This window comes from Sphingobium sp. B1D7B (assembly GCF_025961965.1).
Taxonomy (GTDB): Bacteria; Pseudomonadota; Alphaproteobacteria; order Sphingomonadales; family Sphingomonadaceae; genus Sphingobium.
Genome location: NZ_JAOQOR010000001.1, coordinates 1,096,822 through 1,212,164, shown reverse-complemented (window position 1 = coordinate 1,212,164; position 115,343 = coordinate 1,096,822). Strand labels below are relative to the sequence as shown.

At 62.2% G+C, this 115,343-nt stretch carries 88 protein-coding genes, 1 tRNA gene and 2 pseudogenes (2 of these 91 only partly in view); 45 read left to right on the top strand and 46 right to left on the bottom strand.

Annotation, left to right across the window (positions count from 1 at the left end; all coding sequences use genetic code 11):
• Nucleotides 1-1,059 carry the 5' portion of a right-handed parallel beta-helix repeat-containing protein gene (locus M2336_RS05600; protein ID WP_264574272.1) on the bottom strand. Its footprint begins 477 nt before the window's first position, so only the first 1,059 of its 1,536 coding nucleotides appear in the window; its start codon is at nt 1,057-1,059; the stop codon falls past the left edge of the window.
• Between the two features lie 288 nt (nt 1,060-1,347).
• On the opposite strand from M2336_RS05600, the gene M2336_RS05595 reads away from it, so the two are divergent.
• The 10 genes from M2336_RS05595 to M2336_RS05550 all read left to right on the top strand — a co-directional run bounded on the left by M2336_RS05595 (nt 1,348) and on the right by M2336_RS05550 (nt 14,269).
• On the top strand, nt 1,348-2,454 hold the full coding sequence (locus tag M2336_RS05595; RefSeq protein ID WP_264574964.1) for a DUF47 family protein: 1,107 nt from the start codon (nt 1,348-1,350) through the stop codon (nt 2,452-2,454).
• Nucleotides 2,455-2,466: 12 nt separating this feature from the next.
• Complete coding sequence (locus M2336_RS05590) at nt 2,467-3,480, top strand: inorganic phosphate transporter (RefSeq protein ID WP_181560695.1); 1,014 nt, start codon at nt 2,467-2,469, stop codon at nt 3,478-3,480.
• A 232-nt stretch (nt 3,481-3,712) separates the two neighbouring features.
• Entirely contained in the window at nt 3,713-4,945 is a 1,233-nt protein-coding gene (locus M2336_RS05585) for a glucose-1-phosphate adenylyltransferase family protein (protein WP_264574271.1), read from the top strand.
• Nucleotides 4,942-7,092: a glycogen debranching protein GlgX gene (gene glgX / locus M2336_RS05580; RefSeq protein WP_264574270.1), complete on the top strand. Its 2,151-nt coding sequence runs from the start codon at nt 4,942-4,944 to the stop codon at nt 7,090-7,092. Before M2336_RS05585 ends, glgX begins: the two co-directional genes overlap by 4 nt.
• Nucleotides 7,065-8,819, top strand: a complete 1,755-nt coding sequence (gene treZ / locus M2336_RS05575; protein WP_264574269.1) for a malto-oligosyltrehalose trehalohydrolase — start codon at nt 7,065-7,067, stop codon at nt 8,817-8,819. The genes glgX and treZ overlap by 28 nt, the downstream gene beginning before the upstream one ends.
• Before the next feature lie 2 nt (nt 8,820-8,821).
• On the top strand, nt 8,822-11,101 hold the full coding sequence (treY, locus tag M2336_RS05570; RefSeq protein ID WP_264574268.1) for a malto-oligosyltrehalose synthase: 2,280 nt from the start codon (nt 8,822-8,824) through the stop codon (nt 11,099-11,101).
• Nucleotides 11,058-11,372, top strand: a complete 315-nt coding sequence (locus M2336_RS05565) for a DUF2934 domain-containing protein (RefSeq protein WP_264574267.1) — start codon at nt 11,058-11,060, stop codon at nt 11,370-11,372. Before treY ends, M2336_RS05565 begins: the two co-directional genes overlap by 44 nt.
• Before the next feature lie 11 nt (nt 11,373-11,383).
• Nucleotides 11,384-13,354, top strand: coding sequence for a 4-alpha-glucanotransferase (gene malQ, locus M2336_RS05560; protein ID WP_264574266.1), 1,971 nt, complete (start codon nt 11,384-11,386; stop codon nt 13,352-13,354).
• A 65-nt stretch (nt 13,355-13,419) separates the two neighbouring features.
• The gene (locus M2336_RS05555; RefSeq protein WP_264592640.1) at nt 13,420-13,683 is read left to right on the top strand and encodes a DksA/TraR family C4-type zinc finger protein; all 264 of its coding nucleotides are present in this window, start codon (nt 13,420-13,422) and stop codon (nt 13,681-13,683) included.
• 16 nt (nt 13,684-13,699) lie between these two features.
• Nucleotides 13,700-14,269, top strand: coding sequence for an alpha-ketoglutarate-dependent dioxygenase AlkB (locus tag M2336_RS05550; RefSeq protein WP_181561528.1), 570 nt, complete (start codon nt 13,700-13,702; stop codon nt 14,267-14,269).
• Between the two features lie 25 nt (nt 14,270-14,294).
• On the opposite strand, the gene M2336_RS05545 is transcribed toward M2336_RS05550, so the two are convergent.
• From M2336_RS05545 to M2336_RS05535, 3 genes are read right to left on the bottom strand one after another with little or no spacing between them, the layout of a single operon-like run.
• Nucleotides 14,295-15,668 carry an efflux transporter outer membrane subunit gene (locus tag M2336_RS05545; RefSeq protein ID WP_264574265.1) on the bottom strand — a complete coding sequence of 458 codons (1,374 nt, stop codon included), beginning with the start codon at nt 15,666-15,668 and terminating at the stop codon, nt 14,295-14,297.
• Entirely contained in the window at nt 15,668-16,828 is a 1,161-nt protein-coding gene (locus tag M2336_RS05540; protein ID WP_264592639.1) for an HlyD family secretion protein, read from the bottom strand. Before M2336_RS05540 ends, M2336_RS05545 begins: the two co-directional genes overlap by 1 nt.
• Nucleotides 16,825-18,498 carry an MFS transporter gene (locus tag M2336_RS05535; RefSeq protein ID WP_264592638.1) on the bottom strand — a complete coding sequence of 558 codons (1,674 nt, stop codon included), beginning with the start codon at nt 18,496-18,498 and terminating at the stop codon, nt 16,825-16,827. The genes M2336_RS05540 and M2336_RS05535 overlap by 4 nt, the downstream gene beginning before the upstream one ends.
• Before the next feature lie 368 nt (nt 18,499-18,866).
• Here M2336_RS05535 and M2336_RS05530 point away from each other — a divergent pair, with 368 nt between their 5' ends.
• Genes M2336_RS05530 through M2336_RS05505 form a run of 6 tightly spaced genes read left to right on the top strand, consistent with a single transcriptional unit; the run spans nt 18,867 to nt 26,733 of the window.
• A complete protein-coding gene (locus M2336_RS05530) occupies nt 18,867-18,956 on the top strand; it encodes a potassium-transporting ATPase subunit F (RefSeq protein ID WP_181560703.1) in 90 nt (29 codons plus the stop codon).
• 15 nt (nt 18,957-18,971) lie between these two features.
• Entirely contained in the window at nt 18,972-20,675 is a 1,704-nt protein-coding gene (gene kdpA / locus M2336_RS05525; RefSeq protein WP_264574262.1) for a potassium-transporting ATPase subunit KdpA, read from the top strand.
• 13 nt (nt 20,676-20,688) lie between these two features.
• A complete protein-coding gene (gene kdpB / locus M2336_RS05520; RefSeq protein ID WP_264574261.1) occupies nt 20,689-22,722 on the top strand; it encodes a potassium-transporting ATPase subunit KdpB in 2,034 nt (677 codons plus the stop codon).
• Between the two features lie 11 nt (nt 22,723-22,733).
• Nucleotides 22,734-23,324 (top strand): potassium-transporting ATPase subunit KdpC, encoded by a 591-nt coding sequence (gene kdpC, locus M2336_RS05515; protein WP_264574260.1) that lies wholly within the window; start codon nt 22,734-22,736, stop codon nt 23,322-23,324.
• Nucleotides 23,321-25,990: a sensor histidine kinase gene (locus M2336_RS05510; RefSeq protein ID WP_264574259.1), complete on the top strand. Its 2,670-nt coding sequence runs from the start codon at nt 23,321-23,323 to the stop codon at nt 25,988-25,990. The genes kdpC and M2336_RS05510 overlap by 4 nt, the downstream gene beginning before the upstream one ends.
• On the top strand, nt 25,987-26,733 hold the full coding sequence (locus M2336_RS05505; protein ID WP_264574258.1) for a response regulator: 747 nt from the start codon (nt 25,987-25,989) through the stop codon (nt 26,731-26,733). Before M2336_RS05510 ends, M2336_RS05505 begins: the two co-directional genes overlap by 4 nt.
• Before the next feature lie 250 nt (nt 26,734-26,983).
• Here M2336_RS05505 and M2336_RS05500 read toward each other — a convergent pair whose 3' ends face one another.
• The 4 genes from M2336_RS05500 to guaA form a co-directional block, all read right to left on the bottom strand.
• Complete coding sequence (locus tag M2336_RS05500) at nt 26,984-28,678, bottom strand: tannase/feruloyl esterase family alpha/beta hydrolase (RefSeq protein WP_264574257.1); 1,695 nt, start codon at nt 28,676-28,678, stop codon at nt 26,984-26,986.
• Entirely contained in the window at nt 28,671-30,272 is a 1,602-nt protein-coding gene (locus M2336_RS05495; protein ID WP_264574256.1) for a carboxylesterase/lipase family protein, read from the bottom strand. Before M2336_RS05495 ends, M2336_RS05500 begins: the two co-directional genes overlap by 8 nt.
• 58 nt (nt 30,273-30,330) lie before the next feature.
• The gene (locus M2336_RS05490) at nt 30,331-33,180 is read right to left on the bottom strand and encodes a TonB-dependent receptor domain-containing protein (RefSeq protein WP_264574255.1); all 2,850 of its coding nucleotides are present in this window, start codon (nt 33,178-33,180) and stop codon (nt 30,331-30,333) included.
• 365 nt (nt 33,181-33,545) lie between these two features.
• On the bottom strand, nt 33,546-35,126 hold the full coding sequence (gene guaA / locus M2336_RS05485) for a glutamine-hydrolyzing GMP synthase (protein ID WP_181560712.1): 1,581 nt from the start codon (nt 35,124-35,126) through the stop codon (nt 33,546-33,548).
• 85 nt (nt 35,127-35,211) lie between these two features.
• On the opposite strand from guaA, the gene M2336_RS05480 reads away from it, so the two are divergent.
• Nucleotides 35,212-35,742 (top strand): DUF421 domain-containing protein, encoded by a 531-nt coding sequence (locus M2336_RS05480; protein WP_264574254.1) that lies wholly within the window; start codon nt 35,212-35,214, stop codon nt 35,740-35,742.
• A gap of 11 nt (nt 35,743-35,753) precedes the next feature.
• A complete protein-coding gene (locus M2336_RS05475; RefSeq protein ID WP_264574253.1) occupies nt 35,754-36,155 on the top strand; it encodes a YidH family protein in 402 nt (133 codons plus the stop codon).
• Nucleotides 36,156-36,172: 17 nt separating this feature from the next.
• On the opposite strand, the gene M2336_RS05470 is transcribed toward M2336_RS05475, so the two are convergent.
• Entirely contained in the window at nt 36,173-36,748 is a 576-nt protein-coding gene (locus tag M2336_RS05470) for a hypothetical protein (RefSeq protein ID WP_264592637.1), read from the bottom strand.
• A 50-nt stretch (nt 36,749-36,798) separates the two neighbouring features.
• Nucleotides 36,799-39,138, bottom strand: a complete 2,340-nt coding sequence (locus M2336_RS05465; protein ID WP_264592636.1) for a prolyl oligopeptidase family serine peptidase — start codon at nt 39,136-39,138, stop codon at nt 36,799-36,801.
• A 140-nt stretch (nt 39,139-39,278) separates the two neighbouring features.
• Between M2336_RS05465 and M2336_RS05460 the strand changes: the two genes are divergently transcribed.
• Together M2336_RS05460 and M2336_RS05455 are read left to right on the top strand one after the other, a co-directional pair.
• Complete coding sequence (locus M2336_RS05460; protein ID WP_264592635.1) at nt 39,279-39,887, top strand: flavodoxin family protein; 609 nt, start codon at nt 39,279-39,281, stop codon at nt 39,885-39,887.
• Between the two features lie 105 nt (nt 39,888-39,992).
• Complete coding sequence (locus M2336_RS05455) at nt 39,993-41,573, top strand: SLC13 family permease (RefSeq protein ID WP_264592634.1); 1,581 nt, start codon at nt 39,993-39,995, stop codon at nt 41,571-41,573.
• On the opposite strand, the gene dinB is transcribed toward M2336_RS05455, so the two are convergent.
• Nucleotides 41,570-42,667, bottom strand: coding sequence for a DNA polymerase IV (gene dinB / locus M2336_RS05450; RefSeq protein WP_264592633.1), 1,098 nt, complete (start codon nt 42,665-42,667; stop codon nt 41,570-41,572). The genes M2336_RS05455 and dinB overlap by 4 nt on opposite strands.
• 48 nt (nt 42,668-42,715) lie before the next feature.
• Here dinB and M2336_RS05445 point away from each other — a divergent pair, with 48 nt between their 5' ends.
• Nucleotides 42,716-43,144 carry a GFA family protein gene (locus M2336_RS05445; RefSeq protein WP_264574247.1) on the top strand — a complete coding sequence of 143 codons (429 nt, stop codon included), beginning with the start codon at nt 42,716-42,718 and terminating at the stop codon, nt 43,142-43,144.
• Nucleotides 43,145-43,246: 102 nt separating this feature from the next.
• Here M2336_RS05445 and M2336_RS05440 read toward each other — a convergent pair whose 3' ends face one another.
• From M2336_RS05440 to M2336_RS05430, 3 genes are all read right to left on the bottom strand, one after another.
• The gene (locus tag M2336_RS05440) at nt 43,247-43,534 is read right to left on the bottom strand and encodes a hypothetical protein (protein WP_264574246.1); all 288 of its coding nucleotides are present in this window, start codon (nt 43,532-43,534) and stop codon (nt 43,247-43,249) included.
• A 379-nt stretch (nt 43,535-43,913) separates the two neighbouring features.
• A complete protein-coding gene (locus M2336_RS05435) occupies nt 43,914-44,462 on the bottom strand; it encodes a YceD family protein (protein WP_264574245.1) in 549 nt (182 codons plus the stop codon).
• Nucleotides 44,463-44,466: 4 nt separating this feature from the next.
• A complete protein-coding gene (locus M2336_RS05430) occupies nt 44,467-44,982 on the bottom strand; it encodes a ubiquinol-cytochrome C chaperone family protein (RefSeq protein WP_181560721.1) in 516 nt (171 codons plus the stop codon).
• A 177-nt stretch (nt 44,983-45,159) separates the two neighbouring features.
• Here M2336_RS05430 and M2336_RS05425 point away from each other — a divergent pair, with 177 nt between their 5' ends.
• Nucleotides 45,160-45,636: an outer membrane protein assembly factor BamE gene (locus tag M2336_RS05425; RefSeq protein WP_264571380.1), complete on the top strand. Its 477-nt coding sequence runs from the start codon at nt 45,160-45,162 to the stop codon at nt 45,634-45,636.
• A gap of 113 nt (nt 45,637-45,749) precedes the next feature.
• Nucleotides 45,750-46,517 (top strand): hypothetical protein, encoded by a 768-nt coding sequence (locus tag M2336_RS05420; protein ID WP_264592632.1) that lies wholly within the window; start codon nt 45,750-45,752, stop codon nt 46,515-46,517.
• Nucleotides 46,518-46,574: 57 nt separating this feature from the next.
• Here M2336_RS05420 and M2336_RS05415 read toward each other — a convergent pair whose 3' ends face one another.
• Nucleotides 46,575-48,836 carry an NADP-dependent malic enzyme gene (locus M2336_RS05415; protein WP_264592631.1) on the bottom strand — a complete coding sequence of 754 codons (2,262 nt, stop codon included), beginning with the start codon at nt 48,834-48,836 and terminating at the stop codon, nt 46,575-46,577.
• 197 nt (nt 48,837-49,033) lie between these two features.
• Here M2336_RS05415 and mutS point away from each other — a divergent pair, with 197 nt between their 5' ends.
• Nucleotides 49,034-51,619 (top strand): DNA mismatch repair protein MutS, encoded by a 2,586-nt coding sequence (mutS, locus tag M2336_RS05410; protein ID WP_264574963.1) that lies wholly within the window; start codon nt 49,034-49,036, stop codon nt 51,617-51,619.
• A gap of 60 nt (nt 51,620-51,679) precedes the next feature.
• Nucleotides 51,680-54,466, top strand: a complete 2,787-nt coding sequence (locus tag M2336_RS05405; RefSeq protein WP_264574241.1) for a [protein-PII] uridylyltransferase — start codon at nt 51,680-51,682, stop codon at nt 54,464-54,466.
• Nucleotides 54,467-54,507: 41 nt separating this feature from the next.
• On the opposite strand, the gene M2336_RS05400 is transcribed toward M2336_RS05405, so the two are convergent.
• Entirely contained in the window at nt 54,508-55,347 is an 840-nt protein-coding gene (locus tag M2336_RS05400; RefSeq protein WP_264574240.1) for a universal stress protein, read from the bottom strand.
• A 214-nt stretch (nt 55,348-55,561) separates the two neighbouring features.
• On the opposite strand from M2336_RS05400, the gene rpmI reads away from it, so the two are divergent.
• The 5 genes from rpmI to pheT all read left to right on the top strand — a co-directional run bounded on the left by rpmI (nt 55,562) and on the right by pheT (nt 60,674).
• Entirely contained in the window at nt 55,562-55,765 is a 204-nt protein-coding gene (gene rpmI, locus M2336_RS05395) for a 50S ribosomal protein L35 (RefSeq protein ID WP_014078133.1), read from the top strand.
• Nucleotides 55,766-55,777: 12 nt separating this feature from the next.
• Nucleotides 55,778-56,140: a 50S ribosomal protein L20 gene (gene rplT, locus M2336_RS05390; RefSeq protein WP_181560727.1), complete on the top strand. Its 363-nt coding sequence runs from the start codon at nt 55,778-55,780 to the stop codon at nt 56,138-56,140.
• Nucleotides 56,141-56,291: 151 nt separating this feature from the next.
• The gene (locus tag M2336_RS05385) at nt 56,292-56,939 is read left to right on the top strand and encodes a choice-of-anchor C family PEP-CTERM protein (RefSeq protein WP_181561531.1); all 648 of its coding nucleotides are present in this window, start codon (nt 56,292-56,294) and stop codon (nt 56,937-56,939) included.
• 89 nt (nt 56,940-57,028) lie between these two features.
• Nucleotides 57,029-58,141, top strand: a complete 1,113-nt coding sequence (gene pheS, locus M2336_RS05380; protein WP_264571385.1) for a phenylalanine--tRNA ligase subunit alpha — start codon at nt 57,029-57,031, stop codon at nt 58,139-58,141.
• A gap of 130 nt (nt 58,142-58,271) precedes the next feature.
• On the top strand, nt 58,272-60,674 hold the full coding sequence (gene pheT, locus M2336_RS05375; protein WP_264574238.1) for a phenylalanine--tRNA ligase subunit beta: 2,403 nt from the start codon (nt 58,272-58,274) through the stop codon (nt 60,672-60,674).
• Nucleotides 60,675-60,703: 29 nt separating this feature from the next.
• Here the strand turns inward: pheT and M2336_RS05370 are convergent, their stop codons facing one another.
• The 3 genes and pseudogenes from M2336_RS05370 to M2336_RS18045 form a co-directional block, all read right to left on the bottom strand.
• Entirely contained in the window at nt 60,704-61,240 is a 537-nt protein-coding gene (locus M2336_RS05370; RefSeq protein ID WP_264574237.1) for a hypothetical protein, read from the bottom strand.
• Nucleotides 61,241-61,423: 183 nt separating this feature from the next.
• Nucleotides 61,424-62,734 carry a TonB-dependent receptor domain-containing protein gene (locus tag M2336_RS05365; protein WP_264593248.1) on the bottom strand — a complete coding sequence of 437 codons (1,311 nt, stop codon included), beginning with the start codon at nt 62,732-62,734 and terminating at the stop codon, nt 61,424-61,426.
• A 371-nt stretch (nt 62,735-63,105) separates the two neighbouring features.
• Nucleotides 63,106-63,477: pseudogene (locus tag M2336_RS18045) on the bottom strand (TonB-dependent receptor plug domain-containing protein); the annotation flags it as partial.
• A gap of 453 nt (nt 63,478-63,930) precedes the next feature.
• Between M2336_RS18045 and M2336_RS05355 the strand changes: the two are divergent.
• Nucleotides 63,931-65,511 (top strand): peptide chain release factor 3, encoded by a 1,581-nt coding sequence (locus tag M2336_RS05355; RefSeq protein WP_264574236.1) that lies wholly within the window; start codon nt 63,931-63,933, stop codon nt 65,509-65,511.
• A 31-nt stretch (nt 65,512-65,542) separates the two neighbouring features.
• Here the strand turns inward: M2336_RS05355 and M2336_RS05350 are convergent, their stop codons facing one another.
• Nucleotides 65,543-65,956, bottom strand: a complete 414-nt coding sequence (locus M2336_RS05350; protein ID WP_264571390.1) for a bactofilin family protein — start codon at nt 65,954-65,956, stop codon at nt 65,543-65,545.
• Nucleotides 65,895-67,052 carry a M23 family metallopeptidase gene (locus tag M2336_RS05345; RefSeq protein ID WP_264574235.1) on the bottom strand — a complete coding sequence of 386 codons (1,158 nt, stop codon included), beginning with the start codon at nt 67,050-67,052 and terminating at the stop codon, nt 65,895-65,897. Before M2336_RS05345 ends, M2336_RS05350 begins: the two co-directional genes overlap by 62 nt.
• A gap of 363 nt (nt 67,053-67,415) precedes the next feature.
• On the opposite strand from M2336_RS05345, the gene M2336_RS05340 reads away from it, so the two are divergent.
• Nucleotides 67,416-67,507, top strand: a tRNA-Ser gene (locus tag M2336_RS05340).
• Between the two features lie 173 nt (nt 67,508-67,680).
• A complete protein-coding gene (locus M2336_RS05335; protein ID WP_264592629.1) occupies nt 67,681-68,868 on the top strand; it encodes a tyrosine-type recombinase/integrase in 1,188 nt (395 codons plus the stop codon).
• Here M2336_RS05335 and M2336_RS05330 read toward each other — a convergent pair.
• Nucleotides 68,865-69,065 carry a helix-turn-helix domain-containing protein gene (locus M2336_RS05330; protein ID WP_264592628.1) on the bottom strand — a complete coding sequence of 67 codons (201 nt, stop codon included), beginning with the start codon at nt 69,063-69,065 and terminating at the stop codon, nt 68,865-68,867. The two genes, M2336_RS05335 and M2336_RS05330, sit on opposite strands and share 4 nt — an antisense overlap.
• A 1,090-nt stretch (nt 69,066-70,155) precedes the next feature.
• Between M2336_RS05330 and M2336_RS05325 the strand changes: the two genes are divergently transcribed.
• Both M2336_RS05325 and M2336_RS05320 read left to right on the top strand, forming a co-directional pair.
• On the top strand, nt 70,156-70,896 hold the full coding sequence (locus M2336_RS05325) for a helix-turn-helix domain-containing protein (RefSeq protein ID WP_264592627.1): 741 nt from the start codon (nt 70,156-70,158) through the stop codon (nt 70,894-70,896).
• Nucleotides 70,897-70,902: 6 nt separating this feature from the next.
• Nucleotides 70,903-73,149, top strand: coding sequence for an AAA family ATPase (locus tag M2336_RS05320; RefSeq protein WP_264592626.1), 2,247 nt, complete (start codon nt 70,903-70,905; stop codon nt 73,147-73,149).
• Nucleotides 73,150-73,307: 158 nt separating this feature from the next.
• On the opposite strand, the gene M2336_RS05315 is transcribed toward M2336_RS05320, so the two are convergent.
• The 4 genes from M2336_RS05315 to M2336_RS05300 all read right to left on the bottom strand — a co-directional run bounded on the left by M2336_RS05315 (nt 73,308) and on the right by M2336_RS05300 (nt 78,265).
• Nucleotides 73,308-74,297: a DUF2971 domain-containing protein gene (locus M2336_RS05315; RefSeq protein WP_264592625.1), complete on the bottom strand. Its 990-nt coding sequence runs from the start codon at nt 74,295-74,297 to the stop codon at nt 73,308-73,310.
• Between the two features lie 251 nt (nt 74,298-74,548).
• The gene (locus M2336_RS05310) at nt 74,549-75,991 is read right to left on the bottom strand and encodes a HEPN domain-containing protein (RefSeq protein ID WP_264592624.1); all 1,443 of its coding nucleotides are present in this window, start codon (nt 75,989-75,991) and stop codon (nt 74,549-74,551) included.
• A gap of 325 nt (nt 75,992-76,316) precedes the next feature.
• Complete coding sequence (locus M2336_RS05305; protein WP_264592623.1) at nt 76,317-76,901, bottom strand: SLATT domain-containing protein; 585 nt, start codon at nt 76,899-76,901, stop codon at nt 76,317-76,319.
• A complete protein-coding gene (locus tag M2336_RS05300; protein WP_264592622.1) occupies nt 76,901-78,265 on the bottom strand; it encodes a nucleotide-binding domain-containing protein in 1,365 nt (454 codons plus the stop codon). Before M2336_RS05300 ends, M2336_RS05305 begins: the two co-directional genes overlap by 1 nt.
• A gap of 1,461 nt (nt 78,266-79,726) precedes the next feature.
• Between M2336_RS05300 and M2336_RS05295 the strand changes: the two genes are divergently transcribed.
• The 8 genes and pseudogenes from M2336_RS05295 to M2336_RS05260 all read left to right on the top strand — a co-directional run bounded on the left by M2336_RS05295 (nt 79,727) and on the right by M2336_RS05260 (nt 89,903).
• On the top strand, nt 79,727-83,923 hold the full coding sequence (locus tag M2336_RS05295) for an RHS repeat-associated core domain-containing protein (protein ID WP_264592621.1): 4,197 nt from the start codon (nt 79,727-79,729) through the stop codon (nt 83,921-83,923).
• A 1,500-nt stretch (nt 83,924-85,423) separates the two neighbouring features.
• Nucleotides 85,424-85,960 carry a hypothetical protein gene (locus tag M2336_RS05290; RefSeq protein ID WP_264592620.1) on the top strand — a complete coding sequence of 179 codons (537 nt, stop codon included), beginning with the start codon at nt 85,424-85,426 and terminating at the stop codon, nt 85,958-85,960.
• Between the two features lie 912 nt (nt 85,961-86,872).
• Nucleotides 86,873-87,253, top strand: a complete 381-nt coding sequence (locus M2336_RS05285; protein WP_264592619.1) for a hypothetical protein — start codon at nt 86,873-86,875, stop codon at nt 87,251-87,253.
• 624 nt (nt 87,254-87,877) lie between these two features.
• A complete protein-coding gene (locus M2336_RS05280; protein ID WP_264592618.1) occupies nt 87,878-88,231 on the top strand; it encodes a hypothetical protein in 354 nt (117 codons plus the stop codon).
• Nucleotides 88,232-88,337: 106 nt separating this feature from the next.
• Nucleotides 88,338-88,655: a hypothetical protein gene (locus M2336_RS05275; protein ID WP_264592617.1), complete on the top strand. Its 318-nt coding sequence runs from the start codon at nt 88,338-88,340 to the stop codon at nt 88,653-88,655.
• A gap of 72 nt (nt 88,656-88,727) precedes the next feature.
• Nucleotides 88,728-89,057 (top strand): hypothetical protein, encoded by a 330-nt coding sequence (locus M2336_RS05270; protein ID WP_264592616.1) that lies wholly within the window; start codon nt 88,728-88,730, stop codon nt 89,055-89,057.
• A gap of 89 nt (nt 89,058-89,146) precedes the next feature.
• A pseudogene (locus M2336_RS05265) lies at nt 89,147-89,338 on the top strand (transposase); the annotation flags it as partial.
• A 37-nt stretch (nt 89,339-89,375) separates the two neighbouring features.
• Nucleotides 89,376-89,903 carry a hypothetical protein gene (locus tag M2336_RS05260; RefSeq protein WP_264592615.1) on the top strand — a complete coding sequence of 176 codons (528 nt, stop codon included), beginning with the start codon at nt 89,376-89,378 and terminating at the stop codon, nt 89,901-89,903.
• Nucleotides 89,904-90,389: 486 nt separating this feature from the next.
• Here the strand turns inward: M2336_RS05260 and M2336_RS05255 are convergent, their stop codons facing one another.
• From M2336_RS05255 to M2336_RS05170, 18 genes are all read right to left on the bottom strand, one after another.
• Complete coding sequence (locus M2336_RS05255; RefSeq protein WP_264592614.1) at nt 90,390-90,767, bottom strand: hypothetical protein; 378 nt, start codon at nt 90,765-90,767, stop codon at nt 90,390-90,392.
• Nucleotides 90,768-91,913: 1,146 nt separating this feature from the next.
• Nucleotides 91,914-92,258 carry a hypothetical protein gene (locus M2336_RS05250; protein ID WP_264592613.1) on the bottom strand — a complete coding sequence of 115 codons (345 nt, stop codon included), beginning with the start codon at nt 92,256-92,258 and terminating at the stop codon, nt 91,914-91,916.
• 243 nt (nt 92,259-92,501) lie between these two features.
• Nucleotides 92,502-92,834 carry a hypothetical protein gene (locus tag M2336_RS05245; RefSeq protein WP_264592612.1) on the bottom strand — a complete coding sequence of 111 codons (333 nt, stop codon included), beginning with the start codon at nt 92,832-92,834 and terminating at the stop codon, nt 92,502-92,504.
• A 114-nt stretch (nt 92,835-92,948) separates the two neighbouring features.
• Entirely contained in the window at nt 92,949-93,308 is a 360-nt protein-coding gene (locus M2336_RS05240; protein WP_264592611.1) for a hypothetical protein, read from the bottom strand.
• Nucleotides 93,309-93,833: 525 nt separating this feature from the next.
• Nucleotides 93,834-94,163, bottom strand: coding sequence for a hypothetical protein (locus tag M2336_RS05235; RefSeq protein ID WP_264592610.1), 330 nt, complete (start codon nt 94,161-94,163; stop codon nt 93,834-93,836).
• A gap of 51 nt (nt 94,164-94,214) precedes the next feature.
• A complete protein-coding gene (locus M2336_RS18000; protein WP_319801639.1) occupies nt 94,215-94,598 on the bottom strand; it encodes a TrbC/VirB2 family protein in 384 nt (127 codons plus the stop codon).
• Nucleotides 94,595-95,608 carry a P-type DNA transfer ATPase VirB11 gene (gene virB11 / locus M2336_RS05225; RefSeq protein ID WP_264592609.1) on the bottom strand — a complete coding sequence of 338 codons (1,014 nt, stop codon included), beginning with the start codon at nt 95,606-95,608 and terminating at the stop codon, nt 94,595-94,597. The genes M2336_RS18000 and virB11 overlap by 4 nt, the downstream gene beginning before the upstream one ends.
• Nucleotides 95,605-96,672, bottom strand: a complete 1,068-nt coding sequence (locus M2336_RS05220) for a TrbI/VirB10 family protein (protein ID WP_264592608.1) — start codon at nt 96,670-96,672, stop codon at nt 95,605-95,607. Before M2336_RS05220 ends, virB11 begins: the two co-directional genes overlap by 4 nt.
• Before the next feature lie 110 nt (nt 96,673-96,782).
• Nucleotides 96,783-97,487 (bottom strand): TrbG/VirB9 family P-type conjugative transfer protein, encoded by a 705-nt coding sequence (locus tag M2336_RS05215; RefSeq protein ID WP_264592607.1) that lies wholly within the window; start codon nt 97,485-97,487, stop codon nt 96,783-96,785.
• A complete protein-coding gene (locus M2336_RS05210) occupies nt 97,484-98,263 on the bottom strand; it encodes a virB8 family protein (protein ID WP_264592606.1) in 780 nt (259 codons plus the stop codon). Before M2336_RS05210 ends, M2336_RS05215 begins: the two co-directional genes overlap by 4 nt.
• Nucleotides 98,260-99,447, bottom strand: a complete 1,188-nt coding sequence (locus tag M2336_RS05205) for a type IV secretion system protein (RefSeq protein WP_264592605.1) — start codon at nt 99,445-99,447, stop codon at nt 98,260-98,262. The genes M2336_RS05210 and M2336_RS05205 overlap by 4 nt, the downstream gene beginning before the upstream one ends.
• The gene (locus M2336_RS05200) at nt 99,447-101,819 is read right to left on the bottom strand and encodes a VirB4 family type IV secretion/conjugal transfer ATPase (protein ID WP_264592604.1); all 2,373 of its coding nucleotides are present in this window, start codon (nt 101,817-101,819) and stop codon (nt 99,447-99,449) included. The genes M2336_RS05205 and M2336_RS05200 overlap by 1 nt, the downstream gene beginning before the upstream one ends.
• Nucleotides 101,798-102,082 carry a type IV secretion system protein VirB3 gene (locus M2336_RS05195; protein WP_264592603.1) on the bottom strand — a complete coding sequence of 95 codons (285 nt, stop codon included), beginning with the start codon at nt 102,080-102,082 and terminating at the stop codon, nt 101,798-101,800. Before M2336_RS05195 ends, M2336_RS05200 begins: the two co-directional genes overlap by 22 nt.
• Before the next feature lie 3 nt (nt 102,083-102,085).
• Nucleotides 102,086-102,400, bottom strand: coding sequence for a TrbC/VirB2 family protein (locus M2336_RS05190; protein WP_264592602.1), 315 nt, complete (start codon nt 102,398-102,400; stop codon nt 102,086-102,088).
• Nucleotides 102,401-103,045: 645 nt separating this feature from the next.
• Nucleotides 103,046-107,374: an RHS repeat domain-containing protein gene (locus M2336_RS05185; RefSeq protein ID WP_264592601.1), complete on the bottom strand. Its 4,329-nt coding sequence runs from the start codon at nt 107,372-107,374 to the stop codon at nt 103,046-103,048.
• 513 nt (nt 107,375-107,887) lie between these two features.
• Nucleotides 107,888-108,226 carry a hypothetical protein gene (locus tag M2336_RS05180; RefSeq protein ID WP_264592600.1) on the bottom strand — a complete coding sequence of 113 codons (339 nt, stop codon included), beginning with the start codon at nt 108,224-108,226 and terminating at the stop codon, nt 107,888-107,890.
• A gap of 98 nt (nt 108,227-108,324) precedes the next feature.
• Complete coding sequence (locus M2336_RS05175) at nt 108,325-108,579, bottom strand: RHS repeat domain-containing protein (protein WP_264592599.1); 255 nt, start codon at nt 108,577-108,579, stop codon at nt 108,325-108,327.
• 56 nt (nt 108,580-108,635) lie between these two features.
• Complete coding sequence (locus M2336_RS05170; RefSeq protein ID WP_264592598.1) at nt 108,636-108,995, bottom strand: hypothetical protein; 360 nt, start codon at nt 108,993-108,995, stop codon at nt 108,636-108,638.
• A 1,117-nt stretch (nt 108,996-110,112) separates the two neighbouring features.
• On the opposite strand from M2336_RS05170, the gene M2336_RS18040 reads away from it, so the two are divergent.
• Together M2336_RS18040 and M2336_RS05165 are read left to right on the top strand one after the other, a co-directional pair.
• The gene (locus M2336_RS18040; protein ID WP_413715959.1) at nt 110,113-110,265 is read left to right on the top strand and encodes an Arm DNA-binding domain-containing protein; all 153 of its coding nucleotides are present in this window, start codon (nt 110,113-110,115) and stop codon (nt 110,263-110,265) included.
• A 96-nt stretch (nt 110,266-110,361) separates the two neighbouring features.
• The gene (locus M2336_RS05165; protein WP_264574234.1) at nt 110,362-110,892 is read left to right on the top strand and encodes a GNAT family N-acetyltransferase; all 531 of its coding nucleotides are present in this window, start codon (nt 110,362-110,364) and stop codon (nt 110,890-110,892) included.
• Between the two features lie 355 nt (nt 110,893-111,247).
• On the opposite strand, the gene M2336_RS05160 is transcribed toward M2336_RS05165, so the two are convergent.
• Both M2336_RS05160 and M2336_RS05155 read right to left on the bottom strand, forming a co-directional pair.
• Nucleotides 111,248-114,145: a TonB-dependent receptor plug domain-containing protein gene (locus M2336_RS05160; protein ID WP_264574233.1), complete on the bottom strand. Its 2,898-nt coding sequence runs from the start codon at nt 114,143-114,145 to the stop codon at nt 111,248-111,250.
• Nucleotides 114,138-115,343, bottom strand: partial view of a sulfatase-like hydrolase/transferase gene (locus M2336_RS05155; RefSeq protein ID WP_264574232.1) — the 3' portion only. It continues 177 nt past the right edge of the window; only the last 1,206 of its 1,383 coding nucleotides appear in the window; its start codon lies off the right edge, out of view; its stop codon occupies nt 114,138-114,140. The genes M2336_RS05160 and M2336_RS05155 overlap by 8 nt, the downstream gene beginning before the upstream one ends.

Genomic DNA, 115,343 nt, shown 5'->3' with positions numbered 1-115,343 from the left:
TGACAGCTGAAAGATGCGCGTCCCGTCATTCTGGCTGACATTGTGACGCACCACGGTGCCGCGATTGCCGATATTGTCCTTGTCATTGGCCTTGGGCGAACAGATCAGCAGGAAGCCCCCGGCATTATCGTGGCTGTAATTGTACGCGATGGTCGTCCGGCGCGAGTTGAAGTCGGAATCGAAGCCCTGACCGTCGTAGCGCGTGCGGGTGTAGGCAGCTTCATTGAGCTGGATGAGGCTGTGATCCGTGCTCCACTGCCAGATCCCGGCGCTGTATCCGGGCGCCCGGCCGGCGGCATAGCGAACGATATTGTGCTCGATCAGCGCGCCATCGGTGCCACGCGGCACGATGCCATCCCCGCCAATGTCCTCCAGATAATTGTCCCGGATCACGATGTCATAGCTTGGATACCAGCGCGCGGCGGTGACCTGATCGCTGATCCCGGCAATGCCGGAGCGGTCCACCCGCCAGATGATGTTGCGCTCGATCGCAAGGTCATCGAAACGGGTCGGAAAGCGCGGGCCGAGCGCCTGAAAGACGATGCCGCCATTGTCCTTGCGGTCATTCGTGCCGCGCACATCATGGATGTACATGTCGCTGATGCGGATGCCGCGGACGACGCCGACATTTTCGGCCGACACGAGCACGCCATAGCGCGAGCCGGCAGGCGGGCCGTCATTGGTCAGTTCAAGGCCGCTCACCGTCACATAGCTTGCGTTGAGGATCGCCACCGCATGGGGCGATACGCCGCCCGCATCGATGCGGGGGCGCGCGCCCGAGCCGGTTGCGCCGACGACAATGGGTGCCCCTCTGCTGCCCGATTGGGTGATGGTGAGCGGTTCTTTCCACACCGACCCCGCCGCCAGCAGGATCCTGTCACCCGGCTTAAGCTTCACGCTGCCCAACCGGGCGAGCGACCGAAATGGCTGCGTTGCAACCCGACCGTCGAAACGATCGTCCCCCGTGATCGCGTTCACATGATAGGTCTCTGCTCTGGCATGGGCAGCGGTGAGGCTGAGCGCCACTGCGATGAGCTTGAGGCCTCTGCCCGGGCGCATGAAACGCAGGGCCCGGCCTTGCAGGCCAGCGCCGGGATTGCTGAGGTCTGGCGAAGGCCGGGGAACGTGGGCGGAGTAGAGGGTCGGAAGCAGCGTGCTGAACATAGTGCGGCAGAGGGCCTTGAAGATCGAACAGTCCTCGCTCTAGCGGCAAGGGCATGAATGTCGAATGACCCGCTGCTCTTCAGGGGACATCGCGCGCGGTTGACTGTTGCAACTGACATAAAACTGTCACAATGGGCGCCAGGCGCTCTGCTGAGGGGACAAACAATCAAACAGATTGCGGCACTGCCCTATCGGGCTGAAGGCGATGCGCTGGATGCACCGATCCGGATTCTGCTCATCACCTCGCGCGAGACGAAGCGCTGGGTGATTCCCAAGGGCAATGGATCGGCGGGCAAGCTCCCGCATCAGGCGGCCGCGGCCGAGGCCGAGGAAGAAGCCGGCATCGTCGGGGCCGTTTGCCCGACGCCATTGGGAACCTATCGCTACCGCAAACGGCGGCGTAACGGCGCCAACTTGATGGTGGACGTCGAGGTGTTCCCGCTGGCCGTCAATCGGGAACTGACCGACTGGAAAGAGCAGCACGAACGCGAGCGGCGGTGGTTCAGCCTCAGCGAGGCAGCCGATGCCGTCGACGAGCCGGATCTAAGCGATCTGATCCGATCTTTCGCAGCATCCGAGTTCAAGGCGGCGACACGGCGCCAATCGGTGATGGACACCGTTGCACATACTTCAGGGATAAGCAGGATGTTTGGTTGGTTTCAGCGCCTTTTGCCCAAGCAGGGCAATTTCTTCGATCTGTTCGAAGCGCATGTCCAGACCGTGGTCGCCGGCGCCGACGCGCTGACCCGGCTGCTGCATGACGGGGACAGCCGCGATGACCATATTCGCGAGGTGATCGAGCGGGAAACCGATGCCGACGAGATCATCCGTGAGGTGCTTCACCTTGTCCGCAAGACGTTCCTCACGCCATTCGACCGCAGCGCGATCATCAGCCTTGTGAGTTCGACCGACGATGCGATCGATGAGATGCAGTCGGCAGTGGCGGCCATCGACATCTATGACGTGCACGACTTCGATCAGGAAATGAAGGATATGGCGGCGATTATCGTCGACAGCACGCGCGTGCTGGCGGAAGCCATGCCGCTGCTGCGCAATGTCGCACAAAACGGCAAGCGCCTGCATGAACTGACCGAGCGGCTGGTGCGGATGGAAGGCCATGCCGACGCCATCCACAGCGAGGGGCTGAAGCAGGCCTATCGCAAGTTCCGGACGGCCGATCCCATGGCGTTCATCGTCCGGCGCGAGATCTACAAGCATCTGGAGCGGATTGTCGACGCGCTCGAGGATGTCGCGAATGCGATTGACGGCATCGTGATCGACCATAGCTGAGCGCACAGGGTCATGCACAACCTCGCTTTTCCGCTGCTGGTCGGCCTGATCGTCATCGCGCTCGCATTCGATTATCTCAACGGCTTGCATGATGCCGCCAACTCGATTGCAACCGTGGTGGCGACCCGCCTGCTCGGCCCGGTCGCGGCGGTGGTTTTCGCGGCCTTCTTCAATTTCGCGGCCTATTTTCTCATGCTGGCCTTCCCCAGCCTGCACAAGGTCGCCGAGACGATCGGCGCGGGCCTCGTCAGCCAGGATCTGATCACGCCGGCCGTCATCTTCGGCGCGCTGATCGGCGCCATGTTCTGGAATGTGGTGACGTGGCTCAAGGGCATTCCCTCCTCCAGCAGCCATGCCCTGATCGGCGGCCTCATCGGCGCGGGGATGGCCCATGCCGGCATCTCCGGCATCCAGTGGAGCGGCCTCAACAAGACGCTGATCGCCATCGTGCTCTCGCCCACGCTGGGCATGCTGCTCTCCATGCTGATCATGCTGGCGACGAGCTGGGTGTTCCGCCGGGCCACCGCTCGTGGCGCCGAGCATGCGTTTCGCTATCTGCACCTGTTGTCCTCGGCCGCCTATTCCGTCAGCCACGGCCTCAATGACGCGCAGAAGACCATGGGCATCATCACGGTGCTGCTCTATTCGACTGGCTATCTCACCGGCGAATTCGCGGTGCCGCACTGGGTGGCGATTGCCTGCTATATCGCGATCGCGCTGGGCACGCTGACGGGCGGCTGGAAGATCATCGAAACGATGGGCTCGCGGATCACCAAGCTCTCGCAGCACCAGGGATTCAGCGCCTCCCTTGGCGGCTCGATCATGGTGTTCACGGCCTCGCTGATGGGCATTCCCGTTTCGACCACCCACACGATCACCGGATGCGTGATCGGTGCAGGCACCGCGCGACGGGCCTCTGCCGTGCGCTGGGGCGTGGCGCAGAGCGTCATGATCGCCTGGATCATCACCATCCCGGCCTCAGCTGTCGTGGGCGCAGCCTTCTATTTTCTGGCCCGGCTGTTCTGATCTTGCGCCCATCGTGAGGGGCTAGCCAAACACCGACGTTGCGGCCGGCTTGGCGGCTGGCACAGTGGCGCCTCTATTGCCGGTATCGGCGCGGCTTCGTCCGCCGCACGCTCCGGGCCATGTCACTCCCCAAGGGGCGGCAACAAAAATCGCTTAACATATGTAAAGACAGGGAACAGTGCGCGTTGCCGTTGGTTAATCAGGCGAAGATTTCCTTTGACCTGAGGTAGATATGAGCCAATCGAATGCCCGGCATGCGACTTCTGAGGCGCTGGCTCTTGTCCTGGCAGGCGGTCGGGGCAGTCGCCTTCATGATCTGACCAGCGCGCTCGCCAAACCTGCTCTTCCGGTTGGCGATGTGGGCAGGCTCATCGATTTCACGCTGGCGAACGTCGCCAATTCCGGCATCCCCCGCGCACTGGTGCTCACCCAATATGAGCCCGACGCGCTGCATCGCCATTTGAACCAGACGTGGCAGCGCTTTGGCGGCATCGAGCTAGACGTGCTCGACGGCAATGAATGCGGCCCCTTCAACGGAACCGCGGACGCAGTCTTCAAGATCAGCGACCAGATCGACCAGGAAGCGCCGGACCATGTCGTGGTTCTCGCGGGCGATCACCTTTACCAGATGGACTACCGGCCGTTCATCGAACGCCACATGCTGAGCAATGCGAAAGTGACGGTCGGCGCGGTGCACGTCCCGCTAGCCGACGCCGACCAATTCGGTGTCATGACGGCTGGCGCGGATGGCCTGATCACCGATTTCGCGGAGAAGCCGGCCTCGCCTGCGGAAGCGCCCGACCGTCCCGGTCATGCCTTTGCATCGATGGGCATTTATGTCTTCACCTGGCAGCTGCTGCGGCAGGTGCTGGCCGAACTGGCTCCGCTCCATGAGGATCTGGATTTCGGCAAGCATGTCCTGCCCCGGCTGGTGGCCGAGCGAGGCGCCTATGTCTACGCGCTGCCCGGGCGTGGGCAGGCCGCGCCGCTGTGGCGCGATCTCGGCACGGTGGATGCCTATCATGGCATTCATGCCGATATCGCCAGCGGCCGGGTCGCGCTCGATCCCTCATGGCCGGTCGCCGGGCGGCGCGCCATTGGCCTGCCGGTGCGGTCTGCGCCGGTTTCCGACCGTCCGGCCTGGCCGGGCCATATGATCGGCCAAGATGCCAGCGTCGGCGAGCGAGCCCAGCTTCGCAACGTCGTGGTGATGCCCGGCGCGCGCGTCGGCTCGGATGTGCGCATCGACAATGCGATCGTGACCGGCGATGCCGTCATTCCCGATGGATTCCACCTTTCCGAAGCGCTCAGGCAATGCGGCGAGGACTGCCTTGTCTCGGAAGGCGGCATTCGCCTCCTGTCCGCGCAGGCGATGAGCCGGCTCGCCGGCGCGAAACGATCCGCCAAGCCCCATTATGCCTCGGCAGATGAGAGCCCCCGGAGAATGCTGGCGCCCGGACTTTGACCCAGGTAGACGATATCGGCCTGGAGCCAGACGCGACGCCTCTGGCCTTCGCAAAGCCGGACAGGCTGCACCATGAGCTCGGCGCCGAATATACCGGCGAGGGCGTTCATTTTGCGGTCTTTTCCGAGAATGCCGAGGCCATCGAACTCTCGCTCTTCTCGGACGATGGGGAAGAAGAGGTTCAGCGGCTCGAATTGCCCCGACGCGAAGGCTCGATCCACTCGGGCTTTCTCCCCGGCCTCAAGCCCGGTCAACTCTATGGCTATCGCGCGCACGGCGCCTATGAGCCCGAGCAGGGCCATCGTTTCAACCCCAACAAGCTGCTGCTCGACCCCTATGCGCGGGAAGTATCCGGCACGCTCAAATGGGACGATGCGCTGTGGGGCTATGATCTCCTGAGTGGCGACGATCTGACGTTCGACACGCGGGATTCGGCCCCGTTCATGGTCAAGAGCGTGGTGCAGAACCCCGATTTCGATTGGGAGGGAGACGCGGCGCTGCGTCTCCCATGGACCGAGACGATCATCTACGAAGCCCATGTGCGTGGCCTCACCATGACGCACCCCGACGTGCCGGAGGAACTACGCGGCACCTATGCCGGCATGGTGTGCGAGCCGATCCTCGACCATCTTCGCAAGCTTGGCGTCTCCGCCATCGAGCTGCTGCCCTGCCAGTTCTTCCTCGATGATCGAAGCCTGCTGGAACGCGGCCTTTCCAATTATTGGGGCTATCAGACGCTCGGCTATTTCGCCCCGGAAACCCGCTTCCTCCAGCAGGGCGAGGGCGTCCCCGGTGCCATTCGCCAGTTCAAGGAGATGGTGAAGCGCTTCCACCGGGTCGGCATCGAAGTGATCATGGATGTGGTCTACAACCACACCGCCGAAGGATCGGAACGCGGCCCGACGCTCTGCTTCCGCGGCCTCGACAATGCGGCTTATTATGTCCTGTCGCCGGACCATCCGCGATACTCGTTCGACCAGACCGGTACGGGGAACACGCTCTCTGTGGCGCACCCCATGGTGCTGCGGATGGTGCTCGATTCACTGCGCTACTGGGTGCAGGTCATGCATGTCGACGGGTTCCGCTTCGATCTCGCCTCGACATTGGGACGGCAGGCGGCCGGGTTCGATCGCGAGGGGACATTCTTCGGCGCGATCCGGCAGGACCCCATCCTCGCCGGTGTAAAGTTGATCGCCGAGCCCTGGGATGTCGGCGAGGGCGGCTATCAGGTTGGCGGCTTTCCCGCGCCGTTCCGCGAATGGAACGACAAGTTCCGCGATACCGTGCGCGGGTTCTGGCGGGGGGATGGCGGGCTGGTCGGCGATCTGGCCGGGAGCCTGCTGGGCTCCCCCGAGCAGTTCAACCATTCGGACCGGAGCCCCACCTCCTCGGTGAATTTCCTCGCCGCTCATGATGGCTTCACGCTGATGGACTGCGTGTCCTTCAACGACAAGCATAACGAGGCCAATGGCGAGAATGGCGCGGACGGCCATGATCATAATCTTTCCGCCAATATGGGTGCCGAAGGCGCGACGGACGACGCCGATATCTGCGCGGCACGCAGCCAGCGCCGCCGGAATATGATCGCGACGATGCTGCTGAGCCAGGGCGTGCCGATGGTCCTGAGCGGGGACGAAATCGGCAACAGCCAGCAGGGCAATAACAATGTCTATTGTCAGGACAATGAGACGGCCTGGATCGCCTGGCCCGAGCGCGACGATGCGTTTCTCGATTTCGTGCAGCGGATGGTCCGCTTCCGCCTCGATCATCCGGTCCTTGCACAGGAGACATTCCTGCTCGGCGATGCGGGGGACGATGGGCGGACGGAAGTGGCCTGGTATCAGCCGGACGGGCGCGAGATGGATGAGGCGGTGTGGGCAGAAACGGAGTTACGCGTCCTTGGTCTGTTCATCGACCACTCCGCGCGAGCGGCCTTCCTTGACGATGAGAATATCGGTGCGCTCTTCATCATCGTGAACGCAGGCGACGCGCTCGACTTCACCCTGCCCCACCCCAATGGCATCGCGCACTGGACGCGCATCCTGGATACCGCCAGCGCCGATCCCTTCAGGGAAGACCCGTGCGAGGGCGATGTCCTCGCCATCCCGGCCAACAGCGTATGCGTCTACGCGCCGACCGCACGATGACCGGCCACCATTTCCGCAAAGGCTGGGGCGCAGAGCCCGAGGAAGACGGGCAATGGCGCTTCTCGCTCTGGTCGCCGGATCGCGAAGCAGTGGCAGTCGAGATCGACGGCGGATCGACGGCCTTGGCGCCGGGTGACGACGGCTGGTTCTCCGGCACCGCTGCGGCTCAACCGGGGGCCTCCTACGGCTTTCGCATCGGGGACAGGCTCTATCCCGACCCGGCAGCGCGGGCACAGATGGGCGATGTTCACGGCCCCTCGCGCCTGGTCGACCCTCGCGCCTTCCAATGGTCCGCCGACTGGGCGGGTCTCCCCTGGCATCAGGCGGTCATCTATGAGCTTCATGTCGGGACCTTCACGCCCGAGGGCACATTTGCCGCCGCGCAACGGGCATTGCCACGCCTGAAAAGCCTCGGCGTGACGGTCGTCGAGCTGATGCCGGTCGCCCAGTTCGAGGGCGCGCGCGGCTGGGGATATGATGGCGTGCTGCTCTATGCGCCCCATCCTTGCTATGGCGGTGCGGACGGCCTCAAGCAGTTCGTGGATGCGGCGCACAAGCTCGGCATCGCGGTGATGCTCGACGTGGTCTACAACCATTTCGGCCCCTCCGGGAATTATCTGCCCGCCTGGTGCCCGTCCTTCTTCCACGCCTCGGCCCGCACGCCCTGGGGGGATGGCATCGCCTTCGATGTGCCCGCCGTTCGCGCTTTCTTCCTGGACAACGCAGTTTTCTGGCTGGAGGAATATCAGCTGGACGGACTGCGCCTGGACGCCGTTCACGCCATTGCCGACCAGACGACCGAAGACTTCCTGAAAGATTTGGGCAAGGCGGTTCGCGCGCGCGACTGGGGACGCCCGGTCCACCTGGTGACCGAGGATGAGCGCAACCTCGTCGACTATCTCGAGCCAGATGCGCCCTTCAATGCCAGTTGGAACGATGACTGGCACCACGCGGTCCACTGCCTGCTGACCGGGGAAGACGAGAGCTATTACGCGCCCTTTGCCGTCGATCCGCTGGCGGACATCGAGATGGCGCTGCGCGATGGATATGTGGAGCAGGGGCAGAAACGGCCCCCGCATGAGCATTTGCGCGGCGAGCCATCCGCCCTGCTGCCCCGGACGGCCTTCGTCAATTTCTTGGGCAATCACGATCAGGTCGGTAATCGTGCGCAGGGCGAGCGGTTGCACCATCTGGTGGCGGACCGCGCCGCGCTGCGGGTGGTGACGGCACTGACCCTGCTGACGCCCTTTACGCCGATGCTGTTCATGGGCGATGAGTTTCTTACCGAAGCGCCATTCCTGTTCTTCACGGATTTCACGGGCGATCTGGCTGAAGCGGTGCGCACCGGCCGGGCACGCGAGTTCGAGAAGTTCACATCCTTCGCCGGCACCGTGCCGGACCCCAATGACCCGCAAACGGCCGCCCGCTCGATGATCGGCCACGCGGCCAACGATGCGCAGCGCGAGCATGAAGCCTTTGTGCGCGATCTTCTCGCGCTGCGGGCGTTCCATATCACGCCGCTCCTTGCACAGACGGAACGGCCCAAGGCAGTCGTCCTGCGCGAAGGCGCGGCGTTCGATGCGCGGTGGGAATTTACCACTGCGACCCTGCACGTCCGCTTGCTGCTTGGCGGCGAGGATGTTTCCACACCCACCGACCCCTTCTTCGTGGAGGCTGCGCAAGGAAGCGGCTTCGCTTTCGCCGCCGCCGTTCGAAAGGACCAATGACCATGCGCCATCCCAGCGCCCCCGGCCTCGTCGCGACGTACAGGATCCAGCTGCGGAACGGCGTCGATCTGGAGGCGGTGCGCGCGCGCATTCCCTGGCTGCAGGCGCTGGGCATCAGCCATATCTACCTCTCGCCGCTGTTCAGCGCCGCGACGGGCTCAACCCATGGCTATGACGTGACCGATCCCAATCGGGTCGATCCGGTGCTCGGCGGTGACGAGGCCTTTCGCGAGCTGAGCGACGCGGCGCGCGCCGCCGGGCTCGGCATCATATTGGACATCGTGCCCAATCATATGGCGTTCACGCCGGAAAATCCCTTCATCGCCGACATCATGCGGCATGGGCAGGAGAGCCGCTTTGCGCCCCTGTTCGATATCGACTGGGACCGTGGCCCGCTGCAGTTCCCGGTTCTGGACGGGACGCCGGCCGATCTTCTGGACGCGGAACAACTGGCCTTCTCGCTCATCGGCAATGATCCGACCCTGCGCGTCTACGACAAGCATTACCCCCTGCGCGCAACACCGCTGACCGAGCGGCTGGCGGGCGGGGAGACGTTGGACGAAGGCCTGCTGGCGCAGCTGCTCGATGAACAGCATTGGCAGATCGGCCATTGGCAGGAGGATGGCGGCGACATCGTCCACCGGCGCTTCTTCAACGTCACCGATCTGATCGGGGTGCGACAGGAAGACCCCGAGGTCTTCGAGTTCACCCATCGCTGGATTGTGGAGCAGGTTCGGGCCGGGCGCGTCCAGGGCGTCCGCGTCGACCATATCGATGGGCTGGCCCGCCCGCTCAGCTACCTCCGCCGGCTGCGCGAGGCGCTGGGCTTCATCCCCATCTGGGTGGAGAAGATCGTCAAGGAAGGCGAGCCGCTGGCGCCGGGCTGGCCGGTCGAGGGCATGAGCGGTTATGAGTTCATGGCGCCCGTGACCCAATTGCTGACCCCGTCGGAAGGTCTGGATGCCTTGGCGGCCGCAGCGCGCGCGCATGTGCCGACGGACTATGCCCTTGAGGTGCGCGGCGTCCGCCGGACGATGCTGTACACCGTCTTTACGCCCGAGTTGGATCGGGTGACCGATGCGGCCATCATGGCGCTGGCCGGATCGCCCGTCGCAGCGCCGGAGGTGCGCGCGGCCATCGTGCAGCTTGCGATGCACTGGCCGGTCTATCGCTCCTACGCCGGCGACGTGATGCCGCCGGGCGACCTTTGCGCGCAGGCTCTGGCCGGCGCGCGTGGCGATCCGCACCCAAGCGGGATGCTGGGGCCGGTGTTCAGCCTGCTATCCGCCCCCGACGATCCGCTGGCGCGCGCCTTTGCAGCCCGATTCGAGCAGCTGACCGGTGCGCTCACCGCCAAGTCCGAGGAGGATACCGTCTTCTATCGGTCCATCGCCTATCTGCCGTTTTGCGAGGTGGGCGCCGCCCCGGACCTCCAGCCGATGAACCTTGAGCGCTTTGCGGCGCGCATGAACGAGCGTGCGTCCGAGACCCCCTGCGCGCTCAATGCCCTGTCCACCCATGACACCAAGCGCTCGGCCGATGCCAGGGCCGCGATCATCGCCTTGGCCGCCTTTCCGGAGCTGGGCGCGCGCCTCTACGGGGAGGCACTCGCACGGGCACAGGATCGGGCATTACCGCCGCGCTGGGGCATCTATGCCATTCAATGCGCGCTGATGATGCTCGATCAGCCGGATGCCGCGCAACGCATTGGGGACCACATGGCCAAGGCCATGCGTGAGGCAAAGCTCGAATCCAGCTATGAGGCGCCGGCGCTTGAGATGGAAAACGGCGTGACCGAGCTTGCGCTGTCCCTGATGGCCTCGCTTGAAGACGGCGCGCTGTGGTCGGCCGACGAGCGACAGGCGTTCCTGCAGACATGGGAAGCGCTCATAATGGCGCAGACCGCCCTCCAGATCACCGCGCCCGGGGTGCCGGACATCTATCAGGGCACGGAAATCGTCGCGATCGCCCTGACCGACCCGGACAATCGCCGAGCCGTGGACTGGGACACGATCGCCTCCGGCCCAGCCGGGCGCGATGCCCGCAAGCTAAAGCTGACACAGGACCTGCTCGCGCGCCGCCGGGAGGATGCGGAACTGTTCGCCATGGGCAGCTATCGGCTGGAGCGAACGCCGGAAGGGCTGCGCGTCACCCGGACATGGCAAAACCGCGCGGTCACCATCGACATTCCCCTGCCAGACCTGATCGCCGGCCCCGATGCGGCGGCGCGAGGCCAGCATGATCGACCCCAAGAAACGCAAGGAACCCAGTATGGACGATGACCAGTATCAGACGATCAGCAAGCGGGCCTATGAGCTGTGGGAAGCCGAAGGCCGCCCCCATGGGCGTGACCGCGAGCATTGGGAGCAGGTAGAACAGGAAGTCCTGAGCCAGCAGCAACAGCAGGCTGCCTCCCCTGCCGATGATGCTGACCTATCCCTGCCGCAGGAGCAGAGCGAAACGATGGCTGCCGCCAGTTCCCCGGCTTCGACGGCGCTGCCGGCCAAAAAGGCATCGGCAGCTGGCCGCGCGAAGAAAGCCAAAACGCCCTGAGGCCGGGCGCTGTGCCTGACGATGACATTCTAGCCCTGGCGCACGCGGCAGGGCTCGCGATCCATTGGAAGGATGCCGACGGCCTCGCGCATAGCGTGTCGCAGGACACGCTTCGAGCGGTCCTGCAGGCACTGGGCTATGCCGCCGAGACGGATGCGCAGCGGGCGCAGGCTTGGGCCAAGCTGACTGAAGAGGCGGCGCGACCTCCGGACTTTCTGAGTGCGGATGCCGGCCAGCCCGTCCCTCTGCCGGATCGTCTGGCGGCTGAAGCCTTTGCAGAGGTCACCTCTGAGGATGGCAGCGCAGGGCGTGTCGCCATCCACGCCGGGCAACTGCCGGCCTTCACCGCAATCGGCTATCATCGGGTCGACATCGCAGGCCATGTCTTTACCTTGGCGGTGGCGCCGCCCCGGTGCTGCGAGCTGGCAGATCCCGCCATTTGGGGGCCAGCGATCCAGATCCCCTCGCTGCGCAGCGAGAGGATGTATGGCACCTTCGACGACCTGCGCGTGGCGGGCTTCGGCTTTGCAGAGGAAGGCGCCGATCTGCTGGCGATCAGCCCAGTCCATGCGCTGGTGCCGGGTTCCGCCCGCCATTTCAGCCCCTACGCGCCGTCCAGCCGCACCTATCTCAACACCCTGCTGGCCGATGCGCCTGTTTCGCCGCCCGATCATGCCAATGATGAACTGATCGACTGGACCGCAGCCAGGGATGCGGCGCTTCTCAAGCAGCGCGCCACCTTCGCGGCGCTCGACGAGGAGGCCCAGCGTGCAATCTGGAACGACGCGCAATCCGACCTCGCCCTGATCCGCCACGCGCTATTCGACGCGCTCACCATCGAGTTTCGCGGCCGCCCCTGGCAGCGCTGGCCGGCCGCGTTTCAAAGCCCGCAAAGCCCGGCCGTCGACCATTTCGCCCGGAGCCACTGGCAGGAGGTTGCGGTTCACATTCTGGCGCAGACCCGGACCGACCGGATGCTGGGCAAAGTGCAGGCCTCGGCGCGTGCCGCACGGATGCGCATTGGCCTGATCGCCGACCTCGCCGTCGGGGTCGATCCCGGCGGGAGCGACGTCTGGAGCGATCCGGATGGCTTTCTGCGCGGCCTGACCATCGGCGCCCCGCCCGATCCGCTCGGTCCCAACGGGCAGAATTGGGGCCTTACCACCTATTCGCCGCACGCCCTGCGCGCGCAGGGGTTCCGCCCGTGGATTCGAATGATCCGGACGGCGCTGCGCCATGCCGGCGGCCTCCGCATCGATCATGCGTTCGGACTGCGCCGCTTGTGGGTCATCCCCGAGGGCGCGCCCAGCACGGAGGGCGTCTATCTCGACTATCCGTTCGAGGATTTGCTGCGGATCCTGGCCATCGAAAGTCATCGCAGTCGGGCGCTCATCATTGCCGAAGATCTTGGGACGGCGCCCGAGAGCTTTATGGATGTCATGGCCGCGCGGGGCATATTGGGCATGAGCGTGCTGTGGTTCGAGCGGGACGCCCACGGCAAATTCGCCGCCGCCTCGGCCTATCGCCCGCACAGCGTCGCGATGACCGGCACCCACGACACGCCCACCGTCGCCGGCTGGTGGCGCGCGCGCGATCTGGAATGGCGGCAGAGCCTGCAGCCCGAGACGCCCGCAGACCATGACCGGCGCGCGGAGGAGCGTGAGCATCTGTGGAACCTGCTGGCCGGCGCACCCGAGGCGCTTGCCAGCGTCTCGACCGACAGCGTGGTCGACGCAGCCCTCGCCCACATCGCCCAGGCGCCGACTCCGGTGAAGATCATCTCGATCGAGGATCTGCTGGGCCTTGAGGAGCAGCCCAACCTCCCCGGCACGCTCGACGAGCACCCCAATTGGCGCCGCCGCCTGCCCGCCCCGGTCGACGCCCTGCTCCGACGACCGGAGGTCGCGCGCCGCACGAAGATGCTGCGCGATCTTTGCGGGCGCAAGGCGGACACGTCCGTCGATGCCCCCATGTCGACCTGATGAAATTCGGGGATAGCGACCCCATATAGGACTTATCGCAGACACAGATGCGGGAGCAGGCGAGCATGGCCAATGGCTGGGCGCCCGACGGCGCCGTTCAGGATCAAATCGACGACAGCGTGAAAGACGCTCTGGCAACCGCCGGGGCCCGGATGCCATCGGGCCCCGGCACCCTGGCGTGCGAGGAATGCGGCGAGGAAATCCCCGAGGCGCGCAGAAAGGCGCTGCCTGGCGCGCGGACCTGCGTCGCCTGCCAGTCGGCACGCGACAGGCGCCCGTCGTTTTCCGCCATCAACCGACGCGGCAGCAAGGACAGCCAGTTGCGGTGAGGCCGCCTGCATGACGATGCTCGACCTGTTCGATACGCCCCTTGTGCCCGGCCTGAACGCACGCGCCGACATCATCGATGGCCGGGAGGAAGCCGCGCTGATCGAGCGGATCGACGCACTGGGCCTGGCGCCTTTCCGGTTCCAGCAGTGGACCGGCAAGCGCCTCACCCACTCCTTTGGATGGCGCTACGATTTCGAGACCGGCAGCTTCGGGACGACCGACCCCATACCCGACTGGCTGCTCCCGCTCAGAGCCCGCGCCGCCCGCTTCGCGGGGCTCGCTGCTGACGATCTCGTCCAGTCGCTGCTGACCCGCTATGACGCGGGGGCCGGCATCGGCTGGCACAGGGATCGGCCGGTGTTCGAGCATGTCGTGGGCATCTCGCTCGGCAGCGATGCGGTGCTGCGGCTGCGCCGGCGCCATTCGGGCGGCTTCGAACGCGCGAAGCTCGAACTGGCCCCGCGGTCGGTCTACCATCTGTCCGGCGAGGTCCGCCACGACTGGGAACACAGCATCGCGCCGATGACCCAGCCGCGCTGGTCGATCACCTTCCGCAGCCTATCCGACAAAGGGCGTAGGGGCTGAGCCAGCCTCCCAAAGCTAATGCAGGTCAACGCGCGTCGCTCTCCCAGCCGCCGCCCAGCACCTGATACAGAGTGACCAGGGCGTTGAGCTGATCGGAGCGCAGTTGCACCAGCGCGAGGTCGGCGGAGAGCAGGGCGCGCTGTGCATCGAGTTCTTCAAGATAGCTGCTGTAGCCCGCACGATAGCGATTGGTCGCATGACGCAATGCGTCGGCAATGGCTGCCCTCTGCGCCTCGGCGCTCGCGCGCTGCTGGCGGAGGCTGGCGACATTGCCCAGCGCATTCTCCACCTCACCGAACGCGGTCAGGGCCGTCTTGCGATAGGTAAAGGCGGCCTGATCGCGGCGGGCGGCGGCCGTTTCCACGCCGGCGCGCAAGCGCCCGCCCTCGAACAAGGGCGCCAGCACACTGCCGCCGACGGACCAGATCGTTACCGGGTTCGCCAACGCGCTGCTGAAAATCGCGCCCGCCGCAGCAGACAGGCGAAGGCTCGGCAGGAACTGCTTGCGCGCGGCTGACAGGGTGGAATCCGATGCGGCCAGAGCGAACTCGGCCTGCGCGATGTCGGGACGGCGGCGCAACAGTTCGGACGGCAGCCCCTGATCGGGCACGGGCGGCGCGACGAGGGCGTCGAGCGATCCGCCGCGCTGGATCACGCCCGGCCCATCCCCGGTCAACAGGCGCAGGGCATTCTCCTGCCGCAGGATCGCCAGATCGACCTGCGGGAGGATGATGGCTGCGGCCTGATATTCCGCCTCGGCCTGGCGCAGCTCCAGCTGGGAGGTGTAGCCGGCCTCGGCGCGGGAGCGGGCAATACGGAGGCTTTCGGCCCGCGCCGTGATCGTCCGGCGGACCACGTCGCGACGCGCATCGAGGGCCAGCAGCGTGATGTAGCCCGATGCCGTGGCCGCACTGACCGAAAGCGCCGTCGCGTCGCGCGCGGCCTGACTGGCCAGCCAGGCCGATCTCGCTGCCGACGTCTGATCGTCGATCCTGCCGAACAGATCGAGTTCATAAGCCACCTGCAGCGCAGGCTGGGCGCTGGTGCCCTCGGTCGCCTGGCCAAACGGGTTGAGCGATCGGCCGTGGGAGCCGGCGGCGGTCGCATCCAGCGTGGGGAAAAGCTGGGCGCGCGCCAGCCGCTCCTGCGCCCGCGCTTCGCGGACCCGCGCGGCAGCGATAGCAATGTCGACATTGTTGGCGATCGCGGTCTCAACCAGCTGCGTCAGCGCGGGATCATTGAATGCCCGCCACCAGCCGGCATCGACCTCTCCGTCCCCCACCACGGCGTTTTGCCAGCCGGCAGGCGGCGTCACGGTGGCCGAGGAGGGCAGCGGCGTCGGTGGCGCCATGCAGCCGGACAGGCAGGCGACGCCCAGCAAGGCGATGGCCGGCCGCATCACCTGTGCCCTGCCGTATCGACCCTGGCCTGGACGGACATGCCCGGCCTCAGCCGCGCATAGAGGGGGTCTTTGGCATCCGGGGCAATCCGCACCGTGATGCGCTGCGGCACCTTCACGAAATTGCCGGTGGCATTGTCGGATCGGATCACCTGAAACTCGTTGCCGGCGGCGGGCGCCAGCCGCTCGACTCTGCCGTGGATCACGGCGCCATCGAGCGCATCGACCCGCAGCCGCACGCTCTGGCCCGGCGCCATATGGGCCGTCTGCGCTTCCTTGAAGTTCGCAGCCACCCAGACGAAGGGCGGCACGAGGAAGGTCAGCTGCGAGCCGGCCGTGACATATTGCCCCAGCCGCACGCCCACCTCGCCCAGCCGCCCATCCTGCGGGGCGCGAATGATCGTGTTGGCGAGATCGATCTGCGCGAGGCGCAGGGCCGCCTGCGCCGCATCGACATTGGCGCGCAGGCCACCGCGCCCCACCGTCACCGTGCGGACCTGCTCGCTCGCCACCTGCTGCTGCGCCTGCGCCTGCAGCACGGCCGCTTCCGCCTGACGCAGCGCCGCCAGAGTCTGGTCCCGCTCGCGCAGGGAGACCGACCCCTGGCTGACGAGATCGTTCACCCGGCGCATATCGGCCTGCGCGCGGGCCAGTTGCGCCCTGGCGTTGGCCACGCTGGCCGCTTGCCCAGCAAGCTGGGCCTGGCTGGACGCCTCGCTCTGGCTGCTATTGGCGAGATTGGCGCGCTGCGTGGCGAGTTGGGCCTGCGCCTGCGCCACTCTCTGGCGATAGATCCGGTCGTCGATCCGCGCGAGGACCTGCCCCTTGCGGACCTGCTCATAATCCTGAACCTGCACCTCCACCACATAGCCGTTCACCTGCGGCGCGATGACTGTCGTCTGGCCGCGCACATAGGCATTGTCCGTCGTCTGAACATCCGAGGAGAAAGGCGGCAGGCCCCAGGCGTAAAGTACGATGAGAATGCCGACGACGATGAACAGCACGGCCAGCAGCGTGACCCTGCGGCCGGCTTGCGGGGGCGCCCAGCCGCGCTTCGGCGCGCTGGCCACGGGGGTGGTGTCATTGGGCACTTCCACCGGATCTTCCAGACGGTCGGTCCGGTTGGATGGGCGCGGATGTTCGGCGGATGTGTCACTCATGATTGGGCCCTGGTCCTCATTGCCGCCAAGGCCGCAAGCTCTTCGGCCAGGGGGGTAATGCCTTTGCGACGATAATAAATCCACCGCGCGCCGAGATACACAAAGGCGAGCGTGGCCAGCGCACCGACCAGCATGAACACATCGTTGAACGCCAGAATATTGGCTTCCCGCGCGACCTGCTGGGAGAGGAGGATGCTGCCCTCCGCCTGACGCAAGGCCGGATCGCCCAGCGTCCGCGCATAGGCGCCGCCGAGCTGCTGGATGCGCTGCGCCACCTGCGGATCGGTGGCGACGAGCGACTGGACCAGCATCTCGGAATGGAAGCGCTCGCGAATGATCTGGAAGCTGCCCAGCAGGGCCGCCCCGCCGATGCCGCCCAATTGCTGCGAAATGCCGAACACGGCCGAAAAGCTGACGATATGGCTCGGCCCCTTGGCCAGTGCCTGCAGGATGCCGGCCATGAGCGTCGGCCCCATGAAGTAGATCGCAGCGAAGGAAATCATCGCCTGGGTCACATAAAGCTGCGCCGGGCGCGTGAGATTGCTGGACTGGGTGTCGAAGAACGCGGCGATGGCGATGAGCGCGCAGGAGATGATCACGGGTTTGAGCAGGTCGGTCGGCTTGAGCGTTTTGAGGCTCACCGCCAGCCCGAATATGGTCGCCAGCGTGACCACCGTGTAGAAACCGATCAGCTGGTCCTGCCCCATGCCGAGCACGGTCAGCAGACCGCTGGCGCCGACATTCTGCTCGCCGAGCAGCACGCGCATGCTGGCGGCGATGACGGCGAACCGGATGATCGCCGCGCTGCCCATCCAGCGCGTGTTGAGCAGTGGATTGGCGCGGTTGTGCTCGACGATCACCGCCGCGCCGATCAGCAGGATCGCGCCCGCCAGCGCATAGCCCAGCCACTGCGTCGACCACCAGACGATGCGGCCCTGCACAAGCACGGCGGAGAGCAGGGCTATGCCGGGGGCGAACAAAGCGAAGGTCAGGAAATCCAGCGGCTCGAAGGCGTCGATGCGCTCGCTTGGCGGCAGGCGCAGCAGCCATACCCCGGCGAGGCAGAGCAATGTGAGGCCGAACTCGAACAGGTACAGGTTCTGCACATCGCCATGGATGAGCAATGCCGGAGAGATCACCCGGGCGAGCGGGGTTGCGATCTGCGAGACGCCGACGCCCAGTACCAGCCCGCCCAGCCGCGCCTCTGCCTTCATCGATTGCATGATGTAGAACAGCGCCATCGTGGACAGGCCGCTGGCAACGATGCCGCTGCCCGCGCGCACGAAGAGTTCCAGACCATAGCTGTGCACGAACAGTTGCAGCGTGTTGAGCACGAGAAAGCCGATCAGCACGATCCGCACAAAGCGCTGGATGCCGAATTGCTGGCGGAACTTGATGAGCAGCAGGCTCATGCAGACATTGGTCATCGTATAGGCAGCAGTCAGCCAGCCGGCCTCCACGCTGGTCAGCCCGAGCGCACCCTGGATCTGGGGCAGGTTCGCCATCAGCAGGCCGTTGATGAAGCCACCCGTGAGGCCGAGCAGCACGCCGATCAGCAAATATCCCAAGCGGCGCCGGCCTGGATGGTAGGGCGTCGCCGGAGACCCCGGCATCATCGGCCGCTCGTGCGGCTCGAACTGATATTCCGACTCTTCAGACCGTCTGCTCAACCACGGGCCTTTCCATGCCAGCCTCTATCCTCGGACGGATATCTGAAGACTGCAATGCAAAGTGTTCAGCGCGCGGATCGTTCCAGGGATGGGCGGTCTGTCGGCCCGTCCAGCGCGCTGCGGGCCCCAGACCTGCGCGATTCATATGCAAATACTATGCGGATCGCCTTTCCTGTCTCTCGAATTCAAATGCGGCTCTGCCTTATTTGACCTGCGGCACATGATTCGGCGCCGCATCTCCTGCGGTCTCGGACGTCGTGCAGGAGAATGATCATGCAGGACATGCTCTGGTTGGGGCTCACCCTCGGCTTGCTGGCCACAACGCTCGGTTACGCGGCGCTGTGCGACAAGGCGTGAGGGAGGCGACCATGACTATCGACCATTGGCTGGCCGCTGCGACCGCGGTCGGCCTGCTCTTCTATCTGGTGGCCGTGCTCGCACGCCCCGAACGCTTCTGATCCGGGAGCGACATCATGACAGTTCAGGGATGGATCATGATCCTCGTCTTTGTCGGCATCTTGCTGGCACTGGCCAAACCCGTCGGCCTGTGGCTCTTCGCGCTGTATGAAGGGCGGCAGACGCCGCTCCATGGCCTGCTCGGGCCACTGGAGCGCGGCTTCTACCGGCTGGCGGGCATCGACCCGCAGGAAGAGCAGGGCTGGCGCCGCTATGCCGTCCACATGCTCCTGTTCAACACGGCGCTGCTGGTCTTCACTTATGCGATCCTGCGCTTGCAGGGCGTGCTGCCCCTCAACCCGCTGGGCCATCCGGGGGTGAGCCAGCCGCTCGCCTTCAACACGGCAATCAGCTTTGCGACCAACACCAACTGGCAAAATTACGGCGGTGAGTCGACGATGTCGCCCCTTAGCCAGATGCTCGGCCTGACGATCCACAACTTCCTGTCGGCAGCGACCGGGATCGCGCTGGCCTTTGCGCTGTTCCGCGGGTTCGCGCGGCGGGAAGCCAAGGGCATCGGCAATTTCTGGGCCGATGTGACGCGGGTGACGCTCTATCTGCTGCTGCCGCTCTGCTGCGTCATCGCGCTCTTCTATATCGCGAGCGGCGTGCCGCAGACGCTGGCGGGGTCAGTCGATGTAACGACGCTGGAAGGTGCGAGGCAGACACTCGCGCTGGGGCCGGTCGCCTCGCAGGAAGCGATCAAGATGCTCGGCACCAATGGCGGCGGCTTTTTCAACGCCAACTCCGCGCATCCGTTCGAGAACCCGACGGCGCTCGTCAACTTCGTCCAGATGCTCTCGATCTTCGTGATCGGGGTGGGCCTCACCTACACCTTCGGCAAGGCTGTCGGGAACAGTCGCCAGGGCTGGGCGATCCTTGCCGCCATGATGCTGCTCTTCCTGGCCGGAACGACCATCACCTACTGGCAGGAGGCAACGGGCAACCCCATCCTGCACAGCCTCGGCATCGCCGGCGGCAATATGGAGGGCAAGGAAGTCCGCTTCGGCATCGCCGCCTCCGCGCTCTTTTCCGTCGTCACCACGGCGGCCTCCTGCGGCGCGGTCAATGCGATGCATGACAGCTTCACCGCACTTGGCGGCCTGATCCCGCTCTTCAACATGCAATTGGGTGAGGTTGTCGTCGGCGGCGTGGGCGCCGGCATCTATGGCTTCCTGCTGTTCGCCATCCTCGCAGTGTTCGTCGCAGGCCTGATGGTCGGGCGAACCCCGGAATATGTCGGCAAGAAGATCGAGGCCCGCGAGGTCAAGCTCGCCGTTCTCGCCATCGCGGTGCTGCCGCTCATGATCCTGGGCTTCACCGCCATCGCCTCGGTCACCGCGGCCGGGCTGGCCGGCCCGCTCAACAAGGGACCCCACGGCTTTTCCGAGATTCTCTACGCCTTCACCAGCGCGGTTGCGAACAATGGATCGGCCTTTGCCGGGCTCTCGGCCAACACGCCTTTCTACAACGGCATGCTGGGCGTCGCCATCTGGGTCGGCCGCTTTTTCGTCATCGTGCCCATGCTGGCGATTGCCGGCGGGCTGGCGGCGAAGACCTACACGCCGGAGACGGCAGGCAGTTTTCCGACCACCGGGCCGCTTTGGACCGGCCTGCTGGTGGGAATCGTGCTGATCGTCGGCGGCCTCACCTTCCTGCCCAGCCTCGCCCTTGGCCCCATCGCCGATCATCTCGCGATGATCCGTGGCCAGCTTTTCTGATTGGAGCCCCTCCATGGCACGCCAAGCGTCCCCATCGCTCTTCAAGACCGATCTGATCGTCCCGGCGATCATGGACTCGGTCCGCAAACTGAACCCGCGCCAGCTCATCCGTAATCCGGTGATGTTCACGACCGCCATAGTGGCGGTGCTCCTGACGGTGCTGCTCATCGTCGGTCAGGATGGCCTTGCCGCCAGCTTCAAGCTCCAGCTCGTCATCTGGCTGTGGCTGACCGTCCTGTTCGGCACCTTTGCCGAAGCGCTGGCCGAAGGTCGCGGCAAGGCGCAGGCGGCGTCCCTGCGGGCGACCAAGGCGGACCTCACCGCCAAACGCCTGAAGAACGGTCATGAGGTCGAGACCGTGCCGGCCAGCGCATTGCGGGTCGGCGACACCGTGCTGGTCGGGACCGGCGGTCTCATCCCATCGGATGGCGAGGTCGTCGCGGGCGTCGCCTCGGTCAACGAGGCCGCGATCACCGGCGAGTCCGCCCCGGTCATCCGGGAGGCGGGCGGCGACCGGTCGGCGGTGACGGCGGGCACCCGCGTCATCTCGGACGAGATCCAAGTGCGCGTCACCGTCAATCCCGGCCAGGGATTTCTCGATCGCATGATCGCGCTGGTGGAAGGCGCCGAACGGCAGAAGACGCCGAACGAAATCGCGCTGACGCTGCTGCTGGTCGGCCTCACCATCATCTTCCTGATCGCGGTCGGCACCATTCCCGGTTTCGCCAGCTATGCCGGCGGCGCCATTCCGGTGTCGATCCTTGCGGCCCTTCTCATCACGCTCATTCCGACGACCATCGCCGCTTTGCTCTCGGCGATCGGCATCGCCGGCATGGACCGCCTTGTGCGCTTCAATGTGCTGGCCAAGTCCGGCCGTGCGGTGGAGGCTGCGGGCGACATCGATGTGTTGCTGCTCGACAAGACCGGCACGATCACGGTCGGTGACAGGCAGGCGACGGCATTCCGGCCAGTCGGCGGGGCGACGCCGGCCCAGTTGGCCGAAGCCGCCCTGCTGGCCAGTCTGGCCGATGAGACGCCGGAAGGCCGCTCGATCGTGGCGCTCGCGCGCGAGAAATTCGGTGAGGCAGCCCGAGCCCTGCCGGCCGATGCGCAGGTGATCCCCTTCACCGCGCAAACCCGGATTTCCGGCGTGGTCACGGGCGACACCACGGTCATCAAGGGCGCTGTCGATGCGGTCCTGAATGCCATGGCAGGCCCGGACAAAAGCCCCGCGGCGGCGGAACTGCGGCGCATCACCGACGAGATTGCCCGGGCCGGCGGCACGCCGCTGGCGGTCGCCAAGGATGGCCAGCTTCTGGGGGCGATCTTCCTCAAGGATGTCGTGAAGGCGGGCATCCGCGAGCGTTTCGGCGAACTGCGCAATATGGGCATCCGCACGGTGATGATCACCGGCGACAATCCGCTGACCGCCGCATCGATCGCCGCCGAGGCCGGGGTCGACGATTTCCTGGCTCAGGCGACACCGGAGGACAAGCTGGCGCTGATCCGCAAGGAGCAGCAAGGCGGCCGGCTCGTCGCCATGTGCGGTGACGGCACCAACGACGCGCCCGCGCTGGCGCAGGCCGATGTCGGCGTCGCCATGAACACCGGCACGCAGGCGGCGCGCGAGGCAGGCAACATGGTCGATCTCGACAGCGATCCCACCAAGCTGATCGAGATCGTCGGCCTCGGCAAGCAGCTGCTGATGACCCGGGGTGCGCTCACCACTTTCTCCGTCGCCAATGATGTCGCCAAATATTTCGCGATCATCCCGGCCATGTTCGTCGTGCTTTATCCGGGGCTGGGCGTGCTCAACGTCATGGGCCTCGCGACGCCGCAGAGCGCCATCCTGTCAGCGATCATCTTCAACGCCCTCATCATCCCGTTTCTGGTGCCCCTCGCGCTCAAGGGCGTGACCTACAAGCCGATCGGCGCGGGGCCGCTGCTGGCGCGCAATCTCGCTATCTACGGCCTGGGCGGCCTGATCGCGCCCTTCGCCGGCATCAAGCTCATCGACCTGGCCGTCAACGGCCTTGGCCTGGCCTGAGGAACAGACGCATGAACAAGGACATTCTCACCGCGCTCAGACCGGCTTTGGTCATGACAGCGCTCTTCGCCCTCCTGCTGGGGCTCGCCTATCCACTCGCGCTCACCGGCATCGGCCAGCTAATCTTTCCGTCACAGGCCAATGGCAGCCTGGTAGAACAGAAGGGCAAGCCGGTCGGCTCGCGCCTGATCGGGCAGGCGTTCACGGCGGATCGCTATTTCCACCCCCGCCCCTCGGCGGCGGGCAACGGCTATGATGGCATGGCATCCTCCGGCTCGAACCTCGGCCCGACCAGCCGCGCGCTCATCGACCGTGTGCAGGCGGACATAGCCACGCTGGAACGGACCAATGCCGGCAAGGCGGTGCCGGCCGATCTGGTCACGGCATCCGGCTCAGGCCTCGATCCGCACATCACCCCGCAGGCGGCCTACTATCAGGTGGACCGGATTGCCCGTGCGCGCGGCTGGGACGCAGCCAGGGTCCGGTCCCTCGTTGACCAGAGCATCGAACAACCGCTGCTCGGTGTTCTGGGTGAGCCGCGCGTCAATGTGCTGGAAATCAATCGACGTCTGGACGGAAACGGCGCTACCACGCCGTCATGAGCGATCCAGACCGCCGCGATCCGGAAGCATTTCTGCGTCAGGCGACGCAGGAGGGTCGCGGCCGTCTCAAGATCTTCCTCGGGGCTGCTCCGGGCGTGGGCAAAACCTACGAGATGCTGACCGACGGTATGCAGCGGCTCACGGCCGGCATCGACGTCGTGGTCGGCGTCGTCGAGACCCATGGCCGCAAGGAGACCGAGGCGCTGCTGATCGGGCATGAGGTAATCCCCCGCCGCGCCGTCGAGCATAAGGGGCACCGGCTCGGCGAGATGGACATCGACGCCATCCTCGCGCGCCGCCCCCAGCTCGTGCTGGTGGATGAGCTGGCGCACAGCAATGCGCCGGGCAGTAGGCATCCCAAACGCTATCAGGATGTCGAGGAGCTGCTGGATGCGGGCATCGACGTCTATTCCACCGTCAATATCCAGCATGTCGAGAGCCTCAACGACGTCGTCGCCTCCTTCACCCGCGTCCATGTGCGCGAGACCGTGCCCGATTCCATCCTCGAAATGGCCGAGATCGAGGTGGTCGATATTCCGCCGGACGAGCTGATCGAGCGCCTGAAAGAGGGCAAGGTCTATATTCCGCAGGAAGCGAGCCGCGCGCTCAACCATTTCTTCTCGAAGTCCAACCTCGCAGCCCTGCGCGAGATGGCACTGCGCCGCGCCGCACAGGCCGTCGATGCCCAGATGCTCGATTATGTGCGCGCCCATGCCCTGGCCGGCAGCTTCGCGGCGGGCGAACGCGTTCTGGTCGCGATCAGTGAAGTCACCAGCGCGCAGGGCCTCGTCCGCGCGGCCAAGCGGCTCGCCGATGCGCTCAAGGCGCCCTGGTCCGCCGTCCATATCGAGACGCAGCGCAGCCTCTCCTTTACCCCCAAAGAGCGGGAGCAACTGGCCGACACCATGGCGCTCGCATCCCGCCTCGGCGCCACGACTGCGACGATCCCTGCGACGTCCGTCGTCGAGGGGCTGAAAGATTATGTGGCCGACGCCCGCGCGACCCAGATCGTGATCGGCAAATCGGCGCGCCCCTGGTGGTTCGAGCTGCGCCATGGCTCCGTTGTCGACAAGCTGGTGCGCGAGATCGGGGATGTCGCGGTGCATGTCCTGCCCGGCGATGCCGTCACGCCCGGCCCGCAGGCGGTGCGCCAGCGTTTTCGTCAGGGATGGGGTAAACCGTCCCACTATCTCTGGTCGGCGGTGATGATCGCCGCGATGACGGCGCTCGGCAGGCTGCTCATCGAGGCGATCGACCTCAGCAATATCGCGCTCATGTACCTCGTGCCCGTCATGTTCGCCGCCGCCAGCTATGGCCTGCGGGCGGGGCTGGTCTCCGGCCTGCTTTCGAGCCTCGCCTATAATTTCTTCTTCCTGCCGCCGACCGGCACGCTGACGGTCAATAATCCTGAGAATGTCGTCAGCATCCTTGTTCTGCTGGGTGTGGCGATCGTGACCAGCCAGTTCGCCGCGCGCGTCCGCGCCCAGGCCGATCTTGCCCAGTCCAGCGCGCGCCAGAACGCGGCGCTCGCAGGGTTCTCGCGCCAGCTCACCGCCTCGGCGAGCCAGGAGGAGCTGATGCACGCCATCTGCGCGGAAGTCGGCCGCCTGCTCCAGCTGCGCACCGTCCTGCTGCTCCCGTCACGCGATGGGCCGCAACTGCGCGCAGCGGTGCCACCGGAGGATCGGCTCGAACAGATCGAGAAGGCCGCCGCGCAATGGGCGATGGACAATGAGCAGCCGGCCGGGCGCGGATCCTCCACGCTCACCGCGTCGGACTGGCTGTTCCATCCGCTGCGGACCAAGCGCGGCGTGCTCGGCGTGCTAGGTCTGGCCCGCGAAGACGCCGGGCCGCCGCTGCGGTCCGATCAGGTTCCGCTGCTGATGAGCCTGCTCGATCAGGCCTCCATCGCCTTCGATCGCATGGCGCTGGAGCAGGAAATGCTCGATGCGCACCAGATCAGGGAACGCGACCGGCTGCGCTCGGCGCTGCTCTCCTCGGTCAGCCACGATTTGCGGACGCCGCTGACGACCATCCTCTCCGCCGTCCACGAGTTGAAACGCCAGCATCCCTCCGATCTGCTCGATACCGTCGATGCCGAAGCGCAACGGCTGAACCGCTTCGTCGCCAACCTGCTGGACATGGCGCGGGTGGAAGCGGGCGCCCTGCCGCTCAAGGTCGAGCCGACCGACCTCTTTGATGCTGTCGCCGGCGCCGTGCATGATACGCGCCAGTCCCTGCAGGGCCATGCGGTCGAGGTGGAGATCGCGCCCGACATTCCGCTGGTTCGTGTCGACCCGACGCTGCTTCACCACTGCCTCATCAACCTGCTGGATAATGCCGGCCGCTATGCTCATCCCAGAACGCCCGTGATCGTGCGCGGCCAGCGCCTGCCCGATGCGATCGCCCTGTCGGTGGTCGATGAAGGGCCGGGCATTCCGGCGGGTGCAGAAGCGCGGGTGTTCGATACCTTTACGCGGCTGGAAGGCTCCGACCGGGCCAAGCATGGCACCGGCCTTGGCCTTGCCATCGTGAAAGGCTTTGCCGAGGCCATGGGCCTGACGGTGTCCGCCGCCAACAATGCCGAGCCGCGCGGCGCCGCCTTCACGATCATGATCCCGCAGGCGCTGATCATCTCCGACGTCCCCCACGAGGATCTGCTATGAACGTCCGTCACAAGGTGCTGATCGTCGATGACGAGCCGCATATCCGCAAGCTGATCCACACCGCGCTGGCCCGCGCCGATTACGCCATCGTCGAAGCGGAGAATGCGCGTGAAGCGATGGAGAAGCTGAAAGAGGAGCGGCCGGACATCAGCCTCCTCGATCTGGGACTGCCCGACCGCGACGGCCTCGAACTGGTGCCGCTGTTCAAACAGCAGTCGGACACGACGCTGATTATCGTGTCAGCCCGCGACGCGACGGACCAGAAGGTCGCCGCGCTCGATCTGGGTGCCGACGATTATCTGACCAAGCCGTTCGATACCGACGAGCTGCTGGCGCGCGTGCGCGTGGCGCTGCGCAATCGCATGGCCAAGGAGGGCGGCGTGTCCATGGTGCGGGCGGGCGACGTGGAAATCGACCTTCTCAACAGGATCGTGCTGAAGGCGGGGAAAGAAGTGCACCTGACGCCCAAGGAATATACCGTGCTCGCCCAGCTCGCCAAATTCCCCGGCCGCGTGATCACGCATCAGCAGATCATGGCCCATGCCTGGCCGCACGAAAAGGCGCATCATGTGGAGTATCTGCGCGTGCTCGTCCGCACGCTGCGCCAGAAGCTGGAAGCCGATCCCCAGCGTCCCCGGATCATCGGCAACGAGCTTGGCATCGGCTATCGTCTGCGCTTCAATGTGGAAGGCGAGACAGAGGAGTTCGCCGCAGGAGACACAGCGGCGAGGCTCGGCGGATAAGGAACGGGCAAACCGCTGCCGGATCAATCCAGCGCGGCTGCCTCCCCGATCTGCGCCAGAGCTGCGGCTCGTTTGCGCTCACTGCATGGGCACAGCAGTGCATCGCCAATCAGCAGCAGACGTTCGTCGGGGCGGGAGACGCTCATGACAACCGTGACCAGCGTCTCCTCGCGCAGGCCGGCAGCTTATCAGATCGCGGCGGTATCACGCGTTGTGATTCCATCCACCCTCCTGGCCCGCCGCGCGCGGATCAACGCCCGGTCAACGGGCGCGTCTTGGCGTGGGAGCCGGGCCAGTCGAAGCCGTCTTGCGGCTCCGTCTTCGGCGCGACCGGCTCGAAAGACGTCGCGGCATTCACATCGCCGCCCCGGTAACGGGTGAGCATGGGATAGGCATAAAGCGGCCGATGGCGTACCACCCCATCGTCAAGGCGCGCGCTGGCCACCACGGTGTCCGGCGCCTTGCCTTCTTCCACCCACAGCACCACCGCGCCCAGGAAATCCTGATCATAGGGGATATAGCCGCCCGCGCAGTGATAACCGCCGGGCACGAGGAACATGCGGGCGAAGGCGCGGGCCGCGTCCAGGCCACCGGCATGGTCGCGCACGGCCTGATAATAGTCGAGCATACCATAAGCGCCGGCGGCATTGTCCGCAACGCCCTGCCACATCAGCAGCTTGCCGCCCGCGTCGCGGAAGGCCGAGAGGTCCGGGTTGCCGGCATCGTAGAGTTCGCCCCCCTTGAGCAGCCGCTGCAGGCTTTCGCGGGAGAAGGTCCAGTCGCGCCAGGTGAAGTCGGCCGGGAGTTCGCCTTGCAGCAGCAGATATTGCAGGAAGGATTGTGCCGCGAACTTGCCCGTCTGCGTCGGCGCGCCGCGGCCAACCCAGCCCAGTTCGGCGCCATAAGGCGCGCCGCCGGGGAAGAGCGCCTGACCGCCGACATCGGTCGGGCCGCGATAATAAGCGCGGGCAGCGGCAACCTGACCGGCATTGAGGCAATTGGCCTGCCCCGACGCGCCCGGACGGCAGGCGAGCTTTGCCGGGTCGTATCGGCAGCGGCGCGGATCGTCGATCTGGCCATCGGTGATGCCATCCAGCCCGTCGCAGGCCTTGATGACGGCGGCGTGCAGCAGGTCGACAGCCTGCGGCGTGAAAATCTCGCGCCCATCGGGATAAAGCCCCTGCTGCGCTTCCCACAGGAAGAGCTGCATCGCCGCCGGCATGGCGACCGACGAGCCGGCCACGACGCCATCGAAGTCATCCGGATAGCGCTGGACCTCCATCAAGGCTTCCCGCCCGCCGCCCGAGCAGCCGACGAAATAGCTGTAAGCCGGCGGCGCGCCGTAAAATTGCGCAACGATCGCCTTGGAGGCAACGGCAACGGCATGGGCCGCCTTGTGCGCGAACTGCTCCCGCAATTCCGGCGCGCCGACCGCCCATGTGCCATCGCCGATGCCGGCACTGTGATGGCCGCCATTGTTGAAGGCGACGGCAAAGCTGCCATCGGCGATATGGGCGTTGCTGCAGAGCGGCGTCACCTCGCGGCCGATGACTCCGCACATGCCCCCGCAGCCCCCTTGCAGGAACCGCCCGGCATAGCCGGCCATCGGCAGTCGGAGCTCAAACTCGGTCTGCGGCGCCGTATAAGCCTTGACGAGGCAGACGCCCGGTGTCGCCGCGCTGGCGCCTTCCACCGTCGCCGAACGCACGCGATAGACGATGTCCTCCGCTTGCTGGGAGACCGGCTTGACGAGGTCACCGCAGGGCATTTGCGGCGCACTGGCCGGGCGAGCCGGGAGCGTGAACGGCGTGGCCTCGCTCTTCGGCGCGGCCATAGCGTGCGGCGCGGCGACAAGGGCTGACAGCACAAGCAGCAGGATAGCCAGCACGGCCTGCGTGGCAGGGCGAGCGGACGTCACAGCCCGGACCGGGAAGGCCTCAGGCATAGCGGGCAATCAGCGTCTGCTCGGCACCGAGCGGATCGGCGCTGGCGGCATACTCAGTGTCGAAAATCATCGTCATCCGCTGGTCCTGTCCATAAGCCGGCCAGAGCGGCAGGCAATCGCCATTCGGATCGCCGGTTCGCGCGAAATTGGCCCAATAGCGGCTCATGCCGTCGGCCAGATGCTTGGCATTGGCCATGCGCTCGCCGACGCTGCCATAGCTTTCCGTTACCATATCGAACACCATCGGCACCTCGATGCCGTGGGGGCTGCGCATCCGCCCGCCCTGCGCCGGGGACTGCCAGTTGACGAGATAGGCATAGGCCGGCTTCGTCGCGCCCGCCGCGCGGGTTTCCGCGACGATGCGGGCATTGCGGCCCATGCCGGCCTCGGTCGTGATGGCGAAGAAGATGTCGCTCGCCGTGGCCTTGGGGTGCAGCTTGCGGAACCCTTCGATCAGCGGCGCAGGCGATGCCACGCGGCCTTCCAGCGCCGCCGGCAGATTTGTCCAGTCGAGATCGAAGGCGCCGGGCGGCGGGAACAGCACGGTCGTCTCCGCACTGGTATGGCCGACCATCACCGGAATGTCGGGCGAGACCGCCGGAAGATCGGGCGCAAACGGTGTCCGCGCCACGACGGTGCCATCGGCGACCAGCCCCGGCCCGCGCACCGGATTGCCGCCGGTGATCTCCTGCAGGCCGGCCAGCAGGCGCTCGATGGGGATGGCGCGTAATGCCTCCACGTCCCCGGCCCGCACGCCCACGGCCTTGCACAGGGAGGCAGTGATGCGCTCCGCCTCGTCGCGCGCGACAGTGGTAGTGCCAAAGCCGCTCTGCAGGATCGCGCGATGGAACAGCCCCTTGGCCGCCGGCATCGCCATCAGCCCCGCGACCTTGAGGCCGCCGCCGGAGTGGCCGAAGATCGTCACATTCTGCGGATCGCCACCGAACGCGGCGATATTGTCGCGCACCCACTGCAGGGCGGCGACCATATCGAGCTGCCCCGGATTGGCGGCGACGCTGCGATCGCGGGTGAGATCGCCGAAATAGAGATAGCCGAACAGGTTGAGCCGGTGATTGACGGCGACGACGACGACATCCTGCCGCGCCGCCAGATTGCGCCCGTCGGTGACCGGCGTCGCGCCCGAGCCCACCGCCAGGCCGCCGCCGTGCAGCCACACCATCACCGGGCGCTTCTTCCCGTCGGCAAGGCCCGGGGTCCAGACATTGAGCGCGAGGCAATCCTCGCCCGAGGCCTTCGGCTCGCGCCATGAGGAGAAGCCCGGCCCGTCCGGCCCATCGGGCAGTTGCGGGCTGCGCAGGCCATAGTCGAGCGCATCGCGCACGCCGCTCCACGCCGCAGGCGGCTGCGGGGCGGCAAATCGGTTCCGGCCCGCCGTCGAGGCGCCATAGGGAATGCCGCGGAATACATTGACGCCATATTCGCACCGCCCGCGGACCTGCCCGTGCGTGGTCGTTGCGATCGGTGCCGCTGCGGCCAGCGCGGGACGGGCAAGCAGTCCGCCCAGCCCCGCCGCACAGCTTATCGAAAAAGCCCGGCGGCTGATGCCTTTGGCCGGAAAAGCATCCTCGCGCATTGCGCCCTCTCCTTAAAAAGCGAAAGCCCCGGCCGAGGTCGGGGCTTTCAGGATTTGATCAGAAGACGACCCGTGCGCCCATGCGGTAACGGCGCCCGACATTGTCGTAGTAGACGGCGTTGTTGTTGCCGTTCCAGTAGGGCGGCGGCATCACGTCGAACAGGTTGTAGACGTTGGCGAACAGCTCAACCTTCTTGCTGCCTTCGCTCATCAGGTCGAACGTCACGCCGACGTTCGTGTAGAAGCGCGACGGCACGCGGTTGGTGTTGATGCTGTTGGGCAGGGTGATGCTGTAACCGGCATCTTCCGGGCCGATCAGCGTCGCATCATATTTACCGCTCGAGAGATAGCGGCCCTGCAGGTTCACACCCAGGCGACCCATATCGAGGCTCACCATGCCATCAAGGATCCAGGACGGGATACCGGACGCGCTGTTGTCCCCGGCGCGATCGATGCCCGGCAGGGCGCTGTTGGTGAAGTCGATCGTGTGGGTGGCGAGCAGCCGGAAATCGACCGAACGCTCACCGCCGAACGGCAGGTTGTAGCCTGCCTCGAAGTCGACGCCGCGCAGCTGCTGACGATTGAGGTTCAGGAAGAGAACCGAAATCGTGTCCACGAAGTTGTTGGCGTCGCGCTGGACCAGCGAGCAGACATCGGCAGCACCCGTCGTGTTGCAGGTGTTGAGGATGACCTGCGCCGACAGCGTGGCAATCGCATCGTTGATGCGGATGTTATAGTAGTCGGCAGAGAAGCGCAGGCCCTGCAATGCGCCCTGCGGCTGCAGGGTAAAGCCAGCGGTGAACGTGTTGGCCGTTTCCGGACGCAGCCGGACATTGCCGCCGGTGAGCACGTTCATGAACTTCTCGGCGCCCTTGACCGTATCATAGAACACGCCGACCCCGCTGACGGGCGTCGTGAACAGCTCGGACGTGTTGGGCGCACGGAAGTCGCGCGAGTAGGTCGTCCGCAGCATCGCCCAGTTGACCGGCTTGTAGGTCGCGCCGACCTTCCACGTGGTGGCGTTGAACGTGTTGCTGCCTGCGGCGCCTTCGTTCTTGTAATGGGCCTGGCGGATCGCGCCGTTCAGGTCCAGCGACCCGACAGCGCTCTCGCGCAGCAGGGGCACGCCCAGCTCGACATAGCCTTCGACAACGCTGGTGTTACCGGCCGACGGCGTCTGGTTGAACACGTAGAAGCCGTTGGCGGCCGAAATCGGATCGACCCTGATGTCGAGCGTGTTGCGACGCCCTTCCACACCGACCGCGAAGGCGACCGGGCCGGCCCAGGTCTCAAACGGCGTGCCGTTGATGTTCACAGCGCCAGCAAGCTGGGTGTACTTGTTGTCCTGCCAGGTGGTGCCGAAGGCGTAGTTCTTCGCGGCCTGCGAATATTGGCCCTGACCCAGGATGTTGAGCGCGACGCACGACGGATCGTTATTGTTGGGATTGCTGTCCGCATTGATCCGGCAGATCGGGCCATTGGGGCCGGCCACCGCGTCGACGGCATTGGCGTAGCGCGCATTGATGCGATTGTTGATGGTGTTCTGCTTGTAAGCCGTCTCACCATATTGCGCATGGGCATCCCATGACCAGCCGCCGCCCAGATCGCCCTGTGCGCCGCCGACGATGCGATAGGTGTCGCGGATCGACGTGCTGTCCATGCGGCCGAAGTCGACGCCGAGCTTACCAACGCTGATCGCGGCGATGCCGTTGTTCTGCATCGTGGTACGGATGGAGGCGGGCAGGAAGGGATTGTCGACGGCAATGTTGGAAGCCGCACGAATTTCCGGGCCCCGCGTGAAGCCATCGACATGGCCGTAGCTGCCTTCGAGGAACGCGGTGAAGGCTGGCGAGAACTCATATTCCAGATGCGCGAAGGTGTTGTAGCGCGTCACCGGGATGGAGAGGAGCGGATCGTCGAAGAAGGCGTTGAGGCCTTCGCCCGAGCCGCCCTGCTGGAAGAGACCGCTGGCGTTCTGGCCGTAGACGAACTGCGTGGGCGAGCCATTGGGGCCGAACTGAATGCCGTCCAGCACGCCGCCGCGCGCCGGCGTGGACGTGCCTGCGCCGTTGATGGTCGCGGTGATAAGGCCGCCCGGGGTCAGTGTCGCGGTGCGCATGCCGGTGATGATGTTGTGAGCGGGACGACCGCCGAGGCCCGGCACGTTGGTCAGGTCGCCCACTTCATTGCCGCAGAAATCGCGGGTGTAGCAGCCACCGGTGCCTTCGTCCTTGTTATACTCGGCGCCGAAGATGAAGCGACCGCGATCATCGGCGAAGCGCTTGCCCGCGCCGATCTGCCAGAAATACTGGTCGCCATCGCCGCGATCGGTCACGCCGTAGCCGGCCGTCGCCTTGAGCCCATCGAGACGCGTGTCGAGACGCAGGTTGATCACGCCCGAGACAGCGTCCGAACCATAAGCAGCCGACGCGCCGCCGGTGACGATTTCCGTGCTGCGGATCAGCAGGGTCGGCATCATGTTGAGGTCGATGCTGCCGGTCGAGGTGCTGGGCGTGAAGCGCCGGCCATCGAGCAGCACCAGCGTGCGCGAGGCACCGAGACCGCGCAGATCCGAGATGCGGGCGCCGGCATTGGCCGGGAAGATGTTCTGCGTGTTCGGCGTGCTGGACGGCCGGAAGGACGGCAGCTGGGCCAGCGCCTCACCGACGGTGGGCGACGCGATCTTTGCGATCCGGTCCGCATCCATCACCGTGACCGGCGTCGGCGCGGTAAAGCCGGTGGCGCTTAGGCGCGTGCCGGTAACCACGATGCTTTCGGCGTCGGCCTCATCGGCCTGGGGCGCGTCCTGCGCCATCGCCGGCACGCTTGCCGCCACCGCACAGATTGCTGCCGTGATCAGCAGAGAATCGCGCAATCCGCGCGTTTTGGCTGAGACTCGCTCGTTCATAACATCCCCTCTTTCGGACAATTGCGCCCGCCTCCCTGGCGAGCATGCTCGATTCAATCGATTGCAGACCATTATCTGTCAAATGTTGTTGAGATGTCAATATATGATGTAGAAACTTCAACAAATAGCGTGGGCGCTGGCGGCAGATTTTGGTGCTTTCCGTTGAAATCACGCCAATTTTCTGAGCCGGAATTTTCGGTCAACGGCCATTATTTGTCGGCGTAATTGGAGGCGGGACGGCATCAAGCTGTCACGATCACCGCCGAGCCGCCGGGATCGTTAATTCGCGCGTAGATAAAAGCCAACCCGGAGGCTCGCGGCCTCTGGGAATTTAGCAAGATACCCGTGCGTAGCTTATGCCGATCTCATTCCCACTCGATCGTGCCCGGCGGCTTGCTGGTATAGTCGTACACCACCCGGTTGATACCCTGCACCTCGTTGATGATCCGCGTCGCCACGCGGCTGAGGAAGGCGGCGTCGAAGGGGTAGATGTCGGCCGTCATGCCGTCGGTGGAGGTTACCGCCCGCAGGGCGAGGACATTGTCGTAGGTCCGCCCGTCGCCCATCACGCCGACGCTGCGCACTGGCAGCAGCACCGCGAAGGCCTGCCAGATCGCGTCATAGAGCCCGGCGTTACGGATTTCCTCGAGGTAGATGGCGTCCGCCTTGCGCAGCACGTCGCAGCGCTCTTGGGTCACCTCACCGGGGATGCGGATCGCGAGGCCGGGCCCAGGGAAGGGATGGCGGCCGACGAAGATGTCCGGCAGACCAAGCTCGCGGCCCAGATCGCGCACCTCATCCTTGAAGAGTTCGCGCAGCGGCTCGACCAGCTTCATGTTCATGCGCTCAGGCAGGCCGCCGACATTGTGATGGCTCTTGATCGTCACACTCGGCCCGCCGGTGAACGAGACGCTCTCGATCACGTCCGGGTAGAGCGTGCCCTGCGCGAGGAAATCCGCGCCGCCGATCTTGCGGGCTTCCTCCTCGAACAGGTCGATGAACGCCTTGCCGATGAACTTGCGCTTGGCTTCCGGATCGGTGACGCCGGCGAGGCCGCCGAGGAAGGTCTCGCTCGCATCCACATGCACCAGCGGGATGTTGTAATGCCCCCGGAATAGGCTGACGACCTGCTCGGCCTCGGCGTGGCGCATCAGGCCGTGATCGACGAATACGCAGGTCAGCTGCTCGCCGATCGCCTCATGGATCAGCACCGCGGCAACCGCTGAATCCACGCCGCCGGACAGGCCGCAGATCACCCGGCCCGAGCCGACCTGCTCGCGGATTTCCTTGATCTTTGTCGCGCGGAATTCCGCCATCGTCCAGTCGCCGGCACAGCCGCAGACATGGCGCACGAAATTGGCGATCAGCTTGCCGCCGTCGGGCGTATGCACCACCTCGGGGTGGAACTGGGTGCCATAATAGCGCTTCTCGTCATTGGCGATGAGCGCGAAGGGGGCGCCGTCCGAGGTCGCGACGATGCGGAAACCGGGCGCGAACTTCGTCACCTTGTCGCCATGGCTCATCCACACCTGATGGCGCTCGCCCGTCTCCCACAGCCCGTCGAACAGCACACAGGGCTCGGTGACGGTAAGGAAGGCGCGGCCGAACTCGCCGCCCTCGCCCGTCTCATGGCCGGGCCGCACTTCACCACCGAGCTGGTGGCTCATCACCTGCTGGCCGTAGCAGATGCCGAGGATCGGCAGGCCGCTCTCGAACAGCTCCTGCGGCGCGCGCGGGCTGCCCTCGTCGCACACGCTGGCGGGCGAGCCGGAGAGAATGATGCCGCGCGGCTTCATCCGCTGGAAGGCGGCCAGCGCCTGCGTGAACGGGGCGATCTCGGAATAGACCCCGGCTTCGCGCACGCGACGCGCAATGAGCTGCGTCACCTGGCTGCCGAAGTCGACGATGAGGATGGAATCGGGGTGAGCTGAGGAATGTGCTGACATGGGCAGCGGATAATCCGCGCCATGGAACCTGTCCAGCCTTGGCGGGCAACATAGATGGGCAAGAGAGATCAGGCGCGCGGGAGACTTGTGGCCTCGGGCTCGTTACCTCTTCATGCTGTTCGACGATCTCTTCGGCCTCGTGCGCGTGGCGGTCATCTCCGTGCTCGCTTATGCGCTGCTCGTCTTCGTGTTGCGAATGGCGGGGAAACGCGCCCTTTCCAAGCTTAACGCGTTCGATCTGGTGGTGACGGTCGCACTGGGTTCCACGCTCGCAACCGTGTTGCTCACGCAGGATGTCGCCCTGGCGGAAGGGGTGCTGGCCTTTGCGATGCTGGCCGGTCTGCAATGGCTGGTGTCGCGCCTGTCTGTCGCCTCATCCACCTTCAGCGGGCTGGTGCGCAGCCAGCCGCGCCTGCTGCTGCGCGATGGTGCATATCTTGAGCGCGCCATGGCAGCCGAGCGCGTCACTCGGGCGGAGATCGACGCGGCCATCCGCAGCGCCGGCTTCGGACGGCGGGCGCAGGTCGCCGGGGTCGTGCTGGAGACCGACGGGAGCATGAGTGTCATCGGCCGTTCGGACGGGCCGGATGATCTGCTTGTCGGGCTCTCCGAATAGCAGGCTTGGACATGGATGAAGACCCTCGCGAACGCTCCCAAGACACGCTGTCGGACGATAATGCCCGGACGGAAGATCGACTGGACTTCGCCGAAGATCGCACCGTCCTTGCCCATGAGCGCAGCTTCGCCAGCTGGGTGCGAACAGGGCTCGCCGCCATCGGCATCGGCCTTGGCTTCCGCGCGCTCTTTCACACGCTTGAACCGGCCTGGGTCCCCAAGACGATCGCCAGCAGCTTCATGCTGGTCGCCATCGTCATCTTCATTCTGGCGACCCGGCGGGCCATGGCGATCCGCGAGCGGCTGGAGCCGGATCGCGCGGCAGCGCTCCAACCGGCCCGCCTGCGTCTGCTCGCCGGCGCGCTGGTGATCACGACCGGCGGCTTGATGCTGGCCATCTGGCTGCTGATCTGAGACCGGTCCGGTCAGGGTCAGCCGAAGGTGACGCCGTCCACCCGGCCATCGTCCCAGATGCAGCGGAAACTGCGCAGGCGGCCTTCGCCGGCCCTGAAGTTCGACCGCATGCTCAGCGTGCCGGTCACATCCCAGCCGGAACCGAATGGCCGCGCGCCGGTGATGTCCCGCACCTCGGCATAATTGCCGTCGCGCGAGGCCTGATCGCGCGCCGCGATGGCGCAGGCGTCGACCGCCGCGTCTTCATCGTCCAGCGCCTGACCCGCGGGGCGCCCATCATAGCCGTCGTCATAGCGGTCATTGCGATAGTCGCCGGCGCGATCATCATAGCGCGGATCATAACCGCGATCGCCCGGGCGGCGCGTGGGATAGCGCTCCGCATCGCGCTGCCTGGCAGCCGCCGTCGCGATCGCTGCGATCAGCCCGACACCGATGATCGCGCCGATGACGGTGCCGCTATTGTCATGGCCGCGATGATGGCGCGGATACCGATCCCAGCGGCCGTCATAGCCGCGCGCAGAGGCGGGCGTCGCAGAGCCCATGACCATCGCCCCGGCCGCAGCGGCCAAGGCAAGTTTGGAGTGAACGTTCATCGGCGGATCGCTTCCTGGCAACACCGGCAACAGCATCGCCGGCCAGAGCGTTATCGCACCGGGCCGATGAGCGCGGGCTGAATAGCGGCCGAGCCCGCACTGGCGCCATCTGTCGGAGCGCTGGAGCGGCCAGACCGCTGCCGTAGCGTCAGGCCGGTCCAATAGGCCGCGAAGCTGTACATATCCGCATATTCGTCCACGATTTTGTCGGTCGGGCGATTGATGCCATGGCCTGTGCCGGTGTCCACGCGAATCAGCCTTGGCCTCTCGCCAAGCGGCGCCGCCTGCAGGGCTGCGGCATATTTGAAGCTGTGGCCGGGCACCACCCGGTCGTCGCTATCCGCCGTGGTCACCAGAATGGCGGGATAGTCCGCCTCACTGCGGATATTGTGATAGGGCGAATAAGCCAGCAGCGTGCGGAAATCCGCCTCCCGGTCGGGCCGGCCATAATCGTCCACCCAGAAGGCGCCGGCCGTGAACTGGTCGAACCGCAGCATGTCCATCACGCCGACACCCGGCAGGGCGGCGGCGAACAGGTCGGGCCGCTGATTCACCACGGCCCCCACCAGCAGGCCGCCATTGGAGCGCCCCTCAATGGCCAGCTGGTTGTCGCCGGTGTAGCCCTGGCCTTTGAGATATTCGGCCGCTGCGATGAAATCATCGAAGGTCGTCTGCTTGTTGGCGCCCCGCCCGGCATCGTACCAGGCCTTGCCGAACTCCCCGCCGCCCCGCACACCGGCAATGGCGAGCACGCCGCCCTTCTCGACCCAGGCAAAGCGGGTGGGCGAGAAGCTGGGCGTTTGCGCGACATTGAAGCCACCATAGCCATAGAGCAGCGTCGGCGCAGGCGTGCCCGAGTCGGCAAGGGCGCGCCGCCGCACGATGAACATCGGCACCGCCGTCCCATCGCGCGCGGGGTAGAAGACCTGCTCCGTCACATAATCCGCCGGATCGAAGCCGAGCGCGGAGCGGGCGAAGATGCTGGTTTCGCCGGTCTCGACATTGAAGCGGTAGATCGTCGGCGGCTGGGTGAAGCTGGAGAAGGCGTAGAAGGTTTCCGGATCGCCGGGCCGGCCGCTGAAGCCTGCGGCTGCGCCCAGCCCGGGCAGCGGCACATCGCCCTGACGCTTGCCGGCGAGATCCGTGATTTCCGCGACGATTCGCCCATCCACGATGTACGCAAGCACGAGCCGGCTGCCGATCATCGATCCACCGGCCAGCGTCTGCGGCCGCTCCGCGACGACCTCGGCCGGGCGGCGGCGCGGGTGACCGGCATCGATGGTCACGATCCGTCCGTTGGGCGCCCTTGCGTCCGTGCGGAAATAGAGCCGATCGCCAAGCTGGCCGATCATCTGCCACGCATTGCGCAGCCCCCGCACCAGCGTCACGGGCCGGGCGTCCGGCACGGTCAGCGGGATCAGCACCAGTTCGGCGGTCTGCTCGGTGCCCATTTTCGAGCTGATCAGCAGCCAGCGACCGTCCGCCGTCACCTCGGCGCGGTGAAGCAGCCGGGGCCGATCCGGCGTGGCATAGACCAGCCGGTCCTGCGCCTGCTCTGTGCCCAGCGTGTGAAACCAGACCTGCTGGTTCTCGAACGAGGGATCACGCCCGCCCTCGGTCGGCGCGGCAAAGCGCGCATAATAAAAGCCGTTGCCCTCGTGATTCCAGGCCAGCGCCGAATAGCGGACCCAGGCCACCTGGTCAGGCATCAGGGCGCCGCTCTCGACATCCAGCACCCGCACGGTCCGCCAGTCGCTGCCCCGCTCCTGAAGCGCCAGCAGCAGCGCGCGCCCGTCCCGCGAAGGCAGCCACTCGGCGAGCGCCACCGAGCCATCGGTGGAGAGCCTGTTGGGATCGATCAGCAGACGCTCCGCCCCATTCACGCCCTCGCGCACATAGATGGGCGAGAAATTCTCGCCCTTGCTGCGCGTATAGAAATAGCGCTCGCCAGCCTTGCGCGGATTCCCGAAGCGCTCATAGCCATGCAGCGTCGCCATGCGGGCGCGCAACGCCTCCCGGCCCGGCAAGGATTTGAGGTAGCGGAAGGTGGTCTCATTCTCCGCCGCAATCCACGCCTGCACATCGGCATCGTGGCGCGGGTCGCCCTCCAGCCAGCGATAGGGATCGGCGACGGGCACGCCAAAATGCGTCTCGGTCAGGTCGAGGCGGCGGGCTTGCGGGTAGCGAAGCGCTGGCAGGCGGGGCGCCGGGCCGATCCGCAGCGCACCCGGCTTAGCGGCAGAATCCACGGCCCGACCCGCGGCTGCGTCCGTCGTGATGACGACGGCGGCGTCCTCGGCCGCAGCAGCGCCCGGCTGCGCCTGCACGGGCAGCGCCATGAAGGCCAGCAGCAGGGCGGCAACAGGCAGGCGAAAGGAAACGGCCAACATCCTCAATGCCCTTGGGAAAACGGGCTTGCGGCGCGCGATAGCCCTGCGGCCGCCCGCGTGCAATGGCGCAGGACAGGGCGGTGAACTCTCTGGGGGCTGGGGTGTTGTGTGAAGGGGGGGGACGGACACGGAGCACCAGCATGACCCTGAAGGCCCTCGCCCTCAACTGCACCCTGAAAGCCGATAGCAGCGAACCCTCATCGACGGACGCGATGATCGCGGTTCTGGCCGACGCCTTCGCCGAACATGATGTGACACTGAGCGAAACCGTGCGCGTTGCCGCGCTCAACATCCTGCCCGGCGTCACCTCCGATGAAGGCAAGGGCGATGACTGGCCAGCCCTGCGCGAGAAAATCCTGGCACACGACATCCTGATCTTCGGCGGGCCGATCTGGATGGGGCAGATCTCCAGCATCGCCAAGCGCGTGCTGGAGCGGATGGACGCCTTTCTGAGCGAGACGGATGATGCGGGCCGGATGCCGAGCTACGGCAAAGTCGCCGTCGCCGCCATTGTCGGCAATGAGGATGGTGCCCATTTTTCCAGCGCGCAGCTCTTCCAGGCGATGAACGATGTCGGCTGGACGATCCCCGCCGTCGCCGCCTGCTATTGGGTGGGCGAGGCGATGGGGAGCACGGATTTCAAGGACCTCAAGTCGACACCCGAACCGGTGAGCAAGACCGCCGGCATGGTGGCATCCAATGCCGCGCACCTCGCGGGCCTGCTGAAGGATAGCCCCTACCCCGGCTGACAGGCCGGATGCCAGCCGCCACCCCAGTCGGCATTCCAGCCGGGAGCGGCTTGCCACGCCGCCGCTCCTGCCGCACATTCGCGCGGGACAGGGAGCGGGGGCAAGGTGGCACCATCATCGCAAGAGAGTGAACCGACCGGGCAGCAGGGCGATGGCGACCATGCCACGACCGCGCGCTCGCCCCGCAAGATCTGGACCTTGCGCGCGCTCGGCCTGGCCGGCGCAGCGCTGGTCTGGCTCACGCTGGGCGATGCGCAGGGTCTGTCGCCGGAGGGCCGCTGGGTCGCCGCCGTCGCGACGTTGATGGCGCTCTGGTGGATCACCGAGGCCGCACCGATCGCCGTTACCGCACTGCTGCCGATCCTGCTCTTCCCCATGGCGAGCGACCGCAGCGTCGCGCAGGTTGCGGCGCCCTATGCCAGCCCGATCATCTTCTTGTTCCTCGGCGGCTTTCTGCTCGCCATCGCCATGCAGAAATGGCAGCTCCACCGCCGCGTCGCGTTGCTCACGCTCCGCCGGGTCGGCACCAGCCCGCGCCAGATCGTGCTGGGCCTGATGCTGACGACGGGTTTTGTCTCCATGTGGGTCTCCAACACGGCGGCGACGCTCATGATGCTGCCGATTGCGTTCTCCGTTCTCACGCTGGTCTGTGATCGCCGCGACGAAACCGGGGCACTCGCCTGCGATGGCGCATCCGCCGTGGCACCCAGGGAGCTCGCGAATTTCGGCGCGTGCCTGATGCTCGCCATTGCCTGGTCATCCAGCATGGGCGGCGTGGGCACGCTGCTCGGCAGCCCGCCCAATGCCATCGTGGCCGGCTATATCGAGAAGGAACTGGGCCGGCAGGTCGATTTCCTGAACTGGATGCTGGTCGGCGTGCCGATTGCCTTCAGCTTCATTCTCATTGCGTGGCTGCTGATGACGCGGGTCTTCTATCGGTTCACCTTCGGCGAGGTGCCGGGCGGCCGCGCGCTCATTGACCGGGAGCTGGCCGGCCTCGGCCGGTTCAGCCGCAGCGAATTGCTGGTGACCCTCGTCTTCTGCTGCGCGGTCTTCTTCTGGGTCGTGCCCGGCGTGGTCGGCGCCATTCTCGGCAGCAAGGCCGATCTGGGCTGGTTCGGGCGCCTCGATGACAATGCCATTGCACTCGCCGCCGGCCTGGCGCTGTTTCTGCTGCCCGGCGAAGGCCGAGGGCAGATGCTGCTCGACTGGAAGGATGCCGAAAGCGGCGTGCCCTGGGGCGTGCTGGTGCTGTTCGGCGGCGGCCTCAGCCTTGCGGGGGAGGTTGTCGCCAGCGGGCTCGATGGCTGGCTGGGCGCGCAGGTGAGCGGGCTTGGTACGCTGCCGATCCTGCTCCTCGTCATCGCCGTCGTGACGCTCATCGTCTTCCTGAGCGAAGTGACCAGCAACACGGCCACCGCCGCCACCTTCATCCCCGTCCTCGGTGCCGTCGCGCTCGGCATCGGGGCCGATCAGATGACCTTGCTCATCCCCGCAGCCTTCGCCGCCACGCTCGCCTTCATGCTGCCGGTCGGCACCCCGCCCAATGCCATCGTGTTCGGCACCGGGGCGGTCACCATGGGGCAGATGGTCCGCGGCGGGTTCATCCTGAACCTCGTCGGCATCGTGCTCATCACCTTCTTCTGCTGGCTGCTCGGCGGCGTCGCGCTCGGCCTGCGTTTCTAACCGAAGGCGAGGCTGAGCTGGGGCGTCTCGTCCGGCTCTTCGCGCTCGGGATCGATGAGGTTTGAGAGCCCGAGCCCCAGCAGCCGCGCGCCGACCGGCAGCGGCAGTTGCGCGCGGAGCAGATCGGCGCCGATCGCGAACAGATCTTCTGCATCGCCCGGTGGCGCGGGCAGCGAGCGTGAGCGGGTGAGGATGCGAAAATCCCCCAGCTTGATCTTGAGCGTAACGGTGCGCCCCAAGGCCCGGCTCGCGGTGACCCGGCTCCACAGGCGCGCGGCGATCTTCTCCAGCTCCGCCAGCAACAGGCCTTCCGCGCCGATGTCGCTGGCGAAGGTATCTTCCACGCTGATCGACTTGCGCGACTCCCGATCGCGCACCGGGCGCTCGTCCAGCCCGCGCGCCGCGCCGAAGTAAAAGGCCGCCGCCTTGCCGAAATGGCGCTGCAGCGCCGGCAGCGGCCACTCTTTGAGGTCCGCGCCGCTATGAATGCCCAGCGCGGCCATGCGCCGCGCCGTCACCGGGCCGACGCCATGGATGCGCGACACCGGCATCGCCGCCATGAACGCCTCGGCCTCATCGGGCCGCACGACGCACAGGCCATCGGGCTTGTTCTGGTCCGATGCGAGCTTGGCAATCAGCTTGTTGCACGAAACGCCGGCCGAGGCGGTCAGCCCCGTCTCCTCGCGAATCATCCGCCGGATTTCCTGCGCGACATAAGTGGCGGAGGCAACGCCGGGCTTGTTGCGCGTCACATCAAGATAGGCCTCGTCCAGCGAGAGCGGCTGGATGATGTCGGTAAAGCGCTCGAAGATCGTACGAATTTGCTGCGAGACGGCGCGATAGGCCTCGAAGCGCGGCCGCACGAAGATGAGCTCCGGGCAGAGCCGGCGCGCCTTGCCGCCCGGCATGGCCGAGCGCACGCCGAACACGCGCGCCTCATAGCTCGCCGCTGCCACCACGCCGCGCGGCCCGCCGCCGCCGACAGCCACCGGCAAGCCGCGCAGCGCCGGATCGTCGCGCTGCTCGACCGACGCATAAAAGGCGTCCATATCGATATGGATGATCTTGCGATCCTGCTCGGGCGTCTGCGCCATGCTCCCTGTTATGCCATGGCAACCGCGCGAACGAAAGAGGAACGAAGCATGGACCTGAATGTCACTGAGATCGATGGCGCCTGCCATTGCGGCACGGTGCGTTTTCACGTGCGCCTGAAGGACGGCCTGCGCTCGGCACGCCGATGCACATGCTCATATTGCCGGATGCGCGGCGCCATCGCGGTCTCCGCCCGGATCGAAGACCTGCAGGTGACGGCGGGCGAGGAGGCGCTGCGCTGCTACACCTTCAACAGCGGGACCGCGCAGCACCATTTCTGCGGAACCTGCGGCATCTACACCCACCACCGGCGCCGCTCGAACCCCCATGAATATGGCGTCAATGTCGCCTGCCTGTCGGGCATCAGCCCGTTCGACTTTGCCGAGGTGATCGTGAATGACGGGGTGTCGCATCCCTCCGACACCGGCGTCGCGCGGATCGCGGGCGTGTTGCGGTTCATCCCGGCGGACGGGGCGTAGCTAGGCGGCGTGGGCAAGGTCCAAGGTTTGTAGAACGGCGGCTGCTGTGCTCATTTTCCGGAGGCGGGCTGACCGGAGTCTATGCCTTTACTGACATTTGGCTCAGAGCCGAACTTCGAGAAATCCGTCCCGGTCGCAAAACCACTCGGAAGCGAAATCCCGCACGTCGCTCAGCGGCTCATTCGGGTGCGCTGAGGTGAATAGGAAGCGGCTTTTATCGGACCCGTCACCAACAACGAGCGTATCGACTTGCAACTCTAGCTTGTCGGCATCCTCGCCAGCAATCGCGATGAGACGGACGCAGTCTTTCAGGCACTCTTCTACAAACTGGGCCAGAACCAGGTCATTGGAAACCGGCGAGTGGAGGAGGATGCGAGGCGGAAGGGACATGGCCACCACGCTACATGCCAGAAAGTCCTCTTTCTACCATCCTTTCGTTCAAGCCGGCGGCAGTCTGCAATCTGCCTGGCAGCTAGAGAGGCCGCGGGCTAGAAAGAGGCCTGACAGCCAACGACGTTATTGTGGTCATCCCCTCCGTTCGTCCTGAGTAGCCGCTGAGCCTGTCGAAGCGGCGTATCGAAGGACCGGCAGTGCGCTGCGATGCTTCGATACGGCTCTTCGTTACGCGCCTGCGGCGCTACTCAGAACCAACTCAGCACGAACGGCGTAGTTTGGCGAAGACCGCTTCCCACACCCATTTAGCCGTTGGTCGCGTATTCTAGACCGCTTAATAGCGGACAATCCATCCGGGCGAGATTCTGTGCGCGTCCTAGGCGCCACCAAGCTTCAAGCCCTTCAGCGCCGCGAAAGGTCCGGCGTCTTCCTCGCTCAGCACGCCCAGCGCGCGCAGCTTGGCGTCGGCATCCGGCACGCGGGGATAGGGATCGAGGTTCAGGAACAGCGTCTGCGCGACCGTTTCGCCAAGATCGATTCGCTCGTCCTCCAGCGGGAGGATATCGCAATCTTCCTCGCGCAGTTCGATCTCTTCCGCGTCGCTTTCGCCGTTCTCGTCGAGACCGCGCACGAATCGCACGTCCATCGGCACGTCGAGCTCTGCGGGGACATCCTCGTCGGTTGCGACGCAGGCCTGCACCAGCGAGGCGCGCACGCGCCCGGTCACCCGGCAGCCACCGGCATCCGGCACGACATGCGCCTGCGCCTCCAGCCGATCGAGGCTGCGCAGGCCAAAGCGGCGCGCGAGCGCGGCCCGCTCTGCGGCATCGGCCTCGACGGTGCGGTCCCGCCGCCCGTCGCCCAGTTCGTTGAGGCGCAGAATGCGGGAAAATTCCGGCGCGGCGCCTGACGTCGCTTCGCTCACGGCATCACCCCCGCAACTGGCCGGCCAGCAGCGCGCCGCGGCTGCATGCGTTGATCGTCGCGGCCAGCATGCGTACCTGTGCTTCGACATAGGCCAGCGCATCCGCCGCCGGCGCCTCGCCGCGATAGAGGTTGCGCACCAGCGCCTCGCTCAATGAAGCCTCGCCCTGCAAGCTCGCGCGATAGGCGGCAAGCCGGCCACCGAGCGCGCCGACCATGCGGCCGATCTGCTTGCCCACCACCACATCGCCAAAGCCGATCTGGCGGATCTGCCCATCCATATCGTCGATGAACAGCTCGGTCAGCCGCGCCGAATCGTTGGTGGCCTCCAGCGCCTCGAGTCGCAGCAGCACCAGCGAGAGGACCAGCGCCACCATGTCGAATCGGCCATCCAGCGTGTCCGCCACCTCGCCTTCCATATACCAATGCGGCTCCCGCGCCGTCGCGACGACGGCCTCGTACAGCGGGCGCAGATAGGCGCGATCATCCTTGCGGGAAAACAGAGTGGATAAGAGGCTCATGCTCGGTTCAGCTTTGCGGCGGCACAGGAAAGCGCGGACGGGACCGATCAACCATTGGCCCGCGCCAGCACTTGCATATTGATTGCGGCGGCTGGCAATGCAATGGGCGGGTTAGGCGATGCGACGCTTTTTGATTGGATGTCCGGTTTTTGACCGCATGATTGGCAGGAGACGAGAATGCAGCGTGGCTTGAGGCGGCCGTTTCTGGTCGTGGGCGCAGCGGCCGTCCTTCTGCTGGCGGGCGGCTGCACGCGAATCCGTGCGCATCAGGGCTTCATGATCGACGATCTGATCGTGAGTTCGGTGCTGCCGGGCGTCGATAACAAGGCGTCCGTGGAAGGCGCGCTGGGTCGTCCGACCTTCGTCTCGCAGTTCGGCCCGGAGCGCTGGTATTATGTGGCGCGCGACACCCGCGCGCTGGCATTCGCCTCGCCCCGCCCGACCGCGCAGACGCTGGTGACGGTGCAGTTCGATGCCAATGGCAATGTCGCGACGATCGATCGCAACGCGACACTCGATCAGGTCGCGAATATCTCGCCGACCGGCGCCACGACGCCGACGCTGGGCCGCAAGCGCAGCCTGTTCGACGAAATCTTCGGCAATATCGGCGCGGTTGGCGCCGGTGGGGCCGGAGCGGCAGGTCCGTCTCAGTAATTCAGCGCTGCAGGCCTGCCCTCGGTCGGCGCCGGATCGCGCGCCCGGCGGACTGGTTTAGCTTGCATTAACCGCGCCATCGCTTCAAATCGTTGTATAGCGGGAGCGTGGTCATGCAGCATATTGGCGATCTGCAGCCGCTCGAGCGGACTTACGCGCGACGGACTGAGACAGTCGGCCATTACAAGGCCAGCCGGAGCCGCTGGCGATTCGCCATCGGATCTCTGGAGATCGGCTTCGACCGCGCCAGCGAGCAGCTTCACGCGCGAAGCGGTGTGGATGCCCGGCCCGGCCTTGCCCAAAAGCTCCTGATCGCGGCAGGCATGGTCAGCATCTCATTGCTGGTGATCGCCTTGGCCGGCTGGCTATGGTCGGCACGCGGGCCGATCTGGGGCGGTGAGACGGTATCGGCGGCGATCATCGATCGTGCACCCCGCGCGACCGAAAGCGAAGATGCAGCGCCCGCCGGCCAGCAGCCGACCCTGATTCCCGCCGAACGTCCTGCGCCGTTTCTCTCCGCCGTGATTGAAAAGCGCGCGACAGCACCCGCTTTTGCGCCGGCGAAACAGGCCACCGTGCCGATCGCGCAGGGCCAGGCGATTGCGCCCAAGTCCGATGAGGCGCCGACACTGCCCAGTGCCACCCCGGATGAGGCGATCGTGCAGTCCGGCAACTTCCTGCTGATCCCGGCCGTCGATCGCGCCGTGGGCCTCGCGCTGAAGAGCGGCGATGCGCAGAACTGGATGGCCGGCTCCTATCACGGCATCGTGGTGGTCGGCGACGCCGTGGCCCAAGATGGCAAATCCTGCCGGGACGGCACGATCCTGCTGCGCGACGGCACCATCAAGGGCCGCACCCAGACGTTCCAGCGCTGCCTGTAGGAAGGAAGCGCCCCACTGCCAGTTCAGCCAGCGGCGCTCACCCGATCCCGATCACGATCAGCGCGCGATCCCGCCAGCGGCGAGCACGGCCAACGTCACCAGCTCCGAGGCGGTCGAGGCCATCGTCGCCACCTGCACCGGCTGGTTCAGCCCGAGCAGCACCGGCCCGATGACCGAGTCGCCGCCCAGTTCCCGCAGCAGCTTGGCCGAGAGATTGGCCGACTGCAGGCCGGGCATGATCAGCACATTGGCTGGGCCGGACAGGCGGCAGAACGGATAATTCGCCATGACGCGCCGGTTGAGCGCCACGTCGGGCGCCATCTCGCCTTCATATTCGAAGTCCACCTCCATTCCGTCGAGGATCTGGACCGCGCCGCGAATATTATCGAGCCAGTTGCCGTGCGGATTGCCGAAGGTGGAGTAGGAGAGAAAAGCCACGCGCGGCTCATGCCCCATGCGCCGGGCGAGCGCGGCGGATTCGATGGCGATATGCGCCAGTTCGGCGGAATTCGGCCGCTCGTTGACAGTGGTATCCGCCATGAACACGGTGTGGCTACGCCCGACGAGGATGTGCATGCCGAACAGCGTGCGGTCCTCGGCGGGGTCGAGCACGCGGCGCAGTTCGCGCATTGTCTGCGCATAGGTGCGGGTGACGCCGGTGATCATCGCGTCCGCCTCATCCATCTGCAGCAGCAGCGCGCCGAAGATGTTGCGGTCCCGGTTGACCATGCGCTCGCAATCGCGGCGGAGATAGCCCCGGCGCTGCAGGCGCTCGTACAGCATGTCGACCATGCGCGGCACGAGCGGCGAATTGACGCTGTTGTAGAGCTCGTAACTCTCGGGATCGCGCACGCCGAGATCGCGCAGGCGATCATAGACATCCTGCCTGCCGACCAGCACCGGGGTGCCATAGCCGCCATCGCGGAACTGGATCGCGGCGCGCAGCACGACTTCCTCTTCCGCCTCGGCAAAGACCACGCGCTTGGGGCTGGCCTTGGCGCCCTCATAAGCGAGGGTGAGAACGGAGGTGGTGGGATTGAGCCGCGCCCGCAGGGACTGGCGATAGGCGTCCATATCCTCGATAGGCCGCTGGGCGACGCCCGACTCCATCGCCGCCTGCGCCACCGCCGCTGGCACCACTTCCATCAGGCGCGGATCGAAGGGGGCAGGAATAATGTAATCGGCGCCGAAGCTGTGCTTGGTGCCATAAGCCAAAGCGACTTCCTCAGGCACCTGCTGACGGGCCAGTTCGGCAATGGCCTGCGCCGCTGCGATCTTCATCGCCTCGTTGATCGCCGTTGCGCGCACGTCCAGCGCGCCCCGGAAGATGAAGGGGAAGCCCAGCACATTGTTGACCTGATTGGGATAGTCCGAGCGGCCCGTGGCGATGATCGCATCCGGGCGCGCGGCCTTGGCCACCGGCGGCAGGATCTCCGGATCGGGATTGGCCATGGCGAAGAGGATCGGCCGCGGCTTCATCTCGTTGATCCAGTCGGGCTTCAGCGCATCCTTGGCTGAAAGACCGAGGAAGATATCGGCATCCTTCAGCGCCTCGTGCAGGGTCCGCGCCTCGGTGCGGGCGGCATGGGCGGACTTGAACTGGTCCATGCCATGGGTGCGGCCCTGATAGATCACGCCCTCGCGGTCGCACATGATCACATTGTCATGCGCCACGCCCATCGCCTTGATCAGTTCGGTGCAGGCGATGGCCGCCGCGCCGGCACCATTCACGACGACCCTGGTCTCGCGAATGTCGCGCCCGGTCAGGAAACAGGCGTTAATCAGGCCGGCGGCGCAGATGATCGCGGTGCCATGCTGGTCGTCATGCATGACCGGGATGTTCATGCGCTCCTTGAGCGCCGCCTCGATCATGAAGCATTCGGGTGCCTTGATGTCCTCAAGGTTGATGCCCCCGAAGCTGGGCTCCAGCAGCGCCACCGCATCGATGAAGGCCTGCGGGTCTTCGGTGTTCAGCTCCAGGTCGATCGCGTCCACATCGGCGAAGCGCTTGAACAGCACCGCCTTGCCTTCCATCACCGGCTTGGAGGCGAGCGCGCCGAGATTGCCCATGCCGAGGATCGCCGTGCCGTTGGAGATGACCGCGACCAGATTGCCCTTGGCGGTATAGTCATAGGCTTTGGCCGCATCGTCAGCGATGGCCTGCACAGGCACCGCCACGCCGGGCGAATAAGCCAGCGCGAGATCGCGCTGCGTCGCCATCGGCTTGGAGGCGATGATCTCGATCTTGCCGGGCCGCCCGAAGGAATGGAAGAGCAGCGCCTCGCGCTCGGAGAATTCGATGGCGGCTTTATCGGTCATCAGCAGGGTTCCTCGGCAATTGGGAACGCCCTAGCGACTTTCCGCCCGGCTCCACAAGAGGCGAGGTACGAACAACCCCGTGGATGAAACGCCACCGCCGGCTTTTCGAGACCGAAAGCCCCTGCTAACGCAACCGCGTGACCAGTCTGCCAGCCAAATCCTCCAAAGCCAGCGCCGCATCCGGCGGCCCCACGCCAATGATGGCGCAATATCTGGCGCTCAAGGCGGAAGCCGGGGGCGACCTGCTCTTCTACCGCATGGGCGATTTCTTCGAGCTGTTCTTCGAGGACGCCAGGACCGCGGCCGCCGTGCTCGACATCGCGCTCACCACGCGCGGCGAGCATGAGGGCGAGCCGATCCCGATGTGCGGAGTGCCGGTGCACAGTGCCGAGGGCTATCTGGCGCGACTCATCAAGGCCGGGCTGCGCGTCGCCATTGCCGAGCAGACCGAGACGCCCGAGCAGGCCAAGGCGCGCGGATCGAAGGCGCTGGTCGGCCGCGCCATCGTGCGCTTCGTCACCGCCGGCACGCTGACCGAGGATGCGCTGCTGGACAGCCGCAGGGCCAATCTGCTCGCCGCCGTGGGCGAAGCCGCTGGCCATTATGCCGTCGCCGCCGCCGACATCTCCACCGGCCGGCTGGACGTGGTGGCAGTGGACGCCGGCGGCATCGAGGCGGAACTGGCGCGGATCAACGCGAGCGAAGTCATTGCGCGGCCGGGCCTCGCCGATCGGCTGACCGGCGCCCTCCCCTTCGAGAATCGCGGCTTTGACAGCGCGCGGGCGGAAGCGGACATCTGCCGCCATTTCGGCGTGAAGACGGTGGAAAGCTTCGGCAGCTTCTCGCGCGCGGAGCTCTCCGCCCTCGGGGGCCTGCTTGGCTATCTGGAGCATGTCGGCAAGGGGCGCATGCCCTTCCTCGCCGCGCCGGTGCGGGCCGGCGCGCAGGATCACCTCGCCATCGACCCGGCGACGCGCGAGAGCCTGGAAATCGTGACGACGGCCAGCGGGCAGCGCGCCGGCAGCCTGCTCGCCACTGTGGACCGCACCGTGACGGGCGCAGGCGCCCGACTGCTCGCGGCGGACCTCTCCGCGCCTTTGATGGACCGCACCAAGGTGGAAGCGCGACTCGATCTGGTGCGCTGGTTCCATGATGACGGGCCGCTGCGCGAGCTGGTCCGCACCCGCCTGCGCGCCTTGCCGGATTTGAGCCGCGCGCTCGGCCGTGTCGCCATCGGCCGGGGCAGCCCGCGCGATCTGGGGCAATTGCGCGATGGCCTCGACGGCGGCCGTGCGCTGCGCGAGCGGCTGGGGGCGCTGCCCGACCGACCGCCCCTGCTCGACGATCTGCTGCCATCGCTCGATGGTCATGGCGCGCTGGTCGATCAGCTGGCGCGCGCCCTCGTGCCCGCCCCGCCGACGGAAGCGGCGCATGGCGGCTATATCGCCGATGGTTATGATGCCGCGCTGGACGAGCTGCGCCGTATGGCCGGCGACGGCCGCCGCGCCATTGCTGCACTCGAAGCGCGCTATCGCGAGCAGACCGGCATCTCCGCGCTGAAGATTCGCCACAATGGCGTGCTCGGCTATCATGTCGAGGTGCCCGCCCGTCACGCCGACCAGCTCATGGCCAATGACAGCGGCTTTACCCATCGCCAGACGCTGGCGGGAGTCGTGCGGTTCAACTCGGTGGACCTGCACGAACAGGCCAGCCGGGTCACGCAGGCCGGCGCCCATGCGCTGGCGGCCGAAGCGGCGCATTTCGAGGAACTGGTGACGCTGGTGATGGACAGCCGCACCGCCATCGCGCGCACGGCGGATGCCCTCGCCCGCATCGACGTGGCGGCGGCTCTGGCCGAGCGCGCTGTTGAAGGCGGCTGGAGCCGGCCGGTCTTCGCCGAAGAGCCCTGCATCGCCATCGAGGGCGGACGCCATCCGGTGGTGGAAGCCGCGCTGGCGAAGGACGGCACCAGTTTCGTCGCCAATGACTGCACGCTCACGCCGGACAACCGGCTGTGGCTGGTGACCGGCCCCAATATGGGCGGTAAATCGACCTTCCTGCGGCAGAACGCGCTGATCGTCATTCTCGCGCAGGCCGGCAGCTTCGTGCCCGCCCGCGCCGCCCGCCTTGGGCTGGTGGACCGTCTGTTCAGCCGCGTCGGCGCCTCGGACAATCTGGCCCGTGGGCGCTCGACCTTCATGGTCGAGATGATCGAGACCGCCGCGATCCTTGCGCAGGCAACCGAGCGCAGCTTCGTGATCCTCGATGAAGTGGGGCGCGGCACGTCGACTTATGATGGCCTCGCCATCGCCTGGGCGGTGGTGGAAGCGATCCATGACAGCAATGCCTGCCGCTGCCTGTTCGCCACCCATTATCACGAGCTGACGCGCCTGGCCGAGCGCCTCGGCGCCCTCTCGCTCCACCATGTTCGCGCGCGGGAATGGAATGGCGATCTGGTGCTGCTGCACGAGCTGTCCGAAGGCCCGGCCGACCGCAGCTACGGCATCGCGGTGGCGCGGCTTGCAGGCTTGCCCGCCCCGGTGCTGGCCCGCGCCAAGGCCGTGCTCGGCAAGCTGGAGGCCGGCAAGGCGCAGACCGGCGGCATCGCGGCGGGGCTCGATGACCTGCCGCTGTTCGCCGCCACGCTGTCCGCCGCGCCGGAGGTCGCCACCGACCCACTGCGCGACCAGCTGGACGCCATCGACGCCGATACACTCAGTCCGCGCGAGGCGCTCGACCTCATCTATCAGCTCAAGCAGATCGCCACCGCGCCCACCGCCTGAGCCCGTCGATTTGCGCGCCATGCCGAGGTTGCACCTGCAACTGCGGCAAAGCGCGCTTATATGGCACCCATGAACAAGGTGCCCGATTCGCTGCCCGGCCGCCGTGCGATCATCGATCGCCGCCAGATTGCCGATGCGCTCACTGCCCAATTGACGGAACTGAGCGATACCGCCGCGCGTCGGCAAGTGATCGTCGCGGCGTTGCGCGAGGCGCTTGCCATCGGCCGGGAAGAAGTCTCCCGCCGCCTTGCCCGCAACCCGACGCGCGGGCGCGACGCCGTGACGGCGCAGGCCTTCCTGATGGACCAGATCATCCGCCTGCTCTTCGATGCGACGGTCAAGCACCTCTACCCGATCAGCAACCGCACCGCCTCCGAGCGGCTGACCGTGGTTGCGGTGGGCGGCTATGGGCGCGGTGAAATGGCGCCCTATAGCGATGTCGATATCGGCTTCCTCACGCCCTACAAGCCGACCGAATGGACCGAGCAGGTCATCGAGAGCATGCTCTATGCGCTGTGGGATCTGGGCCTCAAGGTCGGCCACAGCAGCCGCTCGATCGACGAGACGGTGCGCATGGCGAAGTCGGACCTCACCATCCGCACCGCTCTGCTGGAATCGCGCTTCGTGTGGGGGGACCGGGGCATTTACGACGAATGCGTCGCCCGCTTCGACAAGGATGTGATGCAGGGCACGGCCAAGACCTTCGTCACCGAGAAGCTGGCCGAGCGGGATGCCCGGCACAAGCAGATGGGCGACAGCCGCTATGTCGTCGAACCCAATATCAAGGAGGGCAAGGGCGGCCTGCGCGATCTGCACACGCTGTTCTGGATCGGCAAATATGTGAACCGGGTGCGCACCGTCGCCGAACTGGTTGACGTGGGCCTGCTGACCCGCGCCGAGCTGTCCCAGTTCCAGCGGGCCGAGAATTTCCTCTGGGCCGTGCGCTGCCACATGCACGAGATTTCCCGCCGCGCGGAGGACCGCCTGACCTTCGATCTGCAGATCGAAGTCGCCGAGCGCATGGGGTTCTCGCCCAAGCGCGGCCGCTCCGCTGTCGAGCGGTTCATGCACCTCTACTTCCTGATGGCCAAGACGGTGGGCGACCTCACCGGCGTGTTCCTCGCCCATCTCGATGACAAGATGGCCAGCCGCGGCCGGCGCTACATCCCGGCCATGTTCAACCGCCCGCGCAAGCTGGATGGCTTCGTGCTGGAGCGGGGCCGGATCACCATTCCCGAGGATGATTTCTTCCGCGAGCAGCCGGTGCGGATGATCGAGATCTTCTCGCTGGCGGACAAGCACGGGCTGGAGATCCACCCGGATGCGATGCGCGCGCTCAACCGCGATTCGGTGCTGATTACTCGCAAGGAGCGGGAAGACCCGCAGGCCAATGCGCTGTTCATGAACGTGCTCACCTCGCCCCGCGACCCGGAAAAGGTGCTGCGCTGGATGAACGAGGCCGGGGTGTTCGGGCGCTTCGTGCCCGACTTCGGTCGCGTGGTCGCGCAGATGCAGTTCGACATGTACCACCATTATACAGTGGATGAGCACACCATCCGCGCCATCGGCCTGCTCTCCCAGATCGAAAAGGGCGAGTTCAAGGTCGATCATCCGCTGGCGAGCGCGATCATCGAGAAGATCATCTCCCGCCGGGTGCTCTATGTCGCGGTGCTGTTGCACGATATCGCCAAGGGGCGCGGCGGCGATCACAGCATTCTGGGCGCGGAGGTGGCGACCAAGCTCTGCCCGCGCCTGGGCCTGAGCGATGCCGAGACCGAGACCGTCGCCTGGCTGGTGCGCTACCATCTGCTGATGTCCGCAACCGCGTTCAAGCGTGACCTTTCGGACTTCAAGACCATCCTCGACTTCGCCGAAGTGGTGCAAAGCCCCGAGCGGCTGCGGCTGCTGGTGATCCTGACCATCGTCGACATCCGCGCGGTCGGACCGGGCGTGTGGAACAGCTGGAAGCGCCAGCTCCTCGCCGAGCTGTACGACTCGGCCGAGGAGGTCATCCGCCCCGGACACAAGCAGCGGGGCCGTCAGGAACGCATCGAGGAGAAGCGCGACGCACTGCGCGCGAGCCTGGCGCTGGACGACAAGGCCTTCGACCGGCTGGTGAAGCGCTTCCCGCAATCCTACTGGATCGCCGAATCGCAGGACATCCTGGAGCGCAATGCGCGGCATCTGCTGGACGCCGGGCAGTCCGATCTCTCCATCGATGCCCGTTCCTATCCCGAGCGCGGCGCCACGTTGGTCACCGTCTACGCCTCGGACCATCCCGGACTGTTCTACCGGATCGCCGGGGCGATCCATCTGGCCGGCGGAAACATCATCGATGCGCGCATCCACACCCTCAAGGATGGCACGGCGCTGGACAACTTCCTGGTGCAGGACCCGCTCGGGGGCCGCTTCGATGCGCCCGAGCAATTGCAGCGGGTGAAGACCTATATCGAGGATGCGCTGCTCAACCGCCACAAGCTGATGCACAAGCTGGACGAGCGCCCGCTGGCTCGTCGGCGGGCCGAAGCCTTCCAGATCGTGCCGCAGGTGCTGATCGACAACAAGGCTTCCAACCGCTTCACCGTGGTGGAAGTCATGGCTCGCGACCGCCCTGCCCTGCTGCTCAGCCTCGCCTTCGCGCTGTTCCAGTCCAAGACCATGGTCCACAGCGCGCATGTCGCCACCTTCGGCGAGCGCGCCGTCGACACCTTCTATCTAACCGATCTTCTGGGCGGGAAGCTGGAGAGCAAGAGCCGCCTTGCCACGCTCGAACGGCGGCTGATCGAAGCCGCCGGCAATCAGGCCGGCGAGCTGATCGACACCAACAGCTTCGCCATGGCCAACTGAGGCGCGCGCCCGCGCTTCGGGTGCGCGCCCCGCGTGGCGCTTCAGTGAGAGAGCAGGATCGGGATCGGCGCCTTGGCCAGCAGCTTCCGCGTCGTGCCGCCGAACAGCTGCTCGCGCAGGCGGCTGCGGCCATAGCAGCCCATCACCGCCCAGGTCGCGCCGGAGGTCCGCATGGCCTCGATCAGTTGCTCGCTCACCGCGCCAGCCTTGGGCAGGCGCCGGCTGACGACCTTGCAGCCATGCCGATCGAGATAGGCGGCCGCCTCGTCCGGGTCGCCTTCCCCTTCGCCGATCGTCACCACCTCGACCTCGCTGGCCATGCGCAGCAGCGGGATGGCAGCCCGCAGCGCGGCATCGGCCGCGCGTGATCCATCCCAGGCGACCAGCGCCTTGCCGAAGAGATCCAGGCGCTTCTGCTCCGTCGGCACCAGCAGGACCGGGGCGGAGGTCAGCGCCGCGAGACGGGAGGCCGTGTCGCCGGTCTCGTTCACCGCGCCGAAGGCCTGCTTGCCCACGACGATCATGTCGACCAGCCGGACATTGTCGGTAATGCCCTCCTCGGACTGGCTCTGCACCCGCGCCCACTCATAGCTCACCCCTTCATTGGCGAGCCGGGGCTCGAGCGCCTCGATATTCTTGTCCTCCCGGTCGCGCTCATCCATCATCAGCACGCCGGTGCCGCCGCCCGCGCCAAAACCGTCGGCGATCATGGGAATCTGGACGACATCGAGACAGAGCAGATGCCCCTCCACCGCGCGCACAATGTCGAGCGCGGTTTGCAGGCGCGCTTCCTGACTCGGGTCATCATGGATCAGAACCATCACCGTCTTCATGGCAGCCTCCTTGTTCACCGCATCGGGATCGTGCGAAACTGGTGCCATATTAATGCGATGGGGGCGAGGAGTCGTTGACCGGCGTCAAATCCGGCCCGCACCTAAGGGGCTTGCGTCGGCGCGCGGCCGCGCTTATACGCCCGCGCTTCCATGTCCTATGGAAGACCGCAAGGACGGGCCGGCCAGTAAGGGCTGCCGTGTTCGTCCGTAATCGTCTGCGAGCATCCTCCGGGGTGCTTGCGCTAAGACAAAGGAGACGAAAATGCCCAAGCTCAAGACCAAGAGCGGTGTGAAGAAGCGCTTCAAATTCACCGCCACCGGCAAGGTCAAGCATGGTGTCGCCGGCAAGCGCCACCGCCTGATCAGCCACAACGCGAAGTATATTCGCCAGAATCGCGGTACGGAGGTTCTCTCCGACGCGGATGTCGCTCACGTGCGCCTCTGGGCGCCCTACGGCCTCAAGTAAGGAGCAGGCGACATGGCACGTGTCAAACGCGGTGTAACCACCAAGGCGAAGCACAAGAGGATTTTGGATCAGGCGAAGGGCTATTATGGCCGTCGCAAGAACACGATCCGCATCGCGCGTCAGGCTGTCGAAAAGGCTGGCCAGTACGCATATCGCGACCGCAAGGTGAAGAAGCGGAGCTTCCGCGCCCTGTGGATCCAGCGCATCAACGCAGCTGTCCGCATGGAAGGCCTGACCTATGGCCAGTTCATGCACGGCCTCAAGCTGGCGGGCGTCGAACTGGACCGGAAGGTTCTGGCCGACATCGCCATGCATGAAGGCGATGTGTTCAAGGGCATCATTGCCCAGGCGCGCGCGGCCCTGCCCGCAGCCTGAGCATCTGCACAATCATCGCGAAGAGGGCGTCGGATGCTTCCGGCGCCCTTTTTGTATCATTTCGCGACTCTCTGAAATTTTGGTTAACGCTTCGGAAACCTTTTCCGCACTGCAGCATTGCGAGTGCGTGGGACTATAAGTGGAGAACCAAATGAAGGGACTGCTATTGGGGGTCGCGGCGACGCTCGCCCTCCCGTCCGCTGCGCAGGCAGCAACGTTCATCAACGGCGATTTCGAGACCGGTAATGACCCAGGCACCTATTTCCTCCGCCTGGGCACCGAGAGCACGGCCCTGACGGGTTGGACCATCACATCCGGCAATGTGGAGCTGATCGGTGGCTATTGGCAGTCGGGCAGCGGCAGCCGCAGTATCGATCTGAACGGCAGCGCCCAGGGCGCGATCGCACAGACGTTCGATACCATTGAAGGCATGACCTACAATGTCGACTTCCTGATGGCCGGCAATCCCGAAGGTGGGCCGGCGGTCAAGACGTTGGAAGTCGCCGCGACAGGCAATGACGGCCAGCTGTTCAGCTTCGACAATACGGGCTTCTCGAAGACCAATATGGGCTGGACGAACTACACCTACACCTTCACGGCCTCGGGCAACCTCACGACGCTCAGCTTTGCGTCGATGACCGACTCGCCCTGGACCGGCCCGGCGCTGGATGGCGTGACGGTTACCGCGATGAGCGCAGTGCCGGTACCCGAGCCGACGACCTGGGCGCTGATGCTCGGCGGTTTCGCGCTGATCGGCAGCACGCTGCGTCGTCGTCAGTCGGTCGTTCAGTTCTCCTGATCGAAACCGGGTCGCAACCATCAAAGGAAAGGGCGTCGGCGTGCCGGCGCCCTTTTCGTTTGCGGTGAATTAGGCTAGCGGACGCGGCCATGACCGACGTCACATCCCTCAAGGACGGCCTCATCGCCGACATCGCCGCCGCCGACACCCTCGATGCCGTGGAAGCGCTGCGCGTCAGCGCGCTGGGCAAGAGCGGCGCCATCACCGCCCTGCTAAAGACGCTGGGGCGGATGAGTCCGGAAGAGCGCCAGCAGCAAGGCCCCGCGATCCACGACCTGCGCGAAAGCGTGACGAGCGCCATCGCCGCCCGCAAGACCGCGCTCGAAACCGCGGCGCTCGATGCCCGCCTCGCCTCCGAGACGCTGGACATGACGCTGCCGGTAGACCTGCCCCCGCCGGGCAGCATTCACCCCGTCAGCCAGGTGATGGACGAGCTGGCCGAGATCTTCGCCGATCTGGGCTTCGCGGTCGCTACCGGCCCGGAGATCGAGGATGACTGGCGCAACTTCACTGCGCTCAACATCCCCGAGACGCACCCCGCCCGCGCGATGCACGACACCTTCTACTTCGGCGACAATGCCCGCGCGACCGGCGGCGATGGCAATCCGGCCGCGATGTTGCTGCGCACCCACACCTCGCCAGTGCAGATCCGCACCATGACGAGCACGCCGCCGCCGATCCGCATCATCGCGCCCGGCCGCGTCTACCGCTCGGACAGCGACGCGACCCACACGCCGATGTTCCACCAGATCGAGGGTCTGGTGATCGACAAGGGTATTCACCTCGGGCACCTCAAATGGACGCTGGAGACCTTCCTCAAGGCGTTCTTCGAGCGTGAGGACATCGTCCTGCGCCTGCGCCCCAGCTACTTTCCCTTCACCGAGCCTTCGGTGGAAGTGGACGTGGGCTACACCATCGAGAAGGGCCAGCGCGTCATCGGCGGCAGCGGCGATGCCGAGAATGGCGGCTGGATGGAAGTGCTCGGCAGCGGCATGGTCCACCCCAATGTCATCCGCAATTGCGGGCTCGATCCCGCCGAATGGCAGGGCTTCGCCTTCGGCACCGGCGTCGACCGCCTCGCCATGCTCAAATATGGCATGAACGACCTGCGCGCCTTCTTCGACGGCGATCTGCGCTGGTTGCGCCATTACGGCTTCTCCGCACTGGATGTGCCTACGCTGAGCGGAGGAGTGGGCGCATGAGCCATTTCTTGCGAGTTCGTGTTCCTGCGAAAGCAGGAACCCAGGGCGCAACCGCCGTCCTTCGCCGCCCTGGGCTCCTGCCTTCGCAGGAGCACGGGTTTGATCTTACCGGCAATCCCGGAGCCCGCGCATGAAGTTCACCCTCTCCTGGCTCAAGGACCATCTCGACACCAGCGCCTCGCTGGAGGAAATCCTGCGCGCGCTCAACGATATCGGCCTTGAGGTCGAGGGCGTCGAAAACCCCGCCGAGAAGCTCGATGGCTTCCGCGTCGCAAAGGTGCTCACGGCCGCGCCGCATCCGCAGGCCGACAAGCTGCAGGTGCTGAGCGTCGATGCCGGCGACGGCGCGCTGCAGGTCGTCTGCGGCGCCCCCAATGCCCGCGCCGGTCTGGTCGGCGTGTTCGGCCTGCCCGGCGCCACGGTGCCGGCCAATGGCATGGTGCTGCGGGTCGCGGCCATTCGCGGCGTCGAATCCAACGGCATGATGTGCTCCACGCGCGAGCTGGAGCTGGGCGAAGATCATGAGGGCATCATCGAGCTGCCCGCCGACGCGCCCATCGGCACGCGCTTTGCCGACTATGCGCAGCTTGACGATCCGGTCATCGAGGTCTCGGTCACGCCCAACCGGCAGGATTGCATGGGTGTGCGCGGCATCGCGCGCGATCTCGCTGCCAAGGGCCTCGGCACGCTGCGGCCGCTCGATGACATCATCGGACAGCTCCCGGCGATCGACGCGCAGGGCGCAGGCCCGGACGTGCGCACGGACGATGCCGATGGCTGCCCGGCTTTCTATGCCCGCGCCGTGCGCGGCGTGCGCAACGGCGCCTCCCCGGAATGGCTGCAGCGGCGCCTCAAGGCCATCGGCCAGAAACCCATCAGCGCGCTGGTGGACATCACCAACTTCGTCATGATCGGCCTGGGCCGCCCGCTGCATGTCTATGACATGGCCCGCCTCGATGGCGGCCTCGTCGCCCGCAAGGCGAAGGCTGGTGAGCAGGTGCTCGCGCTCAACGGCAAGACCTATACGCTGGCCGAGGGCATGACGGTGATCGCGGATGCCTCCGCCGTTCACGATATCGGCGGCATCATGGGCGGCGAGCATAGCGGCGCGCAGGAGAGCACCAGCGATGTGCTGATCGAATGCGCCTATTTCACGCCCGAGAGCATCGCGCGGACCGGTCAGGCGCTCAGCCTCACCTCCGATGCCCGCCAGCGCTTCGAGCGCGGTGTGGACCCGGCGTTCCTCGATGAGGGCCTGGACATCGCGACGCGACTGGTCCTCGCCTTGTGCGGCGGCACGCCCACCGAGGCGACGCGCGCCGGCACTCCGCCGGCGGAGCCGCGCGTCATCGAGGGCTATCGGCCCGACATGGTCGATGCGCTGGCCGGCATGACGGTGAGCGCGGAGCGCCAGCAGGCGATCCTCGCGGCGCTCGGCTTCACCGTAGAGGCCGGCGCCAACTGGCGGATCACCATCCCGACATGGCGCCGCGATATCCACGGCACCGCCGACATCGTCGAGGAAGTCGTGCGGATCGAAGGGCTGGACAATGTCCCGTCCGTGCCCCTGCCCCGCACACCGGGGGTCGCCCGCCCGACCGCAACGCCGCTGCAGCTCATCGAGCGCCGCGCCCGTCGCGCGGCTGCCGCTCGCGGCCTTAACGAGGCGATCAACTGGTCCTTCATTTCTGAAAGCGAAGCCGCGCCCTTTGGTGGCGGCGACTGGACGCTCGCCAACCCGATCAGCGAAGACATGAAGGTGATGCGGCCGACGCTGCTCGCCGGATTGCTCTCCGCCGCGCGACGCAATGCCGATCGTGGCGCATCCTCGATCCGCCTGTTCGAGATCGGCCGGCGCTATTTCCGCGCCGATGATGGCAGCAGCGACGAGAAGCTGACCCTCGGCATCCTGATGGCCGGCGAAAAAAGCCCGCGCGGCTGGCAGGGCGGCAAGGCCCGCCCGTTCGATGCCTTCGACATCAAGGCGGAGGTCATTGCGCTGCTGGCGGCCGCCGGTGCGCCTGCCGGACGCCTGCAGATGATGGGCGAGGCTGGCGATGCCTATCATCCCGGCCAGTCCGGCACGCTGCGCCTCGGCCCCAAAAATGTGCTTGCCGCTTATGGCGTGTTGCACCCCCGCCTCGCCCGCGCCTTCGATCTCGATGGCACGGTCGTCGCAGCGGAAATCCACCTCGATGCGATCCCGGTGCCGAAGAAGACCACATTCATGCGCACGGCCTATGCGCCGCCGGCCTTGCAGGCCGTCACGCGCGATTTTGCCTTCCTCGTGCCAGCCGATCTGGAAGCCGACGCGCTGGTGCGCGCCGTGCGGGGGGCGGACAAGAACGCCATCGTCGATGCGCGCCTGTTCGATCTCTTCGCCGGGCAGGGCGTGCCGGGAGGCCAGAAGAGCCTCGCGGTGGAAGTGACTCTGCAGCCCGGCGAGAAGAGCTTCACGGATGAAGAGCTGAAGGCCATCGCTGATCGCGTAGTGGCTGCTGCGGCTAAACAGGGCGCAACTCTGCGCGGATAAGAACAAAGGAGCGGCGGAAACGCGGGCGATCAGTCCGCTTTCCGCTTCTCCTCCTCGGCTGGAGCGGGCGCCGGCGGCACGGGCAGCTTGCAGCCTCGGCTGACCGCCAGCCCGCGCAGATAGCCCCGGCGCGCGACGCCACCGTTGATGGCAGCCTGCAGGCGACGCTCGGCCCCTGCCGCGCCGCTCACTTCACGAACGAGGCCCCGGAACGGAATGATCGAATTGACGATCGCCGCGCCACCGGCGGCCGCGAGGTTGCCGAACTTGTTCTCATTGGCCTTGCTGTTGGCATCAAAGTCCGGGCCCAGCACCGCATTCAGCTCGGCGATCTGGTCGATCACCGCGCGGCAACCCTTGCCGGCCGGCGCATAAGGCTGCTCGACAGCGCGGGCCAGCACCTCGGGGATTTTCGTTTTCTCGATGCCCACGTCCCGCGCGGGCTGCGTCACGATCTCGCCCGCTTTCTGCGCTGTCTTGTCCTCTTTCTCGGGCTCGTTCTGCGCAAGCGCGGGAGTTGCCGCAAGGACGGCGCTGAGAAGGGCGGCGCGGATAAGCCTGTTCATGATGACCGTGTCTCCGACCGCAACAGCTGCGGTGCCTGCAGAATTGCGATCCCTGCCATCTGGTTCCCGCCGCTTTGCACGATCTCTGCCGGCGGATAGCCCCAAAAACAAGGCGGGCGCAGCCTTCGCCGCGCCCGCCCTTTTCGTCTGACTGCCGGGCGTGTCATCACGCCCGTGGCAGGATCACTGATAGTTGACGCGCAACCGCAGGCCGATCGTGCGCGGCGTCACCCGGATGCTGGAGGTGTTGAGCGTGAGCACAGCCCCGTCATAATCGCCGAGATTTTCGCCGAACAGCGTCAGATCATAGGCCTTGTACCGCAGGCCGATATTGGCGCTGTATACGCTATAGGCCTTCACATACTCGCCGTTGGTCTGCAGGCGGTTGCCATTGTAGGTCCATGCGACGTTGAACAGGCCGTTGAGGTCACCGCCAAGCGATGTCTCATAGGTCGCATCCACGCGGGCGTTTTCCTCGAGCGTGTTGACCAGCCGCGTACCGGGACGCAGGTACGGCAGGCGCGCCTGCACGGCGGGATCGACCGTGTCATACTTGCCCTGGTTGATGTTCGCGACTGCGCTCAGCGTCAGCCCGTCCAGAGGCGTCCGCCAGCGCATCTCGATATCGACGCCCTTGCTGGTGCCGTCACCGAAGTTCGAGAAGCCAGAGACGTTCGCGTCCAGCGTCGGCGTCGGCGTCAGCATGTCCTCGAGCTTGTTGACGTAGAAGTTCAACCCGACGTTGAGCGTGCGATCGGGCGAGCGCCACTTGATGCCGGCCTCATAGTTGGTCGAGCTTTCGGGACGGGTCTGGGTGCCGGCAGGGATGCCGACGTCCGCAAGCAGGTCCGCCTGGATCTGCGACTGCACGATGCCTGGACGGAAGCCGGTCGCCGCCGTAGCGAACACCGTCAGATCATCATTGGGCACATAGGAGAGGTTGACGCGCCAGGTCGTCACGTTCTTCTTGTTCGTGTTCGTCGTGTTGGCGTCTTCGAACGTGCGCTTGTCATGATAATAGCGCAGGCCAACCCGGGGACGCAGCTTGCCATCGAACAGGTCGTAACCCAGTTCGCCATACACCGCCCAGTTCTTGGTGATGGTGTTGTTGTCGGCATTGGTGTCGATGCCCGCAACGGGAATGCGCAGATAGTTTTCCTGCGGGCCGCTGCCGTCCTGATAGGCGCCGCCGAGCAGCCAGTGGAACGGACCGTCGGTCGTGGAGTTGATTCGCACTTCCTGGCTGAACATGTCCGGGAAGAACTGGCTCGAGAAGGCACCCGCCGGCGCGATCGGCACGTAAATGCCGAAATTGCCCTTGAGATAAGTGGTGGCGCTGGAGATCGAGAAGGTATCGAAGTCCAGGCCGGCCGACAGGCTGTAAAGCTTGAAGTCGCCATTGCCGAAGCTCGGCTGCGCCGCCGTGTTCGCGTAATAAGGCGGCTGGGTCGGGCGAGACCGCCCAGAAACTGCTGGCGCGGACGGAAATGCCAGTACTGCGCGCGGATATTCAGGTTGTCGACCGGACGGAACAGCGCGACCACGCGAATGTCGTCGTCGCGCACCTCGTTCACGCCCTTGCGATCCGGCGTGCCGTCGAACGCACCATAATATTCGTCCGCCCAGCCCGGATTATAGGAGTGGCCACCGCTGACGCGGACAGCAAGCACATCCTTGATGATCGGGACGGAGACGACGCCCGCGACGCCATAGTTGAGGCCACCGGCCCCGCGCGTCTGAGAGGCCTGCGCCTCGGCAGCGAACTTGATCTCGGTCAGGTCAGGATCGCGGGTGTGGAAGATGAACACACCGCCGGCCGAACCCTGGCCATAGAGCGTGCCCTGCGGACCGCGCAGAACCTCGACGCGGTCGAGGTCGAGGAAGCGGATCGGCGGCGCAATGCCGAAGTTGGTGACCACGAACGGCACGTCGTCGACATAATAGCCGATGGCCGAGTCGCCATTGGCAGCGCCGGCGCCGGCGCCGCGGATGCTGAACGAGCGCGAAGCGACCGACTGGCGCTGGCTCTCGGAAATACCCGGAATCGCCGTGGCGAGGTCCGCGATATTGTTGATGTTGCGCTCCTTGAGGTCCTCACCGCTGAACGCCTGGATGGCGAGCGGCACTTCCTGCAGCGCCTGCACACCGGACTTCTGAGCGGTGACGATGATTTCGTCAGGCGCGGTATCAACACTGTTTGTGGTGGTCTGCTGTGCGCGAACTGGCGCTGCACCCATGACAGCCATCAGTGCCAAAACCGCAACACCGGCGTGAAGCCGCTTCATCATCCATCTCCTGCAAAAAACAAAATCGAGCAATCGATTGCATAGAGAGATGCATGACAATGTCCAACGCACGATGCGCGCGCAGACCAGTTTATGGTGGAGTGTTACCGAAATGCTACGGTCATCGGCGACGCGGGGCGTCCCGATTTACGTCTATCAACCGGCTTTCAGTACAATCGATTACCGGCAGCACGTCAACCCCCTTGGTGCAAGCTAGGACTGAAACACCATGCAGCCCGCTCGTGCGCGGATAGGAAGAGCGCGCGCCTTCGGTGCCCCACGCCACGCTCGCCCTGTGCAAAGCCGCGCCTTGCAGGATCGCCGCCCCAGCCCCTATAGCAGCGCCACATTTGGTGCCGGCCCGACCACGCCCGGCGCGCTCGCTCCCTGGATTAGACGCTTGCTATGACGATCCCTTCCCGCCGCACGTTCGCGATCATTTCCCACCCGGACGCGGGCAAGACGACACTCACCGAAAAGCTGCTGCTCGCCGGCGGCGCCATTCACCTCGCCGGCGAAGTGAAGGCGCGCGGGGCGAACCGGCGCGCACGCTCGGACTGGATGAAGATCGAGCAGCAGCGCGGCATCTCGGTGACCAGCTCGGTCATGACCTTCGAGCGCACCCAGCCCGATGGCAGCGTGATCACCTTCAACCTGCTCGATACGCCGGGACACGAGGACTTCTCGGAAGACACCTACCGCACCCTGACCGCCGTCGACAGCGCCGTGATGGTCATCGACGCTGCCAAGGGCATCGAGCCGCAAACGCGCAAGCTCTTCGAGGTCTGCCGCCTGCGCAACGTGCCGATCATCACCTTCGTCAACAAGGTGGACCGCGAGGGGCGCGACAGCTTCTCGCTGCTGGACGAAGTGGCCGACGCGCTCGCGCTGGATGTCTGCCCGATGAGCTGGCCGGTCGGCATGGGCGGCGAGTTTGAGGGCATCTACGATTTTGCCACCAACCGGCTCTACCAGCCGGTCGGCCCGAGCAAGGAATTCGACGGCAGCTTCACCCAGCTCACCGGCCTGGACGACGAAAAGCTCACCACCGTCCTTTCCGCCGCAGGTCTTGCGCGCCTGCGGGAAGAGGCCGAACTGGCGCAGGCTGGTTATGCCGCGTTCGACCTGACCGCCTATCGCCATGGCGATCTGACGCCGGTCTATTTCGGCTCCGCCCTCAAGCGCTTTGGTGTCGGCGAGTTGATCGATGCGCTCGCCGCCCACGCCCCGCCGCCCCGCACCCAACCGGCCGAGCCCGCGCCGGTCGAGCCCGAGCGCAGCGATGTGACCGGCTTCATCTTCAAGGTGCAGGCGAATATGGACCCGCAGCACCGCGACCGCATTGCCTTCATGCGCCTGTGCTCGGGCAAGTTCCGCCGCGGCATGAAGCTCACACCCTCCGGCAGCGGCAAGCCGATCGCCGTCCACTCCCCGATCCTGTTCTTCGCGCAGGACCGCGAGATTGCCGACGAGGCATTCCCCGGCGACATCATCGGCATCCCCAATCACGGCACGCTGCGCGTGGGCGACACGCTGAGTGAGAAAGCGGACGTGCGCTTCACCGGCCTGCCCAATTTCGCGCCGGAAATCCTGCGCCGCATCGCGCTCAAGGATCCGACCAAGACCAAGCAATTGCGCAAGGCGCTGGACGACCTCTCCGAGGAGGGCGTGATCCAGGTTTTCTATCCCGAGATCGGGAGCCAGTGGATCATCGGCGTCGTCGGCCAGCTGCAGCTCGATGTGCTGATCAGCCGGCTGGAGGCGGAATATAAGGTCGGCGCGGTGCTGGAACCGGCGCCGTTCGACACGGCCCGCTGGCTGACCGGCGAGACCAAGAAGCTGGAAGACTTCGCCAGCATCAATCGGACGAGCATGGCCAAGGACCGCGACGAGAACCCCGTCTTCCTCGCCAGATCGGCATGGGATGTGGGCTATCAGGCCGAGCGCAACCCGGACATCAGTTTCAGCGCCACACGCGAGCGCTGATCGGAGGGGTTAGCCCCGGCCTCCTGCTCACTTACCCGACATCGCTCTTGATCAGCTTGAGTTCGGTCGGCTGGCCGCTATGCGTCATGCGCCCGTCGATCTGGCCGCCGGTGGCGATGGTGATGCGCTCATAGCTCACATCACCGGTGATCCGGGCTGTCGCCTCCACCACCAGCTCCTCCGCCGTGATCGATCCCTCGATCAGGCCGCCGATCCGGGCGCTCTTGGCCTTCACATGGCCGGCGATGCGACTTTCGGCGCCTTGCACCAGCGCCGCGCAGGCAATGTCGCCCTCGATGGTGCCATCGATGTGCAGATCCACGCTGGCTTCCAGATTGCCCGTGATCCTGACATCGCTGCCGAGGATCGAGAACGGCGTGTGCTTAGCCCCGGTTGCCACTGTCGGCGACGCGCCGCTTGGCCGTTTGCTGGACTTCGAGAACATCCCTGCGTGCCTCCAGAAAGGGACGCGGATTGACGGCCGCGCCATGGACATGGACTTCGAAATGCAAATGCGTGCCGGTCGAACGGCCCGTGGATCCCATGCGCGCGATCTGGGTGCCGCGTGCCACCTTCTGGCCCGGCTTGGCATTGAAGCCGGAGAGGTGCGCATAGAGCGTCGAGAGGCCCTTGCCATGGTCGACTTCCACGACATTGCCATAGCCATGCTTGGTGCCGACGAAGGTCACCGTGCCGGGCGCGGCGGCGAGGATGGGCTGACCCATGCGTCCCCGGAAATCGATGCCGCCGTGGAACGCGAGGCTGCCGTTGAAGGGGTCACGCCGATAGCCATAAGAACTGGTGGTCATCGGCGCGGCCGTCGGCTTGCCGGAAGGGATCGCCGCCAGCGCAGCTTCCATGGTGTTGAGACGGGTCAGCAGCAGGGCGATATCCCGCAGCTCCGGCTGGTCGGCGACAATCGAGGCGACGGGAATGAAGGGACCGCCCTGCCCCCGCTCGCGCACCGCCATGCGGGCCGGATCGAGGCCGAAACTGCGGATCGCCTTTTCGACCGCCGCAAGGCGATGTTCGACCGCGCCAGCCAGGCGCGTCTCGAGCACTTCCTGATGACGCCGTAGCGCCTCCAGCCGCGAGGCCTCGGGGGACGCCGCGCTCAGCGGCTTGCTGACCTCCGGACCGTCAGCGGGCGCACCTGCGCCGCCCTCTTCGATCCCCGTGCCGAGGCTGGAGCGCAGCAGTTCATCGAGGGCCTTCTGCCGCTGCTCGATATCCTGAGCGATATCGTTCACCGACTCGCGATAGGCCTTCACCTTGGCCTGCTGGGAGAGAACCTCGGCCCGATCCCGCGCGACATGGCCGCGCTCGAGAAGCAGGCTGGCCTGATTCCACAGGATCGCAAACGTTCCGATGGCCCAGAGCAAAGCCAGCACCGCCAGCGCGCTGGCAGCGACGATCTGGAAGCGGGTGGAGATACGGATGAAGCGCACGCGTCCGCCAGTGCGGAGAAAAATCTCCCGCTCGGGCGCGAGAGACAGCAGACGTGCGATCACACCCCCGGAATTGGTTTTGTCAGCGGACAAGGATTGCTCTGTTCTATATCGTTTGAAGTGCCACGGCGGCTACCAGAGCGACCCATCGCAAGCGAATCGCGGCGCCAAGCCCTGCGATGAGTCGAAAAGTGGACACGACGAGTCGATGAATGATGGTGGAACGGCGGCGCGTGTTCCGCGTTGGTTCGCGTCCGGTTGCCACCAAACCGCCGCCGGGCACTGCGTCGAGTCGCATCATTTTGCGATCCCCGTCACGCCTGCCTACCAGAGCTTGTTGGCGCGATAAATTGCAGCCTTTCTAGAAACAGGCGACGCTGGGCGTTGCCATGCACGAACAGCCTGTTTATAGGCCGCTCTCAGCCGGTACGGGACGCCACTTCCCCCGGTGAGCGCGGAGACGTGGGTGAGTGGCTGAAACCAGCGGTTTGCTAAACCGTCGTAGCCTTAAGGGGCTACCGAGGGTTCGAATCCCTCCGTCTCCGCCATTTCCTTGTTCGCCCGACTTCGCCGACGTCCCCTTTTCACCGGAATTCCGGACTTTTCTGGGTTTCCGCCTCCGCGTCCATTCGCGCATTTTCGTCCACATCCGACCTTGGGTGTGGGGATGAGTGTGGGGAAGGAACTTTCGCCGCTACCCTAATTGCGGTACATGTTGCTCATGGGAAAGCTGACAGCGATTCAAGTGAAGAACCTGACCGAGCCCGGCAAATACGCTGATGGCGATGGCCTGATGCTGCAGATTGGCAAAACTGGCGGTCGCAGTTGGATCCTCCGTATACAGACCAACGGCAAGAGACAGGACATCGGTTTGGGCAAGGCCGAACTGGTGTCGCTGCGCGAAGCGCGAGAAAAAGCGATGGAACTGCGCAAGGTCGCGCGCAGTGGCGTATCTCCGCTGGAAGAGAAGCGCCGTGTGACCGTCGTCATTCCGACCTTTCGCGAGGCGTCTCGTTTGGTGCATGCCGAGCAATGCAAGGCCTGGAAAAATGGCAAACATACCGATCAGTGGCTGACGACCCTGGAAAAATATGCCTGGCCCAAGCTTGGCGATCTCAAGGTCGATGCGATTGACGGCCCCCTGATCCGCGATGTTCTCGCAGAGATTTGGCTGGACATCCCGGAAACGGCACGGCGGGTAAAGCAGCGGATCGGGGCTGTGCTCGATTGGTCTTATGTCAAAGGCTATCGCGCGACCGAGGCGCCGATGCGCTCTCTCGCACGCGGTCTACCCAGGCAACCGAAGAAGGACGGGCACTTTGAAGCACTGCCTTACGAACAGGTGCCGATGTTTGTCCTTAGTCTTCGCGAGCGTAAGCTCAGCATCAGCAGGCTCGCTTTGGAGCTTTTGCTCTTCACCGCCGCGCGATCGGGAGAAGTGCGGGGTGCACGGTGGAGCGAGCTTAATGCCGACCGTTCCGTCTGGATCATCCCGGCGGAGAGGATGAAGGCGGGCAAGGCGCATTCTATTCCATTGTCGACGGCCGCACAGGCTGTGCTCCGTGAGGCAGAAAGCTTTCGGGTCGACTACTGCGATCTTATTTTTCCAGGGCAAGGCCGACGGAGTGTTGAGCGGACCGTCGATAGCAACACGCGGTTTCTGATGTCCGATATGACCTTGCTCCAATTGGTGCGCGGCATGGACCTCAACGTGACGGTCCATGGATTTCGATCCAGTTTTCGGGACTGGTGCGCCGACCAGACCGACTATCCCCGTGAGGTCGCGGAAGCCGCTTTGGCCCACACACTCGAGAACAAGGTGGAAGCAGCCTATCGGCGCACAGACTTTTTCGAAAAGCGCCGTGCGCTGATGGATGATTGGGCGAGCTATTGCGATAGCGCAGCCTAGCTGCGCTGCCGTTCGACGAACGCCTCGAGGCTCGACACCAAAATGAGGGTCGCCTTCCCAATCTTGATCGTCTCAATCTCCCGCTTGCCGATGAGAGCGTAGAGCTTCGTGCGGCCGATCCCCAGCATGGCAAGGGCATCCGGGACGCGGACAGTCAGTTGGCGAGGCGCGTGAAACATTTGTGCGTGGGTGTTCATGATAATGGTCTCCTGCCCGCGCCTGTGCGGGCCGGCAGGAACAAGCGCATCATCTGGGCCGGGCGCGACAAGATCCACTTGTGAGAACGGTATTCACAAGTGAAAGTTTTCAAATTCTGCTTGCAATCTCGCTCGATATTGAATTCGCGCGCCAGACATCGCCCAGATCCTATAGCGGCAAACGCTTCTCTGAGAGGGGTAGGAAAATCTTACTAGTGCCATTTGAGGCGGCCCCAGACATTTCATTGGGTGCGTCAAAATGCGTCGTGGCTTCACGATTTAAATAGGCGCTATGCTCGCGAAGATCCGCGCATGAGCACTGATCGAGCGTTGCAACATTTTCGAAACAAGAAGTAAGCGGGCGAGGAGGGGAGCTAAGCGCCGCGCGGAGTGGGATACGCCAGTTGGCGATGCGTAGAGCGGGACAAAGACGCCTCTTCAGATCAGCATACGAGGACGGCGGACGTCCGCGGCGCGACATCGCGCATGTTGCAAAGTGTCGAAACTCGGGGAGAGCCGCGTGGCACCTGACCACCACGACGACCATCCGTCCCACCTGGCAACACCCCCATCGCGGCAGCTAGAGCAAACTGGTCTCCGGCAGGCCCGGGGCAGCTATGGCTGCCGCCAACCAAGAGGGTTGAAGTTGGCGATGCACAAATGGGCTGATTGGGCTGATGTCGCCCCGATAACCGACATTCCACTGCTTCAAATGGCTCCTCAAAAGCTGCCCTTCGTTCAGCATACTGGCGCGGCCTAGCGATCGACCGACGTTGGGACATTCCTGTCTTTCGCGACCTACGTGCAGAGCGGTAGCTCTTGTCAGAACCGGACGTTCAGCACTCGCTCGTCGGTGCCATTTCGGCGCTACGCGGATTGTTGTCTTGCTCTCTTCGAGCGCCAAGCGGTAACTAGAGAGGCCCTCACGAAGCATCGAGCGTGATACGGCAAAATAAATCTGGGGGGATATGTTCCTTGCTTCGGACATTTGCGCGATGCCGGCCGTGTGCCGGTCTTTGCCGGTGGGGTGCCGACCGGGCATGTCGACGATAGGATACTGGGCTTCTCAGCAAAGGTTGAGGAGTCACACATGAAGCAGATCATCCCCGATGGCCCGCGCATTGAAGCGTTGCGACTTGGGCTGGAGAGCAACGCGACCCAGAAGGAACTCGCTTACGCCGTGCGCGTCAGCGAACGCAAATTGCGTCAGATTGAGAACGAGAGTGCTCCCATTTCCGTAGCGACTATGGACCTCTTGGCAAAGAATTTAGGCGTGCACCGTGAACAGATTACGGTTCGGCAATCTGCCTTACAGCTTGTCGCCGCGGACGGCGAAACCGTGTTTGATACGATCCTTGCTGACCTCCGCAAGGATCGGCTCGTTCCGCGCTTCGACTATGATCTCGCCAACGTAACAATGGATGAGGGCATCCTGTTCAAGGAGGCCAGCCACGTTCACGACTTCGTCTGCGAGATCATGGTGCCTTTGAATGAAGAGACCGGCGAATATGCCGAGGAGCTGATCGCGATTCTCACGTCCCTGACGTGGAGCGAACGGAGCAGCCTGGATCGCCCGACCTCGGTGGAGGAGATCGCGCTTCGCCGCCGCATCCGACAGCTCATGGTCCTCCTGCGCGGCAACGATATCTGGATCTATCATACACACCTGTTCCGGACGCTGCCGGAGCGCCACACGCTTCCGCCCGAGGATGAGCCGAGTGAGATGCGCTCCCGCTTCATCATCGCGCTCGCTCCGCCAGGCGAATATGGCGAAACCAGCGTGCGGGTGCCGGTCGATCATGGCCAACCGTTCGTGCTGAAGGGCTGGTGACGCGCCATGCTGCAAACCGTCAAGAAGATCGCGAAGCTCGGCGTATTCGACAGCTTCGTTGCCGCGAACGATCTGCCTGAATTTGCGCGCTACAACTGCATCTACGGTCATAATGGGTCGGGTAAGACAACCCTGACGCGGTTGCTCGCTGCGCTGGGCGACGGCCAGCACCCGGATTATCCCGACCTGACCTACGAGATCACGTCCGCCTCAGGGAAGGTCGGCCACGGCACGCCCTATGGGCGCAAGGTGCGGGTCTTCAACGCAGATTTCATCGAGGCGAATATCGGTCAGTTCAAAGGCCCGCTTCGGCACATCCTGATCGTCGGCGAAGAGAATAAGGCGCTCGCGGAGGAGGCGAAAGCCGAGCAGGCAATCTATGATGCCCGGCTGACGCGGATCCGAGACCTCAACGATGCAATCGCCAAGGTCGAGACAGACCGGGGCAAGCGGTTCTCGGAGATCGCGAAGACGATCAGCGAGGCCACCAGCGGCACAGCCCTGCGAACCTATCGCAAGCAAAATGCCGAACAGGCTTTCGCCAAGATCACCGATCCGCAAATCCTGTCCGATGCCGAGCTGGAGCTGCATCGTGTCACCGTCCATCAGGAGCAGCAGGAGGCGATCGCACGGTTCGTGCAGCCGCAGGTCGCCCTGCAAGCAGATGGCGTCGAGCGCAGCCTCGCCGAATGGATCGCGATCGCGGTCGACCGCGCGCAGACGCTCACGCAACGTTCTGCGCAAGGGAACGCGCTGGCGCGGCTGAGCGAGCAGCCCGCTATCGCCAAGTGGGTTGAAGATGGTCTCGCCATTCACCGAGACCATGCCTCAACCTCCTGCGAATTCTGCGCACAACCGTTGTTGGCCGAGCGGATGGACCAGCTTGCTGCCCATTTCGGCGTCGAGGACCAGCGGCTAAAGGCGGATGTCGCGGCTACGGCACAACTTGCCGTGGACATTTTGAGCGCAATTGAGAGCATGGCCCCGCCGCCGCGCTCGGCCTTCTATTCCGAAATGCGCGAGCCTATCGACCAGGCCGTGCAGCTGTTCAGCGACGCCATGACGACGGTCCGCACGGGCGTCGAGCGACTGCTAGAGATCCTGTCGGAGAAACAGGAGCGTCGCACGACCGCTTATGAGGTGATGATCGAAATTGACACACCGGCGCTTGTCGCCACGATCGGCGCAGTGACGGCGCTGGTCGATAAGAACAATGCCAAGACCGCTGCCTTCGCCGAGACACTGACGGCCGCGCGAACGGCGATAGAGGTCCATTATCTGTCGAGCATTGCCAGCGCTGTGAAAGAGCTGAACGACAAGGTCTCAGCAATGCGTGCCGATGTAGCCAAGCTCACCGACGGCGCGGCCGACCTGGACGATGCGCGCGGTCTCAACGCGCTCAAAACGTCGTTCGAGGAAAAGCGCGCGAAGGTATCGAGCGCACACACCGCCAGCGAGACGCTGACCAAGCAGGTCGTCACCTTCCTCGGCCGCAGCGATCTCAAGTTCGAGTCCGACGCACAGGGCTATCGGGTCGAGCGTCGCGGCAAACCCGCCAAGCGGCTGAGCGAGGGAGAGAAGACCGCAATCGCCTTTGTCTATTTCCTGGTTCAGCTCGGCGATCAGGATTTCGATGTTCCGGAAGGGGTCGTTGTGATCGACGACCCGATCTCCAGCCTGGACGCTTCGGCTATCTATCAGGCATTCTCGTTCCTCAAGGCCGGGGTCAAGAACGCCAAGCAGGTCTTCATCCTGACCCACAATTTTGATTTCTTGAGGCTACTGCTCAACTGGCACCAGCATAACAAGAAAGCTGCCCAATATTATATGATCCGCTGCGACGAGAATGGCGACAAGCGCAACGCCAGCATCATTCCACTGGACCCCATGCTGAGAAATTACGCTACAGAGTACCACTATCTATTCAAGCAATTGTATAGCTACACCTGTGACGGCACGATCGCCAACGCCTACCACCTTCCGAACATTGCTCGAAAAGTTCTTGAGACCTTCCTGGAATTTTACACGCCGTCAGCGAAGAAGCCGTACCTCAAGTTGGAGGAGGTGGCATTCGACGAGCATAAGAAAACGGCGATCTACAAGTTCGTGAACGATCAATCCCATCCGACCGGCAAAGGTTTCGACCCCGCCCTCGTCGAAGAGACAAAAACCAATATCGGGTTCCTGCTGGAGATGATCGAGGCGTTGGCGCCGGTTCATTACAACGGTCTCAAGGCACTTTGCACGGCTTGACGCCCTTTGATCCTGACGCAGCTCGGCGTCGGGGTCTTGCTCATGGGTGCTCTTGGGTCGGATTTGAAAGTTCACGTTCGTTCGGGCAAATTGGGCGGCTTCACCTAGAGACTCAAGACGTAGACGCGCTTCCCGCGGCGTGGCGCTGGAAGGCCCCTTCAGTCATTCTCCGGCAAGTAACGCATTTGCCGATCAAAGTAGCGTTTGTGATACACGTCTCGGCCGCTTCTTAGCTTATATATCGCCCAGATAAACAGCGCCCCCTTGCGGTTCCCAGAAACATTGAAGTCCGCAATCTCCTCCAGGTTCGGGCGGAGCGCAGTCCGGCGGCACTCATCGAGGAGCGCGTCCAAGGCGCCCCCGACGAACGCCTCCAGCTCGTCTTGCTTGTAAATGATGTCCTGCGGCTCAAATCTTCCGGCACCTACTCGCTCGCATTCGTCCATCGGTCGCGCAGGCTTGATGCTACGAAATCTCAGTTCGAAGCCACGTATCTCGCCCTGCAGCACCTCAACTGGGCGCCTGTCCAATATCTCGCAAACGCGCGCCGCGTGCTCAGGCTTGACCCGTGGGCCGAGGAACACGCGCCTAAGTGCATCGTCCAGGTAATGCTTCGGTCCGATCTCACCGGCGATAAACCGCCATTCCTTTTCATGAGCCCACTCGGCGCGCTTGCGGGTGATGCGGGCGATCACGGCCTCTTCAAGACATTCGGGCGCCATATCCGTCATCGTGAGCGGTGGTAGGGCGTCACGGGCGTAGGTGACGGGCCGCAGCTTCTCGCTCTGGAAATCCCCGATTGCCAGTTCGGCCGTGTCGAACTCCAGGCACATTCCCCCAAAGTTGCTTCCATAATAGGCCCACATCGGCAGGTCTTCGTACGTGCCAGCGAACGAGACTAGCGCGAAACGGTCGATCATTTCGGACAACATGCCGTACATGCCGTCGATATGCTTGCCGGCGGGTGCCAGCATCGCGTTGATGATTCGATCGCCGGGACCGCCAGTCTCGTAAAACGCCTCCATCGGGTCATTCATGGCCGCGAACGGCGGCGCATAAAGATAGCTGTCTCGAAGTGCGCCCAGCTCGCGATCGAGAAGTCCATCCTCCAGCGGGCGGTAGCGGTATAGTTTCGGTGGCGTCTCCATCGCGCGGCTTATATACGCACAGGTCTTAGTTTTCACGCCGGCAGCCGCTGCGCATGGCAGTTTCCGACCCGAATGCGTGTTTCCCGCATGACTGAGCAAACGGCGACTTGCGGACCTATTCGTCGAGCCGCAATACGGCCCACTTGCGGCGCGTCTCCACCAAGCGGCTTCGCGCTGGGCGAATGGCAAGTTACAGCAAAAGCCGCCGTTCAAAAGCCGACCGGCGAACGACTGGCTCTGGTCGGCGCCGGTCATCGCGGCCGGTCGGCCTTCGCCCAAAGCTGCGCGAATTCCCGGTGCCGCTCAAGCAGGGGCTTGATGTCAGCGGCGGCGAGCCCAATTCGCTGCAGGAACAACAAAGTCAGCAGCAGGATCACCCGTCGGGTCGCCCAGTACATGCCTTCGCCGTCGAACGTCCGCTCGCTTAGTTCTTCGGAAAAATGGGTGTAATAGTTGCGCGTGTCGACGAGCTTGCGCAGGAACTTTCCATTGAACCCGCCTGGCGCCTCGCCAAAGGCTTGTGTCAGGGATGCGATGATCGCGCGCAGCCGCTGCTTGAGGCTCGGCTCGTTGGCAAAGCGATAGAGCGATTCCAGCTTCTCGCGCATGTCCGGGTTGGCGCTGGCCGGGATCGCGGCCGTCATGTCATCGGCGAACGAAGCAAAATCCGCCTCCGGCATCACAGTATCGCCGCCGGTCCGGCGATGGAACACCTCGAGCGCTTGGATAGCGAGCAGGAGCTGGATGTTGGTGAACATCTGGCGCTGGGCCGTGATGGTGAAGAACAGCCGCAGCGCCGGATCGAATGCCTCGAACTGGTCGAACCAGTGCTGTACGGCTTGGGGATTGAAGCGGATGAGTTCAGGTCCGGTGATGATCGGCGTGCGGCGTTTCGTCGTCCTTGCGAGGCCACTCTCGCCATGGATCAGCCGAGAATAGAGATGAACTTCGGAGGGCACGGTACCGCCACCGCCCAGTTCGACATTGGGTCCGCGCAGCTCGAACGATGTCAGCGGCAGATAGTGGCCGGTGCACAGCGAGGCGAGTTCCTGCAGCCGCGCCGCGCGGTCGAGATGCCAGTCGAGCGAGCGCGGCTCTGGTGGGGTGATCGCAATCTGGCTGATGACGTCAATGACGAAACGGGTATCGGGTTTATTGTCCGAAAATAGGCTGCCGACCGTGCTTACATTGAACTCGGCGTGAGAGGCGAAGGGCGTTTCCCTCGGCTTCTCGGCAAGGACGTTCAGCGTTTTTGCCTCTGTGTCATGTGTCGCGGTGAACGGACTGTGCTTGAGCCACGTCTCGATCTCGTCGAAGCGGAAATAGCATTTGGGGAAGATCGGTTCCTCGGAGCTGGTGATGTGGGCGCCAATCACCATCAGATTGGAAGTCCAAGTTTCGCTGGCGATGCCGGGCATGTGAAATTGGTGCTTGGTGTCGAGCGCGTGCAGCAGGCTGACGGGTTTGCCCTTCATGGTCACGCCGTGGATCACGGCCTCTCCCTCGCGAGAGCCGCCCAGCGCACGCCTGAACGACTCATGCACCTTGCCAAACATCCCAAGCAGGGTGAGCACGGCCCCATTTTCGGGGTCATAGGCAAGCGTGCCGGGGACCTCGTCCTTGTGTTTGCCGGCGAGCCAGAACAGGCCTCGTTCGGTGAAACTGTCGTAAAGACCGGGGGGCGGGCAAGCCATGGTCAGCGTTCCTTGATGAAATTGTGAATCAAGCGCTTTTGGCAGGTTTGCTCCGCTTGCGCAGGATCCGCAGGCCGGCCAACGCTCCTTAATCGAACGACCGGTTCTCGGCAAACCGGTCTTTCGGACATCATTCGACGAACGACTTGGATTGGTCGGAAGCGGACCGGCGGCCGCATCATCCTCTTGGCGAACCCCAATCGCATGCCTGGTGCGCTACAATTGTGCGCCCTAGGTTGCGGTGAAGAGCATCTTGCCGGCAGTGTTCTCGACGCAGCCTAGCGCACCCGTGCAAACCCTCGCACCCGTTCGCCGGTAAAAACCATCACCCGCACAGATAGGCGCGAGAGATCCCGAGTATCGATCCCGCAACGGCAGCGACTGCTACCAGAACGATCGTGATTCGCGCTGAAACCGGCCACTTGTCTTTCCAAGTGAACTGCTTTTGCTCCTCCATCCAGTCGATCTGCGTCTCGGCGAACAGCTTGTAGTGGGCATACCAGCCACTCAGGAAAATCTGCTTGCTCATCGTGGTTGTGTAATAGTGAGCATCGATGGCGTCGTACTGGACCTTGGCGGCTACCGGGTCCGAACCCGATTGAACGCTGAGGTAGAGCGACTTCAACTTGTTGTAGACGCTCAACTGGTTGTTGGCCGACCGCTCATACTCCTCGGCCCGATAAAAGGAAACGTAGAGGCTGGCGATACCAGCGATGACGAGGATCGCGGACGGCAACTTGGCCGATAGCGGGTCGTAGATCAGGGCGAACACGCCAACGGCTAGGGACACGAAGCCGATCCAGCCTGGTCCCTTGCTCACAATGTCATAGGTCGCGAACGTCTTCTTGACCCCGAAAAGGACATCGTAACCCTTTTCCGCGATCAGCCTCAGCAGCCGGTCCTTGTCCATCAGCTTTCGCTCTCGTCTACGATCGGCACGTGAATGCGGTCCTTGGCCACTACCACACCATCCTGCACCGCGTAACAATCCACCACATGCTCGCCCCGGAAGTCGGAGCGCTCGTTCTTGGTCTTGCTGCCGCTATCGGGTTCGATCTGGCCGCGTATCTTGTCGAGTCTGATCGCTTCAAGTCCCCGGTTGAGCACCTTCCAATAGACGTGGTAGATTCCCTTGATGTTCTCATTCGTGATGTAGAACTTGAGTGACTTGGACCGGTAGACGTTGAGGCGCTTCATGCCGACGCCACGCATGGCGCGCAGAAGTATCGTCCTGAACCCGTTCTGCTTGACCTCGCATTCGAGGCGCAGCGAGTAGCGGATGTCCACCGGGAACATGTCCTCAATGAACTCCTCGGTGTTGGTAGCGGTGTAGCTGGCTCCGGTGATGTAGGCCTTCTTGACCTCAGTTCTATCCGAGAGCGGGTAGCCGTTGCCGAACAGCTTGCGCCAGCGATTGTTAGCCTTGGCTTCCTCGCCGGCCGCGAGTGCCTTGTCCGCGAGTTCAAGGCCCTTCTTCGCCTTCCCCTCAAACCGCTTATGCACTTTGACGTGCTGCCCGGAGCCGAGAGCGTGATACCGCTCCTGCTTGGGCTGGTTGGAAAGATACTCCAAGAAGTCGCGCATCATCTGCCCACACGTCGAGAAGGTCGTCTTGTCGAAGTCTGTCGTGGTCAGCAAGAAGTTGTGAGCGAGTGTGTCGATCACAAGGCCATTCATAGCCACGCCATGCTTGTTCTTCCAAGCACGGGTCATCTTGCAGAGCCGTCGCAAGTTGCCGTTCTTGTCAGCATCGACAGTCCGGGTCGCGTTGATCTCCTCGCGGGGCTTGGTCAGCCGGTAACAGCCACCATTTTTGGTGTACGGATACCAGTACCCATCCGCATCCTCGAAGACGGGCTGCACCTCGACCTTGAAGTTCTTATACTTGCAGACGACCACCAGAGTGTCGACGTAAACCTCGGTAGTCGTGTAGCGGGCCTGGATGGCATCAGCAGTGTCGCGCAGTAGCTTGTAAGGATTGTTCTTATAGGTATCCCATTTTCCACTTGGCATGATGTAGAGCATGTCCAAGTCGGAAATGCCCCGGATACCAGTCCACCGGCCATAGGAGCCGACTTGAAGGCTGTTAGCTGTACGGCTGTCCGTGTCGCGAAACTGGAGGTTGCAGGCCCTAGTGACTTCACCATAACGCAGCGCGATGGTGTCTTCGTTGTCGATCGCAATGTTCGAGAACAGCGTTTTGAAATCGTCCGCCCTGCTGATGGTCGCCTCCCGTTGCTGCGCCGCTCGGTGCCCCCACCGCAGCGCTGTCATTGCGGGGCAAGATGGTTAGCGGCCCAGGTTTGTTCAACCTTTTCGAAGCAATCTCCACTCTCGTAAGTAGGGGATAGACGACGATATCGGGCAACCAACCGCTACCCGGACCTAACCGAAATGACCGAGGTGGGGGCGCTGCTGCCGGATCGCTCAACGGGACAGGAATGGCGGGTTCCGGCAAAAGCGACCATTCACGTCCGCGCCGTGGAACGGCTTGAGTTGGTCGAATGCAGTCTTTGCCCTGCCGTATTTGAACGTCCGCTATCGACCGTTGCGCGCTTCAAAGCGGACAGTCCAGAATGTCCAACTTAGTCGACGTTTAGTGGCGCGCATGAACGAAGTACAGCTTCCGCCTGTCCATATGGTTCACAGGTTCGGTCGGCAATATCCTGACTACCAGCAACTCAGCTTCAATGGTCGTTAGTGAGAATAGGGTTGGCTCAGGCGCAACTCATTAAGCGAGCTTTCAACCTCTGCGATATCGGAGGTCGGGCCAAACGCCATATTCCCTCAATACAGGCGCATAACACCAACGAAATGTCATCGAACGGCTCTTCGGCAGGCCAAAAGGTGGCAACACATCGCCATAAGAATGGCCGGTATCCCCAAACTACCTCGCCGTCATCGCTCTTGTCCCGGTCATCTCTGAGTGGGCTCATTGAAGTCCCCAACCCTAAAGGATTATTGAAGCTAGCCAACGGCCAGTTCGAAAGCTAATCCTAGCCTCCAGTACCGCCGCGTCACCTTTGTGGTATTAGGTGGCGTCGTATTAGGGAGGCGTGTAGAAAGATTTAGGTTCGGTTAGGCCGCTAATCAGAACAGGCCATGGTTGGAAAGCCCGACAATTTGATCAACCGGACAATTCACAACGTGGTGCATCGGGCCTGATCGACATTAAAGTTAGACAAATTTCAAGAGACACCGAAGTTTGCGGTGTTGTCTTGGGGCCAGGCATCCGTATCACGCCGGGGAGGGACAAGCCGATGATCAGCCCGAAGTCATCTACGAGAATAGGTCTGGTTAGCGTAGGCTCTTTTAAGACGTCTGCGCTGCGGGCGATATTTTCAACTAGAGCTTGGAGTTGCGTTCGACGTGCTCTTTAAGGCAAGATCTATGCTCGGTGAACAGAAATTTACTCATTAAAAAAACGGTCTTCGAGAACAAATAGATTGCCAAGTGTTATTTTTCAGACGATTATTTAAGTATTTCAGCTAGCTATGGGATATAGGGGGGGGGGGAGGTTAAGTGAGGAAATCACTCTGGTTGGGTTCGGCAGGCCTGGGAACTTTGGCGCTTTGTGTCTCAAGTGAGCCCGCCCTAGCCCAGTTCACTAGTACCTTGCCTCCGGTCGCGTCGGTCACTGATGGCAATGGCGTTAATTTGGCAACCGGAGCTAATGACGTTAGTTTCACGGATCTATCAATAGGCAAAGGGGGTGCAGGAGGGGTCAGCCACGGATTGACAAAGCTCGGGGCGGGTTGGCGTGACAGCACCATCATGACGGTGCACGAATACGGAGCGACTGTTACCGTATCGACGGGAGCCTCCTCGGTGCTGTTTTCCAAAGTCGGAAACAATCTAGTTAACCAGCAGGGAAATGGATCGACCCTAACCAAGGACAATCAGACAGGGCGATACACTTTCACAGACAAAAAAGGATCTGTGATCGTTTTTGACAGAATGACTGCAAATAATTCCGCGAATGTTTTCGTAAATGAAGGCGGGTCCAGCCCAGCGGCTATTGTTTCTTATATTAGCAATCCAGATGGAACAGGTATTTCATTTTATTACAGTGATTATACGCCGCAAGGATCTCCATACTACGGTTACACGACATTCATATCTTTAGAAAGAGTGTCTTATAGCAACGGCTATGTTCTAAATTACTCTTACTACAACTCATCAACGGGCGCTAACACAACACTAAAATCGGTGAGCGTTGAAAACCGGGCATATCAGCAATGTTCTTCAGTTAGCTGCGGTTCATCTAAAAACGTCAGCTCTGTGGAATATAGTTACTCATCGTCGGCAAATTCTGGGTTTATCGTGTCAGACGAAACCGGCCATACAACTACTTACACAAATTCCGGCGGAATAATTCTCCATGGAGACCAAAATCCATATGTATCCGTAACCTACTCGGGGGGGCGGGTTAGCTCCTTGACTAAGGCAGGGATCACCACCGGTTATGAATGGTCTTTGGCCGGATCGATCATGACGGCAACGATCACGTTTCCGGATAATACCAAGCGAGTGGTGACAACTGATACTGCTAAGAATGTCATTCTTAGCGATAAAAATAGTCTGAACGAAATAACCTATTATCAATACGATAACTTCGGAAGAATGACGCGTGTAACTTATCCGAACGGCCGTTACTCATCATACGAATACGATGCTCGTGGCAACGTTACGTGCGCAATGGAGGTTGCACAAGGGGCAGGAGCACAGGTGTGTGCTTCACCCAGCACACCACAAAAACTCGTGCGGTTAGCCAGTTACGACGCGACGTGCACGAATGTGGTGAAGTGTAACCAGCCCAACTGGACGCAGGATGCCAAGGGCAACCGCACCGACTATCGCTATAACGCGGCAGGTTTTCTTGAATCCGTGACCCTGCCAGCGCCGAGTGGAACGGTGCGGCCAAAGACTACCTACAGCTATTCCGACCTGGCAGCCTATTATAAGAACAGCGCTGGCAACATTGTGGCGTCAGGCACAGGGACTGCCTCGCCAATCAAGGTGCTGACGCAGATATCGACCTGCCAGACCAGCGGCGTGACGTCGCCGGATAATGCGCTGCCTTGTGTGGGCGGCACCGACGAAGTGCGCACGGCCATCAATTATGGCCCGCAGACTGCAGGTGTTGGCAACAATCTGCTGCCGGTTTCGGTCACGCAGAGCAATGGTACAGGCTCGGTCAGTGCCACTACCGCCAATGGCTACGATGCGATCGGCAATCTGATCACGGTCGATGGCCCGCTGGCGGGCTCGGCCGACACGACACGTTATCGTTATGATGCGGTCAGGCGGCCCGTGGGTGTAGTGGCGCCAGATCCGGATGGTGCAGGTAGCCGCGTGCATGCGGCCGAGAGATACCATTACAATGCCATTGGGCAGATCGCCCTGAAGGAAGTGGGCACGGTCACCGACCAGTCCGATGCAGCCTGGGCGAGCTTCAACTCGCTGCAGCAGGTAGCGACAGGCTATGATGCCTACCACCGCGCCATAAGGACGGAGCTCAAGAGCGGCAGCACGGTGCATGCGGTGACGACCCAGAGCTATGACACGCTTGGCCGTCCCGACTGCACGGCGGTGCGGATGAACCCAGCTGCGTGGGGCGCTCAGGTCGCTGATTGCACGCCCAACATCGACGGTGCAGACGGCAAGGACCGGATCACCAGATATGGCTATGATGCCATCGGGCGGGTTCAGACTGTCACCCAGGGCTTTGGCATTACGAGCGAGCAGGCCGTGGTGCAAACCAACAGCTACACCCCCAATGGGCAGCTCCTGACAGTCAAGGATGGCGAGAACAATCTCACCACTTACGAATATGACGGCTTCGATCGCCTCGTGAAGACCCGCTTCCCGAACCCGACCAAGGGAAGCGGTTCGAGTTCGACCAGCGATTATGAACTGTTGGCCTATGACGCCAACAGCAATGTGGTGAACTTCGTCAACCGCAGCGGACAGAGCCACAGCCTCACCTATGACAATCTCAATCGCCTGACATCGAGGGATCGGCCTGGCGCAGAGCCGACTATCTCCTACGACTATGATCTGCTCGGGCGCATGACCAGTGCGAGCCAGACCGGCAATGCGCTGGGCTTCACCTATGATGCGCTCGGTCGCAACCTCAGCCAGACCGGGCCGCACGGGACGGTCGCTTATGAGTACGATCCAGCGGGGCGTCGGACGAAGATCACCTATCCCGGCTCAGGGCTCTATGTTGATTATGTGCGCGACACCACCGGGCAGGTGACGAATATCCGCGAGAACGGCGCGACGACGGGTGTGGGTGCACTGGCGACCTACAGCTATGACAATCTGGGCCGGGTCACCGGCATCGCGTTCGGCAACGGCACCTCGCGCAGCTATGCCTATGATGCGGCTTCCCGGCTCGAGGGCTTGGGCATCGATCTGGCCGGCACCGGCCATGACCTTGTCCTGGGCAAGATCGGCAGCACCGGTACCGCCATCGGCTATAATCCCGCGAGCCAAATCAAGAGCATGCCTCGATCCAACGATGCCTATGCATGGACAGAAGGCCACAGCGCCAATCGCAACTACACCAGCAATGGGCTCAATCAATACTCAGTGGTCGGCAGCCTGAGCTATTCCTACGACACGCGCGGCAATCTCATCAATGACGGCACGAGCAGCGAAAACTACGTTTACAGCAGCGACAACTATCTGCTCGCCGGACCGGGCGGCCGCACCTTCAGCTACGATCCGATAGGTCGGCTTTATGAGTCCTACTTTGTCGACGGTTCAACGGCGAAAACCACCCGCCGGGCCTATGATGGGCCTAACCTCGTCGCCGAGTATAATGCCTCCAACGCACTGCAGCGTCGCTACGTCCATGGTCCCGGCACCGACGATCCGATCATCTGGTACGAAGGCTCAGGGACATCGGACCGCCGGTTCATGCAGGCCGATGAGCGTGGTTCGATCGTCGCAATCAGCGACAATAGCGGCGCCAACATCGTCATCAATCGCTACGATGAATATGGCATGCCGGCGAAGGACAATCAGGGCACCTTCCAGTACACCGGCCAGACATGGCTGCCCGAGTTGCGCATGTACTACTATAAGGCCCGCATTTACTCGCCCATGGTCGGCCGGTTCCTCCAGACCGATCCCATCGGTTATGCCGACGGCTTGAATATGTATGCATACGTGGGCAACGATCCCGTGAACGGCGTGGATCCAAGTGGCACACAACAAGGCGCTATAATGCTGCCACCTGAAGGCTCTTGCCAAGTAGGTTCTTCCGGTTGCGGCTTATCGCCTGGGCAACCGGGGACACTTTGGACGAATGATGGGATATTCGTTACTGGCGTCGCAGACTGTGCAGGTATCTTATTTTGTTCATCTTACGGATCAATTTTTGGGATATCAACGCCTGACTACACGTTCGGAATGAATATTCATTTCGAATCAGGAGTTCCCCATAATCTGCCCGGGCCTGGACAAACTCCTCCGCCTCCGCAAAATAACCCGGGGCCGTGTTCAGGAAACAAGAGCCTATTCGCATCAATCGCGGAAGGTGCGGACACCTTGGGGGACGTCGCAGATGGCGTGGCGATCGGAGCTGCGGGTCTCGGCCTAATTACAGCGCCAACGGGAGCCGGAGGTGCCTTGTTCGGAGGCACAGCGCTTATCGCTGGTGGCATAGGTAGACTTGCTTCTGGCGTGTCTGTACTTGCCAATCTTGCCGATGGAAATTGGGGCGGTGCAGGATCGAGCGCCGCTGGCATTGTTGGTGGCCATATAGCTGGCAAGGTCGTAGGCAGGGTGGCAACTAATGCATATGCCAGAGGTAGAATGTTCAATAACTTGAGCGCTGGCCAGCAGCGCCGAGTGAACCTTTTCAGCGATACCGGCGCGTCTGCGGGAAGTCGAGTCGCTTCGCGAGCGGTTTGTCCATAGTATGAAGGACGTTTTACTGTCGCTGCTTTTTTTCTTGATCCTGGCTGGTGTCGACTGGGCGTTAGTTGACGGTTTCAGGAGATCTCTGCTCGCATTTCGCGACATTCCAAAGGAATGTAATTATAAAAGTTTTATATTTCCTCGTATTTTTGCGATACTAATTTCGGCGGTATTATTGTATGTTAGTTCACAGACCGCCGTATTTGGTCGTCATGGTGTTACACTGAGCCTTGTGTCCATGGGAATATTCCTTCTGTCGTCATTTTATCCTCAAATTGTGATGTTTTTGCGTTCCAAAGCATATTGATTCATACCTGACGTGCTCCCTTCAAATTTGGCCGATTTTGAATAAAGCTGGACGCCAAGGCATTGGACGAAGATGAGCGCCGCAGGTTAAGCAAAGAGCAGATCATGGCAATCCTTAAGGAGCAGAGGCTGGCGTGAGCATGTAAGGTGTCCGTCGCGAGTATGGCGTCAGCAGTACTACCTTTTTAAACGCAAAGCCAAATTCGGCGGCTGTGAGGTGTCCGATGCTAAACAGCTACAGCCGCCCGGGGACCAAAACGCCAAGCTGAACAAGCCGCTTGCCGAAGCGATGCTGGACGATGCAATACTCGAGGAAATCACGTCAAATAAATGGTGGCGCGCGTCAGGCGGGGAGCGGCGGCTCATCTTGAGCAAGTGCTCGAGGTGAGTCGGCCGCGGCGCAAGCGTTACTAGGCGTACACCATGATGGTGAGGTTTCGCCGCCGGATCGGCTACCGCCGTTCGCAATGACCATTGAAGCGTGAGGACCAACTAAAAGAAGTCCAGCAGCTGCCCTCACCCTTTTTCGCTCAAATCACTTTTCCACCCACGCAGCATTGATGGTCACACCACCGTCTGATCGACAGGCGTGTTGCCAAGCCCGAAGCTTCTTTCCCTGCGCAAAGGCAGTCAGGACCGCCGCTGAGATGGTCTCAAAGCCCGGATTGGTAAAATCTATATGAAGCCAATTTGGTATTGAGCATCCAGCAGGGTTGTCGTTTCCACTTACGATAAATTGGAAGGACCCATCGGTGGGCACGACAGCTTCGATCGTAAGCGGACTGACTCCCCAGCCCGGAGCCGCAACTGTCGGCGTGGCAAACGCAATAAAGGACGTCGTAATCAGAGATAGGCCCTTTAGAAGCATATCCGTTCCCCCTAGTTCTCAAACCGATACGGCAGTTTGGATGAATGCTATGACGGGGCGTGTCGTCAACGCACCATCGAAAGACCATCCTGTATTATTAATCAACCGTATGAAACCAATTAAACGTCTCCGTATCTGCCCAATCTGGGCAGCCCCCGGTCCCATAAACCATAATCTGCTTGCCGGTGGAGTAAGCCGTCAGCAGGGTAGACAGCTTGGCCTGACCGGCCAGACTTGCGCTGTTGAACGCCCATCTTAGCTCCGTGGCACATGTCGGCCTCACAGATCGGTTTCCTGTAAGATGAAACATCACAACGCCATTTTCCATGACATGGATGGTAGAAATAGTACCCGGTCCTTGGCTGGAAGCATATGCCGACGCCGTAGGACACCCTGCCAAGGCAACCAGTATTATTGCTGGCGATATTTTCATGAGCCCCCACCCCAATCCTTTAAAATCAAATTTGACAAAAATACATCACACGCGCAACCACACGATTAGCATAGCCATATGCGACAAGAGAGGGCGCAGCATGAAGCATATACCGTTCATTATTTTAGCCACCTTCTTGTTGCCGTTGCCGCTTCAGGCGCATGACTGGAGCCTGGAGGCCAAGGTTACTCGGGTCGAGCCGAGTTACATGCCCTATAAGGTGTATCTCCAGATCGACACCGATGCTGGACAGTGCACGGCCGGGTCGTGGATTCAGTGGATCGCGCGGGGCGATGATCAAGCAACCAAAGCCGCAAACACCCAAGCTGTACTTGCCGTGGCGATGACGGCATTGGTCGCCGGAAAGCGATTAACCTTGGTGGGAAACAATGGCGACTGTTCGCTCAATTTCGTCCATCTCATACCTTGATGCCGAAACAGCCAGACGCTGCGAGCGCCTGCGCACTCCTGGCAAAGCTCAGTTCCTGATCGTGAACCCATAGGGCGCTTCGCCGTAGACCAAAGCTACTGAGCCGTAGGCTTGGGCACAGGTCACCGAATTGGTATGGAAAGACACGATCTGCTTTCCGCTGGCTAATGCTGTCATGAACTGTGCCAGCACCGCCTGACAAACACTGGTCTGGCTCGCCACATTGCAGATTGGGCGCGGCCCATATCCTATATCAGCTACAACGTCCCCATCCAGCCTGACTTCAACCCATGAGACGGATCCGGAACATGTGACGTAGCTCATCGCTGGCGCCGAGCTGAGGACTGCCAGCGTCGCCGCTATCCAACTCGTTATTGCCCGAATGCAAACCATCTTCGTGTCTCCCTCTGAACCCAGACAGCCAGTTTGAAATAACTACCCAAGACCACGCCTAAAAATACGCAGAACCTGAAAATGGACATCGACAAGATCGTCAGAGTGTTAGAAAAGGAGAGTAACAGAATTTCTGTTATAAAATAGGGGGTGCGATGCTGAAATTGGAAACGCGACTAATTGCTTTGGTTGCCTTCGCCGCCATTCAGGCTCAATCGCCACTTAACGCTCAAACTGTACCCAACTGGGCGTCCGGCACCATCAAAAGCATATATGTGGACCCAAGCAAAGTTGTCATAGAACTCAGCGCAGTCGGGCCCTGCGGTGGTACACTTCATGAAATCAGTAGATCTGCGGTTAATTTTACTGAAATGGTGTCCTTGATGTACACGGCTGCAGCATCAGGAAAGCAGGTGTTATTGTGGGTTGTAGGGTGCTCCGGCACAAGGGCGGATGTCAGCCATGGGCAGGCAATATTCCAGTAGCGCGAGCGTGAAGGCTCGGGCGAACATGAGAAGGTTGGCTGAAATTACAGGCAAAGCCGAGAGCGTGGGAGAAGGCATTGACCCATTTGAGATTACCTGGTGCTGCGAGCGCAATTCTGTTTTGCCTGATGACTGCGCCAGATTCATCCGCAAACACGAACGTGGATGGACTGGTTGCAGGTCTATTCCATTGGGAGGCGTGAGCGGCGCGCTCGTAAAACTGGACGGGAATATGATCGATCCTGAAAACCGCGGCCGGAGCGATCAGTATACAATTCCTGATAGCAGTCCCCACGCCCAATTCGTCCAGGCGCTATTGTTGTCAGCGCAGAGCACGCAACGGCGCGTATACACCAACCTGGATGGATGCCTTCAGGGCTTTCCGGTCATCCGAGGAATTAACAACGCCGATTGACAGGAACTGCGTAGGCCACGGTCATCGTTGGATGACACTCTGGGGCGATATTTGCTCTTTGAGGTGTGGGATCAGTTCCGACTCCTCACCCGCCACATCCCCGTGGCGATGACTGCTCTCAAAAGAGAAATGTTGGATCAACACCGAGCAAAGCGGAAATTCACCGCCGTCAACTCGATCTGGCTGGGCCAGTCCGAAATGGCTTCCCGCTATAGCCAACATAGGAGAAACGAGCATGAGAATATTGGACGTTCATGCATCGGGGCTCAAGAGCTTCGCTCTCATGCTGACTGCGGGCTGCATCCCACTCTCGTCCGCCTTCGCGAGTGAGCAGGCCTCTGCGACCATTACCCTTATCGCGATCGACAATAATGGTGGCCCTTACGTCTTTCTCGCACAGGGCTCGCGAACGACAAAGCCTCCGTGTGCCACAGACGACTTTTGGGCCATATCTGGCCCAACGACGGATAATGCCAAGGCCATTCTGGCAAACATTATGACCGCCAAGGCTCTCGGGAATCGGGTCCAGATCATTGGGACGGGAACGTGTGACACAGACCAGCCGACGAGAGAGAAGGTCAATTTTATCATCATTTTGTGAGCACGAACGCCAAGGAGTCCGCCATGTTCAAAAAGTTTGCCTTTTTAGTTTTAAGCCTTCCCATTTTTCTGATGCCCACTGACGCGAACGCGGGAGCAACATCGGGCTACGGGAAGATTACCCAGATTAATGTGGACGCGGGCGGCTCGGCGATGCGGGTCGAGTTCGACCAGCCCATCGTTAACCCGGACGGTTGCGGGGGAGCCGATTTCTATATCGTCGAACTCAATTCCGCCGGCAAGGATCGGTTCATGTCGACAGTCCTGTCGGCGTTCATGGCAGGCAAAAGCGTGTCGTTCTGGATATCAGGTTGCACAACCGGGGCGTATTGGGGCGCCACACGCCCGCTCATGAGCGATATATACGTTACAAATTAAGATCTGGCCGACGATGATTATTTTATCCATCCAATTTGAATGGGTTGTGATCATAATCGTCATTATGATACTTATCAGTTGATTGGTTTGCGCAGGGGGTGGGTTGATGAAGAAGGCATTTTTATTCCTAACGGCAATGTGCTTCGCTACCGCCAGCTGGGCAAGCACGCGGGGGCCCGGCCTGATCTCCGATCTTCAGATTGAGGGCGATTACGTGGTATTTGCCGTTTCCGGACCAGCGGTAGACATGCCGGCCTGTGTCGTCTGGCAACGCATGTACTTCACTTTAGGAACTGCGTCGTCTCAGGCGAAACTGGCTTATTTGCTGTCGGCTCAAGCGAGAGGAAAGTTGGTGACGGTGTATGGCACGGGAGCCTGCGCACCGGACCACGAGGAAGTGCGGAGTGTGCGCGACGGCGAGTGAAATGGCTCTTCTTTCATCACGCAGGACCTGCTGCGTATGATTTCGGATAAAAGCTGATATTGAGGTGTTGACGTGAAGATATTCAAGATCTGCACTGCCGCGGTAGGCGTGTTGGTAGCGCCGCTAAGTCCTGCATGGGGCGGACAATGGTGGACGGGTAAATATATTTCCCAAATTCAGTTTGACGAAAGAGCATGTGCCTTTTTCCTTCTCGACGGCGTGCCGAATTCCGATCCTGTCGTTACTGGGGATTGGTTTGCACTTCCCAAATCGGCTACAAATTATCAGGAGATGGTTAGTATCCTTCTTAGTGCCAAACTATCAAGGCAAACGGTAGATGTGGGGACCGATGGTACTACCAGTTGCGGATGGGCTACGGTTAAACAAATCAATCTCCGCTAAAGTGGGCTGAAAACCTATTCAGCCTTCTAGGGTCAGGCCCATTGATGTGGTCGACGTGATGTGATCCAGGCTTCCTGAGAAGACTAGATTTGAGCGACCTATATTGCCTGACGGATGAGCAAGTGGCACGTCTTGAGCCCTATTTTCCAAAGAGCCATGGCAAGCCCCGCGTTGGTGATTGACGGGTATTGAGCGGCATCATCTTCGTCAATCGGAATGGGTTGCGCTGGCGGAGCGCTCCGAAAGCCTGTGGGCCGCATTCTGTGAGACCGAGTACTTGGGGAGCCCGCCCTGTTTAAAAAATTTGCATTCTCAGCTTTGAGCCTTCCTGTTTTTCTGATGCCCCCCGCAGCCGAAGCGGGGACGGCTTCGGACGCCAGCAAGACCGGTTCATGTTTTGGTGCAGATAGATACGACACGCAAGTGTTTGACGAAAATTTGAAGAGTAAATCCATATTTACAGGATCGATTTCAGTTGAGGCCCCGATTATGAATGAAACAAACCGAAATATTACGACATTATGCTTTTTGAGCATGGTTCTCATAATGCTAGTTTCTATTTCATCGCAAGCAACGGCGAGCGAGGTTCAGGTTGTAGGTAAGGTTGTGCGCACGCAAGGTCATACTATTCCTTCGTGTCGCATGACTCAGATCCGCCGTAGCAGCGATGGCGCGCTCATATGGCTGCGCATCCCCGATACGGGGAGCGACAATTCGATCCTCGCTGTCGCCCTTGCGGCGCTGACAGCAGATTTAGCCGTGACCGCTGCTTACGACGCCACAATCGGGACAGGTTGTGGAACAGAGCCCCGGATCAATTGGATCGAAATAATGACCAATAACTGAAGACCGTTCGGGCGGTTTAGGATGGTCACTCGCTCGCCATCCACTCGCAGCTTCAGCAAAAGTGCCGTGGGCAATTCCGCGCCGGAGCCGCGAGGATGTCACACGCGGTACCGCCGGATTGAGGAATGCTGAAAAACGATGGCGTCACATAGACGCGCCTTGCCTTAGCGGCGGCCGAGTTCGCGCGCGGGCGTAGCGTATTCATAAATCTTTGTTGATGACATACATCTCACCGGAGGCAGGCAATTTCTCACCAATACAGGGCTTTTCTGCTATCGCGCGAGCGGTGATCCGCGATTTACTTAGCTGCAAGGCCACGGCGCTCCGGCAGCCGCACTCGTCCGGTCATGTAGGTTTCTGAAGAATAAGTGCTAGCCCGCATGATCTGCCATGCGGGCCACGTCGAGACATCTCTTCGCTTCCCGCCGTTGACGGCCGGGGCAATCTAGTAGCGGCGCGGACAGTAGTGACGATCGCTAAAAATGCTCAGAACTGCACCCTTATGTCAGTGATGGCACACCAGCCCGAGCTGTCTTTCGTATAACTCACTTCGACAGTCTTGCTCTGCGACGCCGCAGTTAGAAGCGTGGCGACCTTGGCCTCATAATTACTGTCGCTGACATTGAGAAAGCCAAATCCCCCATTACATCCCGGGAACTGATTAACTTCATTCGTGTAAATATTGATTCTAAACGCCTGATTTTCGGCGTAAGATAAATTAGCGGCCGATATCCTGCCTGTCGCCAGGAGCCACTGAGCAGACGCAGCAGTCGTCCAGCCGCCCGCCAAAAAGATAGCGCACAGCGCTACTAGGCCTTGACGCTTGTGCTTGTTGCTTAAAAAGCAGCGTTTCGTAAACGTCATTCTCTTCTTCCGCTGTACTCTCCGCCCAGTTTTCTAAACTTCTTGGAAAACAAAGTGCACGACTTTCCATAAATTGATTATGAAGACTTTCTATAGTCTAATGCCAATGTTTGAGCAAGAATGACAAGCAAGCAATTTAACCATCACACACAATTTTTTCCAGATTTAAGAATAATTTATTTAAGCTAGTCATCGATGAAAAAGTTATCGACTGTGCAATATGTCGTGTAACTTGAGTAGAAAATCCCGACGCGTTTTCCGCTATGCTTGGCAGTCAGAACAAGGGACCAAAATCGATCGCGATCTTCGCCTGTTGCAGTGGATGGCATAAATATACCGCCACTCGGACAGTCCGTAGCCGAAGTCCAATATACGCCGACCTGATTACCAAGATAATTTTGTAGCCGCCAGCCTGACGGACTTTCGTGCACTACTCCGGCGGTGCTCGGCTGCCCCAAACCAAGTAAGACGAAAAATGTTGCTAAGTACATAGTCTTCATACTGCCCCCCGGTAAAAGTAGCCTTGAAGACTATTTTGTCTCCAGGCTATTGGATCATGTCAAAATATTCCTGCTTAGCAAAGCGCCTTCTGGCTAAACGTTTAGAGCAGCAAATTCTGTTGTAATTCCGGCCTGTGATACGGTAGATAGCACCACCATCTTAGGAATAGGGCGACCCAAGCATCGCGTATCTCGAGCTGTCTACACGCGTCATTATACTGAAGCCCGCTCAGTGTTCTACGGCAATGAAGGCGACGCGCTCATGGTTAGTGCCGCAGCATTCTCCGGTACCCTTTATGAAAATCATTGCCCTCGCGCTTGTACGGGTAGAAGCAGCGCAAGAGCCTCCAATAGACGGCTTGGCTTTGCGTAATCAACCAAAGGCCGTTAACAAGAGCCCAGCCGGAAAGCGCGCCTTACATGCTTCCCGCATAGCTAAAACCAGACACTTCCGTCGTGAGCCACAGTTATGTTGATTATCTTGCTGCCTGAGGAAGAGGAAGCAGGGAGGGCTGGGGCGAGAGCAAATCCCCTGGAGCGTCGCTGACTTACGCCGGTCATTACAACGCCCAGCGTCAATTAATCGTCAAGCGGCCTTGGCAATTTCAAATCACTGCAGAGACCAAGAATAGCATCGCTCGTCCCACTAGCGTTCTGCTGCGGCAGCTATGAGTTTGCCCACGCCGTCTGAATCGCAGGAATCAACCCATACCGTAACGGTTTTCCCAGATGAAAAAGCTGTCAGAAGTAGGGAAGAGATTACCGCGTAATTCGAAGCAGTCATCAAAACGCGAACGGCATCTGTGCGCGGGCAACCCATAGGGCTGGTAACCGGCTGATCCGTGACGATATCCATGCCGACCTCACGTGGATACAACTCGATAATCTTGAATGGCGAGGTTAGCCCTGGATCAGAATGAGCAGGAAATGTCAAAAATATGGCAGTAATTGCGGAAACATAAATCGGAAATCTCATCATATTTTTAGCCATATTATGATCTTCAATTAAATGATATTCTATGACGTTTTCTATGTGTTATTTATCATGAAATGCACGGAACAAGTTATAGATTCACCATGGTTCGGTAACATTTCTGGTGGCCGCGACACTTGATCCTTCTCTTTAACCTGATCATCCATTGTTTCCGGACCCGTATCGGCGCTGACCTGCGTATCTGGAACGCCCAAACGTGGGAGGTAGACCTCCCTATACCGCAGGCGCACCGTCTCACATTCATTGTTGGATATAAAAGCTTTGAATGTAACAATTACCTGAATCTGGCTCGTAAAAAACCGAAATCGCTTTCCCGCTAACCTTTGCTGTCAGAACGAGTGAAAAAAAGCGATTTTTATCGTCGGAGGTGGCGTGTGATGAGAAGCTTAACAAACCATTGATGCAATTCGAACCGGTAAACCACGCTACCAGACCTGGCCCTCCAGTATAGTTCTGAAGGCGCCAACCCGTAGGAACCGCCGTGATCTCGACTTCAGCTAAAGCCGGGGTGGCTGCGATCGTACCAATGCAAACAAAAGCTGCGGCAGTAAAAACTCTCATCTTTTTGAACATTGTTTCCCCCTATATATTTCCGTTTAGGAAGGCGAGTACTGGCTTCTCAAATTACATGTTTGAGTCCAAGCCATATATTCGACCGAGCTGAAGTGGAATGACGTTTAACGCAAATCAGTCTTCGATGACAATGTATGCGACCCGCTCATGATCAGTGCCGCCGCACTCTCCGGTGCCCTGTATGGAGACTTGCGCCCCTCGGGCTTGCACGGAAAGCAGCGTTGCTAGTAGGCCCTGATAGCCGGCCTGGCTTTGGGTGATCAACCACAGGCCATTGGGATGCGCACAGGCTGGAAGCGTGCCCTGCAGGCTCCCGGTGTAGCTGAACCAGACATTGCCATCGTGAGCGATCGTGAGGTTGGTTATCCGACCGCCTGAGGCTGAGGAAGCAACCGCGTTGCCGGGCATAGCGGCGAGGGCAGCACCAAACAGGCCGAGCGCGATGCTTTTATAGTGGCGTCGAATAATACTCATGATTTCGCTCCTGTTGCCCTACAAACGACTACTCGATGACGAGTTTCAGTATCGCCCCAGACGGCACAAAGGCGGCGTGGAGGTGCCAAAACGCCTTCAGCCATTCATATTAAGGGACGAAGATATATCTCACTGTCTCGGTGTCTCCCCAGTCGGTACAACCGCCAGTCCCTATTACCTCTACCTGTTTGCCGGAGGCGTATGCGGTCAACAAGAGAGAGAGCATTGCTTGCCCTTCCGGTGCTGCCGCATCGAAAACCCAGCGGCCCGCAATCGTATGACAGCTTGGCGTGGCTGATCGAACGCCATTCGTGTGGAAAAAAGCTTTTCCCGCTTCTACAGATATTCCGCTGATGGTGCCATTTTGTGCTGTAGAAGCCCTGCTTGGGCTAGCAAGGAAGCAACCGATCACACAGTAAGCCAATATGGTTTTTTTCCTCATTTTTCGCCCCGTTTTCGTGGTCCAAATTGCGGATCTACCCTGGCTGATGGGCAGGAATTTCCGCGGTAGCGCAGGCCAGACCTCTAGTGCGAATAAACCGCGATGATCTTAGGAAAACCATCCATGCAGCCATCGATCACCAGGGAAACTTGCTTTCCGCCCATGTAAGCGCTGAGCAGAATTGAGTTGAACAACTGCGATCCGCCCATGGTTGGATCAGTCATGTAAGTTCCGGCATAGGTGCAGCCATCCGGGTTCACGATCGGAATGGAGAGCTGGACGCTAAGAAAGGCTCCAACCCAGCCTCCGCCGATTTGGGTAATCGTGCCAAAGCTGGTTGTAACCGGAGCAGCGTTTGCAACCTGCGGCGTCAGAATGGTCGCCAAGAAACCGATCACAAGCTTTCTGAACATTTTCGTCCCCCTGTTAAGTTTCACACAGTCACAATTACACGTACCTCAATTCTAAAATCGCGGCACCGAAGCGCCTGCATAAGGATCGTAAGCAGGAAGCTGTGATGGGACCACGATGGGCGCTGGCGGAGGTTCGCTTTGAACGACCTCAGGCTCTGCTGCCAGGTCGCTTCCGGTGGCGATGGCCTGGAGAGACTGGATCCCAGCGGCAATAGTCGATGCTCCGAACAGGATGAAGCAACCCAGGATCACGGTCGCGCCTCGCCGATAATCGACCCGCCCTGCGAGCATCATGAACCCCAGCGCGGCCACTGCGATAATGGCGACGGTCGTGGCCAATGTCCCGAGCAAGGTCCCTTCAACCCAGTTCACGGCCGCGAGAAGAACACTGTCGTCCGCAGGGTCGGACAAGGAGAAGAGGATGTCCTGGTTCATGGGTGAGGTGCCCTGGCGCTTTTATGTCCGGCCCAGAACAAGACCTCGGAGACCTGCCGCTTGCCGCCCACCCGCGTTAGCTGGACGAAAATGTCGACCGTCGTATGAACATAATGACGCACATCCTCGCGCGTCAGTTGGGTGCCCCCCTGGAGCACCAGCAGGGTCAGTTGCTCAACCGCTCGCTCGGCACTGTCGGCATGGATGGTCGTCATCGAGCCGGGATGCCCGGTGTTGACCGCTCTTAAGAACGCGAACGCTTCCTCGCCCCGGAGCTCTCCCAGAATGATGCGGTCAGGCCGCATCCGCAGGGATGCCGCGACCAGATCATTGGCCGTGACCTGTGCTTCGCTCAGACCACTGCGGCTTGCCAGCAATCCCACGGTGTTGGCGTGATGGACCCGCAGTTCTGGCGTGTCCTCAATGAGGATCAGACGTTCCTCTTCAGGAATCTCACGCAGGAGTGCGTTGAGGAACGTGGTCTTGCCGGTCGATGTGCCGCCCGAGATCAGGATGTTCTTGCGCGCGCGCACGGCCTGCGCCAGCATGCCGGCGACATTTCCTTCCGCAAGGAGCGCACGCAGCTGCTCATCGGTGCCGGACGATCGCGGCGTCGTTCCCGCATGGGTCTCGGCAAACGCACCGCTCGCGACATAGTCGCTGAGCGACAAATCCGATGAGACGTGCTTGCGGATCGCAAAGGCCATGCTCCCACGCGTTGCGGGCGGCGCGACGATCTGAACACGTGAGCCATCGGGCAACCGGGCCGACAGCAACGGATGCTCTCGACTGATGCCTTGGTGCGAGATCGCCGCAATCTGGCGCCCGAGGCGTCCCAACATGGTTTCGTCAAGAACGGGGATGAGATGCAGTTCGATCTCGCCTTTGAGGGATTCTGCCCACACCTCGCCCGGGCGATTGATGTAAATGTCGGTGACGTCGTCGCGGGCAAGCAGCGGGGCGAGCGGCTCAAGATAGCTTTGCAGATAGAGAGGCTGCGCCCCGCTCATTTCCGTTCAACATCGGTGAAGTCCAGATCGCGCGCGACGAAGACGCTGATGCTGGTGCCACGACGGACCGTGAGGGTCGGCGTGATCTCCCGGGGCTGGATGGTTTGCGCTGCCACACCATTGATTGCGCCGGGCAGCGCAATGACCGTGGTGCCGCCCACCTCCCGGGTCGCGAGATTGACACCAATATCGAGCGCGGACTGCAGGATCGCGCCGGAAAAGCGCTCCCAGAAGTGCGTATTCACTTTGGCGCGCACCCCGGTGCCACCCAAGGTGTCGCTGGCAGGCGATTCCAGCGCGATCGTGACGCCATCGGGTCGGATCAGGCGGGTCCAGTTGATAAGCGCACGTTTCTGGCCTGTCTGCGTGTCGGCCTCGACCTCACCGATGAGGCGACTGCCGCGCGGGATCAGGATGCGGGACCCATCGAAGCTGCGAATGTCGCGAGACACCAGAGCGCGCGCAAAACCAGGCCTTGTCGTATCGAGTGCGGATTCCAGCACGGCCGCGATAAGCGTCCCCTGGACCACAGTTGTAGGCCGATTGGCGAATACCCCGGCCCTTGCCCGGTCCGTGTTCAACGACCCCGTGCGCGAGGCGTTCGGCGCGCTGCCACCCGCTGATCCTGGTCCGGCTCCTTGCCCAGGCGAAGAGCCCGGGCCAGACATGGACGGCATGTCGCCTCCGCCCGCCGCGTCGCGCGGCAGGGCCATGCCCGTATCGATCACCAGGGCTGGACCTGTGCTGACGCGCGGGGGCGTCAGAGGTGAGGCAGGTTGTGACGGCTCGGGAGGATAGCCATTGGGCTGCATGGATGGTGGCGTTTGCGTGGGCTGCGCCAGCACCGGAGCGGGTGTCGAACTGGACGGCGGTGGCGCCGGCGACAACATCACAGGGGGCATGAGCGGCGCAGGCAGGATTTCGGGTGGCACGTACAGCGCGGGCGGCGCACTGAATGCGACGACGCTCGCCCGATCGACATCGACCTGGGGCGCGGTCAGCGCGCGCCGTCGGGCATCGAGCACCGCAAACAGGATCGCTGCTGCAGCAACTGCGAAAGCCACGAGAAGCCAAGGCGGCAATCCCCGTCGCGGAAGGGCCACGGACGGGCGAACATCTGCTTCCCCCGACGCCTCGGGAGCCGTGTTTGCTGGACTGTTCTGTTCGCCAGCCATCAGCGCTTGGCCTTGGGCAAGCGCCGGATTGCCGAAGCACTCCGGCGATCGATCCGAAACACCAGGCGCGGTGCGATGGCATCGACGACGAAAAAGCCATCCCGCATCATGCCATTGACCAATGACTCCTGGCCGCGTTCGTCGACCATGTAGATCGCCGGCATCGCCACATTGGGTGGCCATTCGATATAGGTGTGCACGCCATCGTCGCTCAACTCGATCGGCCGCAACGTCTTGTCACCGCGCAACGTGTAATAGGCGTCCACGATCTCTTCGTCAGGAACCGCCTGCTGCACATCCTCGGGCGGGCGTGGGTAGATGAAGCGGACTCGATACGCCATGTCGGGTGACACGCGATCCAGCGGGTATAGATCGAACAGATAGATACGCGCGTCCGTCACCACCGTCATGTTGGTGGTCGTGCCGGCCTGAACGGTCTTGATGAACAGCTGATCGCCACGACGATTGGGGGTGACTTGCCAAGCGCCACTATCGCCGACCGCGACGCTTTCGATCCGCTCGTCCGGAGCAAATTCCACGCTGAGCTGATAGCCGGGTGCGGTCTGGAGCTGCACCACCTGCTCGGCGCGATAGTTCACGATCTGGAAGCGTGGATCGCCGCCCGCAGAATAAGGCCGCACCTGCGCGTGGGCGACGCCTGCGCAGAAAACCAAGGTCGCAACGATCGTCCAGGCGGGCTTCATTGTCCACCATCCCCCATTGCCGGAGCCGTCGGCTGCGGCGCCATGGCATTGCTGGGGGCATAGGGAGCGGGCGCCACGCTCGGAGGTGCAGGCAAAGCCTCGGGATCCTTGCGATAGTGCACGACCTGGAAGCCAAGCGGATTGAGATAGCGGTCCTCGACACTCATCGGCGCGCCAGAATAGCGGAACCGGATGACCGCCACCCATGGCGTGGCACTGCGTGTCTGGCCGCCCCGATCCACGCGTCGTACATCGAAGCGAACGAGGGCCGTATTCTGGCCCATCGGCGAGACGCTCTTGACCTGCGTCTCGATCTGCGTGGACCGGGGATAACGGTTGAGCGGGCTATCCGGGTTCGTCGCCTGAATACCAGAGACATAGGAGGTTCGCGCATTATCCGCTGACCAGAGCGCGACCTTGCGGTAGCGATCCTGAAGCGCGCTCATGTCGAAGCTTTCGCGCGCGATGACATACTGCACCAGGAACGACTGGGTGAGCGCCGTATCGCCGGTGACGGTGCGCGCTTCCAGCGGCTTGAGAGCCTCGACATAGCCGGTCTGACGATCGACCAGCAACGTATAGGGTTCAACGCTCTTCAGCGGCGTCAGCAACATCAAAGCAAAGCCTTCGACGACCGCGATCGTTCCGGCCACGGACGCGACGATCCACGCCATCCGCCTCGATGACTGCAGCGCATCCTGTCGATCCTGGCTCCAACTGGCCGCTTCACGATAATAGGTCTCGCGCTCGACCTTGGGTTTGGCTTCTTCTGTCATGTTTTATCCCTGCGACCCGCGCTCGACGAAACTCGCGAGGTGGTTCTGCGTCGGTAACTCTGGCCAAGCGGGGCGCTTGCCGGCACATGCGCTTCTCGCGAGAGCAGCTGGGGTGTTGAACGCAACACCGCCTGATGCGCGCCTCCGCCGACCATTGCAGCTTCACGCCGCTGGCCGGCAGCAATCGCGTCGGCGACGGCTGCCGCCCGTGATCGGCCTTCGCTCGCGAGCGGGCTGTGGTCGATCTGCCCCAGCGTAACATCCCGACCCGACCGGCCTGAGGGCTCAACCCATTGCGTCATGGCCTGACCGAGCGACCCCAGGCTGAATCCGACGCTCACCCGCGCGATCATCCAAAGGACTGCCACGAAGAGGATGCAGAAGATGCTCATGGCGACTAGCAACTCGACCGGAGCGTTGGGAATAGCGCGGCCGGCAGCTCGCAAAGCCATGAGATTGGATAACCAGGGCTCGAGCAACGCCAACTGAACCCCCAGCATCATGATTGCCGCGAACCCGGCCAGGATCGCACCGATCAGGCCTCTCAGCCAGCCCTCGAACAGACGCCGGGTCGCATCGAACAGCAAGAACGCGACGAACAGTGGCGCGATTGCAAGGAGAAGTCCCGCCACAAGGCGCGGAACCGCCAACGTACTGATCAGACCGACGAGATAGAGGATCCGCGCGCCGCCGAACGCAAAAGCATCAAAGCCCGCGAACGGCGCTGGATCGCGATCCGCCATGTTCACCGGGCCAACACCCGCGCCTGCAAGCGCCACCAGGGCCTGATCGGCTGCCTCAAGGCGGCTCACCATCGCTCCGGTCGTGCCGGGGATCTGAGCCGCCCCGCCAACCAGTGTGCTGATCTCGGACGGTGCACGAAGCGCAACGTCGTAGACCAGGGTGCGATAGGCAGGCCAGCTGGTCGTGAGGACCAGGACGATCCCGATCTTGACCATCGCAAGCACACCCTCCCGCACGGTCGGAACATGGCCCAGCAGCATCCGGTAGCCAAACAGCGCAATGAACAGCGTCAACAGCGCGGTCATGATCAATGTCAGGGTCGAACCCGGCGCAGCCAAAGCCTGATAGCCCTGTGCGCCGATGGACTGAGCCTGACAGTCTACGAAGGCGATCATGCCGCCAACAAAATCACCGCCTGAGCTGAGCGACGGACAGGCCATCACGCCAGCTCCAGCAAGCGCGGCATCCAATCCTCAGGATTATCGCCATGCTGGGCGCGAATGTCGTCCAGCAGGCGAACGGTCCGCTCACGCCCGGACAGGATCGTCAGGATGTCATGTTCACCCGACAGATTGAGGCGCGCGACGACACTGTCGCCGCCATGTTTGATCAGGAAGCAATGCGAGGAATCCGGCAAGGTCCGCACGAGGTCATATTCATGGCGCGTCAGTCCAAATCCCTCGACATAATCTTCCTCGCGGGCCTTGGGATTGATCATGAAGATTTGCGTCGCAGCCTGCTCGATGATCGCGCTGGCGATGCGACTTTCCAGAGCATCCTGCGCACTTTGCGTCGCGAAGCCGACGATCCCGTTGCGCTTGCGGATCGTCTTCTCCCAATCCTTGATCCGCCGCACGAACACGTCGTCATCGAGCGCCTTCCAGCCCTCATCGACCACGATGATCGCTGGCGTTCCGTCAAGCCGCTCTTCGACCCGGTGGAACAGGTACATCATCGCCGGTGACCGCGCGGCGGGATCATCGAGGATCGCCGTCATGTCGAACCCGACGACCTCTGCAGACAAGTCCGTCAGATCTTGAGCATTGTCGAACAGCCAGGCCCGTTCGCCATCGCCCCACCAGGGCCGGAGCCGCGCCCAGAGATCACCACCATGAGGGCGGTGCCCGCCGCGAAACAGCGCGACCAGATGCTGCAGGCGGCGATGCTCGATCGGTTGCGCGAAATTGGCATCGATCGCATCCTTGATCTGCGCGATCTCATCGATGTCGGCGCCGCCCGCCAGCAGGGCGATCCAGTCGATAAGGAACTGGCGATTGGCGGCATTGTCCTCCATCTGGAGTGGATTGAGGCCGGACGGTTCGCCTGGGCGCAACAGATCATAGCGCCCGCCAATCGCGCGGATGAACAGCTCGGCGCCGCGATCCTTGTCGAAGAAGATCGTCCGTGGCCGAAACTTGCGGGCCTGCGCCAGCAGGAAGTTGAGCACCACCGTCTTGCCCGATCCCGTCGGCCCGATGATCGTGAAGTTCCCCAGATCTCGCATGTGGAAATTGAAGAAATATGGACCCGCCGCAGTCGTCTCGAGCAGCGAGACTGCCTGTCCCCAATGATTACCCTGCGCCTGTCCCAACGGAAAATTGTGGCTGCTGGCAAGGCCGGCGAAGTTGCTCGTCGAAACAAGGCCGCGCCGAGCGATATATTTGAAGTTGCCCGGAAACTGCGCCCAAAATGCGGGCTCCAGAGCGATGTCCTCGCGCACGGCCACGACGCCCAGGTCCGCAAGGGCCGCCTGCACCTCGGCAATGCCCTCGTCCACCGCCGCCGGGCTTTCGCCGCGGATCGCGATGGTCATGTGATGCTCGCCAAAGCCGGCCCTGCCCGCAGCGACCTCATCCTTGGCGCGCGCGAGATCTCCGCGCAGGCTGACAGCCTCATCCTCGGCCGACCGCATCCGGCGCAGGGCAAGGTTCATCCGGCCAAGCGCCGCCTGGCGCTCCACAAAGCCGAAGCTCTGCGAGATCGTCAGTTCAAAGGGCAGGCGCAAAAGCTCGTCGAACATGCCTGCTGCGGTTTGCGCCGGATAATCCTTGATCGAAACCAACCCCTGATAGCTCGGCTTCAGGTCGCCCGACGCGCCCAGCTCCACAGTCTCCTGCCCGAAGCTCACGCGGCGGAACGGCAGATAATGTCCGATATCCTCGGTCGGCAGCAGCACCGGGCGCATCTCGCCATTGAGAAGGCTCGACAGGAACTCAAGCGGCTCGGAACATGGCCCGTTTGGCGTATCATAGACGCTGAGCAATCGCGGCGCATAGCTGCCCATGGCCGCCAGCAGCGCATCGCGCGCGGTGTCGAGTTGGCGACGCTCATAGGCCGCGGCTGCATCGCGATCGAAGCTTTCCCGGCCAAGCCAGGACCGAACGCGATCCAGCACCCCGATCCGGCCCTGCAGAGGCCGCCGGATGAGGGTCAGAAACAGGTCATTGACGTAGAGGCTCTTGGTGGCGAGCCGCTCACGCCATGCGGCATCCAGCTGCCGCGAGAAGGCATCCGGAAACTCCGCCAGGAGTTGCGCATCGACCTTGCGCCGGACGACATGGTGATAGACCGCAAAGCGTGATGTGCCGATCGCCTGCAGCATCGCATCGCGCAGACGCTTGCGATAGTTGATCTCTTCGGTGTCGGCCGTCTCGAACAATAGCCCACGCAAATGGATGGTCTGCATGAGCAGGCCATCGCGCGTCTCAATGGTATGATCGTCGATATGGGCCGCATAAGGCAGATGCGCACCGACCGGCTTCTCGCGCTCGATGACTTTGCGGTCCCTGGTCAGGGGCGGTAGGAGTTGCATTGCCAGATCGCATAATTTCTGACGCGCGGGCATCTGCCGACACGGGTGAGCCAGAGGTCGAAGAAGCGCGGTTCACGCAGGCAGAGCAGCACCCCGGCCAGGTGCACGACGATTGCGATGGCGACGGCCCAGAGCGAGCGGAAAATCAGGAACAGTTCGGTTGCCAGCACAGCATTGGCCACGAAGTAGCTGTAGGTCACGCCAGCGAACATCTGCGGACGCGTCAACGCCACGAATAACGTGTCGCGCTCAATGCCCTCCATCGCTCAATTACCGATTGTCGCGGTGGATTGGATGCCGGCGACGATGCTGGCCGCACCGAAGAGGATGAAGCATCCGAGAATGACCGTGATGCCATAGCGCCAGTTGATCCGACCGGTCAGCATCATGAAACCCACGACTGCCACGGCGATGACCGCCGCAACTGTCGCGATTGTGCCGAGTAGTGTACCCTGCAGCCATTGCATCGCAGAGACAAGCACGCCCGAGCCCGCTGGATCGGAAAAAGCGTCTTGAGCCATCGTCGTGCCGGAAACGTTAACTGTGAGGGCAAGAACTGCGAAACGCAATGCGCGTTGCATTTGCCTAATCATTTGGAGTTCCCCATCAACCTAAGCAAAGACGTAACAGCGACTCAGCACTCAAGCAATTTGTGATGCACATTTTTAAAGTCAAAAATTTGTTCCCGTTAAATATTTCCTGAGACTAGAATCTTGGATGCGAAGCGGCTCACTCGCCTCTCGTACATGACAGACCCTGCACAATATGGTTCGGTTCATCTTCGGATGCCTCAGAAATTTCCAATATCTGGCGCAATTAATCACGTAGGCATATGATGCAGGGAATCAATATTAACAAGATACTGAAAAATTACTATTTTGCTCCGCATAACTGTAAATTTCTTTAATAATATATTTTTAAAATATATATATTTTGTTAAGAAAATCAACAAAAATCCAAATTGAAATTTCCACTTCACAGTTTCATTGGCTCGCCGCAATTAGGGCAATTTTTAATAAAATCCAAATTGTTCCCGATCTTGGGAGCGACCGATCTATCTAGGAGGTGAGCTCCGCAATTCTGGCATTTGAATGATAAAAGCAGCCATATGTACAATATCGCCACCACGAGAACTGACCATCCCGTTCTCTGGACAAAATATTCTATGAACGGGAGAAAAGATAAAGCCTGAGCGACACGAAATATCAATCGAGACTGAAAAGCATTCAATTGCATGACGGCAACACCTGTCCGCCCCAGCCGCCTCTCGCGGTGAGATTCGCATTCGCCGTGAGGCCGACACCCGGCGCTAGACCGGCAGAAACACCATTAAATCGTGGATTGAAGCCGCCAGGTCCAATTAGAGACGCTGCAGCCCCTACTCGCGCGCCAGGCACACGGACGCTCGCATTGGCGCCTACGCCTCCGGACCAGCCATTTGCGACGCTTCGCCCTGCCGACATAGTTCCATTTCCACTAACGCTAAAGCCCACGCCCACCCCGACGTTCAAGCCGCCTGAAAATCCAATCCTGCCGCTTTGCGGGTCGAACGCAATCTCACCTGAAACGCCACCACCGAGACCTGCGTAACCTCCAGCTGTCACCCCTCCTCCTAGGGACGGCAGCGAGCAGTACAGTTCCTTGGCTTTATCCCAAAGGCTCTCTTCCGTTTTCGGCTGGCTCTTGCTTCTGTCTTTAGGCAGTCTCTTCCCAACTACCACGAGGTCGGGCTCTTTGATTTGCGCAGAAATCTGAGCGAGACCTTGCGATGCGAACTGCAAAGCAATGAGAGTATTATGCTGAAGTATACTGCCGAGATCAAAAAAGCCTATGGGCGTGCTCGTAATAATGATTGGGGGGCCATCGATCACCGTTGCTAACCCACTCGGATCCACGGCATTGACTGGATCGTTACCGACATAGGCATAGAGGTTCATGCCGTCGGCATAGCCGATGGGATCGGTCTGGAGGAACCGTCCGAGGGGTGGCGAGTAGATGCGGGCCTTGTAGTAATACATGCGCAACTCGGGCAGCCATGTCTGGCCGGTGTACTGGAATGTACCCTGATTGTCCTTCCCCGGCATGCCATATTCATCGTAGCGATTGATGACGATGTTGGCGCCGCTATTGTCGCTGATTGCGACGATCGAGCCGCGCTCATCGGCCTGCATGAACCGGCGGTCGGTTGTCCCTGAGCCCTCGTACCAGACGATCGGATCGTCGGTGCCGGGGCCATGGACATAGCGACGCTGCAGCGCGTTTGAGGCATTATACTCGGCGATCAGGTTAAGCCCATCATAGGCGCGGCGGGTGGTTTTCGCCGTTGAGCCGTCGACAAAGTAGGACTCATAAAGCCGGCCCATCGGATCGTAGCTGAAGGTGCGACCGCCCGGTCCGGCGAGCAGATAGTTGTCGCTGCTGTAAACGTAGTTTTCGCTGCTCGTGCCGTCATTGATGAGATTGCCACGTGTGTCATAGGCGTAGTTCAAGCTGCCAACGGTCGAGTACTGGTTAAGGCCATTGCTTGCATAATTGCGGTCAACGCTTCGACCTTCTGTCCAGGCATAAGCATCGCTGGACCGGGGCATGCTCTTGATCTGGCCTGCGGGATTATAGCCGATGGCCGTGCCTGTGCCGGCGATCTTGCCCAGGACAAGGTCATGCCCGGTGCCGGCCAGATCGATCTGCAGGCCCTCGAGCCGCGAGGCCGCATCATAAGCATAGCTGCGTGAGGTGCCGTTGCCGAAGGCGATGCCGGTGACCCGGCCGAGGCTGTCATAGCTGTAGGTCGCCAGTGCGCCGACGCCTGTCGTAGCGCCGTTCTCGCGGATGTTCGTCACCTGTCCGGTGGTATCGCGCACATAGTCCACATACAGCCCCGAGCCGGGATAGGTGATCTTCGTCCGACGCCCTGCTGGATCATACTCATAAGAGACCGTCCCGTGCGGCCCGGTCTGACTTAGGTTGCGGCCCAGCGCATCATAGGTGAAGCCAAGCGCATTGCCGGTCTGGCTCGCGCTGGTCATGCGGCCGAGCAGATCATAGCCATAGGAGATCGTAGGCTCTGCGCCGGGCCGATCTCTCGATGTCAGACGATTGAGATTATCGTAGGTAAGGCTGTGGCTCTGGCCGCTGCGGTTGACGACGTTCACGACGTTGCTGTTGGCGTCATAGGCCAACTGTTCATAATCGCTGGTGGAACTCGAGCCGCTGCCCTTGGTCGGGTTCGGGAAACGGGTCTTCACGAGGCGATCGAAGCCGTCATATTCGTAAGTGGTGAGATTGTTCTCGCCATCCTTTACGGTCAGGAGCTGCCCATTGGGGGTGTAGCTGCTGGTTTGCACCACAGCCTGTTCGCCGGTGATGCCATAGCCTTGGGTGATGGTCTGAATCCGCCCGATGGCATCATAGCCATATTTGGTGATCCGGTCCTTGTCGTCTGGAAGGGCGGTGTTGGGCGTGCAATCAGCGCCTTGCGTGCTCCACAAAGCCGGATTCATCCGCACCGCCGTGCAGTCGGGACGACCCAGCGTATCATAGCTCTGGGTGGTCACCGCATGCACGGTGCTGCCGCTCTTGAGCTCGGTCCTGATGGCACGGTGGTTCGCGTTATAGCTCGTCGCCACCTGCTGCAGCGAGTTGAAGCTCGTCCAGGCTGCGTCGGACTGGTCGGCGACCGTGCCCACCTCTCTTAGTGCGATCTGCCCGTCAGGATTATAGGTATAGCGCTCAGCTGCATGCACGCGGCTATCTGCACCATCTGGATCGGGGGCGACCACGCCTTGAAGGCGGCGAACCGCATCGTAGCGGTAGCGTGTCGTGTCGGCCGAGCCCGCCAGCGGGCCATCGACCGTAATCAGATTGCCGATCGCATCGTAGCCATTGGTGGTAGTGGCACTGACCGAGCCTGTACCATTGCTCTGCGTGACCGAGACCGGCAGCAGATTGTTGCCGACACCTGCAGTCTGAGGACCGTAGTTGATCACGGTGCGCACTTCGTCAGTGCCGTTCAAACAAGGCAGAGCATTATCCGGCGATGTTACCCCGCTGGTCTGACAGGTCGACACCTGCGTCAGCACCTTGATTGGCGAGGCAGTCCCTGTGCCGGAAGCTACGATGTTGCCGGCGCTGTTCTTGTAATAGGCCGCAAGGTCAGAATAGCTGTACGTGGTCTTTGAACGCGCTGTTCCGGTTGGGGCCGGGAGGGTCACGGATTCCAGAAAACCCGCAGCATTGTAGCGGTAGTCGGTCCGGTTGCCTTTGGCATCCTGCGTCCAGTTGGGCTGGTTGCACTTAACCACATTCGTGCACGTAGCATCGTAATCAGCAAGGGTCACGATATCCGCGGGCGATCCAGCAGTCTTCGAAACAACCCGCACCTCGGTGACATTGCCGCGGGGGCCATAAGTGTACTTCGTGTATCCTGCCGTCGGCGTACTCCCTGAAATCGTCCCATCTTGCGGCACGATATAAGTCAGACGCCCATTGCTATCGTAGCCGTAGGTAGTGGTTTGATTGAGCTCATTCCGGTCCTTTGAAATATTGCCGGAGTTCACGGCTGAAGTGACAACTCTCTGGCCCGATCCCGCATTGGTGATCGTAGCGGTCAGCGTCGACCCACTTAGCGCCCACTGATAGCCCGTGGTGACGCCGGCATTCTGAACTGATTGCACTCGACTGTCTGCATAATAGCTGACGACGATATCATTGGAAGCGCTGCCCGGGAGCTTCACGCCGATCAGCCTATTTTTTTGAGGCGTACCCGCATACTCGCTTGTGTAGGCCCATTGCTCTGTCCCTCGCGTGACAGTTATGGAATTACCGGACTCGGAGTATGTTTGGGACATCCAAGGCTGCGTTGTGCTGCAAGAAACCGCCAAGGGCGCGCAGTAATCGACTGCATTGTTTAAAGCGGAAACACTCTCGATCACGACCCATGGCACAGAGCCAGGCGCTATTGCGATAACACCGTCAGATTTATACTTGAAGAAAATCTGATAACCAAGATTGTTTGTGACCGACTGCAAACGTACAAAATTATATGGCTCAGTTGACAAAGGGTCTGGGTATACTGATTGTTGATTGTAGTGGAAAAGACGAATTTCCCCATTTGCCTTTTCCGCCTTCACCACTAGTCCTAAATCTGGACGGCTATTATTTATCATCAGGTTGCGATCGAAATAATATTTTTCGCCGCTTCGTGACGTATAAATATACGTTGCGCCCGACAGAACCAGAGAGGCACCATTCTGGCTTGAAGAGGCATATGTCGACCCAGACACCGAAAAGGCATCCGACGACGCACCAAGACTGACGTAAACAAGAGAGCCCTTTGGCTGAAGTGTGGGCACAAGCGTATCGCGCCACCCTTGGTCGACCCAGATACGTCCGTAAGACATACCCCCGCGGCCGGGGTCGCCGACGGACACCTCTGGTTGCGCAGCGCTGAAAGTGCCCGACGTCAATTCGACATTATTTGCATCGACGCTGCTCCGCTCGGGAGCAGGATTCTCGTTGATCGTCTGAGCGACGAGCGCCTGCGAGCTGACACTCATCAATAACGCAGCTGCAGCAAGCCGGACGGAAGAACGAGCTGAGAAATGGCTCGGTTGTTCTGCTACACATCCACTCATTTCACCACCCCAATGATTTATGAACAACGATCTATTCGTGTTAACAATATTAGCTGATCGGCGACGTTTTTACTTGGTCATCCAAATCCACGCCACAGCCTCCCTCGTAGCGGCATCGGTCGGGCAAGTACCCGATCCCACGACCTGCACAGCCTTATCTGTCGCGAAAGCCGTCAGGACCAAAGACAGGAGCGCTTTGGCGTTATCGCTGGGAACCTGCGGTATCGCCCAGGCATCATCAGTCGCGCAGCTAGGCTTTCCGCTTCTGGAGCCCGAGAGAAGAAATGCCGCCGGCCCGCCGAGGCTATCGGCTCCCGCAGCATTGACCTTCGCCACCTGATCACTTGCCAAAGCCAAGCCCGATGCCAAAGAGCAATACAGCGCTCCCAAGATCAAACTGAAAATTCTCATTCGCCCCCCCCCCGAGTACACTCGCTAGTTTTCGACAATAAAGTGGTCGACCGTCTCCGTATCTGTCCAGACGTCGCAAGATCCCATTCCAACCACGCCCACTCTTTTGCCTTGCATCTGCGCCGTCAGAAGGACAGCAATCATCGCCTGACCCTGGTTCGTCGCAGAGTTTATCAGCCAACGATTTTGGCTTGCGCAGGCCGGCGGTGCCGTTCGCGGTGATGAGAGCTCAAAGAACACGCCGGCGTGATGCGCGATGACCCCCGAAATTGATCCCATTCCAGCACTGCCCGCCTGGGCCGGAACTGTAATGAACGGCAGCAGCAACGCCGCCGTCGCTAAACGATAGGATCTAAAAGTCATTGCAGGCTCTCCGGTGGCTCTGCCACACGACCACACGTCATCCTTGAGTCACTGCCACCCTGGAAGCGACCACATCTCACCCCGTCTCGACGAGGAGCTCAGTTCAGCGGTATGACCGTAAACCCGTTGAGGGGGACCACTACAACCCGGCGCTGCGCGTCAACCTTCACGTTGGTGCGATTGTCTGCGGCATCGTATTGATAGGTGGAGCTCGCATTGTTAGCCGGACCGCCGGTTTGCTTCACTTCCACGAGCCGGCCTTTGGCATCGTACTTGTACGTTGTGGTCTCAGCCGCTCGCGTGGCAACCGGGACTATGAAGACGATAGTAGCCAGCGCTAATCTGAAAAGCATGCGTCGCCCCCTTTTTTAAATCACAAATTGACGTCTATTCCGCCTTAAAATTTGAACTAGGGCAGAAAATCAAAATAATATGGGTAAGGGTTGTTATAATTGTCAACAAAAACGCACGAGCTTTGATCGACATGCACTGCGACTTGCTTGCCTGTTGCGCGCGCCGTCATAAACAGGGAAACTAAGGCGGCGCAGCCAGCAGGCGTGATTGTTGTTCCCCCTCCATAGGTCGGACCACGATTCACATTCACGCTTTGGCCGGGATTGCAAATCCTGGTGTAGGAGGTACCCCAGCCCACATAGGTGTCGCCATTTGGCTCCATGGTAATTTTACCGACTAAGCCTTGGCACACAATTGCTGACGCCGGCGATGCGGCGAGCGCACCGATGACTAAGAGCGCAAACAACCTTTTCATACGAACTCCAATAGCGGGTGTAAGCTGGGGTTGAGAGACCGCGAAGAGCTGCGAAATTCTGACCCTCCCGTTGCAGCAAAACAAAAAATAGAGCGCGCAGATGAGAGAGTTCTATTGAAGCTGCACGAAAGATAGCGCCGACAAAAGAGCACGCCGCAGCGCCTCTCGCATCACCGAAAGCACAGTTCGGCTATGACTTCTCACGGGCAAAGCCGAGCCATGGAGACAGGAATGTAGAATTTCGAAACGAAATCATTCGCATTGCGGTTATCCACCCCCCCTTCGGATAACGACGATATTTCACACACTTGATATGGTAGAATTGCCGGAATTAAAAGGCACAATCTCTTGAGTTGAATGATTTTTCTTCCAGACCGTTTGGATGAGTTGAAAGCAGGCGAAGCTAAAAGGTCGGTTAGCACCGCATTAATAGATCTTTTTCGAGGAATAGCGCGCAATGCCAGACCCTCTCGGGTGCATCCGGCCCACACTTTGCGCACGACGTACACCTTAAATGGGCCCTTGAGCATCCGCCAAACTTCGATCTCCATCGCCTAATCTTGCTAAGTACGAGACGAAAGACACGCGAAATCGGCGTGCGTGCGACAAGTGGATTGGGCGGTTACCCGAATCCGAAATACCCGCTTGCCCCACACTCGCCACGATACTCAACATGAGGTTGAGCATCGAGTTCCGCCCAGCGCGCAGAATTAGCCTTCTACAGCTCGCGGTTGTTGCTTCCCATTACTTCCGCCGGGTGCCCCGCTGCAAGGTCGGACAGCCTGCATCTGCAGCACAAGAAGTCGAATGTGTGGGGCTAGGTGTGGGATTAACACTATCCATAAAATTATTAATAGACGCAAATCAATAGTTTGACCTTATAGTTTATCGGACTCCGTCTCCGCCAGATCCTGAACCTCAGCGATCCCCCTCAACCTAATGCGAACCCACAGCATTTGAGAAAACTGCGGTTTTCGTGAAATCGCGTGTCGCGCCAGTTCGTCAGAAACGCGTACAACCGAGCCGATTTTATGACCAATTTCATGACTTGATCCCGCGAGACCGCTCTCGTAGCTGATAATGGGCTGCGCACTCGAACAAACTAAACGTCAAGCAGGTGGAGCGACTCACGAAACCTGGAATCTATTCCGACGGCGGCGGTTTATATTTACGCGTGCGTAACTCGGGCAATCGGTCTTGGCTCTATGTGTGCTGGCTGAATGGCCGGCGTCGAGAACAGGCCTCGGCTCGGTGCACGATGTTTCGTTAGCGAAGGCGGCTCAGAACGAAGGGCTGATCTCGTTTCCTCCGCGGGGGCGATTTCAGGATGCTTCCAGCAGCTTTAGCGGCGGGCTAGTTACGCGCGATGCCCCTTCTCATCCGCACCGCCAGTTTTATGGACGCCGACTTCTTACCGGACGTCGAGCGCTCGGCGGCATCTGTCTTCAGACGTTATCCCGATCTTGCCTGGGTGGCCGATGCGGAGCCGCAGCCTCCTCAATACTACCTGCAGTTCATCGCAGCTCGAAGCGCCTGGGTCGCCGTCGTAGGTGAGCGGGTGATGGGCTTCTTGGCGGCTGAGCAATTTGAAAGCGATCTGCACATCAACGAAGTATCTGTAGTCAGGCATTATCAGAGACAAGGGATCGGCCGGAAATTGATCGACACGGCACAAGCCTATGCTCAAAGGCGGGCTTGCACCGGGCTGACTCTCACCACCTTTAGATATGTTCCCTGGAACGCTCCGTACTACGAACGATTGGGGTTCAGGATCCTGGAAGAACGAGCCTCCGAAAGCCGCCTTCGTCGCTTGGTGGCGCAGGAGGTCACTTCCGGTTTCGCGCCAGAAAGCCGCTGCGCGATGCGGAAGAACATCGGTCACGATCAGGAGCTATAGACCTCTTCGCCGATAAGTTTTCCGACAATCTGGCGATGGAGTGGTAGCTTACTCCGCTCCGCGGATGGCGGGTTTCGGCGTAGCCGGACCTTCCCGCAAGCGACCGTGACGGACCGCTTTGTGCCAACGTCAGTCTACATCCTTCAGTGACGACCGCATGAACGACGGCGCAGGTTTCAGGGAGCCGCTTTACACGGCCCAATGTCGGCTATGAGGGCGAAGGGCAGCATCAGGGCCCCATCAGTGTCACCCCTCGGCGCGAACCTAATGGCCAGTTGGTCTCTAGAAATACTCCGTGGGTTCTTGGGGCGGCAGGTTACTCACTTGCCACCCCACTTCCACCCTTTTCCGGGACTTAGTAAGCGAAGCGAACGCCGATCTTGTAGGCACGGCCAATCACATCATAGAGTACCGCATTGCCCGGACCCGAGCTCGAAGGCGTGTTATCCGGTGGCAGGGTATCCAGAAGATTGTTCATGACACCGAACAATTCCAGCTTCTGCCGGCCTACTTCATGAACTGTGATCTGCGAGGTTAGGTTCAGATAGAACCGTGCGCCGATTTCATTGTCGCTGATGCTATTGGGCGCGGTTGGGCTGTATCCTTCCTGCTCTGGGCCGATCAGCTGTGCGTTGTACGAGCCCTTCGAAAGGTAGCGACCCTGCAATTGCACAGCGAAAGGCCCTTTCGACCAGCCTATGTTGCCGGTCACGGTCCAGCTAGGCAGGCCCGATGTCTGGGAGGTCGGCGCGCCGTTCATGCCGGCCCGATCAACGGGGCCGCCGCTATCCACCGTAATCAGATCAATCACGTGGGTGCCAAGGAGACGCACGTCCAGCGACCCATCGCCGAGCGGTGTGCGATAACTCATCTCGAAATCGACGCCGCGGACCTTGAGAGAATTCACGTTTAGATTGACGTTGCGGACGCGTAGCAGCTGCTGTGTAGTGGGATCGCGATCAACAAGCGCGCAGAATTCAGCCGCGCCCTGCTCGCAGCGCGTGACGATTGTCCCGCCTCCCAGTGTAGAAATCGCCCCTTCCAAATTGATGTCGTAATAATCAGCGGCAATACGCAAGCCGGCCATCGGCGAGAGGACAATGCCGGCCGTGAACGTGTCGGCAGTTTCTGGACGCAATTGGTCGTTTCCGCCGACGATAATAGGAACGAGCGCGCTTGAACCGCCGAAGCGAGCGTCATCGATACGCTGGAACGAGCTGCTCGGCGGGCTGTAAAGCTCGAAGAAATTCGGCGCGCGGATGTCGCGCGACCGTGTCGCCCGCAAACGCAAGAGACTGGATACGTCCCAGACGCCGCCGAGCTTCCATGTCGTTACCGTGCCGCTTGTCGAGTAATCCGTCACGCGGACCGCGCCATTGACCTCAAGGCTTTGAACAAGAGGCAGATCACGAGCCAGCGGCAATGCTGCCTCGGCAAATGCTTCCTTCACCTTGGTTGCTGGACCGGTGATCCCGGAGCCAGGGTTTGTGTAAAAGCGAAGTGCGGTCGAAACAGGGTCAGCGGTTCCTTCAGCGCTTTCAACCCGATATTCAGCGCCGAAGGCAACCGGGACGGGGCCTGCCCAGCCTTCGAACAGATCGCCTCTCAGTGTCGCTGCAGCAACGTGCTGAGTGAGCTTGGTGTTCTGTTGCGCCGTTCCGTAGGAATAGGCCTTCGCGGTCGCGGAGAAATTGTTCTGGCCGAAAAGATTCAGCGGTAAACATCCCTGGACGAGGGGATTGGAGGGGTCAGTCAGGGTCGATCGGCAAACGATTGAACCGTCACCGGCGCGAACTGCGTCCACTGCGCGAGTGAAATTGTCGTTGATCCGATTGTTGGCGGCCGTCTGCGCGTAGTCTGTCTGACCGTATTGATAGTACACGTCCCACGACCAGTTAGAACCAATCCTGCCATCGAGACCCGCTGCGATCCGCGCAGTCTCGCGCGCCGTTCGGCCCACCATGGGGCCAAGGTCCTGGCCGATGCGGCCGAAGGTGAATGATGCCAGCCCAAGAGTCGTCATGCTGTCGACGACGGACGCCGGCAGAAAGGCATTGTCGCGCTGGATTGTGATGCTCGTGTCGCGCGTCTGTGTTCCGACCAGTTCCGCTTTCACCCTGCCGTAGGAAGCATCCAGCGTGAAGTTGATGTCGGGCGCCACCTCGTAGCTCAACTGGCCATAGAGAGAGTAACGCTCCACCGGCGCCATCAACGGAAAGTTGTCGAAATAGGCATTGCGAGGGTCCGCGCTTCCGCCGGACTGGAACAGGCCCGCCCCATAATAGGTGCCATAATCATGCCGGAAGGTCGTGCCGTCATCGGCAAATTCGGTGCCGCGCAGCGGCCCGGAGACGATGAGCCCACCCCAAGATGCCGATGCCGGCCGAGCGTTGGGCAACAGTATCTGCCTTGGCAGACCGTTCGTCTGCGGCGCGGGGTTGCTGATCGGGGCAAATTCCGCCGCACAGAACGGACGATCATAACAACTCTTGATGCCATCGGATTGGGCATATTCGCCCGCCAGCACGAGATGCCCGGCGCCGCCGGCAAAGCTGGTTCCCCCGGCAAGTGAGAAGAAGCGCTCAAAGTTGTCGCCGCGCTCGGACATGCCGAACTGCGCCGAACCTCGCAGCCCGTCCAGCTTGTCATCGAGGATCAGGTTGACCACGCCGGCAACCGCGTCCGAGCCATAGGCGGCAGAAGCGCCGCCGGTCACGACTTCCGAACGCGCAACCAGGGCGGTGGGGATCATATTGAGATCGACGGCGCCTGCCGGAGACAGGGCGTTGCCTGCCACAGTGCCCGAGACGAAGCGCCTACCATTCACTAACACGAGCGTACGGTTTGCCCCCAGACCGCGAAGGTCGGAAAGCTGAGCTCCGGCGTTCTGAAGCGATACGCCGGCGGTAGCCGGCGTCGACTGCGCTCTGAAAGCCGGCAACTGGTTGAGCGCATCGCCGATGTTCGCCGCGCCTTGCCGTGCAATTTCTTCCTGCCCCAGAACGGTGACCGGCGTGGGCGCCTGAAAGCCGGCGCGAGCCAGGCGGCTTCCGGTCACAACAATTGCCTCGGCAGGCTGCGGCGCATTATCGGTCGTAGCGGTTGCGCTTTCGGCACTCTCCTGCGCCGAAGCGGGTGCCTGTATCCCCATTATCAGGGCAATCGCGGATGATGCGGAAGCCAGTGTTCGAATCGAATTCTTGGATTTCATGTCACCCTCCCAGGGTTGTTTTTTGATTTGCGGATCAATCATGTATGGCCAGAAGGCCCTTGCCTTTGGTGGTGTAGCTTGGCGAGTTTGCGGGATATGGGAGCATGGTCTCGTTCCACTCCCGCCACGCCTCCTTCAGTTCTGCGAATATCTGTGGATGTGCGTTCTTGAGGTTCGCGCGCTCTGGCTTGTCGTTCACGAGATCGAAGAGGTATTCACGGCCATTCACTCGCAGCATTTTCCATTGGCCGCGCCGTGCTGCAGCCTGTTCGCCGGCTTTGTATCGCCAGAACACCGTGCGTTCGGCTGAAGCACTGGCACCCCGGGTAACCGGGAGGAGGTCCATGCCGTCACTCGGATAGCTGGGGTGCGGGGCTCCGCCGCCGGCGGCCAGCAATGTCGGCAGAAAGTCCATTGTCATGGCGACCTGATCGCAACGAGATCCGGCCATTATTTGGCCCGGCCAGCGCATCATCATCGGTACGCGGATGCCGCCTTCCAGAAGGTCTCCTTTCATGCCGTCGAAGGGCCAGACCTTGGAAAAGCGCTCGCCCCCATTGTCGCTCGTGAATACAACGATCGTGTCTTGCGTCAGCCCCCGGGCCTCCAGCGTCGCAAGCACCCGGCCGACACCGGCATCCAGAGATCGAACCATCTCTGCAAATGTAGAGTCGGTGCCGCCATCGTAATGCAGAAGCGATTTGATCTTGGCTGCGAGCGCTTCATCCTCGGGCCCTTCCCAGGGCCAATGAGGCGCTGTGTAATGGAGGCTGAGGAAGAGTGGCTTGTTTGATACGGCAGCCAAGTCGATTTCCGCAATTGCGCGGTCCGTCAGAATATCGGTGAGATAGCCGTGGCGATTGATGATCTCATCGCCGTCACGGAGATCGCTCGTGCCAGGGCCGGCCATAGACCCGCTATGCGTGAAATAGTCGACGCCGCCGCCGTGAACACCGAAAAAGCGGTCGTACCCACTCTTTAGGGGGCTGAAATTTGGCGATGACCCAAGATGCCACTTTCCGACGAGAGCAGTTCGATATCCCCTCTGGCGCAGCAGCGAGGCAATGGTCGGATGTTCGGGAGGCAAGCCCACATCGTCCGTTCCAGCACCGATCGGCTCATCAAGGCCTCCACGCAGCCTATATTGATATCGACCCGTGGCCAGAGCCATCCGCGTGGGCGAGCAGACCGAGGAATTGGCGTAGGCCTCGGAAAAGAAACAGCCCTGCTGCGCAAAACT

What these genes read in the sequence shown, in the direction of transcription:
- M2336_RS05590 (WP_181560695.1), top strand. Translation starts at nt 2,467, where the DNA reads ATGCACAACCTCGCTTTTCCGCTGCTGGTCGGCCTGATCGTCATCGCG.
- M2336_RS05585 (WP_264574271.1), top strand. Translation starts at nt 3,713, where the DNA reads ATGAGCCAATCGAATGCCCGGCATGCGACTTCTGAGGCGCTGGCTCTT.
- treZ (WP_264574269.1), top strand. Translation starts at nt 7,065, where the DNA reads ATGCGTCTACGCGCCGACCGCACGATGACCGGCCACCATTTCCGCAAA.
- treY (WP_264574268.1), top strand. Translation starts at nt 8,822, where the DNA reads ATGCGCCATCCCAGCGCCCCCGGCCTCGTCGCGACGTACAGGATCCAG.
- M2336_RS05565 (WP_264574267.1), top strand. Translation starts at nt 11,058, where the DNA reads ATGATCGACCCCAAGAAACGCAAGGAACCCAGTATGGACGATGACCAG.
- M2336_RS05555 (WP_264592640.1), top strand. Translation starts at nt 13,420, where the DNA reads ATGGCCAATGGCTGGGCGCCCGACGGCGCCGTTCAGGATCAAATCGAC.
- M2336_RS05550 (WP_181561528.1), top strand. Translation starts at nt 13,700, where the DNA reads ATGCTCGACCTGTTCGATACGCCCCTTGTGCCCGGCCTGAACGCACGC.
- M2336_RS05545 (WP_264574265.1), bottom strand. Translation starts at nt 15,668, where the DNA reads ATGCGGCCGGCCATCGCCTTGCTGGGCGTCGCCTGCCTGTCCGGCTGC.
- M2336_RS05540 (WP_264592639.1), bottom strand. Translation starts at nt 16,828, where the DNA reads ATGAGTGACACATCCGCCGAACATCCGCGCCCATCCAACCGGACCGAC.
- M2336_RS05530 (WP_181560703.1), top strand. Translation starts at nt 18,867, where the DNA reads ATGACTATCGACCATTGGCTGGCCGCTGCGACCGCGGTCGGCCTGCTC.
- kdpA (WP_264574262.1), top strand. Translation starts at nt 18,972, where the DNA reads ATGACAGTTCAGGGATGGATCATGATCCTCGTCTTTGTCGGCATCTTG.
- kdpB (WP_264574261.1), top strand. Translation starts at nt 20,689, where the DNA reads ATGGCACGCCAAGCGTCCCCATCGCTCTTCAAGACCGATCTGATCGTC.
- kdpC (WP_264574260.1), top strand. Translation starts at nt 22,734, where the DNA reads ATGAACAAGGACATTCTCACCGCGCTCAGACCGGCTTTGGTCATGACA.
- M2336_RS05510 (WP_264574259.1), top strand. Translation starts at nt 23,321, where the DNA reads ATGAGCGATCCAGACCGCCGCGATCCGGAAGCATTTCTGCGTCAGGCG.
- M2336_RS05505 (WP_264574258.1), top strand. Translation starts at nt 25,987, where the DNA reads ATGAACGTCCGTCACAAGGTGCTGATCGTCGATGACGAGCCGCATATC.
- M2336_RS05500 (WP_264574257.1), bottom strand. Translation starts at nt 28,678, where the DNA reads ATGCCTGAGGCCTTCCCGGTCCGGGCTGTGACGTCCGCTCGCCCTGCC.
- M2336_RS05495 (WP_264574256.1), bottom strand. Translation starts at nt 30,272, where the DNA reads ATGCGCGAGGATGCTTTTCCGGCCAAAGGCATCAGCCGCCGGGCTTTT.
- M2336_RS05490 (WP_264574255.1), bottom strand. Translation starts at nt 33,180, where the DNA reads ATGAACGAGCGAGTCTCAGCCAAAACGCGCGGATTGCGCGATTCTCTG.
- guaA (WP_181560712.1), bottom strand. Translation starts at nt 35,126, where the DNA reads ATGTCAGCACATTCCTCAGCTCACCCCGATTCCATCCTCATCGTCGAC.
- M2336_RS05475 (WP_264574253.1), top strand. Translation starts at nt 35,754, where the DNA reads ATGGATGAAGACCCTCGCGAACGCTCCCAAGACACGCTGTCGGACGAT.
- M2336_RS05470 (WP_264592637.1), bottom strand. Translation starts at nt 36,748, where the DNA reads ATGAACGTTCACTCCAAACTTGCCTTGGCCGCTGCGGCCGGGGCGATG.
- M2336_RS05465 (WP_264592636.1), bottom strand. Translation starts at nt 39,138, where the DNA reads ATGTTGGCCGTTTCCTTTCGCCTGCCTGTTGCCGCCCTGCTGCTGGCC.
- M2336_RS05460 (WP_264592635.1), top strand. Translation starts at nt 39,279, where the DNA reads ATGACCCTGAAGGCCCTCGCCCTCAACTGCACCCTGAAAGCCGATAGC.
- dinB (WP_264592633.1), bottom strand. Translation starts at nt 42,667, where the DNA reads ATGGCGCAGACGCCCGAGCAGGATCGCAAGATCATCCATATCGATATG.
- M2336_RS05445 (WP_264574247.1), top strand. Translation starts at nt 42,716, where the DNA reads ATGGACCTGAATGTCACTGAGATCGATGGCGCCTGCCATTGCGGCACG.
- M2336_RS05440 (WP_264574246.1), bottom strand. Translation starts at nt 43,534, where the DNA reads ATGTCCCTTCCGCCTCGCATCCTCCTCCACTCGCCGGTTTCCAATGAC.
- M2336_RS05430 (WP_181560721.1), bottom strand. Translation starts at nt 44,982, where the DNA reads ATGAGCCTCTTATCCACTCTGTTTTCCCGCAAGGATGATCGCGCCTAT.
- M2336_RS05425 (WP_264571380.1), top strand. Translation starts at nt 45,160, where the DNA reads ATGCAGCGTGGCTTGAGGCGGCCGTTTCTGGTCGTGGGCGCAGCGGCC.
- M2336_RS05420 (WP_264592632.1), top strand. Translation starts at nt 45,750, where the DNA reads ATGCAGCATATTGGCGATCTGCAGCCGCTCGAGCGGACTTACGCGCGA.
- M2336_RS05415 (WP_264592631.1), bottom strand. Translation starts at nt 48,836, where the DNA reads ATGACCGATAAAGCCGCCATCGAATTCTCCGAGCGCGAGGCGCTGCTC.
- mutS (WP_264574963.1), top strand. Translation starts at nt 49,034, where the DNA reads ATGATGGCGCAATATCTGGCGCTCAAGGCGGAAGCCGGGGGCGACCTG.
- M2336_RS05405 (WP_264574241.1), top strand. Translation starts at nt 51,680, where the DNA reads ATGGCACCCATGAACAAGGTGCCCGATTCGCTGCCCGGCCGCCGTGCG.
- M2336_RS05400 (WP_264574240.1), bottom strand. Translation starts at nt 55,347, where the DNA reads ATGGCACCAGTTTCGCACGATCCCGATGCGGTGAACAAGGAGGCTGCC.
- rpmI (WP_014078133.1), top strand. Translation starts at nt 55,562, where the DNA reads ATGCCCAAGCTCAAGACCAAGAGCGGTGTGAAGAAGCGCTTCAAATTC.
- rplT (WP_181560727.1), top strand. Translation starts at nt 55,778, where the DNA reads ATGGCACGTGTCAAACGCGGTGTAACCACCAAGGCGAAGCACAAGAGG.
- M2336_RS05385 (WP_181561531.1), top strand. Translation starts at nt 56,292, where the DNA reads ATGAAGGGACTGCTATTGGGGGTCGCGGCGACGCTCGCCCTCCCGTCC.
- pheS (WP_264571385.1), top strand. Translation starts at nt 57,029, where the DNA reads ATGACCGACGTCACATCCCTCAAGGACGGCCTCATCGCCGACATCGCC.
- pheT (WP_264574238.1), top strand. Translation starts at nt 58,272, where the DNA reads ATGAAGTTCACCCTCTCCTGGCTCAAGGACCATCTCGACACCAGCGCC.
- M2336_RS05370 (WP_264574237.1), bottom strand. Translation starts at nt 61,240, where the DNA reads ATGAACAGGCTTATCCGCGCCGCCCTTCTCAGCGCCGTCCTTGCGGCA.
- M2336_RS05355 (WP_264574236.1), top strand. Translation starts at nt 63,931, where the DNA reads ATGACGATCCCTTCCCGCCGCACGTTCGCGATCATTTCCCACCCGGAC.
- M2336_RS05350 (WP_264571390.1), bottom strand. Translation starts at nt 65,956, where the DNA reads ATGTTCTCGAAGTCCAGCAAACGGCCAAGCGGCGCGTCGCCGACAGTG.
- M2336_RS05335 (WP_264592629.1), top strand. Translation starts at nt 67,681, where the DNA reads ATGGGAAAGCTGACAGCGATTCAAGTGAAGAACCTGACCGAGCCCGGC.
- M2336_RS05330 (WP_264592628.1), bottom strand. Translation starts at nt 69,065, where the DNA reads ATGAACACCCACGCACAAATGTTTCACGCGCCTCGCCAACTGACTGTC.
- M2336_RS05325 (WP_264592627.1), top strand. Translation starts at nt 70,156, where the DNA reads ATGAAGCAGATCATCCCCGATGGCCCGCGCATTGAAGCGTTGCGACTT.
- M2336_RS05320 (WP_264592626.1), top strand. Translation starts at nt 70,903, where the DNA reads ATGCTGCAAACCGTCAAGAAGATCGCGAAGCTCGGCGTATTCGACAGC.
- M2336_RS05315 (WP_264592625.1), bottom strand. Translation starts at nt 74,297, where the DNA reads ATGGAGACGCCACCGAAACTATACCGCTACCGCCCGCTGGAGGATGGA.
- M2336_RS05310 (WP_264592624.1), bottom strand. Translation starts at nt 75,991, where the DNA reads ATGGCTTGCCCGCCCCCCGGTCTTTACGACAGTTTCACCGAACGAGGC.
- M2336_RS05305 (WP_264592623.1), bottom strand. Translation starts at nt 76,901, where the DNA reads ATGGACAAGGACCGGCTGCTGAGGCTGATCGCGGAAAAGGGTTACGAT.
- M2336_RS05300 (WP_264592622.1), bottom strand. Translation starts at nt 78,265, where the DNA reads ATGACAGCGCTGCGGTGGGGGCACCGAGCGGCGCAGCAACGGGAGGCG.
- M2336_RS05290 (WP_264592620.1), top strand. Translation starts at nt 85,424, where the DNA reads ATGACATGGATGGTAGAAATAGTACCCGGTCCTTGGCTGGAAGCATAT.
- M2336_RS05280 (WP_264592618.1), top strand. Translation starts at nt 87,878, where the DNA reads ATGTTCAAAAAGTTTGCCTTTTTAGTTTTAAGCCTTCCCATTTTTCTG.
- M2336_RS05275 (WP_264592617.1), top strand. Translation starts at nt 88,338, where the DNA reads ATGAAGAAGGCATTTTTATTCCTAACGGCAATGTGCTTCGCTACCGCC.
- M2336_RS05255 (WP_264592614.1), bottom strand. Translation starts at nt 90,767, where the DNA reads ATGACGTTTACGAAACGCTGCTTTTTAAGCAACAAGCACAAGCGTCAA.
- M2336_RS05250 (WP_264592613.1), bottom strand. Translation starts at nt 92,258, where the DNA reads ATGGCTAAAAATATGATGAGATTTCCGATTTATGTTTCCGCAATTACT.
- M2336_RS05245 (WP_264592612.1), bottom strand. Translation starts at nt 92,834, where the DNA reads ATGTTCAAAAAGATGAGAGTTTTTACTGCCGCAGCTTTTGTTTGCATT.
- M2336_RS05240 (WP_264592611.1), bottom strand. Translation starts at nt 93,308, where the DNA reads ATGAGTATTATTCGACGCCACTATAAAAGCATCGCGCTCGGCCTGTTT.
- M2336_RS05235 (WP_264592610.1), bottom strand. Translation starts at nt 94,163, where the DNA reads ATGTTCAGAAAGCTTGTGATCGGTTTCTTGGCGACCATTCTGACGCCG.
- M2336_RS18000 (WP_319801639.1), bottom strand. Translation starts at nt 94,598, where the DNA reads ATGAACCAGGACATCCTCTTCTCCTTGTCCGACCCTGCGGACGACAGT.
- virB11 (WP_264592609.1), bottom strand. Translation starts at nt 95,608, where the DNA reads ATGAGCGGGGCGCAGCCTCTCTATCTGCAAAGCTATCTTGAGCCGCTC.
- M2336_RS05215 (WP_264592607.1), bottom strand. Translation starts at nt 97,487, where the DNA reads ATGAAGCCCGCCTGGACGATCGTTGCGACCTTGGTTTTCTGCGCAGGC.
- M2336_RS05210 (WP_264592606.1), bottom strand. Translation starts at nt 98,263, where the DNA reads ATGACAGAAGAAGCCAAACCCAAGGTCGAGCGCGAGACCTATTATCGT.
- M2336_RS05205 (WP_264592605.1), bottom strand. Translation starts at nt 99,447, where the DNA reads ATGGCCTGTCCGTCGCTCAGCTCAGGCGGTGATTTTGTTGGCGGCATG.
- M2336_RS05200 (WP_264592604.1), bottom strand. Translation starts at nt 101,819, where the DNA reads ATGCAACTCCTACCGCCCCTGACCAGGGACCGCAAAGTCATCGAGCGC.
- M2336_RS05195 (WP_264592603.1), bottom strand. Translation starts at nt 102,082, where the DNA reads ATGGAGGGCATTGAGCGCGACACGTTATTCGTGGCGTTGACGCGTCCG.
- M2336_RS05190 (WP_264592602.1), bottom strand. Translation starts at nt 102,400, where the DNA reads ATGCAACGCGCATTGCGTTTCGCAGTTCTTGCCCTCACAGTTAACGTT.
- M2336_RS05185 (WP_264592601.1), bottom strand. Translation starts at nt 107,374, where the DNA reads ATGAGTGTCAGCTCGCAGGCGCTCGTCGCTCAGACGATCAACGAGAAT.
- M2336_RS05180 (WP_264592600.1), bottom strand. Translation starts at nt 108,226, where the DNA reads ATGACTTTTAGATCCTATCGTTTAGCGACGGCGGCGTTGCTGCTGCCG.
- M2336_RS05175 (WP_264592599.1), bottom strand. Translation starts at nt 108,579, where the DNA reads ATGCTTTTCAGATTAGCGCTGGCTACTATCGTCTTCATAGTCCCGGTT.
- M2336_RS05170 (WP_264592598.1), bottom strand. Translation starts at nt 108,995, where the DNA reads ATGAAAAGGTTGTTTGCGCTCTTAGTCATCGGTGCGCTCGCCGCATCG.
- M2336_RS05165 (WP_264574234.1), top strand. Translation starts at nt 110,362, where the DNA reads ATGCCCCTTCTCATCCGCACCGCCAGTTTTATGGACGCCGACTTCTTA.
- M2336_RS05160 (WP_264574233.1), bottom strand. Translation starts at nt 114,145, where the DNA reads ATGATTGATCCGCAAATCAAAAAACAACCCTGGGAGGGTGACATGAAA.